The organism is Thermoactinomyces vulgaris (genome assembly GCF_005886755.1).
Lineage (GTDB): Bacteria > Bacillota > Bacilli > Thermoactinomycetales > Thermoactinomycetaceae > Thermoactinomyces > Thermoactinomyces vulgaris.
On the sequence record NZ_CP039710.1, the window covers coordinates 1889012 to 2004354 of the forward strand.

Genomic DNA, 115343 nt, shown 5'->3' on the forward strand with positions numbered 1-115343 from the left:
TGTTTTTTCATCGCTTTCGGAACGCGCGCAAATCCGTATCCGGGAACATCCGCAAAATAAAAAAGGTCATTGATCCGGTAAAAATTGATGGTTTGGGTTTTCCCAGGTTTCGAACTGGTACGCGCCAGATTTTTTCTTCTGATCAGACAATTGATGAGCGATGATTTACCCACATTGGAACGCCCGGCCAGAGCAATCTCCGGCAGGGCGTCATCGGGGTATTGATCCGGTTTCACCGCACTGATCACAAACTCAGCTTTCTTCACCAGCATAAGGATCCCTCACTAACGCCAACCGCAACACTTCATCCATGTGCTCCACCGCGGTAAACTCCAATTCTTTCCGCACGCTTTTGGGAATGTCTTGGAGATCTTTTTCATTGTCCTTGGGGATCAACACATGTTTGATGCCCGCCCGGTGGGCACTTAACGATTTTTCCTTCAATCCGCCAATGGGCAGCACCCGTCCGCGCAAGGTGATTTCCCCGGTCATCGCCACAAAACGGGAAACCGGAATTCCGGTCAATGCGGAAACCAAAGCGGTGGCCATGGTAATTCCGGCTGAAGGGCCGTCTTTGGGAATGGCTCCTTCCGGAACGTGGATATGAATGTCATGTTTCTCATGGAAAGACGGATCAATGTTCAATTCCTTGGCGCGGGAACGGATGTAACTGAATGCGGCTTGGGCCGATTCTTTCATCACGTCTCCCAATTTCCCCGTCAATGTGAGCTTTCCGTTTCCGGGCAACAAGGAGACTTCCACGGACAACGTGTCCCCGCCCGCTTCCGTCCAAGCCAGGCCGGTCGCAATCCCGACCTGATCCTTTTCTTCCGCCCGTCCGTAACGGAAACGCTCCGGTCCCAAATATTTTTCCAAATTATTGGATGTAATGACCACTTTCTTTTTCTTGCCGGAGACAATTTGTTTGGCCGCTTTCCGACACAAGGTTCCGATCGTTCTTTCCAGATTCCGGACGCCGGCTTCCCGCGTGTAGTTGCGGATCAATTTCAACAATGCCCCCGACTGGATTTGCATGTTTTCTTTGGTCAATCCGTGTTCTTTTAACTGTTTGGGGAACAGATGGTCTTTGGCGATATGCTCTTTTTCAATTTCTGTATAGCCCGAAATGTATAAGACCTCCATCCGGTCAAGCAACGGACGGGGAATATTGTGGATCACATTGGCCGTGGTGATAAACATCACTTTGGACAAATCATACGGAATCTCGATGTAGTGATCGCTGAATGCCTGGTTTTGGTTCGGATCCAAGACTTCCAAGAGCGCGGAAGCCGGATCACCTCTGAAATCCATGGACATCTTGTCAATCTCATCCAGCAAAAAGACCGGATTGGTGCTTTGTGCTTGTTTCATTCCCTGAATGATCCTGCCCGGCATGGCACCGACATAAGTGCGGCGATGTCCGCGAATCTCCGCCTCATCCCGCACGCCTCCCAATGAGACACGGACAAAATTCCGTCCCAGCGCACGGGCAATGGAACGTGCCAAGGAAGTTTTTCCGACTCCCGGCGGGCCGGCCAGACAAAGAATGGGGCCTTTCATTTTCTTGACAATTTGCTGCACAGCCAGGTACTCAAGCACCCGTTCCTTTACTTTTTCCAATCCGTAATGGTCCTCGTCCAGCACTTTTTCTGCTTTCTCCAGGCTGAGATCGTCTTCGGTTTCATGAAGCCACGGCAAATCCAATAACCAATCAATATAATTGCGAACCACACCGCCTTCAGCGGAACTGGTCGGGATTTTTTCCAAACGGTCAATTTCCTTGTCAATCTTTTCTTTGATCTCTTCAGGCGCTTTTAGCTCGGACAGTTTTTGCCTCAATTCTTCCACTTCGCCCATGCGCCCTTCTTTTTCTCCCAGTTCCTTTTGAATGGCTTTCATTTGCTCACGCAGATAATATTCTTTCTGCGTTTTTTCCATCTGTTTTTTGACCCGGGAGTTGATCTTTTTCTCCAACTCCAGAACTTCTTTTTCATTATGGATGAGTGACAACAATTTCTCGAGACGTGCTTGAACGTTCAACGTTTCCACAATCGTTTGCTTATCTGCAATCTTCAGCGGAAGATGCGATGCGATGATATCCGCCAGCCGTCCCGGTTCATCAATATCCGCCACGACCGAATACGTTTCCGGCGAAAGCTTTTTGGACAAGCGCAGGTATTGTTCAAAATGCTCCAACACAGCGCGCATCAGAGCCTCCGTATCCAGGCCGTCTTCTTCTTCTTCTGCCAATTCTTCATACCGGACGATGTAACAATCTTCATCATCCATGTATTCAATGATGCTTGCCCTTTTCAAACCTTCCACAAGCACCCGGATGGTGCCGTTTGGCAGCTTCAACATTTGACGAACCTTTGCAATCGTACCGGTCCGGTAGATATCGTCTTCGGTGGGTTCCTCTATTTGAAGCTCCTTTTGCGTTGCAAGCAAAATCAAATTTTGGTCGTCCACCATTGCCTTTTCCAATGCTTGAACCGACTTTTCTCTTCCTACATCCAAATGTAAAACCATGGTGGGAAATACAACCAAACCTCTCAATGGCAAAAGAGGCAATACATGTTGTTCCCCTTCTTTTACAGCCATACATGCACCTCCGTTGCTGTCAACACAAGGAACAGGATGCCAGCTTTGTACGATTTTATCTTATTCATTCTCTTTTGTCTACGACACGAGGGCAACCGCCGGAAGCCGCCCGCAGCCGGACAAAAACATTCTGCATTCCTTATTATACCGGAGCAGAAGTGGGTGAAAAGAGAACCGGCATCTCCACGGATTTTTCCCGGCCAAAAGCAAGTTCAAAAACCGTCTCAATGCGTTCAACAGGAATGACTTCAATCCCTTCCAACTGCATAAAAATCGACTGCATGTTTTCTTTGGGAATCAACACTCTCTCGGCTCCTGCCTGCTTGGCGGCTTCCACTTTGGCAATGATGCCTCCCACGGGCTTCACATATCCGTGAATGCTTAATTCTCCGGTCATGGCCATTTTGGGGTCCATCGGAATGCCTTGAATGGCGGAATAAATTGCCGTTGCCATGGCGATTCCCGCTGAAGGGCCATCCACCGGCACACCACCGGGAAAATTGATGTGCAAATGGTAATCATCCGGTTGCAACCTCATTTTTCGCAGAACCGTCATCACATTTTCCACCGAACCCCGGGCCATGCTTTTCCGCCGCAGTGTCCGCTGCCGGTTGGCCATTTCCTCTTCTTCAACCACTCCTGTAATCCGGACGGTTCCTTGATCTTTTGCTGCGCGGGTTGCCGACACTTCAATTTCCAAAGTCGCCCCCATGTGCGGTCCGAGAACGGCCAATCCGGTGACGAGCCCCACTTGTGCTTTTTCCGGCATTTTCAATTCCGGCCGCGGATTTAACTGGCTGCTGTTTACAACCCATTCCACGTCACGGGCTTCCACCCGGTTGCGCTGTTCACTCAATGCCACGCCCACTGCGGTTTGGACAATATTCACCGCATCGCGCCCGTTCATCGCATAACGCATGATCACCTGAACGGCTTCCGGGCTGTAATCAAAATGAATCCTCTTCAAGGCGTCGGTGGCAATTTTCTCGATTTCATGCGCCAACAGCGGTCGAAAAAAAATCTCCATGCAGCGTGACCGGATGGCCGGAGGAATTTCTTCAGGAGGTCGTGTGGTTGCACCAATGAGGCGAAAATCAGCCGGCAAACCGTTTTGGAAAATGTCATGAATATGCCGGGGGGTATTGGTGTCTTCTTCATTGTAGTAGGCACTTTCCAAAAACACCTTGCGGTCTTCCAACACTTTTAACAGTTTGTTCATTTGCACGGGATGCAATTCCCCGATTTCATCAATAAACAACACCCCGCCATGCGCCTTGGTCACCGCTCCCGGTTTGGGTTGGGGAACCCCGGCGACTCCCATGGCTCCGGCTCCCTGATAAATCGGATCATGCACGGAGCCGATCAAAGGATCGGCAATGCCCCGTTCATCAAAGCGGGCCGTGGTCGCATCGATTTCAATGAACTTGGATTTTTCATTAAAGGGAGAGAAACGGTTCTTTTTCGCCTCCTCTAAAATCAAGCGCGCAGCCGCGGTTTTCCCGACTCCGGGCGGCCCGTAAATCAGGACATGCTGTGGATTCGGCCCGCACAACGCCGCCTTTAACGAACGAATGCCCTCTTCTTGTCCGACAATGTCCTCCAGTTTGGCCGGCCTGGTTTTTTCCGCCAGGGGTTCGGTCAAAGAGACCTCGCGCATCGACCGGAGCCTTTCCAATTCTTTCCGTGATTCTTTATTCACCGCACTGCGGCTGGATTGTTGGCTTTTTAACAAACTCCAGAAATAAATCCCGATAATGATGGAGAAAAACACTTGTAAAAACATAAGTAAAGAAGTCCAGCTCATAGGCCCCTTCCTTTCCTCCCTGCAATTTGGACAGACATCGTCCGCTTTTTCTGTATTATGACCGCAGGAGGAAAGGGATACTCATGCTTTTGCAATAGCCAAAAAGCACCAAAACCTTTGCATCAACGACTTTTCATGTACATGTCAAAAGCCCAGTGCAGCATCGGGATGACCGGGTAATCCCACTCTCCCATAAATTGACAGGCTTCTCCGCCAAAGCCCATTTTAAATTGCAGCAACTCAAATAACCGGTTGTTTTCATCCAAAACCGTGGAAATTCCCCGGAAATCAAAAATGGTGTCGCCATGCCGGTAAGCATCCTGAATCATCTTCCAACGCAACAAGTACGCGGACGGATCCTCGTACGAATCACTACGCCGTGCATTGTACAAATCCCATGTATGCCCGTCCACTCTCACAGCCAGCGAGGCGCTTAACAACTGATTGTCTTTTCGTGCCAAATAAAGCCGGATCCGGTAAGGATTTTCCAATATCAATGTTTCAAACATTTTTTCAAAATAAGAAACATCGCGGACATTGGATTGTTCCCTTTTGGCCGTCAACGAGAGCAACTTGTGAAACTCCGGCAAATCGTTTTCAGTTCCCAAGTTGACATGCACTCCGCTGTTTTCCGCTTCCCGGATCCTTTGTTGCCAGTCCGGATGGAAACCCGAAAAAATCTGTTCCAACGATTTTCCTTTCATGTTCAGGCGAAAGACAAACTGTGGTTGCACGGTGTCGAAACTGTCTTCTCCGCCGTTTTGTCTCCATCCCATCTCCACCAGTTCCTGTTTTACATACTCCACCGCATTAAAGACCTGATCCGGCAAAATGTCGGTCAAACGTTTATTTTTCAATCCATGGGATTTAAATTCCTGAACAGCTTGGGAAATCCGGTTCGCAGACCACTTTTTGCTGACAAGCGGCGGATCCATTTTCACGGAGAATACATTACGGTTTTTCAAATGGTGAAACAAAGGATGGAACCAGTCGGTCAGGGAATAACTTGAAAACCAATCGATCATCGGTCCTCGGGGTATGTATGCCAAATATTTATTTAATCCGGGTACCTTCCTGTATAATACAACAGCTCCGCCCACCAATTTGCCGTCTTTTGTCACCCATCCCAAAAATTCATGTATCCATTTCCATTCGGATTTCAAGTCCGCCCAAGACGGGTACTGTAAGAAATTTCTGTAAGGTTGTGTCTCAACGAAATCCAGAAATTTTTCTCGCTCCACTGAAACGATTTGTAACAAATTTCCTCACCCCTTTGTTAATCGAAAAAGCAGCTCTACCCGCAACGTAGAACTGCTTCTAATTCGATCAGAAACTACTACATTTTAACATATCATGAACCATAGAAAAAAGCATCTGCTATTTCTTCAGCAGATGCCCAAATCCCATTGTTCCTCAAGCAGATTCTTCTTTTTTTGTCGTAATGACGCGCCCTTCACGGGTATAGAGTTTCGGGCTTCCTCCTTGCACCACCGTGTCCTTGGTGATGACACATTTGACGATATCATCGCGCGAAGGCAATTCAAACATGACATCCAACATGATGGACTCGATGATCGCCCTGAGTCCCCGGGCACCCGTTTTGCGCTTGATGGCCTCTTTGGCAATGGCCTCCAGCGCGTCTTGTTCAAAGGACAATTCGACATTGTCCATTTCCAACAGTTTTTTGTACTGTTTCACCAGTGCATTTTTGGGCTCGAGCAAGATGCGCACCAGCGCTTGCTCATCGAGCGGTTCCAATGTAGAAATGACCGGAAGCCTTCCCACAAATTCCGGAATGAGACCAAACTTCAAGAGGTCTTCAGGCAACACCAGCTTCAGATATTCGCCCGGTTTCATGTTGACGTTTTGCTGATCCATTCCAAAACCGATCACTTTCTTGCCGATCCGCCGTTTAATGATCGTTTCCAATCCGTCAAAAGCGCCCCCGCAAATAAACAAGATGTTGCTGGTGTCAATTTGGATGAACTCCTGATGCGGGTGTTTGCGCCCTCCTTGCGGTGGCACACTGGCAACGGTTCCTTCCAAAATCTTCAGCAACGCCTGTTGGACACCCTCACCGGACACGTCACGGGTGATCGACGGATTTTCAGATTTGCGGGCGACTTTGTCGATTTCATCAATGTAGATGATTCCGCGTTCCGCTTTTTCAATATCGTAATCCGCCGCTTGGATCAATTTGAGCAGGATGTTTTCCACGTCTTCCCCGACATAACCCGCTTCCGTCAGCGACGTCGCGTCCGCAATCGCAAACGGGACATTCAGGATGCGGGCCAATGTTTGGGCAAGGAGGGTTTTCCCGCTCCCCGTCGGCCCCACCATCATGATGTTGCTTTTTTGCAGTTCAACATCATCGGATTTCTGCGAAGAATTGATCCGTTTGTAGTGGTTGTAAACCGCAACGGACAATGCTTTCTTCGCTTCTTCCTGACCAATGACGTATTCCTCCAGAATGGAGCAGATCTCCTGTGGTTTGGGCAAGTTTTGCAAATCAATTTCTTCTTCATTGCCCAATTCTTCTTCCACGATTTCATTGCACAATTCAATGCATTCGTCACAGATATATACACCAGGTCCGGCAACCAGCTTGCGCACCTGATCCTGGGATTTTCCACAGAAAGAACATTTCAATTGTCCTTTTTCTTCATTGAACTTGAACATCTTCTCTCTCACCCCTTTCAACGATTGGTGGCCATCACCTGATCCACGATGCCGTATTCCTTGGCCTCTTCGGCACTCATGAAATAATCGCGGTCCGTGTCCCGGGCGATCTTGTCAATCGGTTGCCCCGTTCTTTCAGACAAGATCCGGTTGATTCTCTCTTTGGTCTTCAGGATCCAGTCTGCATGAATTTTTATGTCTGTCGCTTGTCCCCGGGCGCCTCCCAACGGTTGGTGAATCATCACTTCGCTGTTTGGCAGCGCCAAGCGTTTCCCTTTCGCACCGGCGGCCAGCAAAAAGGCTCCCATGCTGGCGGCAAGGCCGACGCAAATGGTGGAGACTTGCGGCTGAACATGATTCATGGTGTCGTAAATCGCCATTCCGGCGGTTACGGAACCACCTGGTGAATTTATGTACAAATAAATGTCTTTTTCCGGGTCTTCCGCACTCAAAAACAGCAATTGGGCAACAACCAAATTGGCCACATTATCATCGATGGGGCCTCCCAAAAAGATAATGCGGTCTTTCAACAGTCTGGAATAGATATCGTAGGAGCGCTCTCCCCGATTGGTCTGTTCTACCACCATTGGCACCAAAGGCATTAAAAACACCTCATTTCGGAGTGAAAAATTTGAAAAACAAGGCACGTTTTCACGTGCCTCACTTCATCTCCTATCATCATTATGCCTTATTTTTACTGTTCGATACAAGTAGATCGATCGTTTTCTTCATGCGAAGTTGATCCTTCACGGAATCAAGGGCACCTTGATTTTCCAGAATGCGGCGAACTTCATCCGCTTCGCGGCCCATTTCCTCAGCCATTTGTTTGATTTCTTCTTCTACTTCTTCATCTTTGACTTCAATTTGCTCTTCTTTGGCAATGGCTTCCAAAACGAGATCAGCGCGAACGCGTTTTTCCGCATCTTCTTTGAACTGGTCTTTTAACGCTTCTTGATCCTGGCCGGTGAATTGCGCATAGGTTTCCAGGTTCAAGCCTTGATACATCAAGCGTTGTTCAAATTGGCGCAACATGTTTTCCGTTTCGTTTTCAATCATCACTTCCGGAATTTCCACCGTTGCATTTTGCGCCGCTTTTTCCACCAGCTCATTGCGGATGAAGTTTTCTTTGTCTTTTTCCGCTTTTTCTTTCATGTTTTTCTCGATGTCGGCTTTCAATTCTTCCAGCGTGTCAAACTCGCTGACATCTTGAGCAAATTCGTCATCCAGCTCCGGCAGGTTCATGCGTTTAATTTCATGAAGTTTCACTTTGAATGTAGCCGGTTTTCCTTTCAAATCTTCAACATGGTATTCTTCCGGGAAGGTGACTTGAATTTCTTTTTCTTCTCCGGCTTTCATGCCGATCAGCTGGTCTTCAAAACCGGGGATAAACGTTCCGGAACCGACTTCCAGCGTGTATTGTTCCGCTTTACCGCCTTCAAAAGGTTCTCCGTCGACAAATCCTTCAAAGTCAATGATCACACGGTCGCCTTTTTCCACGGCTCCTTCTTCCACCGGTTCCAATTGACCTTGTTGTTTTTGCATGCGTTCGAGTTCTTTTTCCACATCTTCGGGTTTCACGGCGAATTTTTCTTCGTCCACTTCCACTTCCAAACCTTTATACTCGCCGAGTTCCACTTCCGGCTTTACGGTCACCGTCGCCTTGAAGATCAACGATTTGCCTTTTTCCAGTTGCTCAATGTCGATTTCCGGACGGTCCACCGGCACGATTCCCGTTTCTTCCACAGCTTCTTCATAAGCTTTGGGCAGCAGGATATCGAGGGCGTCCTGATACAACACTTCGACACCAAACCGCTTTTCGAAAATGGCACGCGGCACTTTCCCTTTGCGGAATCCGGGGACATTCACTTGTTTGACCACTTTTTTAAACGCTTGATCCAGTGCGTCTTGAACCGATTGCTCATCTGTTTCGACCGTAAGGATACCTTTGTTTTTTTCTGTTTTTTCCCAGCTTGCCTTCATTACACAGTTACCTCCTGCATCACAAATCTATCATATGGTATGATCAGTCCGATTCACTAGTATCGCTCCCCGCAATAACCACTTCATTATAACACAGTAAAGCAACTTTTCAATAAACATCCATGAACAGGAAAAAAGCCCCTATGAACCCGGGGAACTTACTATTCATCATTATGTATCCCATACCAACAGCCACTATGTTAAACCATGTGATCTCATCTTGTAAAGAAGATCAACAATTAACTATAAATATTCGTTTCATCTTTTCCATTTCCTCTTTTTATCCGTGATCCCGGGACAAAAAATGCCGGACAGCCCGGATGGCATCGAATGAACGACAACCCCCGCGGTTATCCGGGTCGGCCCGGACATAAAATACATCAGGTGGCTCTTGTGAAAAGAGCCACATTCCCTTTCTTTTTAAGAGATTTTTCCAACCGCTTCCTCGTATTCCCGCTTCAGCTCCGCCACCACTTCCTGAACGGTTTGGACTTTCCGGATCTGACCCACTCCGTGGCCGGCCGACCAAATGTCTTTCCATGCTTTGGGACCGGTTTCATTCATTTTGGAGAAATCGACGGTTCCCTTTTTCTCCAAGTGCTCCGGATCCAAACCGGCTCTTTCGATGCTCGGTTTCAAATAGTTGGCATTGACACCGCTGAATGCGTCGGTGTAGATGATATCATCCAAGTCTGACTCAATCAGCATGTTTTTGTAATCTTCACTGGCCAAACTTTCAACCGTCGGAATGAAACGCGTCCCCATGTAAGCGAGATCCGCTCCCATTACTTTGGCTGCCAGGATATCGCGGCCGTTGGAAATACTTCCGGCCAGAATCGTCTTTCCGTTCCAAAATTTGCGCACTTCACCAATGAACGCAAACGGGTTGATCGTCCCGCCATGCCCCCCTGCGCCGGAACAAACCAGAATCAATCCGTCAACACCGGCAGACGCGGCTTTTTTGGCATGAGGCAAAGTGCTCACATCCGAAAACACCAATCCGCCGTATTCGTGCACAACATCCACCACGGGCGCCGGATTGCCGAGGGACGTGATCACAATGGGCGGCTTGTATTTTTGGATCGCTTTCAAATCTTCCTCATATCTCCGGTTGGTCCGGTGCACCACCAGGTTGACCGCCCAAGGGGCCACGGTTTGGTTTTTTTCCAATTCTTCGATGGATTCCGTAATTTTTTTCATCCAAACATCCAAATCTTCGGACGTCCTTGCATTTAACAAAGGAAATGAACCGACGATTCCGGCTTTGCAACACTCGATCACCAATTCCGGGCCGGATACCAGAAACATCGGCGCTGCAACCACAGGCAAAGTTAATTGTTCCAAGTTTGGCATGTTTCATCGCCTCCTCTTCTACATCTTACCCGAATCTGAAAATATTTTCAGCCTAAACGTAAGGTTTTATTTTTTCTGTCAATTTTTTAATTTCCGTTTCCAAGTTTTTGATCTTTTCTTCCAACTGTAAAAGCTGTTGTTGCTTTTCTGAACGCCCCGTCCTCCACTTTTGAATCCGCTCAAACAAGAGCAACAGGCTGGGATCATGCATAACCGTCCAGATGACCGCATCCTCAAACGTTTCTTTCCTTCCCGGCATTCCGTGGTCTTTTCCGTTTCGCAAATGTTCATCCAAGAGCTTTTCGATTTTGCTGTTGTTTGGGCCGCCGGATTGCCGGAAGAAAGCTTCGATTCGCTCTTCCATGGTCATTTTGCGCTCTTTCAACGCCATCCCCCTTCCCGTCATCCCGTCAAGCTCTTTTGGAACGGAACACTCTCCATAACAGGTAAACACTCAGCGCCGATGCCCCCCACAGCATTCCTTGCATCAACCATTTGATCGACTGGACTGACTGCATCCATTCATTTCCAAAAGCAAGAAAAACTGCCGATCCCACGAATAAGCCGCTTGCCAGCCAAGCCAACGCCATCCGGTTGACCATCTTGTTCATTTGCCGGACCAAATGATCATCGGTCCGGTTTTCCACCACCACTTTCCAGTCATTCCACGCAAGCCGCTCCAGGATTTTGTTCAGCCTGCGCGGCAAAGTGCCGGTCAGCTTCGCCACTTCACTGATCCAACTGGCATTGGCCCGGTAGTTAAACCTCCGCGACAACCAGCTTTTCAAGATTTGCACATCGGCCGATTCCACAACCGTGTGGTAACTGATTTCCGGGCACAACCACCGTGCCGTCCCTTCTGCGGCCGTGAATCCTTTTGCCCACAAAGCCATGGCATTGGGAATGCGGCAATGGTTTTTCACCCCGATCACAATCGCCTGGATCAAGAGATTCCCCCAATTGTATTTGCCCGCCTGATCACTGTTCACATAGTGCACAAAATGGGAACGCAACTGATCTTTTAAGCGGATCGGATCGGTGTAAGGCGTCGGTTGGATAATATCCAAAACGGCTTCCGCCGCATCTTCCGCCTGATTCAAGCGGGTGTGAAGCAACATGCGGAAAATGGCTTCGGTATGGAGGGAATCCACCCGCCCAACCATTCCCCAGTCAATCACATACGCCTTTTTCGTGTGCTTATCGATCATGATGTTGGAACCGTGCGGATCACCATGATAATATCCTTCGGAAAACGTTTTGACATAATAATGGGCCAAATCGACCATCCGCATAAACCGTTCTTCAAACGTGAGAAAATCCACCGGAAATTCTTTGAGATTCCAACCGTCCACATACTCCATCACCAGGACATTTTTTGAAACCTTGTACACTTCGGGGACGGAAATGGTCTCAAAATCCTTCATCATCTCCCGGTGCTCTTTCATGGTCCGGGCTTCGGCCAGCATGTCCAGTTCGTTGGTCGAACTGCTGTAATAATCACGGACCAACCCGTTTAAATCCACTGAAGCTGCGTATGGGGGAGGGAGCCTTTTTTGCAACCGGCCGGCAAATTTTTGGATGATGGAAATATCGATTTCAAACAGTTTGTCCACGATGGGGCGGACCACTTTGACGGCACAAACCCGTCCATCCTTTAATTGTGCACGGTACACTTGGGCCAATGAAGCGGATCCGACCGGTTCCGGGTCAATCCACTCAAACTCCTTTAATCCTTCCGGAAGCCCGTCTTCCATCACCGCGGCCATATAGCGGAAAGGCATGGGAGGAACTTCGTTTAACAACTCCGAAAGTTCCGTCGTCACCGGCTCGGGAATGATTTCCTGCCGGGAAACAAGAACTTGTCCCAGTTTGATAAAAGTGGGACCCAGTTCCTCAAAAACCATCCGCAGCCGGCGTCCGAACCGGTGCAGTTTTTCTTCTTCTTCCCGGGTCCGCTTTTTAAAAAACAGCCGGAACAACCCGCGGTCTTCCAACAAGTGAAGCAACCCGTGCTTGGCAAAGATTCCGGCAATGGTGCGATACCGTTGACTTCTCGTGATTTTCAAACGCATTTCAAGAATTTCCCGCCTCGCCTGATCCAACTCCAAATCCGAAACCTCTTTCGCCGACACGACGGACACACCCATCCCCCCTTCCAAAGATTAAGACAGGCGGACACCGGGTCCGCCTGATCCAATGCAAAATTATTCATCCGTCAAGCCGACATCTTTTTCGCTGATGGAATAAATTTCATCCGGCGTTTTTCCGCGCGCCCGCCGGAGCACTTCCATGCGTGTTTGAAACTGTTTCATTGCAAAAGCAACAATGTCATCTTTTTTGAGATCAAACGGAAACGGATCCATCGTACCGAAGATTTCATCCACCACACCAATTGCATGCGGAAGCAGCAACTCCATCCGTTTGACAACCACATCCCATATGTGATCATGCTCTGAAATGAGCCGCTGCAAAAGATAGCCCCCGTAACTGATATGCCGGGCTTCGTCTCGTTTCAAATTCGTAACGGCTTCAAACATCCCGGGCATGGCCAGTTGTCCCTGGAGAGCGGTATAAAATGCATGATAACCGGATTCGGCCAGGATTCCTTCCACCACCATGTTATAAGTAACCGAAGCTTCCGCCTGCGCTTCCGGTGACGGATCATCAATCAGACGTTCCATCGCCTGCGGCAGGTACTCGTAAAAAATTTTCTTAAAGTGGCTCTGATGATAAATCGTCAAATCCCCGGCCCCGCCGACCACTTCATCCAAAAACCTCCGGAATACCTCGGTATGTTTCGCTTCTTCAAACAGAAATGTCGTCAAATACAATTCCTCTTCCAAACGTCCTTCCATGGAAATCACCCGGATGAGCGGAAGCAAATCCCGGGTTACTGCTTCTTCCCCCGCCTGAAACATCGCCCCCAAGCGCAGACTCGCTTCTTTTTCTTCATCCGTGAAAGTTTGCCATGTTTCCTTATCTTGGGTAAAATCAATGTCTTTCGGATCCCACACCCCCAGCTTCTTCGCTTTGTGGTATAACCGCATGGGCAAAAGCGAATGATCCAATCCCTTTTCACCGGTTGTTTTCAGTTCCCGCATGATCGATCCCCCCTCAATGAGTCAAACAAGATGTCACCGCTTACAACAAGCCTTCGCGCCCCTCCTTATCGCATCCAACCATTTCAATTAAATGTTATTTTATTTGAAATATTTAGACAATCCCTGATATTCTGGGTTATAATACCCCTAAAACCAAGGTTTTTAGGGGGTTGGCCATGAAAAAAGAGCAACTGCTCGATCTGATCTCCGGCAGATATCCGGAAGGTTTGGCACGTTGGCATTTGAAATTATCCAAGTGGAATGCCCCGGATGAAGAAAAAGCCGCTCTGTCCCGTCTTTTCTCTTTCCTGCTTGATCACCTGGATCTCGCACTTTCCGACGAAAGCGCTTTGATGAGCCGGTTGCAACAATGGATGATGGATGAAACGCCGGTCGCTGATCCGAACCATTGGTTTTTTGCCGTCGGATCCCTGGAACAAATCCTCATGGAATTCGTCATGGAATCGCAAGATTCTTCGTTTGTCCAACAGGCCTTTCACAAGATCCACACACTGTGCATGAACATCAACCAAGCCCTGATGCAATGGCCGTTTTTGACACTCCGCGCTTTCGATTCTCCCCGCATCCGGTCTTATTCCCCATTGGTTGAACTGCTGCAAGGATTAAAAATCCGGCCGGATGTCCGGTGGAACAAAATAGCGGTGCTCACTTCCGAAGGAAAAGTCCTGGACCTGGCCGTTCACCACCCGCGGAACAACCGTTGGGTTGCGGCATACCCCACGGACAGACAAACTTTATTTGTCCGCCGCATCCTCCAAGGAAAAGCCCGGGGATTCACCGAACCCGTCAACCAACATCTCTCACTGGCCATTTCGGGCAGCAAAAATGCTTTGTCCCGGTCTTATGCCCGGGAAATTGCGGGTTGGATCCGGCACGCCCTGCGGTTTTCCCGACAATATACCAGCGGCCCGTTATATGACACCCTCCGGCAATATGAAGCGATTCTGGAATTTGATGACACGTTGCTTTCCACCAGCGGCGTCAAGGAAACCTTGCTCACCAGCATGAAACAAATCTGCCGCCTGACCGGCTTTCAACGCAGCGCCTTTTTTTGGTACTATCCCTTATTAAAAAAGGTGGAAGGCATCTGCTCGTATAATGTGCCATTGGAAGAAATCCAACGGATTCATGAGTCCGAACAAAATGTGCCCGGGATTTCCAAATTGTTCGATGTCAAACGCCCCGTGTATTTCCGGCAGGTACACCATCTGCTGCCAAAACATCACATCCGGCATTTCCGTTTGACTTCCCTTTTGGTCGCTCCTTTATATGAAGAACACCATCATGTCACCGGCGTGCTTTTGTTGGACCAGAACGGACAACAATTTGACGTTTCACAAACCACCATCGAAATCATCCGCTCCCTGTTGACCCGCGTGTCCCGGAATTTACGCACCAAACTTTATGCCAACGCGTCTCCCCTTCAACTCTCCTCCCCGCTCACCCACCGGGAAAAACAAATTCTCCGGTTCAGCGCCAACGGATTAAGCACCAAACAGATCGCCGCCAGACTGAAAATCAGCGAACACACCGTAAACGAATATATCCGGTCGGTCTTTAAAAAGTTGCACGCCAAAAACCGGGCCGAAGCGGTTGCCAAAGCCCTGCGCCAACGGTTGATCAAATAAAAAGGACGGTTGAGCTGCGGGTTCAACCGTCCTTTTCTCATATTCACCCTTTTATTCATCCAGCCTTTCAATAATGGTTGCATTGGCCATGCCGTATCCCTCGCACATGGTTTGCAGTCCGTACCGGCCGCCGCTTCGTTCCAATTCATGCACCAGGGTCGTCATCAACCGGGCTCCCGAAGCTCCAAGCGGATGTCCAAGTGCAATCGCCCCGCCGTTGGGATTCAGCTTTTCCGGATCAGCGCCCGTTTCACAAAGCCAAGCAAGCGGCACCGGCGCAAAGGCTTCATTCACTTCAAAAAGATCGATCTCTTCCAATTGCAATCCCGCTTTTTTCAGCACCTTTTCCGTTGCAGGAATGGGTCCGGTCAGCATCAGGGTCGGATCGGACCCGGTCACCACACGGGACAAGATGCGAAAGCGGGGCTTTAACCCCAGCTGTTCCGCTTTTTCGCGGGACATCAACAAAATAGCCGCCGCGCCGTCACTGATTTGGCTGGAGTTGCCGGCATGAATTTTTCCGTTCTCCACAAAGGAAGGAGACAAAGCGGCCAGTTTTTCCATGGAAGTGTCTTCCCGCGGCCCTTCGTCCTGATCAATCACCTGTTCGCTTCCGTCGGGCAACCGGACGGCAACCGGCATGATCTCTTGCTTGAAACGCCCTTCTTTGCGTGCTTGTACCGCTTTTTCATGGCTGCGGAGGGAAAATTCGTCCAGCTGCTCCCGCGAAAACCCCCATTTGTCGGCAATGCGCTCCGCCGAAATGCCCTGATGGATCATCTCATACCGGGAAGTAAGCTTTTCACTGAAGACGGCGCCTTGAAAATTGGAAGACATCGGCACGCGGGACATGCTTTCCACGCCAGCCGCCACGACCACATCCATATCCCCGCTCAAAATCGCCTGGGCCGCAAAATGGACGGCTTGCTGGCTGGAACCGCATTGCCGGTCGATGGTGACCCCGGGCACTTCCACCGGAAATCCGGCGATCAATGCGGCCAATCTCCCGATATCTCTTGCTTGTTCGCCGGTTTGCGTCACACACCCCATCAACACATCTTCCACCAGTTCCGGAGGGATTCCGGCCCGCCGGACCACCTCTTTCAACACCATGGCCGCCAAATCGTCCGGGCGGATTCCGCTTAAAGTGCCGTTCCGCCGCCCAATCGGCGTACGAACTGCTTCGATGATAACTGCCTCCCGCATGGTCTATCTCTCCTTTGTTCTTTTTTCACGTTTCATCAGGCTTGGTTTTTGTGTTGGTTTCGCAAAAGAAACTTCTGAATTTTCCCGCTGGCGTTGCGGGGAAGCTGCTTGACAAACCGGTATTCTCTCGGCCGTTTGTAACGGGCCAGTTTTTCGCTTTGCCGGCAAAACCGTTCCAGTTCATCCGCCGTCACCCCCGGATCTTTTTTAACGACATACGCCACCACCCGCTCCCCCCAAGTTTCATCCGGTTCCCCCAACACCGCCACATCCAACACCCCGGGATGCTCATACAGCACGTCCTCCACTTCCCGCGGATAAATATTTTCCCCGCCACTGATAATCATATCATCCAAACGGTCGGCCACCCACAAATATCCGTCTTCGTCCAGATAACCCAGATCCCCTGTATGATACCACCCTTGATGCAGCGCTTTGCCGGTCTCCTCTTCTTTCCGGTAATATCCTTTCATCATGCAAGATCCCCGGACGAGAATCTCCCCGGTCTCACCGGGTTTGAGCACGTCCTCCGGATCCGACGGCACTCCTTCCTTCACACGCACCACCCGGACTTCATGGTTTAAACAAGGCTTTCCGGCGGAACCGGCTTTGGTGATCTGTTCCACTTCCAACAAGAAGGTGACCGCCGGTCCCATTTCCGTCATTCCGTAGGCTTGAACCAAACCGATGCCGAGCTTCTCCCGGCAACGTAGAATCAATGCCGGAGCCATGGGAGCCCCGCCATAGAATCCCAGCCGCAACGACGACAAACGGTACCGGGACAAATCTTCCTGCAACAACATGTTCCACATGGTGGGAGCGGCAAAGAAAACGGTGACCTTCTCCTCCTGCACCAGTTTTAAAACCCGTTTCGGATCAAATTGGCGCATGATCACCTGGCCGGCTCCGATATGCACTCTCGGCAAAAACGCACAATGCAGTTCGGCACAGTGAAACATGGGAGCGGTCACCAGCCCCCGGTCTTTCGGGGTCAAACGCATCATCGCCAAAATGATCAGACTTTGCTCAATCATGTCGCGGTGCCGGTGCATCACGCCTTTGGGCCGGCCGGTGGTCCCGCTGGTGTACATGATGCCGCAAAGGTCCTCTTCCGACACCTCCGCTTCCGGCCGGGTATCCGGAGCCATCCGGATCCGTTTTTGGTAGCTTTCCGCATAACAAGGAGGGTCCCCGTCCGTCATCCAAAACGAGATCCAGGGGAATCTCCCGTGAATCTTTGCGATATGACTTTCCAGCTCTTTTTCAAATAAAACGATTTTGGGTTCGGCATCATGCAAAATATAAGCCACTTCTTCGGCCGTCAAACGGAAATTGACCGGGTTGAAGACCGCGCCGATTTTGGCGCAGGCAAAAAAAGCAGTGGCCAACTCCACGGAGTTGTATAGGTATGTGGAAACCCGGTCCCCCTTTTTCACCCCGGCTGCCAAGAAAGCCCGGGCCAGCCGGTTCACTTCCCGGTCCCACATCCGGTAAGTCCAGCGCCGGTTCTTCTCCACATCAAACAGCGCTTCCTTTTCCGGATACTTTTGAACCGTTTGCTCCAGGATCTTCCCGATGGTTGGGTACATGAACGAAGCGGACCCCCTTTAAAAAAGTGAATCAACCTTTGATATATTTCTTCCGCAATTCCATTTTGAAAAATTTCCCTGCCGAGGTGCGCGGAATAGAGTCCGTGAAAACAAACTCATCCGGCAGCCACCATTTGCTGAACTTCGAAGCCAAAAACGCACGCAATTCCTCTTTGCCGGCTTTTTTTCCTTCTTTCAGCACGACGACCGCCAGCGGGCGCTCCTGCCATTTGGGATGCGGCATGGCAATCACCGCGGCTTCCTTGACCGAAGGATGGGCCATCAGTTCATTTTCCAAATCCACCGAACTGATCCACTCTCCCCCGGATTTAATCAGATCTTTCGTCCGGTCGGTAATCTTCATGTAACCTTCCGGATCAATCGTTGCAACATCCCCGGTTTGAAACCAGCCATCGTCTGTCAACACCTCTTTGGCATCCGGACGGTTATAATAACCGGCCGTCACCCAAGGCCCCCGGATTTGGAGCTCTCCCATCGTTTTCCCATCCCAAGGAACTTCCCGGTCCCCGTCCATCACCCGGATCTCGACAAACGGAACAGGAGTTCCCTGTTTCAATTTGTATGCCAATTGCTCCTCGGCAGGCCTTTCTTTTAAATGGGGCTTCAAATGGGATACAGTTGCCACCGGCGTGGTCTCGGTCATTCCCCATCCGTGCACCGCCTGCAGGCGATGCCGTTCCAATCCCCGGATCAACGATTCAGGCGGGGCAGCCCCTCCGATCAAAAGCTTGAGATCCGGATCCAGATCCCACCGGTCCGGCTTTTCGTCCAGCTTGTTCAACACATCAAACCAAATGGTGGGAACCCCGGCCGCAAAAGTCACTCTTTCTTTTTCCATCAAGTCCAGAAGGTTTTCGGCATCCAGGAACGGACCGGGAAAAACTTGCTTGGCGCCCAACATCACCGAAACAAAAGGAAGCCCCCAGGCATTGACATGAAACATGGGAACAATGGGCATCCCGGCATCCTCACTTGAAATCCCCAACCCGTCTTTGAGCCCCAACATAAAGGAATGCAGCACCAAAGCCCGGTGGGAATAAACCACGCCTTTCGGCTTTCCGGTCGTTCCGGAAGTATAGCACATCACCGCGGCGTCATTTTCGTCCAGCCCGGCATAAGAAAAGGTGTCGCCGGCGCTCCCGAGGAACTGTTCGTAATCTTCACCGAAAGAAGGAACCGGTTGGCCGGTGAGCGGGACAACAATGATTTTTTCCACGTCAATTTGATCCCGAAATTTTTCCAGAAGGGGCAAGAGGATATCATCGACGATCAGAAACCGGTCCCCCGCATGCCGGATGATATAAGCAACTTCCGTGGGATGAAGGCGCAAATTCAGCGTGTGCAAAACCCCGCCGGCAACCGGAACGCCAAGGTACGCTTCCAAATGAACATAATGATTCCACATCAAAGTGGCCACACGATCCCCTTTTTTCAAGCCGGCTTTTTCCAATGCTCCTGCCAACATCCGGGCACGCCGGTAAAAATCCGCGTAAGTATATCGATGCAATGATCGGTCCGGCATTCGGGAGACGATTTCAACAGAACCATACAAATCGTTAGCCCTTTCCAATAAATGCGAAAGCGTCAGCGGAAAAATCATCATGGTGGCACGCATTCCTTAAAATCCCCCCCAGATTCCTTGTAATCCATCATCCAAACAATAAGCAAATCCAATGCCAACGGTGTGCGGAAAAAAGGGCCGGAAAATCCTTTACTCCCTTTCTCCCGAAACGGGATGATTCCGAAAAACCGGACACTTGTCAAAGGTCGGTGTCCGGTTTCCGGACAGCAGGATGGTTCCCCCGGGACCGTTCGTTCAAAACGCATTCGGCAGTTGGTATTTTTTTAATTTTTCGTATAAGACGGAGCGGCTGATTCCCAACAAACGGGCCGCTTTCACTTTATTGCCTCCCGTCTCCAAAAGCGCCTGGCAAATTGCATTTTTTTCTGCTTGTTTCAGCAAACCATCCTCCTTTTGGCATGCGGTTTTTTTCAGGTCCCGCAGGGGAGAGGGGAGATCCTGCCACCGGATGCAACCGTGCCCGGCAAAAATCATCGCCCGTTCCAAAGTGTTTTTTAATTCACGGACATTGCCGGGCCAATGATAATTCAACAAAATTTGTTCTGCTTCGGGATCGATTCCGGTGATGGCGGTCATCAGCTTTTGATTCAGTTCTTTGACAAAGTGCCGGCACAACGGCAAAATATCCTGCTTCCGTTTCCTTAGCGGCGGGATGTGTAGTGCAATGACGTTCAACCGGTAAAAAAGATCCTCCCGGAACGTTCCCTTTCGGATCATCTCTTCCAGGCTTTGATTGGTCGCGGCGATGATCCGTACATCGGTTTCAATCCGTCTGGTGCCGCCGACCCGGTAAAATGATTTTTCCTCCAGCACCCGAAGCAGTTTGGCTTGCAGTTTCAAGGACATGTCGCCAATTTCATCCAAAAACAACGTTCCGCCATCCGCCAATTCCAATTTTCCGGGCTTTCCTTTCTTTCCGGCTCCGGTAAATGCCCCCTCATCGTATCCGAAAAATTCCGCTTCCATTAAATGTTCGGGAACGGCTGCACAGTTGACGGTGACAAACGGTCCGTTTCTGCGCGGACTGTCACCATGAATGGCATGGGCCACCAGCTCTTTCCCGGTTCCGCTTTCCCCGCGGATCAGGATGGTTGAATCCCCGGCGGCCGCTTTTCGGGCACACCGCTTTAACCGCTTCACTTCCGGATCGCTTCCAATCACCTGTTTCCAAGTAAAAAGGGACGGATTGGCCTGCCACTTTCTTCCGGTTTCCGCGTTTTGCCCCTCGTCCAGCTGTTCCAACCGCTTTTTGATTTGATTCCAATGCCGGTATATCACTTTCCCGGCCACCCCCGCCACCTTCCCGCTTTCAAAAACCGGGTAACAGTGAACCAGATACCGGATGCCGTTGGCTTCCAACCATCCGGACACCTCCTCCTTTCCCGTTTTCATCGTGTTTGTCAGCTTCAATCCGGGAAGCATTTGGCCGATCGGTTTTCCCAGCCATTCTTCCCCGGAACAAGCCATGAGTTCGAGCAGGCTTTGGTTGGCAAAAACCATTTTCTCCTCTTCATTCACCAAAAACCAGCCGTCACTTCCTTGTTCCAGGATCCTCTCCATCATCCGGCACCAGGAAAACGCCCTCCTGAGAAGGTCCGACCGGGAAAGCGAACCGGTGACTTGTCCTTCCCGGTTCAACACAAAAACCGTTTCCACCTGACTGTGAACCATTTTTTCCAAGATTTCTTCCCAAGCGGGATTGTAAACAGCAAACGAATCATCCTGCGGAAAATGATCTTGGATCGGGGCATGAAGCGGCAGCTTTCGCAAAACCATTTGAAGCAAATGGTCCCGGGTGACGGCGCCCAGGAAGGTTCCGCGGGGATCCACCACGGGGATGGCCTCTGATGGGGAACAGAGCAATTTTTCGGCAGCATCCAACACGCTATCCTCCGGATAAAGAAAAACATCCACCTTCTTTAAGATTTCCTGCAGTCGAATCATACTCTCCTCCCGGTAAATTCAGAAAATACTAATTTCATTTTAACAAAAAACCGCTCCCGGCTGTGAAATCGGCTGATCTGCTTCATAAAATGAATTTTGTCCGGATCACAGAAAATAAAATCATAGTAAATCGATGAGAAATTATGAAAATAACAATTGACCCGGATCAAGATTTGTAATACATTAATTTCAAAAGAATATAATGAAACGAACAATTCTTTCAAAAACGGCTTGTTTCACCCATTTCCATGCCTTTGCCGAATAGTCGACAAATTCACTCAAGATTGTCAAGAATTCTTTGGCTTGTTTTCAGCTGCAAAGGGGATTGAACAATGAAAGTTTCAACCCGTGGCGAATACGCCTTGCGCACCCTCATTCTTCTCGCACAGCATCCCGCGGTCATCCCCGGTGCCGAAATTTCCGAAAAAACCCGGGTGCCTCTCAATTATCTGGAACAGATCCTGCTTCAGCTGAAAAACCTTGGTTATGTCCAAAGCAAGCGGGGAGTCCGGGGCGGTTATTTTTTGCATAAACCGCCCGAGCAAATCATCATTGGAGAAGTGATCCGGCAGCTGGAAGGGCCGTTGGCCCCCATGGGATGTGTCAGCGTGACCGCTTATGATCCCTGTCCACTGGAGGAAGGTTGTTTGTTGAAACCTTTATGGGCCTTCATCCGGGACACCGTTGCCCGGTGTTTGGAACAGACCACTTTAAAAGACTTGCTGGAAGGTCAAATTCCGAATGTCAAAGGGGCGTGAAAACCAAGATGAGACCGTCTGCTGTTTCGGATGAACAAATGCTGCGCATTCAAAAATCATTGGAAGGGCTCGAATACGGGACCGTCGTCATCACAGTCCATGATTCCAACATTGTGCAGATCGACCGCACGGAAAAACACCGTTTCTCGTTGAAAAAATCCCGTCCCTCCCCGGACCGGGCAAATCACAACCAAAAAAGCGTTTAACAGCCGACCAGAAAACTGGAGGCCCCACACCCTGTTTGGACTCAGGGATGTCGGGGCTTTTTTTCATTTTTTAAGCAAGAGGTGAAACGTTTCATGCGTCTGCGATTGATTCCTGTTGCTCTACTCATCACATTACTCTTTCTGACCGCCGGTTGCCGTCCCGGTGAAGCAAATAAAAACGAAATCCGGATCGGTTATCAAAAATTCGGGGTTTTAAGCATCTTGAAAGCCCGCGGATCCTTGGAAAAACGCTTCGAATCCCAAGGGGTCCGGGTAAAGTGGGTCCAATTCCCGGCCGGACCCCAACTTCTGGAAGCCCTTCATGCCGGAAGCATTGACATCGGGGAGACGGGAAACACCCCTCCCATCTTTGCCCAAGCGGCGGGCACCCCGCTGGTGTATATCGGAGCCGGAAAGCCGCGGCCCGAGGCTGAAGCGATTGTCGTCCATCATGACTCACCCATTCATGACATCGGGCAATTGAAAGGGAAGAAAATCGCTTTGAACAAGGGATCCAATGTTCACTATCTGTTGCTTAAAGTATTGGAAAAAGCCGGGCTTTCGTATTCGGATATCCAGCCGGTCTATTTGCCGCCAGCGGATGCCAAAGCGGCTTTTATCAGAAAAAGCGTGGATGCATGGGTCATTTGGGATCCTTATTTTGCCGATGCCCAGACGGATTTGAATGTCCGGATCCTCACGGACGCAAAGGGATACACATCCAACCGCTCCTACTATTTCTCGTCCAAAGACTTTGCACAAGAGAATCCGGACAAGATCCAAATCCTTTTGGATGAATTGCAAAAATCAGCCGAATGGTTTAACCAAAACCCCGATCAAACCGCCAAATTGCTCGCCGAACAAATCGGGATGGACTTGAAGCCGGTCGATATCGCCATCCGGCGGGCGAAATACGGGATTGAACCCGTCAGCCCGGACATTGTTCAGGACCAGCAACAAATTGCCCGGGCTTTCCATGAAACCGGCCTGATCCCCCAATCCGTCCAAGTCCGCGATGTGATTTGGTCACCTAAATAAAATGGAAGGATGAGATTGATGAAACTGTTTTGGTTTCTCCCGACCCATGGAGACGGACGTTATTTGGGAACATCGATCGGAGGGCGCGCCACCGAGTATCCTTATTTGCTCCAAGTGGCTCAAGCCGTGGATCATCTCGGATTCAGCGGGGTGCTCGTCCCCACCGGACGATCCTGTGAGGATGCATGGATTGTGGCGTCCTCTCTGCTTTCGGTCACCAAACGGATGAAATTTTTGGTCGCGGTTCGTCCGGGCATCATTTCCCCTTCAGCTTCTGCGCGCATGGCCGCCACTTTTGACCGTTTGTCCAACGGACGGTTGCTCTTAAATGTCGTCACCGGGGGGGATCCGGTGGAACTGGCCGGGGACGGCATTCATCTCGACCATGACACCCGCTATGAATTGACCGACGAATTTTTAACGGTCTTTCGCCGGATCATGCAAGGGGAAAAAGTGGATTTTCACGGGCGCCATCTCCATATCAAAGGCGGAAGCCTGCTGTTTCCCCCGGTTCAAAATCCGCATCCGCCTTTGTATTTCGGCGGCTCCTCTGCTGCGGGAATGCAAGTGGCCGCAAAACACGCGGATGTTTATCTCACATGGGGAGAACCCCCGTCCCAAGTTGCTTCCAAAATTGAGCAAGTCCGCAAGCTTGCCGCTCAACAAGGAAGAACCGTAACGTTTGGCATTCGCTTGCATGTCATCATCCGCGAAACCGAAAAAGAGGCGTGGAAAGCGGCCGAAGAAATGATCCGCCATTTGGATGAAAAGACCATCCGCAATGCCCAACGTATTTTTTCCCGCTTTGATTCCGTCGGCCAACAACGCATGACCCGGCTTCATCATGGCAAAAAATCCAATTTGGAAATCAGCCCCAATTTGTGGGCCGGAATCGGACTGGTCCGGGGCGGCGCCGGCACAGCGCTGGTCGGGGACCCGCAAACGGTTGCCAAGAGGATCCGGGAATACGCCGATTTGGGAATCGAAACCTTTATTTTGTCCGGCTACCCCCATCTGGAAGAGGCCTACCGGGTTGCGGAATGGCTGTTCCCGGAACTGTCCCTTCCGGCCGGTTCTCTTTACTCCCGGCCGCACGCCGTGAGCCCGTTCGGGGAAATTGTGGCCAATCATCATCTTCCGCAAAAGAAAGGAGAGGTGAAATGAACACCAAAACCATCAGGCCTCATGCACGCAAATTTCACTTTCTCCTGTCTTGGCTGGTTCCGGCCCTGCTGATTGTGCTCTGGCAACTATTCAGCAGCATCGGCTGGATTTCCGACCGGACCTTGCCGGCACCCCTCACGGTGATTGAAGCGGCTGTCCGCTTAACCCGGTCCGGGGAATTGCTGCAGCACATTGCCGACAGCACGGTCCGCGCTCTTTTGGGATTGGGTATCGGCGGCGGAATCGGGCTGCTGCTGGGATTTTTAAACGGAATCTCCCGGGTGGCTGAAAAGCTTCTGGATTCCACGGTGCAAATGTTGCGCAACATTCCTCATCTCGCTTTGATTCCGCTTGCCATCATGTGGTTTGGCATCGGGGAAGAATCCAAATTATTTCTGGTTGCCCTCGGGGTCTTCTTCCCCGTCTATTTAAACACGTTTCACGGCATCCGCCACATTGATCCCGGATTGATTGAAGTGGGCAAAATCTATCAACTCACCCCCGGGTATTTTTTCTGGCACATTCTTTTGCCCAATGCGTTGCCTTCCATCCTCATCGGGCTCCGCTATGCCCTGGGAATCATGTGGCTGACCCTGATCGTGGCCGAAACCATCTCCTTTGATTCCGGCATCGGCTACATGGCCATGAATGCCCGGGAATTTATGCAAATGGATGTCGTGGTGTTAAGCATTCTGCTCTATGCTCTGCTCGGAAAAGCGGCAGACCTTTTGGCGAAAATGTTGGAGAACCGTTGCCTGAAGTGGCGGGAAACCCAATAACCATATGCAATCGCAGGAGGTGTTTCACCTGAACCGTCAACCTTTCGGAACCCGGCTCAACTTGAAAGACTTGCAAAAACAATACGACGGCCGTTTGATTCTGGATCACATCAACCTTCAAATCACCCCGGGAGAATTCATCGCCGTGGTTGGCCGCTCCGGCACCGGAAAAAGCACATTGCTCCGATTGATTGCCGGAATCGAAAAAACCAGCGGGGGAAAAATCATTCAAGACGGAGAATTCCTGACCGGAATCAATTCAGCGGCCCGCATGATGTTTCAGGAATCCCGCCTGTTGCCTTGGAAAAAAGTTTTCCAAAATGTTGCCCTCGGCATCCGGGACAAGCGCCATCGAAAAGAAAAAACCGAATTGATGTTGGAAAAAGTGGGACTCGATCAGTATAAAGATGAATGGCCCCGTATTCTCTCCGGGGGACAACGGCAACGGGTGGCGCTGGCCCGTGCCCTGGTCAGCCGCCCCCGCCTTTTGTTGTTGGATGAACCCTTGGGCGCTTTGGATGCTTTCACCCGGATCGAAATGCAAAAATTGATTGAAGAACTGTGGCAAGAACAAAAATTTACTGCTCTGTTGGTGACGCACGACGTCGAAGAAGCGGTGACTCTGGCAGACCGGGTCATCTTGCTGAAAGACGGCAAAGTCGCAACGGACATTCCGGTGACTCTTCCCAGACCCCGCCAAAGGGACGATGCGCGTTTCTCTTCCCTGACGGGCCGTATCCTGAAGGAAGTCATGGACACTGCCCAACCCTGCCGGAACGAATCATCCGCATCTTCCCACTCCCCTGTGAATCCCGCAAACAAGCTTCCCGAGCCTTCGCGCTTATAATAAATATGCCAGACACAGCGTCTGGCATATTTTATTTGCCAATCATTTACTTTTATTAACAATAAAAATAAAATTAGATTATCATTTTCATAAAGATTTTCTTTTAACAATATGTTATGATGCTAAAGGGTTTTTTGAGAATCCCTTCATAAAATGACCTGAAAGAAAGGAGGATCAACATGTCTCAACAAGAACAAGCCATATCCGCCAAGAAAATCCCTGAAACCAAAAAAGAGCATTCCATAGATTTTTCTTTACCGATTTGGAAGACGATGATCCCGTTTTTGATCCCGTTAATTTTTAGCAATGCATTGCAATCTTTAGGCGGAACGGTCAGCTCCGTTCTGATCGGAAAACAGTTGGGCGAAAATGCTCTGGCAGCCGCCAGTACGGTATTTCCGCTGACCTTCTTTTTGATCTCCTTTGTGATTGGCCTGGGAAGTGCCAGCTCCGTGCTCATCGGGCAAGCTTTCGGAAGCGGGAACACGGAGAAAATGAAAGAAACTGTCGGCACTTCACTCACTTTTAGTTTTATTTTGGGAGTCATATCTTTAATCATTGGTTGGTTATTTTCGGACCAATTGCTCTCCCTCATGGGAATCTCGGAGGAGATTAAAAACGATTCTTCCAAATTCATGCATGTTCTTTTTCTCGGATTGCCCTTTTTGTTTCCTTATGTGATTTACACCACCTTGTTGCGGGGAACCGGCGATTCGAAAACGCCCTTTTATTTTTTGATCGTCAGCACATCCCTGACCATTTTGCTCACCCCCCTGTTTTTGTTCGGATGGGGCGTTCCGCAGATGGGGTTGGAAGGAGCGGCGCTGGCTCAAATCATCGCCAGCCTGGTGACGTTTATCCTGTTGATCCTTTATTTGTTCAAAGTGCGACACCCGCTTGCCTTGGACAGAGATACATTGAAAATGCTGAAATTGAACCCGCAAATTTTGCGATTGATGGTAAAAATCGGGTTGCCGACCAGTATCCAAATGGTTGTCATCTCCGTTTCGGAATTGGCCATTGTCACGTTTGTCAACCATTTCGGGGCAAAAGCCACGGCTGCCTACGGAGTCATTAACCAAGTCATCAACTATGTGCACATTCCGTCCATGAGCTTGTCGATCGCCGTGGGAATCTTCGGCGCCCAACTCATCGGGGCCAATCTTCAAGAAAAACTGACGGAATTAATCAAAACCACCGTATGGTTGAACTATGTGGTCGGCGGCTTTTTGACCATTCTCATCTATGTGTTCAGCCGCCCGATCCTGTCCATGTTCTTGACGGACCCGTCCACCATTGACATCACGCAAAAATCTCTGTTCTTCACCTTGTGGGCGTTCACCGTGCTCGGCCATGCGGTGATTTTATCCGGATTGATGCGCTCCAGCGGCACCGTTTTCTGGCCCACCACCATCATTATCGCAACCATCATTTTGGTGGAAATTCCATGTGCGTTTGTCTTCTCCCGGCTGTTTGGCTTATACGGGGTCTGGATGGCTTATCCCGTTTCCTATTTCGCCACACTCCTCGGACAATACATCTACTACCGGAAGTATTGGAAAGGGAAAAGACATCAACAATTCTTCGAACAGCCGGAACCGGCCAACGGATGACTTCTGCCAAAGAAGAGCCCGTGAATTCAAGATTCACGGGCTCTTTGTTTTTATTTCATTTCGCTTTTAAAACGCGGGAACAAAATGTTGTTTTCCAAATGAATGTGCTGGAACAAATCCGCTTCCAACCTCTCAAGCATGTGAAAGGTCAGTGCATATGTCCGGCACGCCCCTTCCGGCAGTGTGTACCCATTGGTAACCTCTCATTTTCTTGAGGAGCTCCCCGGCCTCACTGTACTCCGATTCCAAAACAAACATGTGATCACCGTGCCGAAGGACATTTCCGAAAAGGCCAAACGGGCCATTGAAAGAATGGTTTCCATCGGATAAACCATAAGCTGTTTTCAAGAACATCCGTGAAGCGGAAGCCGCCCGGTAAAGACAGCCCCTTTTCCAGGCTGATTTCCGGCAAACAGATCCCCTTGGTGGGCATGAAGGATCCGTTTTGCAATCGTCAGTCCCAAGCCGGTTCCCCCGGTTTTGGGATTTCTTGATTTTTCCGCCCGGTAGAAGGGCTCAAAGACATGGGGCAAATCCTGCTCCGGAATCCCCGGTCCGGTATCGGCAACCGCAAAAACGACTTGATTTCCTTCCTTGCGCCATTGCACGCAGATTTCGCCCCCGGAAGGCGTGTAATAAAACGCATTGTCCATCAGATTGAGCACGGCCCGTTCCAGTAAGTGTTTGTCCCCCCGCACCAAACATTTTTCCGTTTGCCGCTGCACGCAAATCTCAATGTTTTTGGTTTGTGCGACCAGCCGGAATTGATCCACGATTTCTTCCATCCAATCTCCAAAATCAAACGTCTCGCTCCGAACCGCGGACGACGGTTCCTGAAATTCCGTCTTTGCATAAGCAAACAGATCGGATATCAACCGCTCCAGCTGTTCGGCTTTTTGCCTGCACACATGGATATACCTTTCCATTTTCTCCGGGGACCGGACCAACCCTTGCTCCATCCTCCATAAACTGCCCCGCAAAACAAACAGCGGCGTGCGCAGGTCATGGGCGATGGAGGAGATAAAAAAGCGGCGTTCCTCTTCCAATTTTGCCTGTCGGTTCAGCGACTCCCGGAGGCTGTCCCCCATCTTCTCAAATGCCGTCCGGACCTCGGCCACTTCCGTCAACCGGGAGGCAGGCAGCCGGAAATCCAAATTCCCTTTTGCAATTTGTTTGGCAGCTGCACTCATGCCCGAAAGGGGCTTCAGCACATATTTCCCCATCAGCCATCCAATGAGAAAAATCGTGGCAATGACCCCAAAAACAGCGGATAAAACCGCAAATACCTGCTGGTGGTTGTTCAAATACAGATGAACCACTCCCCGGACTTCTCCGTTTTCGATCACGGTCATTTGCCGGCTGTTCCATGGGTTGGGATGCGGACGGCCCGTTTGAAAGATTTTTTGGCCGGACGGATCGGTGATGAAAACGGGAATCCCGGAAGATGCATACTGTTTTTGGAAGGCTTGTTGCCACCCGGGATCTTTCCACTCATCCGCATGCTGCGTGATGTCCCGCATCATTTGGTCAGCCAAAGCCCTTTTGGACTCGGTTTGATGTGCCACGACCGGCTCAAGCACATAGTCCGTGAGGATGTAAAACAATCTCGGCAACAGCACCATGGCCAACAAACCGGCAAAAAGAAACTGGCGGATTCGCAATGTTTTCATGGCTCATGCCCCTTCAAAACGGTACCCGACTCCCCAAACATTGACAATCCATTTGGGATGATTGGGATCTTCTTCGATTTTTTCACGGATTCGGCTGATATGCACAACCACCGTATGTTTGTCCCCCACCCCGTCCCAAAATTTCTCAAGCAATTGATCGTAGGTGAACACTTGGCGGGGATGTTCGGCAAACAAGAGGAGAATGTCAAACTCTTTCGGCGTCAGGGAAACGGGTTTGCCATTTACGAAAACCTCATGCGCCCGGACATCCAAGCGGAGCGGGCCATACCGGAGAACCGCTTTTTGCGGGGAAGCTTGTTTCCGGTAACGGCGAAGAACCGCTTTGACCCGGGCCACCACTTCCACCGGCGTGGCTGACTTGACAATGTAATCGTCCCCGCCAATTCCGAGCCCCCTGATTTTATCCATGTCTCCGTTGCGGGCGCTTAAAAACAAAATGGGAACATCATTGTTTCTCCGGATTTCGCGGCACAGTTCAAAGCCGTCCTGCCCGGGCATCATCACATCCAAAAGGATGCAATCCACCGGCACCTGATTCAACAGTTTAAGCGCTTGTCCCGCATCGAAAGCCTTTTCCACCCGATAACCCTCATCTTCCAGAAAATCCTGCATCAATTCCACGATTTCTTTATCATCATCCACTACCAATATGGTCTCTTTCCTGTCCATGGCGAACCTCCATGCATCCAAAAATCAACTTCATCTTAACACAGCCACTCTGCCCGTTTGAAAAGACAAGCAATTCCTGATGGATTCGTGACCGGTCTGTGACTTTTTCACAAATTTATTTGTGATGAAAAAAATGTATCTTATACCCGTGCAAGGTAGTTTATCTGACCATTTCAATCAGAGAGGTGATCTTATGTTTTTAACCGTACACCCGGCAACCCATGCTCCCTTTTTTCCTTTTTTCATTTTTCCCATTGCATTCTTCTGCCTGCTGATCGCGGCGATTTTGATCTTCCGGTTCATGAACCGCCGTTCCGGTTGCCGCTCTCATTCCACCGGCATCCATCTGGAAGCCGAAGAAATTTTAAAACTCCGCTTGATCAATCATGAAATCAGCGAAGAAGAATACCTGAAAATGAAAGAACTGCTGAGGAAATAACCGACCGGCCGGCAGAACAAAAAAGGAGTCAGGAAACTTGCCCTGACTCCTTTTCTCATCAGAGAAACCATGCTACCGGTTCCCCGGTTCAAACGGAATTTCATTTTCAATGCCCCGTTTCATCTCTTCAATGGCTTTTTGTGATGATTCATCAAAGACAATGTCCCCGTCACCGGAGGCTGAAACCTCTTCCTTGACGGTCAAGGGAACATCCCCGGCATTGGGAACAAGGGTGTACCAATCGTGAACCGAATCGTAAACTGTGGCAAACAGGTAGATTTTCCCGGGGATCAACATCCGGTCCCCGTCAATAGTAAAGAAATCCCCGTTCTCATCATATCCGGCTTGTTGGTTCACCGTTACTTGGCCCACCGCTTTTCCTTTGAGGGTTTCGATCACTTGCACGTCAAACCGGGTTTCAGGAATGGCGCCCGTTGGGTTGCTCCCGGATTTTTCAACCACCTTGCCGATGAAAATATCGCTGGTAAACCCGGAAAGCTTTCGCGGGTCATCGATATCCGTCACATAAGAAGCGGCCGCATTGATCACTTCGGGCTCCTGTTTGGAAAAATGTTGATACGCGACGATCACACCGGTGAAAAGAAACAGCAGTGACGCCGCCACGAAGACATAGCGCTTTTTCATCTTAGTCCCTCCATTTGGCATAATAATCTTGCCGGTCATGGTGAGTCGGTGTGTTATAGGGGTTACAGGTGGAACATTTATACATTAAGATTTTCCGGTAGCTGTATTCTTCATGATCCCCCAAACCCAGAGCATGCCCCATTTCATGGGCGGCCACGCGGGCTTGAACGGGTGTCGTATACTTGTCCATGTAATAGATATTCAAATGAATGGTATCCGCTCCGGATTTCGGCGTGTACAGCCCGTCCCAGCTTGCCGTGGAGTAATTGGCATCATAAAAGATCAAATCCGGTGAGCTTGCCGGATAAATGGATATCGTCGTCAGCTGGTTCCAGGCATAATCCGCATGGTCGACCGCCTTCAGATACCGGGAAGAATTTTTATATCGAATCGCTCCATTTTTCACCGAATCCGAGTCAATGTAATGAGCTGCATATCCGCTCGGAAACAAGCCGAAAAACACCGCCAAAGCCAGAAGCAAAAGAAAGGTGATTTTTTTCAATCCATGAACCTCCTGCTTGTCCATCGATGATCTAATGTGATTTTATCATAAAAATATTCTAAATATAAATAAAAATATATCCACCTTCAATGATGTGTTCCTTTTCCTGTTCAAAATCCGGCTGTTTCCGGCTCATGGTTCATTTTTCTTCCCATAGCTCCATTTCATGATCTTCCGCAAACGCTCCCCATTTTCCTTTAAACAGTCCGTCCACCAATAAACATCGTCTTGACTCCGACGGCTCTTCATGTATCATACATGTATTCCAATCAAATCTTGGCAGAAAGGGAGAACAAGGATGTCCGATCACACCAACCCTAGAAGAATCCTTTTGGATTTGGCCGTGACGTTGGATGGTTTTATTGAAGGGAAAAATGGAGAAATTGATTGGTGCATCATGGAACCGGATATGGACTTCATTTCCTTCCTGAATCAAATCGACACGATTCTGTTTGGCAGAAAAAGTTATGAAATCTGGGAACAATACCGCCCGCACGCCGAAGCACCGGAGATGGAAAAAGAAATTTGGCAACAGATTCAACGCAAAAAGAAAGTTGTCTTCTCCCGGACACGGACGAAAACCGGCCCGCAAGCAACGTTCATCCATGGCCCTCTTTATAAAGAAGTCATGAAAATCAAAAACCAGCCCGGCAAAGACATTTGGCTGTATGGCGGCGCCGATCTCATCGCCTCGTTCATCGATTTGGGGCTGGTGGATGAATTCCGGTTGTCCGTTCACCCTGTTGTTTTGGGAGAAGGAAAACCGTTATTTACCGATTTGAAAAAGCGGCTGAATTTAAAACTGGTGCAAACCCGGACGTTTTCTTCCGGTGTGGTGCAACTGATCTATCATCCAAAAGACAAATAAAAACCATACGCTTAAAAGCGTATGGTTTGGATTGGGTTTTGTCATTTTTCCGCGTGAATGGTGATATGCCCGAACGTTTCGGTTTGGTTAAACAATTTAATCATAAAAGAGAGCCTTTCTTTGGCCTCCCCGGACTTCGCCGCATTTTGCAAAATCTCAATGGTTCGGTCCCACCCCTCGTCATACAGGAGACCATCCAGGGTTAACAGGGTCATCTCCCCTTCTTTGAATTCCACCTTGGAAAAGGGGGTTTGGGCATAGATGCCCTCCCATTTTTTCCGGTCCAATGGTCTGACGATCAAATTCAATGCATGATGCAACAGCTTGACAACAACCGGGTTGTCCGGCAAGGGAACATCCATGATATGTTTCACCATTTTCAACATTTCTTCGGTCGGCTGCCGTTTGATCAACAAATCGTGGGTTCCCAGTTTGCCGCCTTTTTTCAAAACCCGGTAATACTCATTCAAAGCTTTGATTTTATCCTGATCAGGCAGCATTGTCAGCATGGCCTCATTGATCACACCATCAAACGTTTCATCCGCAAACGGCAAATCTCTGGCATCGGCCCTTTGCAGGGTGATTAAATGCTCCACCCCCGCCTGTTTGATATTCTTTTCCGCCTTTTTCAAACTGTCTTGATGAAGGTCCACGCACACAATGCGGCAACCGTATGTTTTGGCCAGATGCACCGCCGTGGTTCCCATGTTTCCCGCAACTTCCAAAAGACAGGAATGTTCATCCGGTTGCAGATGATCGATGATTTTCTGTGTTCCCCTTCTTCCCCCGGGCCGGAGAACCGTTTTTCCCAGACTTGCCAGAAACAGATGCCCGGGCAGTTTTGCTGTTGGTGCCGGCATTTTTTCACCTCGTTTTATTTCCTGAACCTTGATCAGGAGGTGTCCTTTGCCTTTATCTTAATTAAATGGATTGTGCCCTTCCGTTAAATCCATCACACTTGTCTTCCCGGGATTCCTCCGTCCGGGTTGACCCGAAGACCCGCTTTCTCTATGATGGGGAAAAAGAAAAACTCCCGCTTGGGATGGGGTGATCTTATGTGCGGACGCTTTTCGCTGGCCATGGATTTCAACCTTTTACAAGAAAAATTCGGGTTCACGTTTCCCGATGAGTGGAACCCGCGATACAACATTGCTCCCAGCCAACCCGTCCTCACAGTGACCCGACAGGGAAACCGCCGTGTCGGACAACCCATGCGATGGGGGCTGGTTCCCTTTTGGGCCAAGGATCCCAAAATCGGCTACAAAATGATCAATGCCCGCGCGGAAACCTTGGACGAAAGGCCTGCTTACAAGCATCCTTTCCGCAAACAACGCTGCTTGATCCCGGCGGACGGCTTTTATGAATGGAAAAGAAGCGGAAAAACCAAACAGCCTTACCGGTTTCAAATCAAGGGCGGGGAACCGTTTGCTTTTGCCGGGCTGTGGGACCAATGGAAACAAGGAACAGACTTTTTGTATACCTGCACCATTATCACCACCCGGCCCAATGCCCTCGTCAAAGAGGTGCACAACCGGATGCCAGTCATCCTGAGGGAAGACGACTATGAAACCTGGCTGGATCCGGAAATGAACAACCCCGTTGTTTTGCAGTCACTGCTTGAACCTTATCCGGAAGAACAAATGGAATCCTATCCCGTGTCACAACGGGTCAACTCCCCCAAAAACGATGATCCGTCCCTCATCGAACCGGCTGTTCAGGGATAAGCCCCAGCAAACATAAAAAACCAGGGATGGTTTCCCTGGTTTTCGTTCGCTTTGCAAGCAAACATTAATCTTTCTCTTCTTTGTCGTTGCTGAATGCATAACCGGCTCCGCCCAAGCCGGCGCCAATGGCAACCCCGATCGCCATCCAAAGCCCCAGGTTATCCATGGCCAACCCAATGCCGACGCCGATGGCAACGCCAATCGCCATGCCGAAACCCATTGACTTTCCCATTTTGTTCTCTTGGTCCTTTTGATCTTTGGTCATGTTGTTACCTCCAATGGAAAATATACCAAACCATCATACCGCTATGTATATACCCGAAAAATAAGAACTTGAACCATATAAGCATCCATACCCTTAATCATCCCATTCATCCACCCATCCGCAAACCCAATTCCACGCATGGATGCGTTCATAAGCAACCAACAGGTCAAATGGAAGCGTTTCTCCTTTTTCATAAGCTTCGGCCTGTTGGTGGTAAATTTGCAAATGCCGCTCCAGCATTTGTACAATCTCTTCCACCGGGCGCAAACGGGCTTTCCTGATAAAGGCTTCCAGGGAATCTCCCGGCATCGGCAACACATCCTGCATCACGGTGCCGTCACACCGGTCGAACGGCGGTTCCAGGGATTCAACCAAATCGAGGCTCCATAACAACGCAAGCAAACCTTCGATACGCCACGTCAAAAGATGCGATTGCAGGGCTTGTTGCTTCCACCGGATTTCTTCCGGGGAGAGACCGGAAACCGGAATCCGGAAAATCTCTTTCTCCTGCTGGCTCAAATGTTCCCACAATCCCTCTTCGTGTGCCCATTTCACCACCTCTTCCGGCGCAGGATGAAAAATCACGCCCTGCAACAAATGGAGCGCCAAAGACCGCCTGGCCACATCCTCCGCCGGACGCACGCTCACTTCCCTTCTCTTCGGCTCAACCGGAAAACCGAAGATCATCACCACACGCTCCCCGCCGGGATCCATCACGACTTGTTTCTGCATCTCCGCCATCGGCCAACACCTCTTATGTTCTAAAAATTCACCTGTGCCATTTTAACCAAAAACATTTTATTTTCTATTGATTTCATTATCCTTGAATAACAAAGACATATCAATTAATACATCATCCTCACCATGGCGGAAATACATCAATCGATAGAAACCCAAGAAAACAGCCCGCTCCTGTCAACCAAAGCGGGTTTCTTTAAACAAGACAAAAAATAATACAGCAAATATCTCATTGAATCCTTTTTACGCTATCAAATTCAATAATTCTTCTCTTTGGATCTTCTTGTCACTGTCCGGCGGATAATTTTTAAGCAGGTATTCCTTTAATCGCTCAGCCCATTCTTCTTGGTAGCCGTTTACTTTTCTTATTTCTTCCATAAACACCTCATCAATAAATTCGTCGTGTGCAATATTAACGGTTTGAGGACATTGATTTAACTCACCATCATAAACATAGGCTTGTCTTGTGGCGCAAGCTGCTGCATACAATACACAGTCAAACACTTGCTTTACTTGGGGATCACCTGATACCGGCATCTCACAGTCGATTTCTTCAATATAGAGAACAAATAACCCTTGATCTTCATCGTCTTCTAACTGGTCATACAATTCGTCACCACGATACTTCTTTCCCTCCACCCATTCCCAGCACATATTCATCGTTTCTCTGATTTGAGAATACCATCGGCAATTGACCAATTTATCAATTACTCTCTCTGTCAATGTTAATACGAATGCCACTTTTGCATCGTCATTTACATGATTGTACCAACGCATTCGTTAACCCTCCGTATCCATCAATGATAATATTTATACCATTTCTCCATCCTGTTTACTTCCAATTCAGAGCCATGCTGATCATCAATGATCAAGCCATATCACTGAGGACGGGAACCCTGCCATGGTGGAACAAGGATATATCAAAACCCAAGAAAACAGCCCGCTCCTTCAACCGGAGCGGGTTCTTTTCATCAGGCCGGAAACGGTGCCCCCATGACCCATTGAATCCTTTTTACGCTATCAAATTCAATAATTCTTCTCTTTGAATTTTCTTGTCACTGCCTGGCGGATAATTTTTAAGCAGGTATTCCTTTAATCGCTCAGCCCATTCTTCTTGGTAGCCGTTTACTTTTCTTATTTCTTCCATAAACCGGTGATCAATCATCTCATCATTTATACTTTCAATCGGTTGAGGAAGTTCATTTTCCATCTTATCAAATTTAAACCCTGACCATATCGTGTAACATACTGCATCAAAAACACACCAAAAAGCTGACTCTGCCTGTAAATCTCCCTGAAAAGGATCTGTTTCTATTATCCCGATAACAAATAACCCTTCATCTTCATCATCCACTTCCATATAAAGATCACATCCACTCACCTTTTTTTCCTCGACCCACATCCAACACAGATCCATCGTCTCTTTCACAATCTGATACCAATCATTATAAGGAGTTAAGTTATTCAATATTTTTTCTGACAGTGCTAAATAATAAGCCGCTTTCGCATCCATTTTTACTTTCTTATACCACTTCATCCCTGTTGCCTCCTCAAATGCAGATCAGCAAACCGGATTTGCCATCAACTTTTCTGCGGTCAATTGAGCTTTTTGTTTTTTATGACAGATATCATGCTTTCTCGATGAACCACCTTGTGATTCACCATTAAAAACTGAAGGAGTTTCTCTGAGATCTCTTTATACCGGGCTCCGATGGAATGAAATTGCTCAATAAAATACAAAATGAAATCTTCGTCAACTTCTTCTATAGGTGCCGGAAGATATTTTTCACCGCGCTCCTGATAAGCTTTCCAAGTCGTATATGAAATCGCACTGACCACACAAATCCAAACCCTCTGCTTTACAGCATCTTTTTCTAACTGCATCAAGATAAAAAGCCCGGTTTCATCAATGTTATCCAAAAATTCATAGAGACAATCTCCTGAAATCCTTTTGGTCTCCACCCAATCCCAACATGCTTTTAAAGCTTCCGAAGCTTTTTCATACCCGTCAGAACCAGACAGCTTTTGGATAATTGTTTCTGATAAGGTCAGTAAATAAGCGACTTGAGCATCAGAACGCAATTGAGTTACTTTGGTGAACATACCGGGTTGCTCCTTCATCTGAACCATTTCCCATTTTCTTTATGTAAATTTTTTCCGAATCCTGAGTATTTCATATTCTTCCGTTCCCTTCCCATCTCAATGTATCGTCAAGTTTCCCCTTCAATAAAGACCTCGCCATATTATTTATAGTGGGGAAAAATCTTTTAAAAGCCGCATTCATCTTTAACAACATTGATATAATAATTTTCTTTGGCATCCAGCTTTCGTAAAAAGTCTTCAAGGGATTCCGCAATGATCACCCCTGCATAGTCAATCGGATGGATTCCTTCTCTAGTCTCTTGACTCAAATCAAAAAAATCAAGTCATCATTACCCAAGAAAAAAAACGGGAACAAATGTGGATCCTCTGCAATTTCCCCAACCAAAAAGTAATCTTCCCAAATATCTTCACCCAAGATCAAATCTGCGATGGAATGGGGACCCATAATCAGGTTATCAAAAGTCTTCTGATGAAAGCACATAAAGCCATATCCAATCTGCGAGTAAAATTCCCGTAACTCTTTTGGAAACGTTCGATTCAGTCTTTTTTCTGCTTCTTCAACTTCACTTCTATCAAGAGGATAAAATTTATGTTTATACTCTGGTGGTGCTTGAACCTTTTCGGATGGAAGGGCATATTTTTTCAAAAAAGAGAAGTCACACATTGTTCTGATCACCTTTCAAGATATGAGATCAATCATAATTTCACCGCATCATTTAGTTATGGCCCATAAAAACATGGTATCCCTGTTGCCATCTTTTACAAAACCATGGTCCGCTCCTGTCTCACCGGAAACGGACATCCAAAGAACTTTTTATGAAATTATGTTCAACAACTCTTCTCTTTTGATCTTCTTGTCACTGCCTGACGGATAATGTTTCAGCAGGTATTCCTTTAAACGATCAGCCCATTCTTCTTGATATCCGACTGTTTTTACTATTTTTTCCATAAACTCATCTATCGTCCTGTCACTTTCACCTTCAAGAGATTGCGGCAGATATTCTTTTTCATATTGATAGGCTTGCCAGCACGTATAACACACTGCATCCAATACACATGCCCAGACTAATTTAACTTGGGGACTATATACTTTATCGCTCTCATATGCCACCCCTTCAATAAAAATCAATCCTTCCTCATCTTCGTTCTCCACATTCTCATAAAGATCATCACCATGATTCTTCTTCTCTTCCACCCATTCCCAACAAGCATCCATCGAAGTCCTCACTATTGCGTACCAATCATAATTTTCTATTGGATCAAGAACTCTCTCAGTCATTGTTAATAAAAATGCCGCTTTCGCATCCATATTTACTTTTTTATACCATTCCATCTCTTATCACCTCCGATTCATGGGGGTTGTCACATGGAGGGAAACATTATTCAAGAACCTATTCGTCATCAACGTATAAATAATAATTTTCTTTGGCATCCAGCTTTCGTAAAAAGTCTTCAAGGGATTCCGCAATGATCACCCCTGCACAGTCAATCGGATGGATTCCTTCTCTAGTCTCTTGACTCAAATCAAAAAAAAATCAAGTCATCATTACCCAAGAAAAAAACGGGAACAAATGTGGATCCTCTGCAATTTCCTCAACCAAAAAGTAATCTTCCCAAATATCTTCACCCAAGATCAAATCTGCGATGGAATGGGGACCCATAATCAGGTTATCAAAAGTCTTCTGATGAAAGCACATAAAGCCATATCCCATCCGCAAGTAAAATTCCCGTAACTCTTTTGGAAATGTTCGATTCAGTTTTTTTTCTGCTTCTTCAACTTCACTTCTATCAAGAGGATAAAATTTATGTTTATACTCTGGTGGTGCTTGAACCTTTTCGGATGGAAGGACATATTTTTTCAAAAAAGAGAAATCACACATTGTTCTGATCACCTTTCAAAATATGAGATCAATCATGATTTCACCGCATCATTTAGTTATGGCCCATAAAAACATGGTATCCCTGTTGCCATCTTTTACAAAACCATGGTCCGCTCCTGTCTCACAGGAAACGGACATCCAAACAACTTTTTATGAAATTATGTTCAACAACTCTTCTCTTTTGATCTTCTTGTCACTGCCTGACGGATAATGTTTCAGCAGGTATTCCTTTAAACGCTCAGCCCATTCTTCTTGATATCCATCTACTTTTGCTATCTCTTTTGTAAATTCATCAATTATTTCATCATCAACGGTTTCAATTGGTTGTGGAACAGCTATCGCATTTTCATATTCATAAGCCTGCCAAATCGTATATTCCATCGCATAATTAAAACATAACCAAATCACCTCTTGCTGAGGATCTTCTGCAAACTCATAATACATGGCGACTCCCTGAGCTTCATCATTTACAAAAACTTCATAAATATCATCGGCATGATGCTTTTTTTCTTCCACCCATCCCCAGCACATGCTGATTGCCTTTCTTACATCTTTTTTCCCTTCAGCTACCTGATTAATGATTTTTTCAGTTAAACAGAGTAAATATGCCACTCCAGCCTCACTATTAATATTCATATACCATTGCATAAATCTTCCTCCAAGTAATTCCTCAAAAATCCCGCGCTCCATAAATAACGGAATAGAATTAATCCTCAACCTCTTATAAGTAAATCGTACATAATAATCTTGTTCGGCATCTAACTTTCTTAAAAACTCTTCCAATGAATTTGCAACCTTCAGACCTGTATAATCTACGGAGTGATTTCTGTTATCTGTTTCCAGACTCAAATCCAAGGAAATCATGATATCATCGCCAACCTCAAAAAAAGGAAATAAGTGTGATTCCTCTGCGAATTCATCTGACAGATAATAATCTTCATAGACATTTATACCCAAAAGCAGATCCGCCACGGAACCCGGATCCATAATCCGATTGATGGACATCCGATCTTTGATTGTCCACATAAAGCCGTAACCAATCTGCAAATAAAATTCCCTTAACTCTTTTGGGAACATTCAATTGAGTCTTTTTTCCGCTTCTTCCACTTCACTTATATCAAGAGGATAAAATTTATGTTTATACTCTGGTGGTGCTTGAACCTTTTCGGATGGAAGGACATATTTTTTCAAAAAAGAAAAGTCGCTCATTGCTCTGATCACCTTTCAAGATATGAGATCAATGATTTCACCGCATCATTAGATAACCCATTGAAACATGTTACCCCTGCTGCCATCTTTTACAAAACCAAAGCCCGCTCCTGTTTCAACGGAAACGGACTTCCAAACAACTTTTTATGTAATCAAGTTCAACAACTCTTCTCTTTGGATCTTCTTGTCACTGCCTGACGGATAATGTTTCAGCAGGTATTCCTTTAAACGCTCAGCCCACTCTTCTTGGTAGCTGTTTACTTTTTTTATTTCTTCCATAAATTCATTTGGCGTATTTTCATCATTGACCGGTTCAATAGGTTGCGGAACTTCATTTTGCTCACCAGCAAGGATATATGCTTGTTTTATGGTGTATGATACGGCATCCAGAACACACCAAAAAGCTGACTCTGCTTGAGAATTTCCTGAAAACGGATCTGTTAAAGTCGTGACAACAAACAATCCCTCGTCTTCATCGTCTATCTCCAAATACATGTCGAGTCCACTTAACTTTTTTTCCTCGATCCATTTCCAACACAAATCCATGGACTTTCTTATTGCCGGAAACCAATCAAATTTAGTTAATTTATCTAAAACTTTCTCAGATAAAGCTAAAAAATAAGCCGCTCTCGCATCCATATTTACCTTTTTGTACCACTCCACACTCTATTGCCTCCCAAGTTCGTTACATTGTTCCATAATATCGGCCGCAAAATCGGAATCAACTTTTCAGCATTTGATATTCTATCGTTCAATCAGGTGCCACTATATTTTTTATAATGGGGGAAAATCTTTCAAAAACCCGATTTATCATCAACAACATTGATATAATAATTTTCTTTAGCATCTAACTTACGTAAAAAATCTTCAAGGGATTCCGCAATGATCACCCTTCCATAGTCAGCCGGATGAATTCCTTCTCTTGTCTCTTGACTCAAATCGAAAAAAATCAAGTCATCATTACCCAAGAAAAAAAACGGGAATAAATGCGGTTCTCCGATCTCTTCCATCAGATCATAATCTTCCCAAATGTCTTCACCCAAGATCAAATCTGCAAGGGAATCGGAATCCATGATACGGTTATCAAAAGTCTTCTGATGAATACACATAAAGCCATATCCAATTTGCAAATAAAATTCCCTTAACTCTTTTGGAAACGTTCGATTGAGTCTATGTTCCGCTTCTTCCACTTCACATATATCCAGAGGATAAAATACATGTTTATACTCTGGTGGTGCTTGAACGTTTACGGATGGAAGGACATATTTTTTCAAAAAAGAAAAGTCGCTCATTGCTCTGATCACCTCCAAAAAATGAAATCGAATCATTCAATGATAACCTATGGAAACACGTTACTTTTCTTTCACCTTTAACAAAAACAAAACCCGCACCTTTTGACCGGGCGGGCTTTCAAAGAAATCCATGAAACCGATTTTTACGCAATCAAGCTCAACAATTCTTCTCTTTGGATCTTCTTGTCACTGCCTGCCGGGTGGTTTTTTATCAGGTATTGTTTTAACCGCTCAGCCCATTTTTCTTGGTAATCATGAATCTGGCAAATTTTTCTCATAAATTCGCCGTCTGTAAATTCATCATTTACAACTTCAATTGCTTGCGGAACATAGCCTTTCTCTTCATACTTACAGGCTTGCCAAACCGTGTAGGCCACTGCATCGATTACACAGAAAAACGCAAGTTCATCTTCATCGTCATCTAAACCAGCATCGACTTCATTTATGTGAATTGAAAATAACCCTGTTTCTGATTCTTCATCATCAAGCCTTTCATAAAGATCATGTCCACTCCATCCTTTTTCCTCAATCCAATCCCAACACATGTTCATGGTTTCTTTTACATGAGGAAACCATTCATAATGACTGATTTTATCCAATACTTTTTCTGTTAAAGATAAATAAAAAGCCGCCTTTGCATCTTCACTAACATGATCATACCATTTCATAACGACCCCTCGATCCAATCCGGATGATATTCAAAGGATTATGAATATATATACCATCCCCAGGATAATCCATCTTTTGTTGTAAAGAAATATCTCATAGTCCTCTTTTGTCTTTCTTTCATTGCTGATGATACAATCATCAAGAGATATTTTTAAACGACGTTTACTGACATCCCACTTTAACAGAGTGAGAAATTTTGAATAAAACGATTCGTGAGGTTCGTTTTTCTGTTTGGTTTGAAGAAGATGATTTTTTAGATCTCCAAAGTCAATCGTATCAGGACTTGGTTGGGTTCCATGAGAAATAATTGCAATTTGTCGGAAATCGGAAGGGAGTTGAATCCCAAAATTTTTTTCTATCTGATCAATTGATTGCTTATCAGCAGGCACCTTGCTTTTCTGCATTTCATAATGTGCATCTCTAAGCTTTCAAATTTGGATCAGAGGTTCTGCAGAAATCTGAATAGCAAGCTGTTTACACTGTTTTGTTAAAATAACTGTTTGACCTTTCTTTGTCCCTTTTTTCAGTTCGGATTTCCCGTGCAATTTTTTCTTACTTATTTCTCTCTTCCTGCCTTTTGATATTTTCCAGAAAACGATGCATTGCTTGTTTGCTCTTTAAGATGACAACCGTTTTGCCAGCACCGGATTTTTGAAAAGCTTCTAATCGCTCCATCATTTTTCTCCGGCGGGAATCATAAGTGGTAAATACATACTTTATGAAATCCTTATTCCATCTTTCCGGACACCCTTCTCCCATACGCCGCGCTTTCCCCATGTTCACCAAAAAGCGCCTGATCACACGCAACAGGCACAGATATCGGGGCAGTTCCAAATAGATTATTGTATCCGCATGTTCTGCCCGGATCTCAAACGTACGACTGTAATTCCCTTCCACAATCCATTGGCATTGGTTCACAATTTCTTGCTGAGCTGCGACGAACTCCTCCGGGGAAGACTCCACCCAGCCCGGTTTTCAATAGAAAGCATCCAAATGATAAACACGGATCTTTAAGATTTGCCCTAATTTCCGCGCAAACGTCGATTTCCCAACTCCGGATGAAACCCCGATCACCATAATGCGGTTCACCACATGCCACCCCCTTTTCCCGTTTCCGGCCACAGAACCGGCCATTCCGGTTCAAGACCACACTTTGCAAGATACACGACAGCGCCACTTCCCTCCGCTTTGATCGTCGAAAAACCTCTCTAACAAAAATGATTCGCTCTTTTCGGCGCTTCTTTTCGTTTTTTATGTGCATAAAAGGTTACAAAACGCACATTTTGTAAAGATGATTCGGCAAACAACGCTGTTTTACGCACAGACCATCTGAATCCGGCTGACAACAGCCAGGCTTTGCTTTGCATGCACACAAAAAAATAACAGCCTGAAAAGGCAGTTATACCAGCACCGCACCGCGTTTTTTCCGTATGGATTCGTGAAACTCCGCCAATTGGCGGCAGCTTTCGGTTGGCACCCGTATTCTCTCTCCATCCAACCGTATGTACATTCCATCTTCTTTCGCTTCTTCATACGGATATTTGTCCAGCAACCAGAGTGCATTGATTTCGAAGTCTTCTATATCAGTGACAAAGCTGCATCCGCAATAAATCAACCCGATTTTCCGTCCTCTCATCCACCGATATTCTTCAATGTTTCCTTTTCTCTCTTCTTCCATCATCCGTACGTAAAAATCCACGGCTTTCGGCGGGAAACCCAAAATCGTCCCCAAAATCCGGTCGGCTTCTTTCGCGGATAGCGTTCCGCTGCGTTTCACTTCTGCGTGGAATAAAGATTAGATCAGCTCGTTTTGAAAGAACAAGTAAAAAGGTCAAATCATAATCTTTATCCCCGACCATACGGGTAATTGTCCAGCAAATACTCCATGTGTCCCGTTTTCCATCTTTCAAGGGGAATTTCCAAGAAGGCCGGTTTGTACCCTTATAAGAACGCATCCACCGCACGCAAGTTCATCGCTCCCCCGCTTACAATTGTGCGGGTATTTTATTCGTTATAGCCGCTATGATTCCTGCATAAAAAAACGCCCGTGACGGGCGCCAACCGTTCAACCGTCGTCTTCCCCGCATCCGTCGTATTCTTCGTATCCGCAGTTGCTGCAATACACGTAGCCGTCCCGGGACTTTCCCAATGTTTGTTCACCACAGCGAAGGCAAAGGGGTGCCATCTTTCAAGCCTCCTTCCGTTTGTGGCGGGTCTCGGATCGGCATTGTGAATAAAATTAATAATTTTCTTTATATTTTTATTATAACCCATTCAATACCGGATATTAAAAACCTGGAAATGTCAGCCGGGCCCGTTTTTCATCACAGTGGAGAAGTCTGTGCTTCGTGTTGGCAGGTTCCCCTTCACAGACACAAAAAAACGTTTGCCCCGTCCATATAGGGAAGGGGCAAACGTATTCCCTTGATCATTTTGGCGTCCCAGGAGAGATTCGAACTCCCGACCGACGGCTTAGAAGGCCGCTGCTCTATCCAGCTGAGCTACTGGGACATTTTTCTAATTCGCTGTGACGACACAAAATATTTTACAACAGATTATTCTTTCCGTCAACCACTTTTTTTATTTCAGCGAAAAAAACAGGCAAAAGGAAAAGGAATTATCGTTACGACAATTCCCCTTCAAATCCCCGCTCGGTAATCGGAGTTCCATCGGTTTGGTAGAATACCACTTTGATCTTCCCGTCTTTTTTCTCCAAAACAGCATAGGTCGGCACAGTAAAGCCCCGGGGTTGCGTGATGCTTCCGGGATTGATCAGCAAGACGCCGTCTTCTTCTTCACACACCGGGAAGTGGGAGTGGCCGAAACAAGCAATTTGTGCTCCCGCCTCCTGCGCCCGGTATTTGACGGGAAGCAAAGATTCTTTCACCCGGTACCGGTGGCCGTGCGTGACAAAAAAGCGAAGGGAATCCGCTTCAAAGACCTCTTCCTCGGAAACTTCTTCCCAATCGCAATTGCCTCTCACCACAGTCAACGGCACAGAGGGAAGTTCCGATCGGCCGGTGCAAAAATCTCCGCAATGGATCACATGATCGGCTTTCACCCGGTCCACGATTTCATTCAACCGCTTCGCCCGGCCGTGTGAATCGCTGATGATCAACACTTTCATCATCATTCCTCCCCTTATGAAAAATGATACATGTTCTTCATCTCTTCGATCAACAGACGAGTGGCTTTCCCGCGGTGACTGATGGCGAATTTTTCTTGATTGCTCAGCTCCGCCATTGTTTTGTGAAGCGAAGGCACATAAAAAAGCGGATCATAGCCGAAACCTTGATCGCCTCTCGGCTCCCGGGTGATCTCCCCGTGGCACGTTCCTTCCACGGTTTTGGTCGGTTCACCGGGCACGGCCAGCGCCATGACGCAAACGTAGTAAGCCTGGCGTTTCTCTTGCGGGATGGATTCCATTTGCTTCAGCAATTTCCGGTTGTTCTCTTCATCTGTGGCATTTTCTCCCGCATAGCGGGCCGAATAAACGCCAGGCTCCCCGTTTAGCGCCGGAACCACCAGCCCAGAATCATCTGAAACCACCGGGGCATTCAAATGCCGGGAAATTGTTTCCGCTTTTTTGACGGCATTGCCTTCAAAAGTATCCTGATCCTCCACAATGCCGGGCAAATCTTGAAAGTCTTTCAACCCTTTGACATCCAGGTTCAAATGCTCCAAAAACAGTTCCCGGAATTGTTCCAGTTTGTTTCGGTTTCCCGTCGCAATGATGATATACGGAAAAGGCCAGTTTCTTTTCATTTTTCTCTTCCTTTCCCTCTCAGTGGTTCATGGGAAAGCCCATGAACAATAAAAAAGCTCATGGGCCCGTTTTGATTATTTGGTTGCCGAAGAACTTTCCTCCGAAACGGTTTCCCCCACCAGTTCGGCGTCGCTGCCCAAGATTTCTTTTTGCATGCGAATCAATTCAGACGTTCCTTTTTTGGCCAGCTCTAAGAGTTGGAAAAGCTGGTCGCCCGAAAAAGGAGATTCTTCGCCGGTTCCCTGGATTTCCACATATTTGCCGAGACCCGTCATGACTATATTCATATCCACAATGGCGGAGGAGTCTTCTTCATAACAAAGATCCAAGAGCACTTCTTCCCCGACGATCCCCACACTGGTCGCAGCCAAAAAGTCTTTGACCGGCATCTCTTTTAAAACACCGTTTTTCACCATGGGAGCCAGTGCATCCACCATGGCAACAAACGCTCCGGTAATCGCCGCGGTACGGGTTCCGCCGTCCGCCTGGATCACGTCGCAGTCGATCCACAGGGTTCTTTCACCGATGGCGGATAAATCCACAACGGAACGGAGCGCCCTTCCAATCAGGCGCTGGATTTCCATCGTCCGGCCGCTGACTTTCCCCCGGCTGGATTCGCGAACGGTCCGTTGATGGGTTGCTCTCGGCAACATCGAATACTCCGCGGTAATCCACCCTTTACCGGAATTTCTCAAAAAAGGGGGGACTCTTTCTTCCACCGTCGCCGTGCAAATGACCCGGGTATCCCCCACAGTTATGTAAACGGAACCTTCCGCCGTCTTGATAAAGCCTCGCTGCATTTCCACTTTTCTTAGTTCATGATTTGCGCGTCCATCGGTTCTCAATGATGCTTCCCTCCTGTGCCAAGTTCCTTTAGTATAGCATACCCTTATCCCAAATTCCGAATGAGAAAAGAAAAAAGGAATGAAATTTGACTCATTCCTTTTGCACCTGCATCAGGATTTATTTGGATTGACAAAGACCGGCCGGGCCACGGGCTGGCTGACGGTTCCTTCCCCTTCCACGGCAACGCTTTGTTTTCCGTTCACGGTCAATTGCACTTTATCCGCATCGGTGTTTTCCGTCAAGGACAACACGATCGTTTGGATGGCGTCTTTGGAAGCGGTGTTTTTTCCGTACTGTAACAGTTGCTCTCCCAGGTCCGCCGAAACCACCTTGCCTTTGACCTGAACTTTATTCACCGCCAGGGTGTTGTCCAGCGCCGCACTCAAACCGGAATCATATTGCGGCCCTTTGATCAGCTCATTCATCACCGTTTCGCCGATTTGGTCTGATGGACTGACCATCCGGGTCACCGGTACATAGTAAATCTCGTTATTGGGCAATTGCCCCATGAAATACAGGATGACCGGCATGCTCCGTGTCAGGTCCGTTCCTTCGGCCACCTCCAGATTGATCCCGTCTTTGCGGGTCAAACCTTGAGCCGGTGTCTTTTTCTTCGGCATGACCGCAAGCGGTTTCCCATCGACCCAGATATTCACCTCATCAATGGTGGAAAAACCCGTCAACGTCCAAGTCACGGCACTTAACAAATCTTCTTCTTCATCCTCTTTGTAGTTCAAAAATTCCTTTGAAAAGTCAATGGTTGCAACCCCGTCTGAAATATTTAACGCCTTCACCTGCGTACCTTTGGGCAAAATCGGAGTCAACCCTTCCGGCAACATGGATACTCCCGGCCCTTCCTTCACCATGAACTTTAACACTTCTTTGGCAATCCCTGTGGAAGCCGGAAGATTCAAGGTATAAGGCGCGACGTGGCCGTTATTCGTTTTGAAATAAAGTTCGACTCCGGTCGTCTTTTCCTGTTTGTCATCTTTCTTTTCCTGGCCGGCCCCCACCGGCGTCGCGTTGTCCAAATTGGCATTGGCCGGGGGCGGGTCTATGGGCTTGGTGGATTCTTTTCCCGGTCCGAACATGCATCCGGTCACCAGCAAAGGAATGAATAATAGAAAGACGGCTGAGCGTATGAATCTTTGATCCATGAACAATCTCCCCCCAAGGACAAGTCATTTATTACATGTATACGGGCATGGGGGGAATTTAGCACTTTCCGGGACAAAATTTTATCCCACTGAAGGGAAATAAAGCTCCACTTGTTCCACCTTGACCGGAAAACCGAACCAGTCTTCGGCGATCTTCGAAAAGCTTTCCGTCGACCCCGTCGTAAAGAAACGGTGTTCGGGGGAATGCTGATCCGACAGCAATTGTTGATGCTGCAAAATTGTGCTTAACTCCACCGCGGTCTCTTCCGCCGAACTGATGATGGAAACCGATTCGCTCACTGCTTTTCGGATGGAATCCGCCAAAAGGGGATAATGCGTGCATCCGAGAATCAGGGTATCCATCGAAGTATTTCTGAGCGGGGACAACGTGTCGGCAACAATGTCATCGGCCAAAGCGGTATGGCGATACCCGCTTTCCACCAACGGCACAAAGGCCGGACAAGCCAGACTGTGAATGGTCAAGTCGGGATGGATTTTGCGCAGAGCCTGTTCATAAGCCCCGCTTTGAATCGTTCCCTGCGTGCCGATCACGCCAATCGTTTGGTTTTTCGTCGCTTTAATGGCCGCCCGCGCCCCGGGATCAATCACTCCCAGAACCGGAATGTCCACCTGTTCTCTCACCAAATCCAGCGCTGCGGCGGTTGCGGTGTTGCACGCGATCAAAATCGCTTTGATCGGATGACTCATCAAAAACCGGACAATGCCCATGGTAAATCTCCGGACTTCTTCTTTGCTTCGGGGGCCATATGGACAGCGTTTGGTATCCCCCACATAATAAATGGTTTCCCGGGGCAACTGCCGCATCACTTCACGGGCAACGGTCAACCCGCCGACTCCGGAGTCAAGGATGCCGATGGCCCGGTCTCTGGTTTGCTGCATCATACAAAAATCCAACTCCTATCCCTCTGTCTCAACCGGATATGTTATCATATTGTTTTTTCCAAGAATTGGAACACGGGCAACAAAAACCTCCATTCGGTGCATGAATGGAGGAAAACCTCAATCTTTTTTCATTTCATGATACAAAACGGATAAATGTTTCTGAATTTGCTCTGTCTCTTCGGATGACAAATGCGAGAGAATGTCAGACAAGTACTGCCGACGGGCTGCCAATACTTCTTCAATGATTTTGCTCCCTTTATCCAATAAACGGATCCGCACCACGCGCCGATCACGTTCATCCCTTATCCGTTCCACCACTTTGTTTTTCTCCATCCGGTCAATCAAATCGGTCATCGTACTGCAAGCCAAAAACATTTTTTGGCTCAATTCCCCGATGGTTAAATCCCCGTTTTCCTGAAGCAACAACAAAGCGGAAAACTGGGGAGGGGTCACCGGAAACCGGTCCAGGATTTCCCTTCCTTTTCTTTTGACAATCACACTGATTTCCCGCAATAAAAATTCTATTTCTGCAAATCGCTCGTAAGAGACCGGTTTTTTCTTTTCCATAAGTCTCTCCTTTATTCCAAACTTTCATCATACCCTTATCAAAAAAGTATATATAAAATTATACTCCTTGACAAACCAAATCCAGTAAACAAAAAACTGCAAAACAATGACACATCTGATAAAATGGTGTCTCGGTAACATATGTTTCAAGGAGGTTGGACGGTTGAACCAAACACCATTTCTGCAAGAAAAAAACGGGGATTTATGGCTGATCGAAGATGAACGGGAAAACATGAAGGTAAGTTACCGGATTAAAGAAGTTGTATTTTCGGAGAAATCCCCTTTTCAACATGTCATGATTTTGGATTCATATGATTTCGGGCGCATGCTCGTTTTGGACGGCGTGGTGCAAACCACTTCCCTGGACGGCCACATTTATAATGAAATGATCACCCACATTCCGCTTTCCATCCACCCGAATCCCGAGCGCGTGTTGATCATCGGGGGCGGGGACTGCGGAGCCGCCAGGGAAGTATGCAAATATGAAAATGTCAAAGAAATTGACATGGTGGAAATTGACGAGCTGGTGGTGGATGCCTGCAAAAAATACCTGCCGGCGGTTTCCGGAAACCTTTCCGATCGCCGGGTGAACTTTATTTTTAATGACGGGATCAAACATGTGGAAAACATCCAGGATCACTACGATGTGATCATCGTGGACTCCTCCGACCCCGTGGGCCCCGCCAAAGCGCTTTTTGAAAAGAGCTTTTATGAAAACATTCACCGGGCTTTAAAAGAAGACGGATTGATGGTGTGCCAAAGCCAGTCCCCGCTGTTTCACCGCTCCGTCATGAACCAAACCATCCGCCACATCCGGGATCTGTATCCGGCGGTCAAAGTATACACGGCAACGGTTCCCACCTATCCGGGCGGCTTCTGGAGCTTCACCCTGGGCTCCAAAAAATATGATCAAGTGTTTGTGAACCGCTTCGAAAAAGACACCAAATACGTCAATCATTCAATTCTGACAACCTGTTTTGACGTGCCGGCCTTTTTAAAACACGATTAAAGTAAAATGCACTTCTTCAGAGATAAAAAAATCCCTCCTGTTTAAAGGAGGGATTTTGCTTAATCGTTTTCCTGCAATTGATTCAATAAATTGCGCCAACCGTGAAGGTGCGCAAGTGCCGTCACTTCGCGCCGGATTTTTTCGTGGCGGCAATCGGCAAAATCGGCAAACACTTGCTCCAGATCCCCGATTTCCCGTTTGACCAAGGGGCAATCCAAGTATCCGAGCAAATGAATAAACCATTCATAATTGCCGTTTAATGCCTCTTCTTTTAACTCTTCAATGGTAAAGAGCTGATAAAAAGGGAAATGATTCAGGGCCAGAACTACATCAAAGGGAACATCCACCGGCAATTTGCCGGCAGGTTTCTCCTCCGACACCAGTTCGTTTAAAATTTGCCTCTTCCCTTCCAGGTATGGGCACGGCCTGTAGTGGACAAACAGATAAAAAATGCCCCATTGATCCTCCATCGGGATGCGGTACAAGGAGAAAATGGAACCGGAGTAATTCGTGTACCATTGCGACCACTGCCCTCCGTCCGCAGTGGCCGTCACCATCCGGTCGGTGCGCAAAAAAGGATTGAACGCCGCGCTGTTTTCCAAGTCAACCATTTCATGTTCGTAATGGCCGACGCCTATGTAAAAAGAAGACCATTTCAAACGCTCCTCCGTCAGCGGTGTCAACTGCCGCTGGCTGGTTCCTCTCCAAACTCGCGGGATCGTGTGATGAGGCAAGCGCATTTGCTCCATTTGCCAACCCGGCGACAAATAATAATCTGAAAAGCGACGGACTTCATCCAAATCGGCCGGAATGGCCAACGGATGTGAAACACATCCTTGAAAGATTGCAAAAATTTGATGTTCCACCAAAGGTTGATAGGCAAGCACAATACCGCGGGGAATACTCAGATCCTTTGCTTCGGCAAAAACGATCAAATCAGCTTCCCGATCCATGAACTGTGCCAGCTCATCCAAAAAAGCAGCTTCATCCAAAAACTCAAATCCCGTTTCCTGCCAACGCTGATCCCATTTCCAGCTTTGCAACCAGCCGGGTAGCTGCATAAAGATCATCCTTTTTATCAATATCCTTGAATTGTATTGAATACACAACTTTCGCCATTTGACAAATCCGCCCTCCATTTCTGATCTTTTTTAAGGGGGATTTTTCTCTTTTTTTACTGGCATTTTGGCGTCTTTTTGCAGTGATAGACCCTTCAACATTTTCCGAAAAAATTTATTCCGCCCGTTTTTCGTCGTTTACAATTCTCTCCAGTTTTTCATAAATTTCCAACAAGCGGATCAAATCGTCTTGGGACAAATTGGACAAATAATGTTTCACCACTTCTTCACTGATTTTTTTCGCTTTGGACAATATATTTTTTCCTTCTTCCGTCAGTTCAATGACAACCACACGACGGTCAAAAGCATCCTGGGAGCGCCTTACCCACTGGTGGGCTTCCAAACGGTCTATCATCAACGTCACCGCACTGGGCTTGACCTCCATCATGTTTGCAATGTCGGTCGCCCGGCATCGGTCGCTCGATCCGATATAATTCAATATATGAAACTGCGCCCGGGTCAAACCGATTTCGGATAACGCCGTGGTGATATGCTGTCCGATTCTCCGGGTAATGGCATATTGTTTCATTTGAATGTTGGTAATAATGTTCTCATGATCAAATGTCATCCGTCTCCCCGCTTTCCATCTCATTCCCATTGGTTAGGAAAGTTAATATTTTATTTTATTAAATATTAACCACCGGCCCGTTGTCAACCTGAACGGAAGCGATTACACCGCGATCACTGCCATGCATGAAATACCAGCCGGTCGGTCCGGGAAAGTTCCTTAACGGAACCGATGCCTGCTCCAAACATGGCGATTTTCATTTCCATCATCACCTGCCGGAGCCGGTCGATCAACATATCCTGCCGGTTATCGGCCGCATAGGGCAAAAGCGAACGTCCAAATCCGGCCAGATCTGCTCCCAACGCGATCGCCTTCGCGGCATCCACCCCGTTTTTCAATCCGCCGCTGGCAAGGATCGTTCCGGAAGGAGCCGCACTCCGCGCTTCGATCACACATTCCGCCGTCGGAATTCCCCAATTTTCAAAAGCTTGCGCCGCATTTTTCAACAAGGGGGTGGTCCGGTGTTTTTCCACCTGACTCCACGAAGTGCCTCCCGCTCCGGCCACATCCACAAACTGTACACCGCAATCAAACAGGGTTTTGACCAATTCGCCGTTGATTCCCCAACCCACTTCCTTGACACCGATGGGAAATGAAACGCGCCGGCACAGCTTTTCAATTTTCCGGAGGATGCCTTTGAAATTGACGTCCCCCTCCGGCTGAAACACTTCTTGCATCGAATTCAAGTGCAAAACCAGCGCATCGGCTTCCGCTGTCTCCACAAAACGGTAACATTCTTCTTCCCCGACCCCGTGATTCAATTGCACGGCTCCGATATTGGCAATCACCGGAATATCCGGGGCATGGCGCCGGACTTGAAAGGTGTGTTCCACCGCCGGCCGATCCAGAATCACACGCATTGATCCCAGCGCCATCGCCCACCCGCACTCCTGGGCCGCAATGGCCAACATGCGGTTAATCTCCCCCGTTTCTTCGGTCCCGCCGGTCATCGAACTGATGAAAAGCGGGGCCTTCAAAGGTTTCCCCAAAAAGGTACAGGAAAGATCAATTTCACGAAAATCCAGCTCCGGCAACGCCTGATGAACAAAGCGGTAATGTTCCAATCCGGTGGTCACTTGCCGGCTGGTCACATTTTCATTCAGCACGATTTCGATATGTTCGTTCTTTCGTTTCTGCACCCGAGACTTCGACTTCATAACGCAATCCTTTCCTCACAGGCAATTCCAACTATAGTTTAACGCAAGTCTTACTGGCTTCATGCAAAGTTCAACGTTTTTTAACCATTTTCTTCATTGAAATCCCGGTGGAAATATCCCATCACTTCCACGGTTTCCATGATATTGACAAACGCTTTGGGATCGTTTTCCATAATCACCCTTTTCACTTCCGCCAGTTGGTAGCGGGAAATAATCATGAACAAGACTTTCCGTTTTTCCCGGGTGTAGGCTCCCTCCCCGTCGACAATCGTGATTCCCCGCACCAATCTGGAAATCAGGCTTTTCCGGATTTCCTCACCTTTGCTAGTGATAATCATCAAGGTGACTTTCAAATGTTTGGTATGAATCATGTCAATCACTTTACCGGTGGCAAAAATGGACAACATGGTGTAAAGAGCCGTGTCCCAGTCAAACAGAAACCCTGAAACAAACACGATCACCGCATTCATGGTAAAGGTGAGCGTCCCCAAAGAAATCTCTTTTTTTCGGGTCAGCAAAAAGACAATGATATCCAATCCACCGGTGGAACCGGATGAACGAAAGATAAATCCGGTGCCGATGCCGGCGAGCACACCCCCGAACAGCGAGGACAAGATCGGGTCGCTGGAAATCGGTTCAACAGGAATCAACCACAAAGCCACCGAAGTGACGACCACCGAAAGAATCGTATTGGTGATAAACTTTTTTCCCAGCTTCATGTATCCGAGCAGAAGCAAAGGAAGGTTCAAAGCAAAGTTGATGACCCCGGTGTTGATCGGCGTCAACAAACTGATAATCATGGCGATCCCGGAAACGCCGCTGCTTAAAATCTTATGCGGCAACAAAAACACATTCCATGCAAAGGCAATCAAGATGGAAGAAAGGACAATAATCACCATTCGCAAAACCATTTCGCATCACTTTCACTTTCTGTTTTCTGATATTCACAGCCATCTAGTATAACATCATCTTTCTCCGGAAGATATCCTATTCTTCGATTTTCCTGATAAAAATAAACCCTCTTCTCCAAAGAGGAGAAAGGGCTTAGTCATTGTCTGGATCCATGGTATAAATCTTCACCGGTTTACCCGGTTCATAATAAGCGATCATCAACTGTTTTTTCAAGAGGAATTCGCCGGTCTTAAGGTATCTTTTCAAATCAAACGGCACCGACTCGATCACCGCATGCTTGAACAACTGCCTTTCGCTCACCGGTTGCTCCCCGAAATCTCCCGAGACTTTCTCCGGTGATTTCAGCGCCATTTTCAAATAAGCGGCTTGTTCCTCCTTGCTCAGCGTCCAGTCCCACCACACTTTGCGCGGACGGTGACGATGATTGAGATAATAGTCATACTTCATCAATCCCAAAATCACATCCGGCTGTGAAGTGCCCCTGCTTTTCAGAAAGGAAACCAGACGCAAAAAGAGATCTTCCAACTGATGCCCGATTCGTTGCCATCCCTGCTTCTCCCAGTAGTCGCCAAACTCCTGGAAAAAGTCAAAGGCAGAAGGAAACTCGTGCTCAATCAAATAGTTCAAGGTGTGGTCCATGCGATGCGCATTCCAATACTTTTCCAACACATCCTCCACGCGCTTGATGCGGACAATGTCGGCAAAGGAAAGGTCCTTGTTGCCCAAGATCTCATAAGGTGCCCGCTCCATGTAAACATACTCATACTGATCAGCCTGGATGCGAAGTCCCGTTCCTCTCAACATTTTCAAAAAGCCCAGTTGCAATTCTTCCGGCCGCAGGGCAAATACATCATTAAATGTCTTTTTAAACGTGTCATAATCTTCATGGGGCAATCCGGCGATCAAATCCAGGTGCTGGGCAATCTTGCCGCTTTCTTTGATCATGTTCACCGTGCGCGACAGTTTGGAGAAGTTTTGTCTCCGTTTCACCGCCAAGTTGGTCGGGTCGTTCGTCGATTGAACCCCGATTTCAAAACGAAAAATCCCCGGAGGCGCGTTTTCCGTCAAAAATTGCAACACTTCCGGCCGCATGATATCTGCCGTGATCTCAAACTGGAACACACATCCCTGGTGATGGTCAATGAGAAACTGGAAAATCTCCAGCGCATAATCCCGCTTGATATTAAACGTCCGGTCGACAAATTTGATCAGCTTCGCCCCGTTTTCAATCAAGTACATAAGGTCCGCCTTCGTCCGCTCGATATCAAAATACCGGACCCCCACTTCAATGCTGGACAAACAAAACTGGCAATTGAACGGACATCCCCGGCTCGTCTCGAAATAAATCACCCGTTTGGACAAATCGGGCAGATCTTCCGGAAACCGGTGCGGAGTCGGGATCTCATTCAAGTCCAACTTGGGCCGCGGCGGATTGAGAATCACTTCTTCCCCTTGGCGGTAAGCCACGCCCAACACCTGATCATACCGCTCTTCTGCGCTGATCTCCTTCAGCAAGTGATGAAACGTCGCTTCCCCTTCCCCCATCACAATAAAATCCACTTGCGGCAACCGGTCCATCCATTCACGGGTGTCATACGACACTTCCGGACCGCCCAGCACAATCTTTGTCTGAGGCATGATCTTTTTTATCATATCCAAAATCGGGATGGTCTCTTCAATATTCCATATGTAACATGAAAAACCGATCACATCCGGCCGGCGTTGAAACAGATCCGAAACCACATTCATCGCCGGATCCTTGATCGTATACTCCGCGATCTCCACATCAAATTCCCGGCCGCTGTACGCTTTTAAATACCGCAACGCCAAAGATGTATGAATGTACTTTGCATTTAACGTCGCCAATACCACTTTCATCTTCATCAACCTCTTCTGAATTCATATTCTGTTTTCCATTTCATCTTCTCTATCCTAAACAGAATACCACAGAAACAGACAAAAAGCCCTCCCGCCGCGTTCCTTTCCCGCCAAACAAAAAAACCGCCAACCGGCTTGATGTCCGGAAGCGGATTGTATGACCAAACCCCGATTCTGCAAATCTTCCATTTTCTCAAATCAATGCCCTTTCCCCAAACAACCGGCCCATCCAGGGGGTTTTTCTATATCAATATACCGTTTTCGTCCAAGTCCAACAAATGATTCTCCCATATTGACACTCCACACGGCTGAAGCCGTGGGATTCTTGGGTCGTTAGCGTCCGTAGTCCGTTTCCGTTTTGGACAACGCCCAAGTTCAGGGGTGTGTCATCACCCCGTCCCATGTGGTTAGAGTGTACCCACATGGGCGGCGTACCTGTTACCAGTACGCTAGGCTACTAACCCAGAATGGGCTTTAGCTATATTAATTGCTCCATTCAGATCAGCATGGCAGGTATAACCACACTTTTTGCATCTGAACTGGATGCCAATTCGATTCGCTTTTTCACGATGACCACATTTACAAGTTTGACTGGTGTAGTCCGGTTTAACTAATTCAAAGCAGATACCTACCATTTCTGCTTTGTACTTAATCATTTTCTGTAGCTGATAGAAAGCCCATGAATGAAGGTTTCTACCAGCTTCTTTTTTAGACTTTGCCCGATTTCAAATCTCCGTCAAATCTTCCATTCGAATGATACCAACACCGTTGGTCAATGCGAAATCTACGATTTGACGGCTGATTTTATGGTTCTGATCTTTCATCCAACGAGACTCTTTATCTTTTGATTTTTTGATGGCGGAAAGTTTTTTCAGTTTACCTAGCTTTCTTCGTCTAGCCGCAAAAAGTCTACGAACAAAAGCAACTTGATTTCCTTTGAAGAATAATGATTTTGTTCCAACACTGGCGACAGCTATGTATCTCAGTCCCAGATCAACTCCCATGACTTTAGTTTCCGTTGTTCTACTTCAAAAGTGATTGGAATGGCGATATACCATTCCTTTTTTCCTGTATAGCTCGCTGGCACCCTGTTTGACGGTTCCGTTTAGGATTCTCTCTAACCATGCTTGCTGATAAGGACGGGCTACAACGGGTACACCGATCCGCTTTTCCAAAGTTGGAAAGGAAACCGTATAGAAGTCTCCAACCTTTTCCATCTTGAGGTTCTGATTGTTGAAGCAACACCATAGCTTTTTGAATGATTTCGCGTTTTGCTTTTTCTTTTTTGACTTGACTTCCCGAATCGTCTGGTTCACTACAGCAGACGGAAATTTCCCATGAGAAAACTCTTTGAAAATCTTACTGGTTGCTTTGCTCACCTCTGGGTGAACAAGTAGCCCGATATTCTTGGTTTGGTGTTTATACGGAGACGTATCAGACATATTTTGTTTTATCCCATATCATTCCTGGTGCGTCAGGACTGTGTTGAACAAAACCAAATCTTTCATAATAGCTGAACTTTCCTTTGGCACTAAATAGCATCACCAAAAGGATGTCATTTTCTTTACACTGATCTAAAAGCCTGCATAGAATACGGGTTCCGATCCCTTTTCCTTGATATTTTGAACTTACAATCAAGTCGCAGATCAGGGCTTGATAAACTCCATCAGATATCACTCTTCCAAATCCGACCAGCTCGTCTTCTTTGTAAGCTGAAACAGAATACCAGCTGTTTGATATTGCCTGAAATAAACGCTCTTTAGTAAATGGATGTTTCCATCCCGTCGTTTGGTACAGGTCAAAAAATTGCTTACTGTTTGGCAAATCATCTTTTAATGTAATTAACATTGTTAAATTCCCTCTCTTTACTAAATTCCGAATATAGTTATGACATCAATTATTTTTGTTAGATCATAAGGCTTTATGACTCCATGGAAAAAACAGTATTAATGTTTGGTTTACACGTTCAGAAGCACAAGAACGGTAAAATTGAATAGCCTAAATTTCCTTTGGTTCCGGTTCCTTTTTCAGTTCAACCCGGACTCGTTTCCCAACCACCCAGGCTTTGATCCGGCTGTAAGATGGACGTTTTTGTCGGTTCCACGATTCCCTCCAACGGATTAGAACATGTGCATGCCTTTCGTCCGTTGTGATCCATTGAGAATCCCGGAGGGAAAGCAATGCAAATCCTTCCGGACTGCTGTATCCGATATAGCTTCCATCCGATCGCTCTGCCGTTGTCAGACCATCGGGATTTACTGCCAGCAAGAATGCCCGAAGCTCGTCGCCAACTTCCGGAAAAGGAGGAGTTGTTGGATTGAGATAGAGGAATTGACAGACCCAGTCAGAATCAACCGGTCTTTCCATCCAGGAGGAACTGACCCACCACGGATTCTCTCCTTCTCCCGACCAGTGGGCATGAATCCAAGGTCCGAAAAACTCTTCCGGTGTTCTTTCCGTCATGGCAATGTACGAACCCGGAATGACATTTTCCCCTTTCAGTTTCCCGTTTCTTTTGATCAGTCGAACCACAACATTGGTGTCCGCAATTGGAAGCGCTTTAAATGGCGTTACCACCCAACCGCCTTCTTTCAATTGATGTTTCCACGCTTCAGGAAGAAGATCCGGGGTTGTCCAAGCCACAATCCGGTCATATGGGGAACCCGCTGCCCAACCGTTGCGCCCGTCCCGGGTTTCAAATTGCACCTGATGCAAATTTTGGTCTTCAAACATCCGGCGTGCACGTCGGGTGAGTTTCGGCTCAATATCCAAAGAGACAACCTTGCCGTCGGGCCCGGAAAGTAAGGCGATCAATGCCGTGCTGTACGCGGAACCCGTACCGATCTCCAGGACCCGCTGTCCTTTTTGGACATCCAATAATTCAAGACTGCCACGGATCGCGCCATCAGATGAAATCTGCGGGATCAGGCTCCCGTCCTCCTTGCGTATAAACTTTTCACGATTTACGCGCTGAAACACTTCCGGGATCGTCGGCATAATCTTCTTCTTCCTCCTTTTCACGTCCAAGATCAGGAAGAGCCTTTTCATTTATATTGTTAATATTATATATTTTTAATATAATTTTTGTATAAAATACAAAGGAGATTCCCATGATCAGTTTCGGAAAAAGGTTGTTGGCATTATTTTTTGCCACTTTGTTATTTGCCATATATTATATGTTTCTCGGTATCATCGATGATCCTGCTTTAGACAGTTCGACGGTTGAAACAATGTTCGTTTTCTCTTTTATATATGGCGGTTGCGGAATCTTTACTTACGGACTGGCAGTCTCTTATGTAACCGACCGGCTTTTGCATTCAGTTCAGAACCCGTGGAAACACGGGATTGCATTGCTCTGCTACAGTTTGTTTGGATGGATGGCTGACCGGTGGATTTTACAAATCGATACAACCCATTGGATTGGATATTTCTCAACAACCGCTGCTTTATTTGTATTTGTTTGTGTGAAACTCTTTGAATTTCAAGAGAATCGGAAAAGTTGATTTGTGTCATTCAAACACTTCCACACCTTAATCTATGTGGATAGTACTTAGAAAGCAACAATCCATCATAAATATCCAGAAAATAATTTCTTATTGGTAAAATAGAATATAGGAAAAGGTGAAAATACAATGCAAGCGACAATTATACAGCGGGGGATCCTCCGGCTGGAAGGCCGATTGAATAATCCATGATTGACTTTGCTCTTTTTCGATCCCGGTTGAACCTGAGCCAGTGTTAGAAGAAAACCACGGTCCAGAAAAAAGGTAAGACTTACTGCGACAAAAAGAACCCAAGGAAATCTGTTTTTTTAGGTTATGAAATATTGAGCATCCCCTTTTCGCTTATGTACACTCTTTAAAATCTTTTCTTTGTTAATATTCTCTATATTCTATATAATATTTATGCCAAAAACAAAGGGGATTCTTATGATCGGTTTCGGAAAAAGGTTGTTGGCATTATTTTTTGCCGCTTTGTCATTTGCTGTTTACCATATGTTTTTATATATCATCATTTTTTCTGATGCCTCTTATCCTTTATGTTGAAATGTTATTTGTTCTTTCTTTTCTTTACAGCTCATGTGGTTTCTTTACTTACGGACTTGCAGTCTCTTATGTAACCGACCGGCTTTTGCATTCAGTTCAGAACCCGTGGAAACATGGAATCGCATTGCTGTCATATCTCTTCTTCGGTTTTATTGCTGACCAATGGATGTTTAAAGTAAATTTGCAAATGGAGGACAGCCCGAATTTTCTTCCTTTTTATTACTCAACGATCTCCGCTTTGCTGGTCTACATTTTCGTCAAACTGTTTGAATTTAAAGAACACAGGAAAAGAAAAGCCGATGGATTTCAGAATTGAACCAGAGGTATCTTTGCCACTCATTCATTCAAGCGGCTGTACACAAACAAACACAAGGGATAAGAAATCATAAAAATGGACAATGCAATCAAAACACCGGATTCGGTATCAATAAGATTCGCTCTTGAAGAAGCATACACAACCCCGACACTGATCAGACCGATTACATAAGCCAAAAATCCACTCTTGCCTTTGATCAACTGAGTTCTTTCATCATTCTTTCTGATATCCAGATTAGAAAATACATAAAGAACAACAGACACCCCCAATGACAAGGGCAAAAGAGCATCCATCCCTTTGTTCATTGCTTTCAAAACACCTGAAAAGATAATGATGACAGCGCAAATTCCCAGCCAAAGACGATCGGATCGTTTCCCTTGCATGATTTCTCCCTCCTCTGAGACCATTTTTCCGCAATCAAAAACTGAAAGGAAGCCCCAAGGCAACCGGATCCTTTGTTTTTTTGCGGTCAATCCTTCTGAAATGACAAGGAAGACATATTAAGTTTTTTCAATCACCTTGAGAATATTGAAGGAATATTCCGTATCATTTGACCCCCGGGATTTCTTTTCCGCCGGGGGTCGACGACCATTTTTCAGTCCAAGGTCAATGGCTTGTCCGAGAGCACAATGCCATCTTCATCGGCGTAAGCATACCAGCCTGGTTTCCAGTGAACGCCGGCGAAGGAGACGGTGATGTCCCGCTTGCCTTTTCCTTCTTTCTTGCTTTTGACGGGGCAGGTGCCTAGGGCCCGCACGCCGAGATCCATTTCATTGATTTCGGCTGAATCGCGAATGCAACCGTTGATGATGACGCCGGCCAGATTCCGTTCCACGGCGATCGTTGCCAGCCGGTCCCCCATCAATGCACAGCGGTTGGAACCTCCGCCGTCGACGACCAACACGGCGCCGGAGGGAACAGTTTGTATAGCTTCTTTGACCAGCACATTGTCTTCAAACACTTTCACCGTATGAATCGGGCCGTTAAACCGCTTTTTCTTTCCAAAATTCAAAAAAATGTTTTCGCACACACCCAGTGACGAATAATGATCGCATAAATCCGCTGTTTTCACCACTTATCCTCCTTTCAGTTCTATTATATAAAAATATCCGATCCAAACGAGTCCCCTTCCCTTTCTTTCCCGGAAATCCTTGACAAATATATAAATTGTTTAAATAATGAGGGAAATTCAGCTTTCAGGAGGAATGCACCCATGCGCTTCTATTCTCTTTTTTCCATTTTTGTGTTGCTGATGGCGGGAAGCTTGGGATGTACCCCGAGCGAAGATGCCACGGCTCCCGGGGATCCTCATGCAACGGAAGAAAAAACACCGGAAGGAACCCCTCTGCGCAAAGCAGTGGCCAATCTGACCGACAGTGGGGGACATTCCGTGGGACAAGCGAGAATCACGGAAGATGAAAACGGCGTGCGAATCCATCTCACAGCGGATCACCTGGCTCCCGGCGAACATGGCTTCCATATCCATGAAACCGGCAAATGCGAAGCACCGGATTTCAAATCTGCCGGCGGACATTTTAATCCGGAAGGCAAAAAACACGGAAAAGAAAACCCGGAAGGAGCCCACGCCGGGGATTTGGACAACATCACCGTGAATTCGGACGGAAAGGTGAATGTCACCTTGACTGTGGACGGAGTGACGCTGAATCCGGAAGCATCCCATTCTCTGCTGAAAAGCGGGGGAACCGCACTGGTGATTCATGAAAAAGCGGATGACCTGAAGTCGGATCCTGCCGGAGATGCCGGGGACCGGATCGCTTGCGGCATCATCGAAGAAACAAAATAACAGGCAGGGCGGTGGAAGCCCTGCCTTCTGTTTTCAGATCATGCCAAACGCTTCGGCGATCAACCGATAAGATTTCAGCTTGGCTTCAAAGTCATGCATGATGGAAACCAGCATCACCTCATCGGCTTGATACGCTTCGCTCAGCCGGAGAATTTTTTCCTTGACATGAGCGGGATCGCCGACAACCACCCGTTTGCGGTTTTCTTTGATTTGGAACCGGTCAAACGCGTCATAGGGATAATTTAACGCCGTTTCCACGGAAGGAATCCCGCCCCGGGCTTCTCCTTTTTCGATCAAAAGCAGGGACAAATCGAGCGAGCTCGCCAGCTTTTCCGCTTCTTCCTCCGTTTCCCCGCACACCGCAAAAATGGAAACCATGGTCCGCGGTTTTTGGTTCACCCGGGAAGGTCGGAAATGTTCCCGGTAATACCGGGTCACTTCTTCCCCTCCGGCCCCGTTGATAAATTGGGCGAACGAATAACCTGCCCCGTATTCGGCCGCCAGCGACGCACTGCCCCCGCTGGAGCCCAAAAGCCACAATTCCGGAGCCGTTTCGATTTGCGGGGTGGCCAACAGGCCAGGGAACTTTTCATTTTCCTCCGTCAAATCATACAGATAAATGATCAAGTCTTTCAATTGCTCCGGATATGTGTCATGACCCAACGTTTTCTTTCCTTCCTGCAGGGCGCGGGTCGCCAGCGGCATTCCGCCCGGTGCTCTTCCCACCCCCAAGTCAATCCGGTTGGGATAAAGTGCCTCCAACACCTTGAAATTTTCTGCCACTTTATACGGGCTGTAGTGCGGAAGCATCACGCCTCCGGAACCGATCCGCATGCGGGAAGTTTTGGCCGCCAAATGGCTGATCAAAACTTCCGGGCTCGATCCGGCCAAGCTTTGGGTAAAGTGGTGTTCGGACACCCAAAAGCGATGATAACCCATTTTTTCGGTTTCTTGGGCAAACCGGGTCGTATCCGCCAAAGCTTCCACGGCATTTTTCCCCTCAGGGATCGGGGATTGGTCCAAAACACTTAATAACATAAACGGACATCCTTTCTATTGGTGGTTCGTCCTCTGAATACGAAGTCTGTTGCAGGGTGTGTTTCCGGTTTCTGCTACGGATTTACCTTTTGCACCCGGGCCATTGATTGCAAATCTTTGTCAGTAACCCAATGCAGTTGATCCAAAAAGGCCGTTTGGAAAGATCCGGGGCCCTTTTCTCCTGTTTCTTCAGCCGCCAATTCGCCTGCCACCCCATAGGCGGCGACACCGGTGACGACGGCCTGTAAATGGTTTGCCCCCACTGCGGTAAAGGCTCCCAATACAGAAGAAAGCAGGCAACCCGTGCCGGTTACTTTCATCAATAAAGGATGGCCGTTTTGCACCAAATAATGAGTGGATCCGTCCGTGATGAGATCTTCCTTGCCGGTCATTGCCACCACCGCTTTGAAGGATTTTGCACATGCGGCTGCATTTTCCACCAAACCGGCGGTTTCTTCCTCCTGCGCATCCACGCCTTTGGTCAATCCGGTCTGACCGGTCAATCCGGAAATCTCCCCGGCGTTTCCCCGGATCACCGAAACGTTTACTTCCGACAAAATTTTTTGCGCCATTTCCAGCCGGTAGGGGGTGCTGCCCACGCCAACGGGGTCAAAGATGACCGGAACCCCGTGCCGGTTGGCTGATTTGCCGGCAATGATCATGGCTTCCACCACGTCGGTTTGAAGCGTGCCGATATTTAAAACGAGCGCTTGCGAGAGCTTGGCCATGTCAGCCACCTCTTCCTTGGCATAAGCCATGACAGGGGACGCTCCCAATGCAAGCAACCCGTTAGCTGTAAATGCCGTCACCACCACGTTGGTGATATTGTGAATCAAGGGTTTTTGGCTGCGGATCCTGTTTAACAGATCTGCGTCGATCATTTCCATGCAACTCATCCCTTCATGAACAGACTATGTTTATTTTATCACGAAACCCTTGATTCCGTATCACCGGCTCACCATGACCGCCACCATACGCCCGCCCATTCGGGCACTTGCACCCAGCCGTTTTTTCTCACTTTGTCCGCCACTTCACCGCCAAAGAAAAAGCGTGTCAATTCTTCCGCTTCGTCCAGATCCCGGAATGTGTAATCAGTGCGGTTGACCGAATGGGAAAAACCGTATTCTTCTTCCAGAGCCCGGTAATACCGGCGTAAAAAATCCGGAGGATCCGGTTCTTCCGTGGCGGTTCCCATCGTTTCAAAAATGACGACGGTCCCCCCCGGTTTCAAGACACGCCGGATCTCCCCGATGATTTGGCTTAAATTTTTTCTCCATGTCGGATGATTGGAACTGGCCAGATAACAGATGCTCCATCCGGCCACCACCAAATCGGCTTGGTCATCTTCCATCGGAAGGCGGCGATGATCGGCCACCTGCACCTGCCAATGATCTAGGCCCTCCGCTTTCAGCTTTTCTGCCGTCACAGCCAGCATCCCGGCTGATTCATCCAAGGCCACGATACTGCGGGCAACTTTTGCCAGCGGCACGGTCAGCCTTCCGGTCCCGGCCCCTATGTCCACAATATCGGCTCCTTTTCCTGAATGGATTTTTTCAAGAAAAGGGATCACGCTTTTTTGTTTGGAAATCAACCGGTCATACATGGAAGCTTGTTCTTGATAAATCACGTCATGATCCGGCATCTTCATTCCCCTTTCTTCGCAAACGAACAATTGTTTGCAATTTTCGCCTTATCCGGGTAAAATAAAAAATGCGTCAATTTTTGCTTCTTTTTCCATCACGAAATATTTCATTTTATGGCAAATATTTTTTAAATTTTACGTTTCAGACATAATTATTATATCTAAAAAATTTAATTTATGCTAAAATATTACACAGATTACGGAAGCAAAGGAGTCAAAGTGTTATGCGAAGTTTGTGGAAATTATTTTCAGTCATGACCCTTTCGGGGGCCCTTCTCTTGACGGGTTGCGGCGGCAAAGAAAACGAAACGGCCGCAGATCAACCCAAACTCACTCCCACCCAAGTGATTGATAAATCCATGCAAACCATGGAAAAAGGCGGGCATACATACGATGTCAAAACGAATCAAACCATTACGGTAGCCTCCGGCGATGTGTCGCAAGCCATCAAAACCCGCAACACTTCCACCATTGATGTCACCATGAATCCGGTGGCCTTACACTTAAAAGGAAAAACCGAATCCAGCGGTGCATCGGAAGAAATTGAGATGTTCCTTGCCGACAACGCCCTTTACAACAAAATCCCGCAAATGGGTTGGGTGAAAACCACCGTGGACACCGACTCCATGGATGCCTCCCAGGATCCGATGTCAGGCATCAAACAGGTGGAGCAACTGTTTGAAAAATTGGGTGGAAATGCTCTTCCCGCCGGCGTTTCCTTAAATGAAGAAGGCAACCAATACGTTCTGTCCATTGATTTTACGGCCTTGAAACAAGACGGTCAAACCTTTGAGAGCATGATGAAAGATCAAGTCATCCGAGGCCTGCAAAGCTCGGGCTTCGACCCGTCCAAATTGCAAAATATGAAGTTTGAGAAATTGAATCAAAAGATTTATATCGACAAAAACAACTTCAAACAAACCAAGACCCTGCAAGAAATGCATATCCTGGTTACCAATGACCAAGATACCTTGAAACTGGAACAACAAATGGAAATGAATTTAAAAGGTGAGTACAACGGTAAAATCGAAGTGCCCGCTGATATAAAAAACAGCGCCAGACAAATTTAAAAAACCAACCGCTTTGCGGTTGGTTTTTTCGTCATTGATGTTTGGATCCCCGTCCGGAAGGGTATACAACTTTCACTTGGTTCTGTACTTCATTTCTTTTTTATTCAGAAAGGAAATGATATTGATGGAACTGAGAGAAGTCACGCTTTTAAATTTTGACAATACGTATCAGGAACAACCTCAACTTTCCCGTGTCGCCAATGAATGGATTGAACTTCAAGATATCCCCGGAACCAACCTCTATTGTTCCGGACAAGCATGGCAAAAGTTAACGGAACGGATTCCTGAAAAAACCGGCCGGGGCATCACCTTTATCGGGAACGGGAATCATCACTATGTCACCTATTTGTTTTTACAAAAATTCCGTCAACCGTTTACTCTTGTCCTTTTTGACAACCATACCGACAGCCAGCCGCTTACAGGAAGCAAGTTGCTTTCTTGTGGTTCCTGGGTCGCGGAAGCGCTCGGAAATTTGCCTTTTCTCCAAAAGGTTTTTTTGGTAGGGACCTGTTCAAAGTCCAAAGCGTTTCCGTCCCGGTTGAAAAACAAAATCGTTTTGTGGCTGAACCGGCAATGGGATCAACTCGTATCGGCCATTCCAACCGAGGATATCTATATCAGTATTGACAAAGATGTCCTGGACCGTGCCGACGCAATTACGAACTGGGACCAGGGAAACATGCGGTTGTCGGATTTGCTCGAGGCTCTTGGCCGCCTCATCCGCCGGAAAAAAGTACTCGGTGTGGATGTCTGTGGTGAACTTCCCGTTTCCCCGGCTGAAGTTTGGTCTCACCGCAACGAACTGAAACGAAATGAAACAGCCAATTTATCCATCCTTCAGCAAATCTTGTCCTCTTAAAGCTGAAAAGCGCCCGGACCATTGATGGCCGGGCGCTTTTTTTATTGATTCCTCATCATCCCCGCTCAAGCTGCTTTCTGCATTTTGGCCAACGGTTTCGGCAACGGCCAATCGGAAGGCGTGATCAGTGGTTGTTTCTTGTGGTCATGGGGACAAGTGGAATTCCATTTATTCCATCACTTTGGCGGTTCCTTCTTCACACGTGTCAATCACAATTTTTTTGTACTTGAAAAACCTTGCAACGATCAGGCAATGGCCCGTCTGACTGCAAGGTTTGGAATGGTTTTGTTTAACGCGTCTCTCCGGTTGCCAGATGGTACTTTTTCATCCGATACTGCAAACTCTGCCGGGAGATGCCAAGAGATTTTGCAGTCCGGGTGATATTCCCGTCATTTTCTTTCAAGGCTTCTTGAATCAGCCTTTTTTCCGCCTCTTCCATTTTTTCCTGCAAGGTTTGGCCGCGGAACCATTCCGGAATCCAACCGGTGGATTGTGTCGGAACCGATCCGGCCGCGCCGGAGTCATGCTCGTATTTTTTTCTCAACCGCAACGGAAGATGGCAAACATCCATCACCGCTTCATCCACAATCCGGTTCATCGCTCCTTCAATCACATGTTCCAATTCCCGCACATTTCCCGGCCAGTCATGCTGAACAAAAATCTTCCAGGCTTCCGGGCTGACCGCCCGGACATTTAAATGGAACCATTTATTGTATTTGTCGATAAAATGATGTGCCAACGGTTCCAGGTCTTCTTTGCGTTCACGCAAGGGCGGAATGTACAGCGTCACCACACTGAGGCGATAATACAGGTCTTTTCGCAACCGGTTGCGGTGCACCGCATCGACCGGATCTTCATTGATGGTGGCAAGAATGCGCACATCCACCTTTTTATCCCGGGTATCCCCGACCCTGCGGATGGTTTTTTCCTGTATGGCCCGGAGCAATTTGGCTTGCACCAAAGGATTCAACGCATGGATCTCATCCAGCAGCAGGGTTCCGCCATCGGCCTGTTCAAACAAGCCCGGCTGATCCACCGCTCCGGTAAACGCTCCTTTTTTGGTGCCAAACAGAATGCTTTCCGCCAGGCTGTGCGGGATCGCCGCGCAATTTTGCGCAATGAACGGCCCTTTCATGCGGGGACTGCCATTGTGGATGCTTTGCGCAAACAGTTCCTTTCCGGTTCCGGTTTCCCCCGCCAACAGCACCGAAGAAGAAGTGCGGGTCGCCCTTTGGGCTTCTTTGATGACAAAACGGATAGCTTCGCTTTGCCCGATAATTTGGTCAAACGTGTAAGTGGTGTTTTTGTTCCGCCACGCATTGTCTTTCATGACATGTTCCAGTTTGGTGATGTCTTTGGCCATTTCCACCGCCGCGATGATTTCACCGTCAACCCGGATCGGATACGTATCATTGATGGTGGTGATCTCTTTTCCTTTATTGTTGTAATACGTCTGTTTCACCCGCCGGGTTTCTTTTCCCGTCCGGACCGCTTCCAACAAGGTGCTTCCTTGATCACGGGAAAAGGAAAACACCTCCAAAACATTTTTATGGAGAACATCTTCACGCTTCATCGATTCGATTTCCGCCATTTTTTGATTGTAAATGATGGTCTTTCCGCTGCGGTCGATCATATGAATGCCGATCTCCACATCATCGATCAATTGCTTAAAAATTGCATCCATCTGCCTGGGAGACAGACCCTTCTTTCCTTGCGAACTGTTCATCTTCCTTGCCTCCCGCATCCGTCGGTCATGGAGTATATACTTTGATTATAAACGGATTTTCGCCGATGCAAAATATCTTGGCACATTTTTGGGTCAATACTTGTCATACGCAAAATTTATTTGCACCCGTTCTTACATAAAACCGCGCCATCCGGGCAACGAACTGACTGGCATGAAATTTGCTCTGTACTCTTACCGAACAGTTTTATCCCATCAAACTTTCCTCACCCATGAAAAATCAAGTTGAAAACTGGAGGGATCATCATGACCACGACAAACCGGTCCGGTCAAATCATTGACCAAACCAACCGCTATGGAGCACGCAACTATCATCCGCTTCCGGTCGTTGTCTCCGAAGCGGAAGGCGTTTGGGTGAAAGATCCGGATGGAAATAAATATTTGGATATGCTCAGTGCTTACTCCGCCGTCAACCAAGGACACCGGCACCCGAAAATCATTCAAGCTTTGAAAGAACAGGCAGACCGGGTCACCCTGACTTCCCGTGCGTTTCACAATGACCAACTGGGACCGTGGCTGGAAAAAATCTGCAAGCTGACGGGAAAAGACATGGCCCTGCCCATGAACACCGGAGCCGAAGCAGTGGAAACCGCCTTTAAAGCCGCCCGGAGATGGGCTTATGAGAAAAAAGGCGTGGAACCGGACAAAGCGGAAGTGATTGCCTGCACCGGAAACTTCCACGGACGGACCATGCTCGCCGTTTCGTTGTCTTCCGAAGCCGATTATCAGCGCGGTTTCGGCCCGATGTTGCCCGGAATCCGGCTTATCCCCTACGGCGACATCGATGCGTTAAAAGAAGCGATCCATGAAAACACGGCGGCCTTCCTGTTTGAACCGATCCAAGGAGAAGCCGGCATCAACATCCCGCCGGACGGATTTTTAAAGGAAGCGTATGAAGTCTGTAAAGCGCATCGTGTTTTATTTATGGCCGATGAGATCCAAACCGGGCTCGGGCGGACCGGCAAAATGTTTGCCTGCGATTGGGAAGGCGTGGTTCCGGATGTTTACATCCTCGGGAAAGCCTTGGGCGGCGGCGTGATGCCCATTTCTTGCGTGGTTGCCAACGAGGAGATTCTGGGGGTCTTTGAACCGGGTTCCCATGGTTCCACATTTGGCGGAAACCCTCTTGCCTGCGCCGTATCGATCGCTTCCCTTGATGTGATTACAGAGGAAAAATTGGCCGATCGTTCATTGGAACTCGGCGACTATTTCCAATCCAAATTAAAAGAAATTGACCATCCGGCGATCAAAGAAGTCCGGGGCAGAGGCCTTTTCATCGGTGTTGAACTGCATGAAGCGGCCCGTCCTTATTGTGAAAAATTAAAAGAAGAAGGATTGCTCTGCAAAGAAACCCATGAAAATGTGATTCGCTTCGCCCCACCGCTGGTGATCAAAAAAGAGGAGCTGGACTGGGCGATCGAAAAAATCAAATCGGTATTTGCCCGCTGATCATTTTTTCCAACACAAAAACTGCATGGAACCGGTTTTCTTCCATGCAGTTTTTTCATTATAAACGTTTCTTCCTGATGTTTTTGTTTTTGCTTCGGATCCCGTATTGGTACGCTTTGCGGATCGCGGTGGACTGGCTGATTTTCAGTGCTTTTGCCACTTCATAAGAACTGTTGTATTTCTGAAAGGCAGAAGAAATGATCTGCCGTTCCATCTGTTTCATGACCTTTTTCAATCCGCCGAGTTTTTCGGCATCCAAGTATTCGACAGCTTCCGCGAACTCATTTTGGGCCGTCCGCTTGCCACCGGATAAAAAAGGCAAATGTTCCGGAAGGATCACATCCGATGGCGTTGTCACCAGCAATCGTTCAATCAGATTGGCCAATTCCCGGATATTTCCCGGCCAATGATAGTTTTGCAACACCTGCATGGTTTCCCAGGCCATTTGCTTATGGGTTTGGTATTTGCGGTTATATTTCTCCATGTAAAAACGGATCATCGGCACAATATCCTGCGGCCGTTTCCTGAGCGGAGGAATCTCAATCGGCACCACGCACAAACGGTAATACAAATCTTCCCGGAATTTCCCCTCCGCCACCATTTTTCTCAAGTCACGATTGGTGGCGGCAATGATCCTTGTATTCACTTTGATCGTTTTCACCCCGCCCAGCCGGCGGTATTCCTGATCTTGCAAAACCCGGAGCAGTTTGACCTGCAACCGAACCGGCATTTCCCCGATCTCGTCCAAAAAAAGAGTTCCCTCATGGGCCAGTTCAAACAAACCGGCTTTCCCTTCTTTTTTCGCTCCCGTAAACGCTCCGGATTCATAACCGAAAAGCTCTGATTCCAAAAGTTCTTCCGGGATGGCCCCGCAATTGACTTTAATAAACGCACCTTTTTCATAGCGTTTGCTGTTTTTGTGAATCATGCGGGCAATCACTTCTTTCCCCACGCCGGATTCTCCGAGCAATAACACCGTCGTGTCGGTTTCGGCGACGCGTCCGGCCAGCTCCATCACTTGCTTCATCTCGGGGCTTTCAACAACCACCGGTTCATCGCCGGCGTGGAATTTGCGAAGCTGCGACAACTCTTCTTTCAGCCGGTTTAATTCGGAGATATCGCGGAGATTGGTCACCACCCGGATCACTTCACCTTCCTCATTAAACACCGGGCTTCCGGTCATCAACAACACTTTTCCCGTGGCCGTTTCCTGAACCATGGTGACCGGCTTTTTCTTTTTCATCACCTCAAAGGAAACCGATTTTTTCACAATCCCCCGTTTCTCCAGATAGCGCATATCCTTGCCGATATAATACTCCTTCGGGATGCCGGTCAACCGTTCGATCGCATCATTGGTTTTGCGGGTAATGCCGTTGGCATCCACAATATAAATGGCATCATAGGAATTTTGAATCGTGGCATCCAATTCATCCCGCACGGCTTTAGCTTCCTCCAATTGCTCTTCCATCTCTTTGAGTGCGGTCAGATTAACCACAACCAAGATGACCATCCCCTGGCAGGAATACAGATTCATTTGCAAATACCGCTCTTGGTGCTTGATGATCCAGCTGGCAGGCAAAGACGTTTTTTTCTCAAAAACCAATTGTTTTAAACCGGTTTGTCCGGTCCCCTCCAACCACCGCAAAATCTTTTTGTCCGTATACAAAGCTTTTCCCTCACGGTCAAAAACGGCGATTCCCGTTTCCAACTTCTTCATTTCTTGAATCTCCCCGACTTTTTCCATCTTGACGCCCCTTCCAAAAAAAGGTCATCTATTAATAATTATTTGTTAAATTTGAATATTCCTCCATAAAAAAGGCTTACCGTGCCGAACATCCGGCCGGTAAGCCCAAACGAATCTACTTCCCAAGCAGTTGGGACGCAATAATATTCTTTTGGATTTCATTGGTCCCTTCATAAATTTTGGTGATTCTCGCATCCCTGTAATACCGTTCCACAGCGGTTTCCTTCATGTAACCGGCGCCGCCGAAAATTTGCAGGGCACGATCCGCCACCCGGTTATAGGTCTCAGTGGCATAATACTTGGTCATGGCTGCTTCCTTGATCGCTTTTTCCCCGTTTTCCAATTTCTTTGCAACGTGGTAGTTGAATGCCCGCCCCACTTCGGTTTCCGTGGCCATCTCTGCCAGCATCCATTGCAACCCCTGGTTTTCGGCGATGGGCCTGCCGAATTGCACCCTTTGTTTCATATACTCCGTGGCCAACTCAATCAATTTTTGGCAGGAGCCGTAAGCCCGTGCCGCCAGGGTGCACCGCCCTTCCGTCAAAATTTTCAAGGCGGATACATAACCGTTTCCCACTTCGCCAATCACATTTTCCTCCGGCACCTCACAATCTTCAAAGAAGATTTGTGCCGTGTGTGAACCCCGAAGCCCCATTTTTTTGTCGACCGCTCCGACTTTCAAGCCGGGGAAGCTTTTTTCCACCGCGAAAGCAGTAAAACCTCCCTTCACCCCTTTGCCGGGATCGGTCACAGCAATCACTGTGAAAAGATCGGCATCGGGCCCGTTAGTGATAAAATGTTTCATCCCGTTTAAGATCCACCGGTCTCCTTTTTTCTCCGCCCGGGTTTTGATGGACGCGGCATCCGATCCGGCTTCCGGTTCGGTCAAGGCAAAGGCGGCCAACTTGTTCCCGGCGGCCAGATCCGGCAAATATTTTTCTTTCAAATGCCGGCTGCCCAACCGGACAATGCCGGTACTGCCAATGCCGGTGTGGGCACCGATGATGGAAACAAATCCGTTATGGGTGCGCCCCAGATTTTCCAACACCAGGCATTTGCCTGTCACCCCGAGCCCCAATCCGCCGTATTCCTCGGGAATCCCCAGACCGAAAAGCCCCAACTGTTTGGCTTTTTCCAGCAAATGGCCGGGAACCTGATCCTCTTCCTCAATCCGGTTGGCATACGGCTCCACTTCATTCTCCACAAAATCCTTTACTGTTTTGGCAATCTGTCGCAATTCATCCGGAAAGGTGATCATGGGAACCATCTCTCCTCCTCAGTCTTCAAAAGGCCAAGCCGGCAAATTCCGGTTTAACGGCCGGTCCACCCGGTAACCAAGCGCATATTCCCCTTGCATGATGGTATGGATTTCACGGGTTCCTTCATAAATCACCGGCGCTTTGGCATTGCGGAGATAACGTTCCACCGGATATTCATTGGAATAACCGTATGCCCCGTGAATTTGGACCGCATCATTGGCCGCCTCAAAAGCGGCGTCACAGGCAAACCACTTGGCCATCGAAGTTTCCCTTGTGTTCCGTTTTCCTTCGTTTTTCAACCATCCGGCCCGGTAGACCAGCAAGCGGGAAATGTCCAGGTTCCGGGACATTTTGGCGATCATTTGCTGGACCAATTGATGGCGGCCGATTTCCTTGCCAAAGGTTTTGCGTTCATGGCAGTACTTGACACTGGCTTCCAGACACGCCCGGATCAAACCGCAGGCTCCGGCGGCCACCGTGAAGCGTCCGTTGTCCAGGCCCGACATGGCAATCTTAAATCCTTCTCCCTCTTCCCCCACACGATTTTCCGCCGGAACCCGGACATCATCCAGAAACACTTCTCCGGTATTGCCGGCGCGAATTCCCAATTTTCCCTGAATGGCCCGGGCCGTGACGCCCTCAAAAGTGCGTTCCACGATAAAACAACTGATGCCCTTGTGTTTTTTTGAAGGATCCGTTTTGGCAAAAATCAGAAAATGATCCGCCACATCGCATAAGGAAATCCATGTCTTTTGCCCGTTCAACCGGTAAACATCCCCGTCTCTCACGGCCGTCGTGGAAATTGCCGCCACATCGGATCCGGCATCCGGCTCGGTGAGACCGAAAGCGCCGATCTTCCCGCCACGGGCTTGGGGCGTCAAATACTTTTCTTTTTGCTCCTCATTGCCCCATTGCAACAGCGTCAGGCTGTTTAAGCCGGTGTGAACCGAAACCGCGGTGCGAAAAGCAATGTCCCCCCGTTCCAACTCTTCACACACGATGGCCAGCGTATTGTAATCCATTCCGGCACCGCCGTACTTTTCCGGGATGCATACCCCCATGAGTTGCAATTCAGCCAGCCGTTGCAAAATCTTTGGCTCAAAATGCCCTTCGGCATCCCACTTCCGGATATACGGCCGGATTTCCCGGTCCACAAAGCGCCGGACCAAATCGGCAACCGCCTTTTGTTCCGCGGACAAAGCAAAGTTCATCACGGGTTGTCCCCTCCTTTTTTCGCTTCATCCCTCAACACCCGGCGTAATATTTTCCCGACGGCATTTTTGGGAAGGGAGGAACGGATTTCAAACTGTTTCGGCACTTTAAACGGTGCCAGATGCCCGCGGCAAAACGCTTCCAACTCTTGACTCGTTGCTTTGGCCCCCGGTTTGAACACCAAATACGCTTTAACCGTCTCGCCGCGGTACGGATCCGGCACCCCGACCACCGCCGCTTCCAGTACGGCCGGATGGGTGTACAACACTTCTTCCACTTCCCGCGGATAAATGTTGTATCCGCCGGCAATGATCAAATCTTTTTTCCGGTCCACGATGTAAAAATAGCCGTCTTCGTCCATGCGGGCGATATCCCCGGTATAAAGCCAGCCGTTCCGAAGGGTTTGTTTGGTTTCATCCGGCATGTTCCAATACCCTTTCATCACTTGCGGACCGCGGATCACAAGTTCCCCGGTTTCCCCGATCTTCACCGTCCGGGTTCCGGTTTCCAGATCCACAATTTTGGCTTCGGTTCCCGGAAGGGGAATGCCCACACTCCCCGGCTTTCTCTGCCCGGAACGCGGGTTGCTGTGCGTGGTGGGGGAGGCTTCCGACAAACCGTAACCTTCATACATCACGGCACCGGTCTTTTTCTCAAACGATTGAATCAATTCGACCGGCAGGGATGCCGATCCGCTGTTGATGATCCGGATGGCATCCACACCGTATTTTTCCGCTCCCGGATATGCGTTTAAAGCGACATACATCGTGGGCACCCCGGGAAAATAAGCGGGGCGGTGCTTTTGAATGGTTTTCAGCACTTCCAGCGGTTCGAACCGGGGCAGCAAAATCAGGGAACTGCCGAGAAAAAAGCCGAAATTCATGGCGCAAGTCATACCGTACACATGAAAGAGCGGGATCACGGTCAAAATTTTGTCCTGCTCCGTCAAGGGGTTTTCGCTGGCATGCGCATGAATTTGCTGGACGTTCGCCACCAGATTTTGATGGGTCAGCATGACGCCTTTCGAACGTCCCGTGGTTCCGCCGGTATATTGAAACACCGCCACGTCCCGCTCCGGTTCCACCGGTTCATCGGGAACCGGTGCCGACGCATGAAGAAACGCTGTCCAAGAAACTTCGTGGGACAGCGGATTTTCCAACCGGAACGAATCCGTTTCCACGATGATCACTTTTCTCAACCGGGAGAAAGATTTTATTTTTTGGACACGCGGATACAACTCCCCGAAAACGATCAACACGTCCGCTCCGGAATCGGTTAAAATGGCTTCCAACTCCCGCCGGGTATACATCGGGTTGATCTGAACCACGACCGCTCCCCTCCGCAGGACACCAAAAAAAGAAATCACATAAGGCGGACAGTTTGGCAACATGATCCCGACCCGGTCCCCTTTTTTCACCCCGCAGGCCCGCAAAGCTCCGGAAACCCGCTTGGACATGTCTTGCAACGTTTTGTAGGAAATCTCCCGGTCATAAAAATAAACGGCGGTCCGGTCCGGGTGTCGTTCCACTGTGCGGTCAAACATTTGCGGCAGAGACAGCTTTTCGTATGCAAACGGTTGTCCTTTGGCATGACTCACCCCGCCCACCACGGTTACCTTGGCCACCAAAGTCTCCCCCTTTTTCGCATCAGATTTTCTGATCCAGGATGGCAAAAGAGGCGCTGGCGACGGCGACCAGCTGATCATCCCCGTCATAAATCCTGCACTCTGCCACCGCCGTCCGCTTGCCCAGATGCAACAACTCCGCCTGTGTTTTCAATCTCCCTTTGTGCACGGCACGGATGTAATTGATTTTCATTTCAGAAGTCACCGACATTTTCCCCGGCGGCAGCCGGGAGTAGACCAACGATCCCATCGTCGTATCCGCAATGTAGGCAATCACGCCGCCATGGACGGCTTGATTCAGGTTCCACAAAAACGGAGTCACTTCGGTTTCAAATTGAAGCGTTTTTTCGGATGTCCACTCCCCTTTGAACCCAATCATTTCATGAAGATGTGTCGAGACATTTTCCCGGACGTTTAAGATCGCCTGTTTCACCCGCTCAAGCAGCAGCTTTTCCATCCCGGTGCCGTTTTTTTGCACCTCTTCCCAAATGGACGGTTTCAATCAAACCCCACCCCGGACATAAAGCACTTGCCCTGTGATGAAACTGGCTTCATCCGACACCAGGAACAAGACCGCATTGGCCACGTCAATGGGTTTGCCTGTTCGCCCCAGCGGAATGGTTTGTGCTGCCGCTTTTTTAAAATCTTCAAAGGGAACCCCGATCCTTTCCGCCGTTTGCCGGGTCATGTCCGTTTCGATAAAACCGGGGGCCACGGCATTGACATTGATGTTAAATTTGCCAAGTTCAATGGCCAGCGTTTTGGTGAACCCTTGAATCCCCGCTTTTGCTGTCGAGTAATTCAATTGTCCCCGGTTGCCGAGCGCCGAAGTGGAACTGAAATTGACAATTTTCCCGTAGCGGTTTGGCACCATGAACCGTTGGGCCGCCCTGGATGCATAAAAGGTTCCTTTCAGATGCACATCCATGACGATATCCCAATCTTCGTCGGTCATTTTATGGACCAGATTATCGCGGATCACCCCGGCATTATTCACCAGGATGTCCAACCGGCCAAACGTGTCCACGGTTTTTTGCACCATGTCTTCCACTTCTTGCCGTTTCGTGATGTCGCAAGGGACCGCAATGGCTTCTCCTCCGGCTTCGCGAATTTTTTGCGCCGTTTCTTCACAGGTTTCGGCATTCACATCCGTCACGGTGATCTTGGCTCCTTCTTCCGCCAGGCATATCGCCGTTGCAGCACCAATTCCTCTTCCCGATCCGGTGACAATCCCCACACGGTCTTTCAATCTCATATTTCATCCACTCCTTATTGAAAAAATCACGCTGCCGGGACGGAAAATTCCGCCTTGCCGGTGACAACCCGGTCCCCATTTTGCGTCGATGCCCAAATGTCACAACAAACCACTTGTTTTCCTTCTTCCCATCTCGTTTCTTTCACCCGTCCTTCACAGGTGATCTCATCGCCCGGACGAACCATTCCCGTAAACCGGACCCCGAATGTTCTCAAATCCCCGTCCGTCCCGATCAGGTTGGTCAGCATTTGCCCGACAAAGGCCATGGTCAGCATGCCGTGGGCAATCACTCCGCCCAATCCGGATTTTCGGGCATAATCGTCATCATAATGAATGGGGTTGAAATCTCCCGACGCTCCCGCATACATCACCAACTGGGTACGGGTGACCGGCGGTTTTTTGAACGGGCCGATCGGATCCCCCGGTTGAAATGTCCGCAACTTCATCCCTCCTGTCCCCGGTAAATCACATTGGACCGGGCAATAAAGACCGTCTCTCCCGCTTCATCCACGCCTTTTTGCTCATACAGCAAAAAGATCATCTTCCCCAATTTCCCTTGCTTTTCATAAACATCCGCCAATTTCGTCGAGCAGTAAATCACATCCCCTGCATAAACAGGACGGAAGTATTCAAACTGTTGTTCCCCGTGAATGAGACCGTCCGTCTTGAGAGAAAACCCCGGAATCATGCCATAATCAAACGTCCGACAAAACGTCGGCGGTGCGACGATCCGGCCGTGGCGTGTGGTTTGGGCATACGCCTCATCATGATACAGCGGGTTGGGATCCCCGATTGCTTCGGCAAATTTGCGGATGGCGCCTTTTTCCACTTCATTTTTGACCGGGGCGGATTCTTTGCCCACCCATTTCCGGAATGCATTCACATCCACTTTTCGTTTCCTCCCTTACCGTCATTTCCCGTGTTTGGCAATGGCCCGGGAGATCACGAGTCTTTGGATTTCGGCCGTTCCTTCCCAAATTTGATAGATCTTGGCGTCCCGGGCCCATTTTTCCACCGGATACTCCTTGATGTATCCATAGCCGCCGAGGATTTGAATGGCATCCATCGTGGTTTCTACGGCGACATCCCCGGCAAACAACTTCGCCATACTGCCTTCGCCCCGGTGAAAAGGAATCTTTCGATGCCGCATCCAACCGGCCCTCCAGGTCAAAAGCCGGGCGGCATCAATCCGGGTCGCCATGTCAGCCAGTTTAAAGGCAACGGCTTGATGCTCAATAATCGGTTTTTTAAATTGGATTCGCTCCTTGGCGTACTGCAGGGCATATTCATAGGCCGCCCGGGCAATGCCGATGGCGGAGGCAGCCACTCCCGGCCGGGTGTGCTCCAACATTTTCAAAGCCCCGACATACCCCGGGACATATTCCGGATCCCCCGGTTCCCCGCCCAGCCGGTTTTCAACCGGAACCCGCACATCTTCCAGGATGATCTGGGCGGTATGCGACGCCCGGACCCCCATCTTCTTTTCTTTGCGTCCCATGGAAAAACCCGGCGTGTTTTTGTCATCAATGAGAAACGCCGCGATGCCCTTCCAGCCTTTGCTCCGGTCCAAAGTGGCAAACACCACGTGGATGTCCGCGATGCCCCCGTTGGTGATAAACTGTTTGGTCCCGTTTAATACATACACATCGCCTTCCCGCCGGGCCGTGGTTTGAATGGAAGAAACATCCGAACCGGCTCCGGGTTCCGTCAGCCCCATGGCGCCGATCAAGCAACGATCGGGATCACACAGCATCGGGATCCATTTTTTCTTCTGTTCGGTGGTTCCCATGGCCATGATGGCGGCAGCGGGCAGATGCGACCCGTTGATGGCCACCGCGATGCCGGCGCATCCCCAAGCCAGTTCTTCGGAAACCAGCAGGCTGGCCACCGGATCTTCGATGCCTCCGCCGCCGTATTCCTCGGGATACGAAAAGGTCGTCAATCCCAGCTTGTGTGCCTTTTTGACAATCTCCCAGGGAAACTCCTCGGTCTCATCATGGTAAGCCGCATGAGGACGGATTTCTTTTTCGGCAAAATCATGTGCCAGCCGTCGGATTTCCTTCTGCTCCGGGGTCAGCTCAAAATCGATCATGTTCCGCCTCCTTCAAATCAACCGCTTATTTAATCAGCCAGCCGCCGTCGACCACAATGTCCGCCCCGGTGATGTACGAAGCATCATCGGAAACCAAAAAGGCGACGGTCCCCGCCACTTCCTCCGGTTTCCCAACCCGTTTCAAAACAGTGTGGCGCTCAATGGTTTTGACAAAACCAGGGTTATTCAAACTGTCTTCGATCAGCGGGGTTTCAATAAATCCGGGGCTGACCGAGTTGACACGAATGCCGTATGAGGAAAGCTCATAAGCAAACGCACGGGTCAGATTGATCACTCCGGCTTTGGCCGCGGAGTAATGGGCAAACAGCGTCCCCGGTTTCATTCCCGAAATGGAGGCAATATTGACAATGGCCCGGTTTTGTCCGCCCTTCATCCGTTTGGACAATTCTTTGGTGACCAGAAACACACTGCGCAGGTTGGCTGCCTGCACTTCTTCCCATTCTTCAACCGAAATATTTTCCAACAAATTCAGTTTTGAACTGCCGGCGTTATTGACGAGTATATCGATCTGGCCAAACTTTTCTTCAATAAAATCCGAAAGCCGCTTCACTTCCTGTTCACTTGTCACATCAGCCGAGTACGTGGTCGCATGCGACTCCCCGATTTCGCCGGCAACCCTTTCCAACTTGCTCAATGTCCGGCCGACCAGAACCACGTATGCTTCTTCCTGTGCCAACCGTTTGGCAATCGCTTCGCCTATCCCGCTTCCTGCACCGGTGACAACCGCCACTTTTCCGGCAAAGCGCAAAAAAACCCCCTCCTTGTCCCATGTCTCGTTATTTTTTAAATTGCAAATTTTATGCCAAATATAAATGTACAATCCGCCGGCATGAAACCGCTTGTTGACAGGGAGTTTGGGAATCATGTGGATCCACCCGGTTCATGTCGTAAGTCGTTTTTGCATTGGTTCAGTCATTTATGCATGAGCAAAAATGACTTATTTTCCGCGACAAAAAAACCCCTGTTCCCCCACCGGGACAGGAGTCTTCAACCGTTTAACACCGCCAGAGGATCGTTTGCGCGATCCCGATAAAATATTCCGATTCCCGAATAATATGATTCATCACCACTTGCGCTGTCCTGTTCCCTTGAAAAGCCGCGCTTTGGTCGCGAATCATCCTGCACAATTTGAACCAAATGCTTCACCCGGTATTCCAACTCCGGATTTTTTTTGCAGGGCAACCGGATCTTCGTCTCAATCCAGCGAACAACGAGCTGATGGGTGTCCGTCAAAGCTTTTTCCCACTCATTCAATGCCTCCACATACCGGGATTCCAAATTTTTGACCAGTTCCTTGATCACAACGGTGTGTTCCGCCTCCTGCTGCTTCCAAAATTCGGCTTCATCCAGAATGCGAAGCGGCATTTTTTCCCCGTAATAAAATTGCACAAAACCTCCTCCTTTTTTCCTCCCCGTCGCAAGTAAATATATATGCCGAAAAAAGAAAGATATGCTTTGAAACCACTCACAAACCCGGACCCGTTCAAATCAATAAAGCCTTCCCGTTATCCGGAAAGACTGTCCCGGTTTCGTATTAATCGATGTGCTTCAATAGTTCATTTCTCTTGATTTTCTTGTTACTTCCCGCCGGATGGTTGTGAAGCAGATATTGTTGCAAACGCTCAGTCCATTTCGCTTGGTATCCGTCGATTTGTCTGATCTGCTTCATAAATTCATCAATCGTGTCATGATCAACCATTTCAATGGGTTGGGGAATGTATTTTTCATTTGCGTGATCATATGCCCGCCATATGGTATAACAAATGGCGTACATTGCACACACCCAAATCTGCTCTTCTTGCGGATCATCGGTCAGCTCAAGATAGATCGATACCCCCGTGTCATTTTCATTGTCAAACTCGAAATAAATATCATCCGCACTGTGTTTTTTCTTCTCCACCCATTCCCAACACATGCCAATCGTCTTTTTCAACTGCGGATAACCCTTTGTTCCTTTCAACCGGTTGATCAGTTTTTCTGTTAAAGCCAATAAATAAGCCGGCCCGGCGTCATCATGAACGTTTGAAATCCATTTCATGGGTATCACCTGTTTATCTTTTCATTTCTGATTTATGCAAAAACCTGCGGGCAGGAATCAATATATCAAAAATCAATTCATCAACTTCACTCAGTGCTTCCCTTTTGATTCTTCCTGCTTCCCGCCGGATGGTTGTGAAGCAGATATTGTTGCAAACGATCCCTCTCCACTTATGGTCATAAAAAAGCCGCTTTGATCTGAGTGGCATGCACCAAATTATCCTTCAAATGTCCTTTTCTTTAAAAGTAACAATCCATTACCGATCAGCAACAAATCCATGAGCAACCAAGCCACGGAATAAGATTGCATATCCACGATAAACCCGAAAACAGCCGGAGCCAGGATGATGGCCACTTGGTTGAGTGTGAGCGCATAGCTGACCATCAATCCGTCTGCCTGAGGCGGGGCGTTCTCGGCCACTGCCAAAAGAAAGGAACTGAACCATCCGATGCCAAAAAAGCCCAGCCATGCCGACAAGAGAAAGAGAACCCACACAGGCAGAGACGCGGGAAGGAAAATCAAAACAGAGACGCCCAACACGGATGCCCAGATGGAAAGATGAAGCGGATATTTCCTGTTTCCGCCCCACCACTTGTCACTGATGTAAGCCAGCACAATCCTCCCTGCCATTCCGCTCAGCAAAGCCGTGGATAACAGCTGTCCCGCGTGAACCAGTTCCACATTGGTCTCATTGCTGAAGAAGATCATCAAATGGCCCACCAAAACCATTTGAAGGGAAACCATGATGATCCCGGTGCATAAAACCGGAAACATTTTTTTATTTTCGGCAATCTCTTGGATCTTTTCTTTGAATTGTGCATTGCGGTTGTTTTGGCTTTGGCGCGGAAGAGGCGGATCACGGTATAAAACCAAGAACAACAAGCCACCGAAGATGGCAAGGGACGCCTGGGTATATACCGCCGTTTTCCATCCGAAATGAAAAGACAAGAACGGAAGCAACATTCCGCCGATGGCCCCTCCGATGGGAATGCCAGCCTGCCGGATGCCCATGGCCAAGCCTCTTTCCCTTTCTGAGAACCAGCGCAAAATCACCTTGCTTCCCCCGGGTTGGGCCGTTCCATACCAAATCCCGACAATCCCGAGCAATCCCAACAACAAGAAGTAATTCTCCGTAAACGATACAAAGAAAAACGAAAGCCCCAACAAAACCGAACCCAAACTGATCAGCCAGCGTTCCCCGTATTGATCCAATGCATGACCAATAAAGAGCATCGACAATAAAGGGCCGATTTGGACGGCAGAAACCAACAACCCCGCCTGGAAAGTGGTCCATCCCCATTGTTCCTGCCAAATCGCGGCCAGCGGCCCGACTCCGTAAGTGACCAACGTTGCAGAAGCTTGAGACCAAGTTGCAATCGTCAAAATCAACCACCGATAATAAGCCGGTTGTTGAGATCCCATCGTTTCCCGTTGCAAAGGCAAACGGGTGTTCATTTTGGTTCGCCCCCTTGTTTTTTGATGAGACAAAAATAAAAGATTCACATCGGACCCACCGCAAGAAAGAAAGTCCGGTACATCCCGAAAGTCCCGTTTTCCGCCTCCAGCTCTTCCCTGCTCCGCATGTTTCCTGCCGGATCTTATTGTTACTTCCGGACGGATAATTTTGCAAAAGATATTGTTACAAACGTTCCGCCCATTGCTCTTGGTATCCGTTAATTTTATTCACTTTGTCCGTAAACTGATCAATCATTTCATCACTTTCCAACTCCCAACACCTGTCCATCGCTTCCCTTGCTTCTTGAAACCATTCACGGCCGGATATTTTGTACACGATCTTTTCGGACAAAGCCAATAAATAAGCCGCTTTTGCATCGGTGTTTACTTTTTTATACCACTTCACTTTCTGCTGCCCTCCCTGTGTCATCCAACCGGCCGCCACCTTTAAAAACAAAAAATTTATATTTATATTTTAAATCAGATAAGTCCGCAAATCATCCCCTCTCCGATTTTCACGCTCAATAAAAAATCGAGAGCTGAATTTCTCAGCTCCCGGCTTTCCGATGATATGCATATCAGCAAATCAAACCATCTTCCACTTGCTCAAGAATCACCGCCCAATAGGTTTCTTCCTCTCCCAAAGCTTTTGGATCGAATTGATGAAATTGTCGTTTGATCTCCCCGACGATCCCCCGAATTCTTTCTTCATCCCCCGTCTCCATCGAATCGATCAGTTGCGGCTGGTGACGCAGATAAATTTTGAGAAACATCAGAAATGTGGAAAGGTCCGCGTTCATCCACCTTTTTCCTTTGGCAAAGAAGGAATCCAAATAATACAAACAATCCGTCTGGCAATGGATCCCGATTTCATTTCCTTCATTCTCAGCGATCATCAAATAGTCCTCACCCTCATGATCCCTTTTCATTTTGGGCTGATCATAAAAATGAAGATAAAAAGGGCTTCCTTTCACCTTCTCAGAATCCAGCGGCAACCCGACCGATGATAAGAACGTCAGAGTTGAATCGGACAAACCGGATTGGGGCAGCTGTTCATGATGAAACGGAACCAGTTGGTCTTTCCAAAACGCTTTTAATTCTTTAGTCAACTCAGCCATGGATCCAGCCTCCCTGTTTATGCATTCCAACACTTTTGAACATCTGGATGTCCCAGTCTGTTATTTCATTATTTCTTTGACTGATTTTTTAAGTTCATTGACTCCTTTCCTCCTTGACTCTCTGGTGTTTCCGTATTCAAAACTATAAGTAACTTTGGCATTTGGAAAATTTTTATCGATAAACGGTTGGCACATTCCACCCGGGATCACGCAAGGCTCCAGTTCCGAATAGATTCGGGTTACCTGCTCAGGATGTATTCCTTCTTGTTCCAATTCTCTGGCGATTTTTCTCTCAGAATGTCCATAACCACTTTCTTTTATGATGATTTTGTATTCGCCATTTTGGATATATTCAAAGACGGCTACGTTTCTTCCTGAGCTTAGATTGTTCTTTTTCCGGTAAGCTTGGACAATTTGACTTAAATCGGATTCTCCGTACTGTATTTTTCCAGTGAGATTGACATGAGGACTCCGCATCTCATCCGGAATGGTTTTGGAATCCAATACTTTTAAACATGAACCGGGGATTTCAATAGAGGCAAGATAACCTGCCGATGTACGGTTTCCCACACACCCGTCCACTTTCATGATGATGTTTTTGACAATCGGGGTTTTGCCCAGAATCGGTTCCAGTGAAGTGAAAGCTTTATAGACCGCCGGAGTGGCAAAATGAACCACTGCAACGGCACCAGCTCCAAAAACGCCGGCCATAATGGCATTAAGCACATTGATATTCCGGTTATGAAGGATATCATCTGCCACACTGGTTCCGGCACCCTCGACGGCTCCGATAAGCCCGGTTCTGGAAAACATTTTTTGAAACGGACCAGGCAACTTAGGAAGCAGTTGTTGTCCTCCCCGGAGAACAGCACCCAAGCCCGGGGTATTTTTCAAACCCATGATCAACTTTTGACCAATGCCGGATGCCAGTCCTTTGGCAAGACCTCCGGCAATGCCAAATCCCAAAACCCCAAGCACTCCACCGATGGCCGCCTCCATGAAAGTGTCCTTATTAATTCCGCCATTCAGACCGGCACTAACCAGAAAGGAAATCCCCATTCCCCACAGAATGGAAGCTCCCAATCCGGACGTGAGCGGAAAAAAACATAAGACAATGCCAATGACCAAAACAACAGCACAAGCAATATATTCTTTATATTTTTTCACCCATTCCCAAACTGTTGACAGCGCATCCACAACAACTTCCGCCATTTTGGAACAAATCTCAGTTAACCAATCCCAAAAGGCAGCGGCTTTCGCTTTGAGCCATTCCCATGATCCGGAAATTTTGTCCCCCAACCAGTCCACGATCTCTGACAATGGTTCGGTAATCTGATCCACAATTCCTTTCTGTTCATCGACCGGAGGGGACGAAACAGGCTGTTCCTGTTGAATCGGTTCTTTCTGTTCAAATTGGTCAAACTCGTCATTGACAGTGGGAACTTGAATGCCGTCTGCCAGCACCACACCTTGATGCCAAAAACCAATACCTGACAATGCCATCAAACTAATTAAAAGATATTGAATCAGTCTCTTCGCCATTGTCCTTTGGTTACGAAAACCCGTAACCCCATTCCTCCTTTTCCTTTCAACCGAAGAAATGGATGATTATTAATTTTATGAAATTTCTGTCCTTATTACAAGATTATTTCATTATCCCCCATACAAAAGCACCTGCAACAAGCAGGTGCTTTAATCCACAAACTGTTTATCAACCACCTGTCCGAATACCCCGGCATCCTGTCCAAAAACCTTCCGGATCGATCGAGCGGAGGGTTTTCAGTTCTTTTCCGGAAGGTGGCGGGGTTTCGGTAAGCGAGTCAAACCGCTTTAACGGCCAGTCGGTGTTTTCTTGCACTTGTTCAAAAGCGACGCCGGGATGAATGGTTGCAAGCATCAATTCTTTGGTTTCAGGATCCGGCTTTAAGACCCCCAAATTGGTGATTAAAGCGGATAATCCTCCCCAGGGCAATCCCACGGATTCCCGCCATCCGCTCCCATTGCCGAACCCGGGGGAAGTGATGTAGTCCACACGGTCGGTGAGTCTCCGCTTTTCATGGTTCATGATGGCCAACAACCGGTTGGAAAGCGAGGCGATATCCGCCGCTCCCCCGCTTCCGGGCAGTTTCACCTTGGGAGTTGTGGTCCCTCCGAGATAGGAGGTATTGATATTTCCGTAACGGTCGATTTGCGCCCCGCCGATGAACCCGACATCGACACATCCTTGTTGCATGAGAAACATCAAGTGATTGGTGGAGGTACACCACTGGGCTCCTGTCACATTGGGAGGATCCCCCATCGTGTATAACAGTTCATCGGAAGGCTCGTCCCGGACGATACCGCATTCGAAAAATCCGATGGCGTCGGGAGCATGCAGTTTTTTGGCCACGGCAAAAGCCAGCATCGGGAGCCTCATCCCGACAAAGACGACATCTTTGTCCCGGATTTCCCTCGCTGCGGCAATCACCATCAGTTCTTCGGTGGTATAATCCATTTCCCCACTCCCTCTCCGGCATTATTCGTAAGCATAGTTCACTTCTGCCGCCAACGCTTTTTTCGTTATCTTCAGCCTCTCCCAACGGCTTCCGAGCAACCGGAGGTATTCCTCATGGGAAGAAACCGACAAGACCCATTGGTTCAGCCACTTCCGAAAACCTTCTTCATCCCTGCTCTCTTGATGGTAATCGTGAAAGAAGGAATGATCCCGTTGATAATATCCCGGCATGGGGGAGGGATGGCAAAATCCCGGACAATGCACCACGGCCGACACTTTGAAGCCGGGAACCAGCAATCGGTTGGGGTCGCTGGTAATCACGTCGCCCGGCACGATTTCTTCCGCCAGCAAAATCACTTTTTTGCTCGCCAGGGCGGCTTCTTGCGCCACGCCGAGATTTCCCCAGAGGTGCGCATTCCCAAATTCATCCGCGCGCTGTACGCCCAAAATGGCGACATCCGGCGTCAGGGCGGGTACATACACCAGTTTTTCCTCCCCGAGCGGAGAAGTGCCGACCTGAAGCTTCGGATTGGTTTTGAGAAGATCCGATCCCAGCAACGACCGGGTCGGCAAAAACGGAACTCCCATTGCTCCGGCCAACAGGGCCAAACCGATGGTAAAATTGCTGTGATCCTCCACTTTGAGGGGGCGGGGAATCCCTTTTTCCATCGCCCGGCGGTAATTGTAACCAAGGCCCGCACTCACATTGCCGGACCACGCGGCAATCAGGCGGTCCACCGCGCCGGCACCAATCATCACATCAAACAAAATATCGGAGATGGGCGCAATTAACGTTAAATTTTCTTTTTTCTGACGAATCAACTCATAAGCAGCCGCAAACGGAATCATCGCCTCCAGACAGGCGCCCATCACAACCGATTCGCCATCTTTCACCAAGTCTGCCATGGCTTGCTCCAAACTCATGCGTTTGGTCTGACGCATTCATCTTTCACCACCCGTCACCTGAGTCATCCGTTTCAAACGTAAACTCTTGCCGTTTGCTTCACCACATCGACGGCTGAATCCGCGCAACCAACGGATCCCGTCCAACTTTAAGCATATCATCAGATTGTCCGTAAGACCAGAACACAAAAAAGCGATCAGGATTTCTCTCCCGATCGCTTGCAACCGTCTGAAAAACCGGTTTTCTCTTCAGGCTTTTTGCGCCGTCATCAGCCATACAAAACGGTTCAGCTGTTTGAAGGCCACGGTCAACCCCGCCTGTTGGAAAGCGTTTTCCAAACGGCTCACCACCGGATAAAACTCCCGTTTCAAATCCGATGCCAGCTCGTGGAAACCGCGTTCTTCCGCTTCTTGTTGCATGTTTCGCTTCGCCTCTTCATCCCGGAAAACAGTATCGGCAAACACGATTTTGCCTTCCGGATTCAACCGGCCGGCCAACTCGCGGAGTGCCCGGTCTTTCATTTCATCCGGCAAATGATGAAAGGCATAAGTGCTCACAATCGCGTCAACCGAGGGGATTTCCTCCGGGACATCCAAAAAGTGTCCTTCATACAGCTTTAAATCCGGCACTTTTTCTTTTGCCTTTTTCCGCATCGCTTCCGATGGCTCGATACCGATCACCCGGTAACCGGAATTTAAGAGCAAACGGGACAAATTTCCGGTGCCGACACCAAACTCCAACACCAGACTTTGTTCCGGAAGTTGAAGAGCATCCACTACCGCTTTCAAAATGCCAGCATATCCTTCAAACACCTCTTTATATTCCTCATGGCCGCCGAATACGGTTTCATCATAATGGTCGGCCCATTCATCAAACAAATCATTAAATAATGCTTCTGTCATATCCATGCCTCCCGGGCAAACGCCAATAAATCTCATCAAAATAGTGTGTTTTTATTTGATATTAACAGAATATACCTTTGGATACAATCCCTTTCTTTGATGATATTCCTATGCATATTTGCCGGTCCCCGTGTCTTTCCGGACTCCCGCTATCTGCCCAAAAAAAGAGCCATTTCATCTTTGCGACAAAACGGCTCTGCTATGTATCAGGAGATCCTCCGGTTTAATAACTGATCAGTGCGGCCATCAAAATTCCGGCTGCAATATGGAGTCTGGATGAGAAAATCGCCACGGCCACATTGCCTTTGGGGATTTCCTTCAACACACTAAACGGCGCAAACCAGTGGAACAGGAAAAAGATCGCCAAATGAAACAAAATCCCCACGACTCCCCAGATGATCAGATCCACCAGGTTCACGGAATTAAAAATGGCAGAAGCCACCACAATGACCAACCCCAACACTTTTCCGCCCAAATCATGGGCCGCCGCTTTGGCCGCCCGCACTTTGGTGTCATCCTCCGTATCCGCTCCGGCGCGGATCAACCCGATTTCGCGATAAGGCGTTGACCACAAAAACAACAAATAACCCAAAAGCACAAGCGGAATGGAAACGCCGAGATAATAAATAAAATTCAAAAAATATCCCCATTGAGCCACTGTTGTTCCTCCTCTCTTCAGGCTTCTTTCCATTATACAAATTTTTCGTTCCCGGGCCTGCCTGTTTAAGATTCGTTTCCGCTTTCCTTTTCCCCGCGCAGGATTCCCCGGACTTCCATCAAAATTTCCCCCAACCGGTTTTTTCCTTTTCCGTCGGGGCCACATCCCCAATAACGATCCACCGGTGTCTTTTCAACAATCCGTTCATCTCCGGTGGACAACAAGATTTCCCGGATCTCCTTGTGGGTTTGAAACTTTTTGAGAACGGCTTTCCGCATGATGTCATCTTTTACTTCTTCCCAATCATCCCGCAAAGGCAACCTTCGATCCCGTCCGGTATTGGCCGCTTCCATCGGACTTTTTGCCAACCGGACTTTTTCTTCATATGGCGTCCCGGCAAATTTTTGCGCCTGAAAATAATGCTCACTTGTCGGCCACCATTTCCCATCCAACCTGAAGCCGTGCGGAGAAAAATTGGAAAAACAGCCATATGGTTCATTTACCCGGTAAAAATAAATCGTCATGATGCCACCTGCCCTTGAGCAAAAAATAGACCACTCAAATTATATCATGCAGATACGAATAAGGATTAGCTTTATGATCTCTGATCATATGATTTGCCAGAAATATAAAACCGAAAATGTCCAAAGTAATTGACATCCTGTGATGAATTGTTAAACTGTAAATGTCCAATTCTTTTGACACGGGTGATACGGTTGAAAAACAAAATCAAAGAAATCCGCAAAAAGCTGGGGCTCACTCAAGAGCAACTTGCCAAGGCTTGCGGAGTGGCGAGACAAACAATCAATTGCATCGAAAATGATAAATACGACCCCACGCTGGAATTGGCATTCAAATTATCCAAAGTTTTAAAGGTAAAGGTGGATGAGTTATTTATCTATGAGTAAATTTCACGCAGGTTATACCATTACCATGAAAGACATTGTAAGAGAAGGCCATCCGATCCTTCGCAAACGCACGCGGGAAGTGAACGTGCCTTTGTCCAAAGAGGATCAAGAAACATTGATCTGTATGATGAACTTCTTGAAAAACAGCCAAGACCCCGTGTTGTCCAAAAAGTATCAACTGCGGGCAGGTGTCGGCTTGTCCGCCAATCAAATCGGCTTGAACAAACGCATGTTTACGGCTTACTTCGCGGATGAGGAAGGGACGGAACACGAATATGCCCTCGTCAATCCAAAGATCATCAGCCATTCCATTATGATGGTGTATTTGCCGCAAGGGGAAGGCTGCCTCTCCGTCGACCGGGATGTAAAGGGCTTTGTCCCCCGTTACGAATGGGTCAAGGTCAAAGCATTTAATTTAGAAGGCAAAGAAGTCACCTTGAAATTGAAAGGTTATGCTTCCATTGTCATTCAACATGAGATCGATCACCTGAACGGAATCATGTTTTATGATCGAATCAATAAAGAAAACCCTTTTCAAGTGCCGGACGACTGCCGGAGCCTTTTTTAACATCTGTTCAAAAAGAAATTGCCGGTTGAAGTGTTTCAACCGGCAATTTTTTATCGGATTTCTTCAAAACGACCGTAACCCACAGCCGTCTTGGCCCCGGCCCCGGTCCAACTCATCGCTTCTTTCAACCAATGAACCACTTTGTCCACGTCTTTTATGTTTTTTTCCTCACGGGGAGCAACCGCAAAGAGAAATGGCTGATTTTCGTCCACGGCCAAAAAAGGAATGGGAATGGGGTTCTCCCATTCTCTCGGAGAAATATTTCCCGGATCCGTGTAGTATTTTGAAAAGTGTGGGGTCATCACATCTTCCACCAACTGGATTGGAGTTGCCGGAATGGCATCAAAAAAGATGACACTTCCTGCTTGGCGGTTATTTTCGTTTTGTTCCGAACCAGTCCGGTCACTCCCAAAGATCTGTTGAATATCTTTTGGATCATTCTCCTCATAAAACTCCGCCCAAGTCCGGACAACACCTTTGACCGAAGAACCCGGAAAATAGGGAACCCCCAGTGCGGTCTCCCATACTTTATCGGCACATTTGTCATTGACAACTGATACAAATAGTGAAGAATGATGATCCAGGATGGTATGGCTTTGTTCATCGTTCGGATCATGGTTCACCACGAAATTATTCCAGCATCTTGTTAAATTCTCTTCCCAATCTTCAAGTGATTTGGCGTTATGTAAAATCGGGAAATCATTATCGATCATGGATTGAAGCTTTTCACAATTTTTCGCTTCCCATTTTTCCAAAGCAATCGTCCCGTATCCGCGACGGACTTTTGCTCCCACACCTCCAAAATGGCCGAGCAGCCAAATGCTGGCCAGAAGTCCCCGCCAATCTGGATCCGGTTTTTTACCTTGTTTTAAATGAGGTCGTAAAAGAAATTCGATTTCAAAACTTTTATCCTTATAAAAATCTGAGTTTCCTTTTCCCTTGGTTTTTTCTATAAACCGCATCAAAAAAGCCGATTGTCCGGCTTTTCCATTGGCACCGCCAAACAGATACTCTTCTTGAGTGATCCCGAGTGGTTTCGCCTTTTTCTTATAATGCGGATTGGCAGCCCGGTACCAATACCGAAGCTCTCCTTTAATGGAGTCATCACACGAAACCTGGCTGTAATCCTGGGATGCTTCATGTGCTCAGCCCTCCTTTTTTTCAGGGAGTGCATGGATATATGTAAAGATATGGCCTAATAAGGTCACTGAGGAGTTGGAAGGGGTAAACCATCCATATTTGTTAAGTGATTTTATATCATCATTTGAAATCTTTTTTTTCGGATCATCAGTATAAACAATAATCGGAATATCCGATTTCTCTTTAGTAAGTAATTGAGTTACTTCTCTGATTCTTAAATCATCACTTTGATTTTCATTGTTGTAATAGAAAACAAGTATATCAATATCTCTCAATCTATTTTTAATTTCCCCTTTAGGAAATTGTTCTGGATTTTCCCCTAATGAAATATATTCAGGTTTCCTTACCCCACGTTTAGTCATCGCAGGATCCAGATATTTTTTCATATTTTTCAAGTCTTCCTCTGAGCCGAGCACCATCACCTTCACTTCTTTATATCGCCGTTCGTTTTGTATTAACCGCTCTAAATCATCCACTCTTTGGTTTAATTTATTTTCTTGCACAAATTGATTCCATTTCTTATTGAGTTCTGTTTCTATTTCTAATCGTTGCTTCTCAAATTTTTTAATAGCAGTTTCCTTTAATTCTGCAAAAGCTTGTTCCATTTTCTGACGTAAATTTTTGGGAAATGTATAAATTTCAGTACCAATAGCAAAGCTTAAAACTCCTCCCATAAGAGATAAAAACATAAAAACCTTATCCCATTCTCTTTCTACAAACGCACGGTAATCGTCCATGTCCTTATCTGCTGATTTTTTAAATTCCTTGATCTGCTCTTTTAAAAAGTTGTACTCATCATTTTTGGTTTTCAGCTTTTCGACTTAGAGCGAAGGCTTTCCACTTCTTTTCTTAACGCTTCCACATCCTGAGATTCTTGAGCTTGTCCTTCTGCCGGAATCAGGAAAACTCCGGAAAGCATCAGGACTGTCAGTAAAAGCAGAAAGTGTTTTCGCATCTTTCTCCTCCTCTCACATCGACAAAAATTTTGTTTTATTATAATAAAACATAAACATTTAAAAATTATCCAACGCTTTTTGTAAAAAACCCTCTTTTCTTTACAAATCAGTCAAAATCAAAATGAATTTGATAAAATTAAATTCCTTCTCTTTAGCGAAAAAAGCCGGATTTCATCGTTTATAAGCTTGTTGCCACTTTGCAACCACATAAATATTTCACAACATCCGATTTGTCACTGTTTCAAATCCTCACATAAAAATTAATAAACCAAAAAGATACCAGATCGATGTCATTCCCCGCAAGAATTTGAAGAATACGGAGAAAAAATGGTTAAATCCTTTTGGATCAAGAATCATAGCAATCGAATTTTGATGAAAATTTTTGTATATATTATATTTTCATAATATAATCGTTTTATGGCTTACGGGAATCAAAAAGAAGGGGGAAGTCCAATGAAAATCCAAGGCAACGCCACTTTTAACAGCTCCAAAAGCCAAGTCAATATTGCCAGTGATCAGGCAACCATTCACGCCTCTTATTCCCAATCATCCCAAGAAGACCTCATGGAAAAATTATGGATCGCTCTTCAAAAGTTGCACGAAGCATTGGTAAACGTGCCCAACCCTGACAAAGAACTGGTAAAACTGAGTGCCACGACGGAGGACCTCTTGGAAGAAATGAAAAACGATGAAGTCTCCAAGAGCAAACTGACACGCTTCCGGGAAAAAATTGAAAACATCCATCCAGAGCTTCAATTGGGTTCCACTTTGCTTGCAGCCATCAGCACCGCCAGTGATGTAATTCAAACGATCACAAATACATAGAAAGAGTGATGAACATGGAGAAAATCAATACCAAAGAATTAAAGGATTATTTGTATTGTCCGGAATACTGGTTCAAACGAAAGACGGATAATGAATATCAATGGAATATTGATATATCTGCTCAACGAAGGCGATATGAAAAACGAAAAAAGCGTTATGAGCATTATCAAAAGCTAAAAAAGGACCTCTTTTACGCCAAGAAAAGAGCAAAGACGAAAAAGCGTAAACGTCACACCAAAAAGAAAAGACCAAATGAGCCAATCATTTTCCTAGGTTCCTTACTCCTGGCTATGTTGGTCCTCAAATCGTATGTGTTATATATCTTTCTGACCGGATTAGTAATCGGGGTGCTCTGGTGGCTCCATAAGAACTGGAAACAGTGGACGGTCCGCATCCTGGAGAAACAATTGGATCCATACCGGCTGCTTTTGAAAGAATTAAAAATCAACCCTTCATTGGTTCTCTATGATTTTTCATCAAAACCTCCCCTTGGTACCAAACTGGAGGTGACTTATGAAGGAAACAAATTTTATATCCACTTGGATCGTTCCAATGATAAAATCCCCGGCTATCTCCGGTACAGCAAAAAAAGTGATCTCATTGAATTGGCCGCCCAAATGAAAATCTTCCATTCACATTTTTTCACAGATCACATCATCGGCCAAATTAAATATCAAAACGAAACCAAAACAATTCTTTGGAAAAAAGAAAAAAAGCTGACGAAAAAAATGAACACTTTATTAAGTGGAGTCAATGAGATTGTTCATCAAGTGGAAGGCGGCCTGCACAAAAACTCAAAACCTTTGCCCTTTCGCTGTGCGCAATGCCCCATTCAGTCCGAATGTCAATCCTGCACTATCTATCCAAAAGCCAGAACCTCTCCGAATGAAGCAGTGGAAAAAACTTATGAACAATTCGTCGAAACTGCCTCCAAATTGCTTTCCACCTCCAAAAAACACTGGCAAAACGATGCAAAAGAACTGTTCAACGTCATCCAATCCTCTGCGTCCATTCAAAAAATAATCCAAAAGCACTGCACTTCCAGTCGTTCCTTTGACATCGAAGAGTTAATTGAAACAGCCGCGTTCCACAAAACCCGATTATTTAACACCACATTAAGCAAAAAAGACGAATTGTCCTTAGCTTACCAACTGCTCCAATATATTGCTTATAAAGGGCGCAGCTTCAAGCAAAAAACCATGGAAGATTTGGCGGGGGCTTATGGTTTCACCAAATGGTACGATCACCGAACCCACAGTGATCAAACCATCCGCTCCTTTTTCAACACCGTCATGAACCGGTTGATCCAAACCATTGAATCTGAATTGCAAAAGCAAATTCCCAAAGAAAAAATGGAACAAGTCATTTTCAACCTGAACCGAAGCCACCTGAATATGCCTCGGATCTTGCAACCATTCGTGCAAAAATGCGTGTGGATGATGACTTTAGAGATGAAGAGGAAGAAGATGCAGATAAAAAGGATGGAGAAATGGAAATCTCGACGAAAAAGCAGTTTGCAAACCATCTGCGTTAAATAACAGACCTCCGTCTTGTTCAGACGGAGGTTTTGCACTAAAATAAAGAAACAATTTGTCAATTCATTATTTTTTCATAAAGGAGCAAAAATTATGCTTTCAACCAATCGAATTTATATCAGAAAGTTAGAACTTTCCGATGCCGAAGCGTTGTATGAATTGAGAACCCGCAATCTGAAATATTTCCAGCCGTTTGAACCCATCCGGCCCGACGCTTATTACACGTTGGAAGGGCAAAAAGAAAAAATCGAAAAAAACCTTCGGAAGTGGGAAAACGACTCGGGATACAGTTTCGGTATTTTCCTGGCCTCCACGGATCAATTGATCGGCCAAGTCAATCTGAGCCATATTGTTCGCGCAGCTTTTCAAAATGCCACCATCGGTTATTTGATGGATCATTCGATGCAAAGAAAAGGATATACAACAGAAGCCGTCACTTTGGCTTTGGACTTCGCTTTCAACCAAGCCGGTTTACATCGCGTTGAAGCCGCGATCATGCCTCGAAACACCGCTTCCATCCGGGTGGTCGAAAAAGTGGGCTTTCTTTATGTCGGTCTCTCCAAATACTATTTACAAATCAACGGTGTCTGGGAAGACCATCACATCTATGCCATCACGCAGGAAACGTGGCAGGAGAAATCATTGAATAACTAAATGCTGAAAACAATGACCGCAAATCGTTTATTTCCTTTCCTTTAAATAGCGGACCGGAACATGATCTGTCAACCAAACCCCATTGGCAGAACGAAAAAAGACATATCCTTCCTCATGCATCTCCTTTGCCAGAACAACCAAAATGACAGGTTTTCCGTGTCTGCTTCCCACCTTACGGGCTGTATCCGGATCCCCGGACAAATGCACATGATGCCGTTTTCCTTTCACCAGCCCCTTTTGACGGATGGAATGAAGAAAACGTTCAGGCGTTCCATGATACAACCGTTCGGGCGGTTGCACCGGCTTGAGATTTAAATCCACCACGATGGAATGCCCTTGATTCGCCCGGATCTTTTGTCCGTCTTCACTAAAAGCAAAACGCCGCTTCTCATTCGTCGCCACAATCCGCTCCAACACCGTCCGATCCATCGGAACCCCATGGTTGCGGCATGCCATCAAAAGCTGCTCCACATCCACCCATCCATTTTGATCCAACTCAAGACCGATCATCTCCGGCTTATGACGTAAAACTTTGCTCAGAAACTTACTCAGACGGACATCTGATTTTAACAAAACCATCAAGCTCCTTTGAACGAAAAATGACAAGTTGAATATAAACAATTTTACGAGCTGGGACAATCCTAAAAAAGAACCCGACAGATATATTGGAAAGCCTCCGTCTTGTACGAGTAGTTTTTCAAACAAAAAATTGAACGATTTAGCTTTAATGATTAGAAAATAATCAAATAAAAAAAGGTTTGGGTATAGAATCCAAACCAAAAACAATAAATCATTTCAAGCTATTAGACTGAATTCAATCAAGATATAATTTATAAAATTTTCTCTTAAGAATATCAAACCGTTTCCTCATTTTACTCTCAAACCATTCAGCTGAAATTAAATCCTTTCCAGAACTATCTTTTTCAAAACAAATCTCATGAGGAGAAATAAATAATTGACCTTCTAAATCCTTTAATTCTTTCGCTGCTTTTTCATAAGATAACTCATTTTTATTAACTAAATCTGTATAATACTCAATGAACGTTTTATTCTTTTTCTTTTTATTCAATTGATCACTAATAAGCGCAAAATTGGCTACACAACGAATCGGCAAATCATCAGAGCACTTTCTTAATCTCTCCAATGGAAAGATATGATCATACTCAAAAGTTAACTTTGAATGTTGATGAAAAGTCATAGTTTTAGTATATAAAAAGTTTAAAAACAATTTCTCTGGCGGATTTATTTTGCGTCTATTTTTCTCTTTCTTATCTAATTGCTGTTGTTCCCACTCCTTAAATAGAAAATCCCAAGATTCTTTCCCGATTGGTTTTAGGTATTTTGAATGTTTATCAATGTTCCAATTATCCCCCTCACCAAATACTATTTGCTTAACTTTTCGGTCAGTTGCCCCCCTCCATTCTCTGCTAATAATGTCATATAAATAATGGAGAGGCAATGTTTTTTCAAGATTTTTCTTTATTTCTATCCAATTCTCCTTTTTTTCTAAATCCTGATCATACATCAAGCAAAAAACTGTCCCTATTATTGAAATAATTTGATGATCTGTGTGAAATACAGTAACCGGCAATTTTTCTTTTGAATTTGCTTTAAAAGCAATATAAGGCTCGAGAATTTCATAAGTAACATCAACAGATTCTAATAAAGCTTTTTCGAATTTACATTGATCTTTATTTAAATATTTTTTCTCTAAATTTTTCATCTGATCAAATGATAAACCACAGCATATGCTGACTAGCATAAAAGAAATTGCTTCTTCTGTATCAATCTTTTTCTCATCTAGCCGCCCAAATAATAAAGGATAATTTTTTTTCAAAAGCTTACCAAGACCAAACAAGTACTCAAATAAGTTAAAATCTGCATTATCAATATTATCAGGGTCATAATCTTTTATTTCAAAACCATCTTCAATTGCTTTATCATATTTTCTTTTTATCATGCTTATTATTTCAGCATTATGTATTTTAAAAGTTTTATTCCAAACCGCAGAATAAATTTGATATTTATTTAATTTAGTCCCTTTTGAATTAATTAATTCAAAAATCTCGGGCAGATTTTCTTCATCTCCATAATAAACTAAAACAGGGATACTGACCTCATTAATATTTGATTCTTCCTTAACAGCATCAGTGAATTCAGCCAAACACTTCCGAATATTTCTGAAAGCGGTTTTGTCAAGCTCATTATTAAAAAAATGCTCATCCAAATATTCAGCTAAGTCAGAGGCAGAAAAACCATCACTTTCATCAAAACTTTTTTGTTCAATAACCCACTTATAAATATAATCTTTTAAAATTACTACTAAATCATCTTCTGAGTTATTTTTTGATGTATTATTATCAACATAACTTAAAATCTTTTTACATAATGTATCATCAATATTTGACCTTGGAAAATATTTAGTAGGTTGTTCATAATAATCTTTGATCGTCGATGACCTTTGGAGCCCATCAATCAATGAAAAGATATCGTCTTTGTCTTCTTGCTTATATAATAATAATGTTCCAAAAGGGTATCCTTTTTTCAAAGACTCAATAAACTCAATTTTATTTTTCTCCTTCCAAACCAAATTTCGTTGAAACTTCGGTAATTCAATAGTTATTTTTTTTTTGGTAATCGATTCATTCAACGCTTCCACAATATCTTTAACGGTATAACTCTCCAGTTTAGTGTAACTTTTTATTTTAGCCACATTATCACCCTTTTCTAACACAATCAATTTTTTAAAATTTTTCATCCGCTTGGTAGAGTGATTGAGGTAATCCTTCTAACCTTACATCTAATTTTAATGAACTTTCTACTTTTTTAGATGCATTATGTATTCTCAAAGAAATGCTCCATCCTTGATCCATAGCAATAATAGCTTTGTTTGTCGAATTATCTACAAAATCAATATAATAAAATTTAGTAGGCAACTTTAATTTAGAAATTTTAATCTGTGGTTCTATTCTAGATGCATCTTGATTCAAAGTGCCTGTTAAATTAAAACCCTGAACTTTTAATACCTTTTTATTTCTATTAACTATTGTTTTATAGAAATCATGCCTACCTAAAAAATACTTTAGCAGTCTTCTCGGTATTTCTCCAGGGTACAATAAATCAAGCCTTTTTAACTCATTTATTAGTGCCTGCAAAATAGGTTTATAATAACTTAGATCTTTTTTATCTATTTGATCCCATTTCACCCCTTTCCTTCTTAACTCACCTAGTTCATAAAAAATAGGTCGAATTTCACTAAAATATTCATTTGTTGACTGAAATCCAAACCATGACTTTCCCACATCTATCAATCCTGATAATCTGGAGTGTTTGACTGCATCATGATTATGCTTACAACTTATACCTATGCACCAATTATCCTCGTTTCTTTGCACCAATACATCCCTTACATCTCCTGCCTTGCCTTTAGCATCTTTTTGGATGGATAAAGTTAATGGACCATTGCCTGTAAGTAAATTGGGCTCTAGACGCGTTATCATTTTCACCCCTACATCGGCTGCCGAAAAAAGTTCTGCTTGATGCTTCCCATCTAATGAATAAAAAGCTTTTTCGGCATTATAATACGATTCAGATTTTAATGTTATAATATTTTGATCGCTTGAGAACTCTTTATTAAACATTATTAGAAACGCATATTCTAGAGCTTTCCCATTAACAACCTGGTTGCTTGACATTTTTATACAGTCACCTTCTTGTTTTTTTTCTCTTTTTCTTTTATTGCATCAGACAAAACAGAATATAAGTTTTCACCAATTACCTTAGCCATTTCACAAGGAACAGCATTTCCTATTTGCCGGTACTTGGATGTCAAATCTCCAGCAAAATCCATCCCTTCCGGAAATGTCTGAATCAAGGCTGCTTCTATCCAACTAAACCTTCTAGTTTTGCCTTCTCCAAACTTCCATAAGTCTTTATCTACTTTTATCATATCGGGTGAAGAAGGATGCAAAGTTACTTGTTTAGCCATAGCTGGAATAGTGTATGAAACATCATCCCATCCTCTTTTTCGGTTTCTTGACATATAACGGGAGCTAAATGGGGCTTGGCATACATCTTTTGGATCAGGTTCTGGCAAATGCCCTATTGCTTCAGCAAGAGTTACACGACCTGTTGGTGCAGGAAAATTAAATCCATTATCGATATCTTTACGCAAACCAATTAAAATAACACGGTATCGATCTTGTGGCACTTTATAATCTGCTGCATTTAATAGTTGGTAATAAATGTTATATCCCTTACTTTCAAAATCGTTAATTATTGCTTCTAAAATTGATCCATTTCCTAAAGTCAATATACCTTTGACATTCTCTCCGATAAAAGCATAAGGTTTTTTAGCTTCAACAATTCTAACAAATTCACGATACAAAATATTCCTTGAATCATTTAATTTACGCGGACCAGCTAGAGAAAAACCTTGGCAAGGAAACCCTCCAGTTACAATATCTGCTTCCGGAATATCATCAGTGTGGACTTTGGTTATATCTCCACAGTGGACATAAGCCTCTGAATTCCACATCTTAAATGTTTCACAAGCATCTTTATCTATATCATTAGCATAAATTGTTTTAAACCCAGCTGCATGCAATCCTATATCTAATCCACCTGCACCAGCAAACAATGATACAACTGTTAATTTCTTCACTTCAACATCCTCCATTTTATTATATCTTATCCAAAAAAATTTGTGTTATATTTTTAATTTTTTTTAGCCCTAGCAATAAATTTAGTTATATCGTCTACTACTTTGCTTAAATCAGTTTTAATCTCATGTTCCCATATTCTCATTAGATTCCAACCTTGTGAAATATAGTATTCATTAACTTTTCTATCCCTGTTTTTATTTTTTTGAAGTTTGACTGTCCAGTAGTTGAAATTGCTTTTAGGAATATGCCCGTGATCTGGGCAAAAATGCCAAAAGCACGAATCAATGAAAATTACAACCTTATATTTTTTTATTGCAATATCAGGATTTCCATACAGGCTTTTAACATTTCTTCTAAATCTGATTCCTCTTCTCCATAATTCCTTACATATAATATCTTCAAGCTTAGATACTGACCGAATTGATTTCATGATTTTGGATCTATCCTCTTTTGAAACCCTATCAGCCATAAAATCACCTTGAAAATATAAACCAATTTGATACCTATTAATATAGATTAACATAAATCTTTGTAATAGGCATTGTTACTATGGAGATATGTTTTTAAATACTTCATTTTTTAATTTTTATTTCTATATATAATAACTGCTTTAACACCACTAAATTGACAGCAATGGATCATTAAACAAATAAATAATATTTCTTATCAGCCAGTATTACAAAAAGAGAGAAATATTTTCCTGCCTTTTTTTACATAAAAGACCAACGCTTAAATTAATATTAATGTTTGGTCAAATCTCTATGTATGATGCCCGAATCCACTATTTAAAATCTCACTAAGGATACAATGAATCATCTTTGTAAAAAACAGTAAGATAAACCATTTTCAGTTTAACAAATGAAGTAAAAGCAAGTAAACCCAGACTTTTTTCAGAGGTTCACAAACTGACTTTAATTATTTTGATGCTAAATCTAATTAAAAACAATTTAAAATAGTATAGATATTGTCTTTATATAGATAAAACCCAAATAATTCATTGAAAATCTTTTTTACAAGAGAGAACCCATTTTCTCCCGAAATCCTCCACAATAATGAGAAAACAAAACAAAAACAGCATGAGAAGGACCAAACCGCCGGAAATGAAAACCCATCGCCTTTGATTCTGTTTTACAACCCTTTTACCGGGGAGTAAGATGATTTCAATCTGAATAAATCTCTTCATAAAAATCGCTGAATCCCATGATGGGAGCGGGGGAACCACCTATTCCGGGGTGAATCCCGGGCAAACCGTTTGTCCGGGTAGGGTGACTCTCAACACCCGAATCCGTCAGCTAACCTCGCAAGCGTTCTGAGAGGAGGAGTGACATCGTGCTGAAGCCACGGTTTCTTTTGTGGTGCAAAAAAAGCCGCAGGAAGTCTTCCTTCTTGCGGCTTTTTGTATAAGGCAAGGTGGTCATCAATATATTTCCTTAAAAAACAAAGTGATTCCAAGATCCCATGAGACCCGTTAACGTATTTTTGAAAAAGGAAGTGAATGACTTTGAATTATGTTTTGCGTTTTGAGGAAATGGATCGCCACAGCTTGCCGATGGCCGGGGGAAAAGGAGCCAATCTGGGAGAATTGGCCAAAGCCGGATTTCCGGTGCCCCCTGGGTTTTGCATCACCACCGGCGCTTACCGCCGGATCATGGATGAACAAGATGAGCTCAAAAACTGGTTGGATCGCTTGAATGAGCTGAAACCCGATCAGTTGGACGCCATTCGTTCAATCGGACAAAAAGTGCGGGAATTTTTTGAGTCCCTGGAATTTCCCGCTTCAATAAAATCTGAAATCATCGGGGCTTGGACGGAATTGGGAACCGGGCATGCCTATGCCGTCCGCTCCAGCGCAACGGCTGAAGACTTGCCCCATGCCTCTTTTGCCGGCCAGCAGGAAACTTACTTAAACGTCAAGGGAGAAGAACCGCTTTTAAAGGCCGTCAAAAAATGCTGGGCCTCCCTTTTTACCGACCGGGCCATTGTCTACCGCCTCAAAAACGGTTTTGATCATCACTCCGTTTCCTTGGCCGTCGTCGTCCAACGGATGGTATTTCCGGACGTGTCAGGCATCCTGTTTACCGCCGACCCGGTCACGGGACACCGGCGCACGGTCTCCATCGATGCCGGTTTCGGATTGGGGGAAGCACTGGTTTCCGGGATTGTAACCGCCGATTTGTACAAAGTGCGGGACAACGAAATCATCCAAAAACAAATTGCCAAGAAAGAAAAAGGGGTTTTTCCTCTCCCGGAAGGCGGTACCGAAGTCCGGGAACTTTCTCCGGAACTTCGCCAAAAACAGGTGCTCCCGGATGAAAAAATTCTTGCCTTGGCAGCGCTGGGAAAAAAAGTGGAGAAACATTTCGGCTCGGAACAAGATATGGAATGGTGTTTGGAAGGCAATAACCTTTACCTGCTTCAGAGCCGGCCGATCACTTCCTTGTATCCGATCCCTACCCGAAAAAATGAAGGCTACCGGGTATATCTGTCCGTGGGGCACTCGCAAATGATGACCGATTATATGAAACCGCTCGGGATCTCTATGTTCCAGTCCCTCATCCCCTTTGATGATGAAACGACGCCGTTTGTGGAAACAGGGGGACGTCTTTTCTGGGATTGTTCCAGTTACTTGTTTTTAAAGCCCGTGCAGCAGAAGATCCTGCAAAGCACCCTCGCCGATGACAGCATCCTGGTGCTGAAAAAAGTGATCCAAAGTGAAGACTTCCAACGATTCACGCCAAAGCGGGGTGCATTGAAACAAGCTTTGCGTCCCATTAAAGTAATCATGAGTATCTACGGAAACATCATTCCCAGAATGATTCGGACATGGTACTTTGAAGATCCGAATCAGATTGTGAAGCGGGCCTATTCCACTTTTGAACAAGTCCTGGCCCGCTTCAAAAAGGAATTGTCCAAACACGCCGGGGCCGAACGCATCCGGTTGATCCGGGATCATACCTTGTTCAAAACCATTCCCGATCCGTTGGCCTATACCTACACCGGAGTGATCGCTCTGGCGGTGATCAAAAGGAAAATCAAAAAATGGATGGGCGAAGAGGCTTGGGATCACGCCATTGAAAAGTCTCCCCCCGGTAATATCACCAGCGAAATGGGGCTGATGATCGGGGATTTGGCGGATGCAGCCAGACGTTATCCCGACGTGGTCCGCTATCTGGAGCAAGCAGAAGACCACAATTTTTATGAAGGGCTTAACCATGTGGAAGGCGGTGCAGCTTTCCAAGCCGAACTGGACCGGTTCATGAAAAAGTTCGGGATGCGGGCACCCGGTGAGATCGACATCACCCGGGTCCGCTACAAAGAAGCGCCCGCCATGCTCATTCCGTCCATTCTCAGCCATATGAAAAACAATGCCCCCGGGGAGCACCGCGAAAAATTTAAACAAGGGGAAAAAGAAGCACAGGAAGCCATCCAGTCCTTGCTGGAAAAAGTCAAAGCAACCCGCGGCGGAGCCCGGAAAGCCAGAAAACTTTCCCGGTGGATCGCCATTTTCCGAAATACGGTGGGTATCCGGGAATTGCCCAAATATATTATGATACGCTATTTTGAGCTGTACCGGGAAGCGATTTTGGAAGAAGCGCAAAAACTGAGTGAAAAAGGTATCCTGAAACAAAAAGAGGATGTCTTTTACCTCACGCTTGACGAATTGATCCGACTGTTGGAAAACCGGTTGGCTGGGGACGAAGCTATCAGACGTATCGACAGGCGCAAAGAAGAGGAAAAAGTATACCGGAATTTCACGCCTCCCCGGATCATCACCAGCGAAGGGGAAACCTTCAATGGAGGTGTGGAAAACAAAGATGCCCCGCCGGGCGCTCTGGTGGGCATTCCGGCATCAGCCGGGGTGGTGGAAGGGTATGTCAAAGTCATCCGCCGGTTGGAAGAAGGAACATTAAACAAAGGAGAGATCCTGGTCGCTCCCTACACCGATCCTGGTTGGACCCCCTTGTTCCATTCCGCCAAAGCGCTCATCACCGAAGTCGGGGGAATGATGACCCACGGATCCGTCGTTGCCCGGGAATACGGCATCCCCGCGGTCGTCAGCGTGGAAAAGGCAACCCAAATCTTAAAAGATGGCCAATACATCCGTGTTGACGGAACCAACGGCTATGTCGAAATCCTGGAGGATAAAAAGGAATAATTTCACCAAGCCAAAGCCCGCTCCTTCTTCACCGGTGCGGGCTTCTTTACAACAATTATGCAATCAAGTCCAACAACTGTTCTCTTTTAATCTTCTTTTCACTTCCTGCCGGATAATGTTTCAGCAGGTATTCCTTTAAACACTTGGCCCACTCTTCTTGGTAGCCTTCTGTTTTTGCTATTTCTTTTGTAAATTCATCAATTATTTCATCATCAACGATTTCAATGGGTTGTGGGACAAAACAATCATCACCATACTCAAATTTATACGCCTGCCAGATGGTGTACTCCAATGCATAATTGATGCATAACCACATACCTGCCTGCTGAGAATTTTCCTCATCCACTTCATCTTCATAAAACATGGAGACTCCGCCATCTTCTTCATTTTCAAATACAAGGTAAAGATCACCGCCATCATATTTCTTCTCTTCGACCCATGCCCAGCACATATCAACGGCTTTTCGGGCATCAGCGGGACCTTTGGTTACTTGATCCAAGATTTTCTCTGTTAAACTCAATAAATAAGCCACCCGAGCCTCTTCATTGATTTGGGTGTACCAACTCATGGCACCTCTTTCACCCTTTCCCGGGAGTATGAATCTGCAAATATGCAGCTTCGGCCTCTTCATTTACCTTTTCATACTTCACCCTTGATGGATCGTTGACATGACTTTTAAACACATCGGAACGATTTTTTCATTTTTTAAGGACTCTGTGTGCTAAATCTTCCCAAATTAGTGCATCGTCAAGTTTTCCTGTTTCAAAGAAATGTTTAAAAGCTTGAATCATCGGATCATATTCCACCAACCATTCCTTGTTATAATCCGCTCCCACTCCTTGGGTTGTGATCATTTCAAATTCTTCATCTCGTGTTTGAACCTCAGGATTTGCCAAACAATATTGTATGCGATAATCAAATTCTATCGGGAAAAATGATACTGCGTACAGTCGGCGACCATCGATTTCATTTCCCCCGGTGACGGTCATGTCGCCAAAATCCGGGTTGGTTAAATATAAAGTATCAAAGTAATCACAACCCACTTGGTCCCCATCCACTTGATCCAAGTAACTTTTGATTTGTTTCCAATCCGGATTTTTAATCTTTTCTTTCCCGCCACCTGGCTTGAAAATAGTTAGTTCCCATTTACTCATTCGATCACCTGTTCAATCATACTTTACCGATAAGGCGATTTTTACGGCCTCTTCAAGTTTATTTTCAGCTACAAATTCCTCAATTCGCTTCGATTCTTCATCCCAATCCGGGCCATACGCATAAATGAAACGGGCAAATGCGATGATTACATCTTTGTCCAGAGATCCTAGCATGAATGCTTGGTGAAATAAGTCAAATGCCAAATCAACTCGCAATAAATACACAATTGCTGGATATGATTTAATAATGTCTTCGATTTCATCCTTGGATGCCGATGTTTCCAAATACCCCCTGATTTCGCCAATCATTGCCTCGCATTTTTTCTCCAACAGTGGATAATTCCTCGAATCAATGTCATATTCTTCAGATTCAGTGATTTCCAGCAGTCTTTTTAATCGGGAGTACAGACAGTTCATCTATTATTTTCCCCCATTTACAAATCCACTTGCATTTTTAACCAAGCCAAAGGCCTGCTCCGGTGAAAAAGAACAAGCCTCACTTATACTTCTATTCAATCATACATTTATACAATCAAAGCCAACAATTCTTCTCTTTTGATTTGCTCGTCACTTCCGGCTGGGTAATTTTTAAGCAAGTGCTCTTTTAAACGCCGGGACCACTCTTCTTGGTAGCCTTCTGTTTTTTTGATTTCTTCCATAAACTGAATATAGGTGGAATCGTCATTGACGGATTCGAGTTCTTGCGGACCATGATGTTCCTTGTTTTCAAATATTAATGCTTGCTTTAAGGTATAAGATACGGCAAAGAACAAACACCAATACGCCGATTCCGCTTGCAAATCATCTTGGAAGACACCGTCCAAAGTTGAAAGAACATAAAAACCCTCGTCTTCATCCGTCAGTCCATCATACATGGCATAAGAATCATGCATCTTCGCCTCAACCCATTCCCAACAAAGATTGATGGATTTTCTGATAACCGCATCCCAATCATCACCAAAATCCAATGGTTCCGATATTTTTTCTGACAACGTTAAATAATAAGCGGCTTTTGCATCCATGTTTACTTTCTGATACCATTTCCCCATCAAGATCCCCCGTCACATTGATAATTTTCAAAATCCACATTCTCCAGAAAGCCAATCTGATTTTTTCATTAAAAATTCACGTGGAAAGGATTCGGTCAAATCCATCCATGATTTCCAAAAATTCATAAACGGTTTCCCAAGTTGGATTGGAAAAAACTTTGAATTTATCTTGAATGCTTAATCCTCCATCGTCTTTATGAAATTAACTTCAACAATTCTTCTCTTTTGATTTGCTTATCACTTCTGGCAGGGTAATTTTTTAGCAAGTATTCTTTTAAATGTTCAGACCATTCTTCTTGATAACCATGAATTCGCTTTATTTTTGCCATAAAATCCATTTCTATCGATTCATCACTCACCAAGTCAAGGATTTGCGGAAGATAATCTTTCTTTTCATACTTATAAGCTTGCCACATTATGTAACAAATTGCTTCCAGAATCGTATGGAGAATGAGCATGAATTGCGGGCTTTCCGCCACTTCCTTCTCTCCTTCAATAAAAATGAGTCCGTCTTCTTCGTCATCAAACTGATAATACAGATCATCTGCACCATACTTTTTCCCTTCAACCCATTCCCAACACATATCCATCATGTTCCGAATCAATTGATGCCACGGGTAACTTCTTGTCAAAACCAATATCTTTTCCGATAAGCACAGTACATAAGCTGCTTTTGCATCCTCACTGAGATGTTCATACCAAGCGATGGCAAGTCCCGCCTTTCCAACTTTTAGAGTTCCAAACATGATACCGGTCAAGCGATCATCGGAGGGACGATGAAAGCTGGCGGAATCGTGGGAAGAGAAGTTGTTCGGAGAGTGATCCGAAAAGAATAACCACCCTTCCCTTCCAAATTTTCCGATGGGCATGCGCTAAGAAAATCAATGAAAGTGATGAACCAACCTTTTTTCATCGCATAGGCCCTGAAAAAGCGTATGGATTTTTTCTATAAGTTTCCGCTAAATTCGGATCATACAAAAAAGCGTTCATGATGGTCAACGCGTTATGAAAATTTACTTTCCCTTTTTCCATGATGAACTTTAAATCAACACCTTCAACATTGAAATTAGAGATGCTCCGATCCTTCATCCACTGATCCATCGTTTCCTGAAGCCGATCGTCCAATTTTTTCAGGTTTTCTATGATAAAGGATGTTTTCGATTCCTTAATTCCTTCTTCTTCAATCAAAACAGATTTAAGTTGATTTTCATCAAAACTCAGCAAAAGTTCTCCCTCCTGAGCTAACGTTCAAGATAATAAAATAAGAAAATCATCCAAACGATAAGTATAATTAATTATAGTTTAAAAAATCAGGAGGTAAACAAATGCTTGAATTCAATGAGAGAAAATTAATCAGAGTTTTACAAAGAGAAGGATGGCATGATCATGAAATTGAAGCGATGATATCCCTTTTAGACAAGGTGACAGATCGGCTTCAAAAGCCTTTTGATGAATGGCTGGATCATCAAGCCGTCTCTGATGAACCACTGGTTGAAGGGTTGAGTATACAAACCATCATGAAGTTGCGGAAGTGCCATTTTTTGGATGCTTTGACGATCATGGATACCTACTTGGACCACCCTGACTTGGCAAAACAATATAAAAATCTTTTTCAAAGCGCAGAAGTAAATGAATAAAGCGATCAAAGAATTGGTTTCATGATTGAACTGAAGATTGAGTAAACTTAACGCCAAAAGAAATCCGCCTGTGATTATGTACTTAAAAGAAGAGGCGGAAAAGCGGAAGTGAATAGGGATGTTTATGAAAGACTTTCTGGTCTTTGACAAGTGCTAATCTAATCAAGATAAGTCGGAAGTGAGCAGAAGGATTTGGAAAATCAACCGGACCTCATGATGAACATTGTGTTTGCCCAAAGAAGGAATTTAAGAGCAAGGTGGAACAACCCAGGCGGCGCAATCGATACAGATTCTTCCAAATTAGCAATATCAAATTTTTTTCAGATCAGTTTCAACAACTCTTCTCTTTTAATCTTCTTGCCGCTTCCGGCCGGGTAGTTTTTAAGCAAATATTCCTTTAAACGTTCGGACCATTCTTCCTGGCAGCCATCCACTTCTCTGATTTTTTCCATAAAGAGCTCGATGGATTGATCACTTTCGCTTTCCAGCATGGGGGGAAAATAATCTTGCTCTGTTTGATAAGCTTTCCATATCACATAACAAATGCCGTCAAATATGCAGAAAAACAGAGATTTTAGTGCAGGATTATCAACCACTCCCGGATAGTGCTCAATGAAAACCAGTGCATCATCTTCATCAGCAAACACGTCATAAATCTCCACCGCACTGTATTTACGATGTTCAACCCATTCCCAGCACATATCCATCACGTTCCGAATCAAGCGATGCCATGAGTAATTTCTTGTCAAAACCAACATCTTTTCCGATAAGCACAATACATAAGCCGCTTTTGCATCCTCACTGAGATGTTTATACCATGCGATGGCAAATCCCGCCTTTCCAACTTTTTAAATTCTCGAAGAAAAGTCTCACATCACTCTGATTATTTCCTTATTGGATATATAACTTATGACAGGATTCCCCTTCAAGGTGATCAAGCCAAAACGAAAAAACGCCTCTTTTTACCGGTGCAGGCCTCTTTTTATGATCAAAAAAGAATTATGAAATCAACTTCAACAATTCTTCTTTTTGGATCTTCTTGTCACTGCCTGCCGGGTGGTTTTTAAGCAGGTACTCTTTTAAACGCTCCGACCAATCTACTTGATAGCCGTTTAGCTTTTTTATCTTCCGGTTAAACTCTTCATCCATAAATTCATCATCATTGATTCCAACAGGTTGTGGAAATGCTTCCCCTTTCATTTCATACGCCTGGCGGGCAGTATATAACACAGCATCAACCGCACACGACCAAATCAGTTCTGCTTGAGGACCGTATGCATTATCACCTGCAAAAGACATTCCTTCAATATAAATCAATCCATCTTCCTCCTCATTATCTGCTGTTTCATAAAGATCATCGCCACTGTACTGTTTTTCTTCCACCCACTTCCAACACTTATCAACCGCCTCTCTGACCATCTTAAACCAATCATAGTTTTCAATCTCACTCATATGTTTTTCCACCAAAGCCAAAGCATAAGCTGCCTTTGCATCTGACCTGACATTATTTACCCATTCTATCCATTTCATTAAATATCCCTCCATTGCATTTGCATTATAAATAGAGTATGTCATTCAAGCTATTTAAAAGGTGATATGCAGTATCATTCCTCAAACCGTTGATTCATGGCAGATATCATGCTTTCTCGATGAACTTCCTTGTGATTCTCTATCGGGGAATGTGCCAAACTCTGCTTATAAAAATTCCGGTTGATCATAATCTTCCCAGATATCTTCTCCCAAGATAAAATCTGCAACGGAATGAGTTTTTAAATTCTTTCAAAATATAAAGTTTTTTATTTCGTCGCAATATTTACTAGTCAACCCACTTCAATTTATCCGTTAGATTTCCGGAATTATAAAATTCTTCAAATGCAATAATAGCCGTGTTTAAAGGAACAAGCAAACGCTGTGGAAAATCAATGCCTGTTTGTTGGCAGCTAATATATTCATACTCATCTATATTGTTCACCCTCATATTTTCCACTACCAAATGAATGGAATTGTTCTCCGGACTGTATTGAACAGCATAAAGGCGTCGGCCTTTTATCTCATTTCCTCCCATTAAAGTTAACTCCCCTTTGCCAACCACCTTTAATCCAATTAAATCAATGTTTATTCCATCAACTTGTTTCATCACTTTTTTTACTTGATCCCAAGATGGATTTTCAATTAATGTTGAACCTGTTTCGTTATAAATATGGAGTTGAATATTGTTCATTTTCATCACCAAGACTTTCTTAATTTTTCTTTATCTACTTTTAAGATTTCAGACCCGCTCGGGCTGATAACTTCCAGTTCTTCCAAACCAACTTCGACCATCATTTGACGTACATTTCTTTTGCATGATATTTAGCAGCCCAGTTGGTTCCTTTTTGTTTAGGCAGCCTTGAATCAATTCATTCCTAATCCCTTTCTTGATATTTTTTTGGATTATCATCTCCCCAACCATTTCGCCGCCAAATTCGTTTCCCATCCACTTCCAATACCGCTGATCCATCAAAAACGAAAACCCGCTCCATTTTAACGGTGCGGGTCTTTTTATGATCACCAAAACAGAATTATGAAATCAATTTCAACAATTCTTCTTTTTGGATCTTCTTGTCACTGCCTGCCGGGTGGTTTTTAAGCAGGTACTCTCTTAAGCGTTCCGCCCATTCTTCCTGATAGCCGTCTACTTTCACTATTTTTTCCATGAACCAATCCATCCCTTCCTCATCAACCAATTCTACAGTCTGTGGAACATATTCTTCCCTTTCGTATTCATAAGCCTGAGATGTAACATAAGCCAAAGCCGTCGTTACACAAAACCACATTGCTTCTTCTTGAGGATCCGGTTGATCATCTACAAAAGCTACCCCTTCGATATGAATTAACCCATCACCATCTTCATTATCCAATCTCAAATAAAGCTCATCTGCATGATGCTTTTTCTCTTCCAGCCATTCCCAACACATATCCATGGCTCTTCTTGCCAAACCATACCAATGGTATTTTTCGGTTTGATGCATCATTTTCTCTGTCAAGGTCAGCAGATAAGCCACTTTTTCATCGGAACTCAACTTCTCAAGCCAATCCATCTAAAAATCTCCTTACTCTGATTTATATCTCAATAAATAAATAGCAATTTTCTCTGGCATCCAACTTCCGCACAAACTCTTCGATGGAATCCGCAATGATTATCCCGGCATAGTCCACCGGATGAATTCCAGCCCTTGTTTCTTGACTCAAATCCAAAAAGATCAGGCTGTCATTGCCTAACTTAAAAAAAGGGAACCGGTGTGGTTGCTCCGCAATTTCATCCACCAAATCATAATCTTCCCAGAAGTCTTCTCCCAAGATCAAATCTGCAATGGAATGGGGATCCATGATCCGATCAAACTAACCTGGTTATTACACAGAAAGCCATAGCCAATCTGGAAATAAAATTCCCTCAACTCTTTTGGAAACGTTCGATGGAGCCTTTGTTCCGCTTCTTCCACTTCACGTTTATTAAGGGGATAAAATACATGCTTTTGCCCTGGTGGTGCTTCCACATGTTCAGATGGAAGGACATACTTTTTCAAAAAAGAAAAGTCATTCATTGCTCTGATCACCTCCTTAGGATTTATATAGCTAAAAAAAGAATTCCCCTTCAAGGTGATCAAACCAAAACGAAAACCCGCCCCTTCTTACCGGTGCGGGCCGTTTTATCATCGAAACAACGTCCATGGCCTTATGCAATCAAGTTCAACAATTCTTCTCTTTTGATCTTCTTGTCACTGCCTGCCGGGTGGTTTTTAAGCAGGTACTCTCTTAAGCGTTCCGCCCATTCTTCCTGATAGCCGTCTACTTTCATTATTTTTTCCATGAACCAATCAATTACTTCATCATCTGTCATTTCTATCGCCTGTGGAACATATTCTTCCTCTTCATATTCATAAGCCTGCCATGTAACATAAAACGCCGCCTGTGTTACACAAAACCACAGCGCCTTTTCTTGAGGATCCGGTTGATCATCGACAAATGCCACCCCTTTGATATGTGCTAATCCATCCACATCATTATCTATTTTCAAATAAAGTTCATCTCCACTATGATTTTTCTCTTCCAGCCATTCCCAACACATATCCATGGTTCTTCTGGCCAAGCCATACCATTTATAATTTTCTATTTTATGCATGATTTTCTCTGTTAATGTCAGCAGAAAAGCCACTTTTGCTTCTGAACTCACATGCTCAATCCATTCCATCCCAGGAAACCTCCTGATTTTCATTCAATATATTTACCATTTTTCAATCTAAAGAATTGTCTTCCAACTGCTTTTTTTCCTTCTACTATTTCCGATGTAACTACTATTTCAAGCTTAGGATACATCTTGCTAAATTCCAAGAATATACCGCTCTTTGCATCAGGGTTTGTAATTCCCGCAATACATGCCGGGCATGCTCCTCTAGGGTTTGATTGATGGATATATATCTTTCCAGATACTTCTTTTGGGTTTAATTTAGCCTCTTTTACTGCAGCTTCAAATTCAGCCATGACATATTCTTCAGCATGTCTAGACATTTGCGGACTATCAAACGGTGACTTAATTGATCTGTTTGGATATTTTTCATCCAAAGGAACTAACTCGGCTTCTTTTGATGCTTTTTTTATGGCCCCAGGAGAAGCACCTTTAAACAATCGATCTTCCAATCCTTTAACATCTGTTCTGGCAACAGCAATCGTATGTTTATTATGACCTACTTTTCCTCTCAAATTTTTTAAGTCTTCTTTCAGAATGTCTGTTATGCCTGAATAATCACATTTAATATTTGTCGCCAAGAACAAAGCATGGTACCCTCTGGTTGGCTGTACAGCAAAACAATCGTCAACTTTGTTGAAAATATTTTTGACAATCGGGGTTTTGGCCAGAACCGGTTCCAATTGCTGAACGGCTTTATTGATCGCTGGTTGGGCAAAGTGAACCACGGCGACGGAGCCGGCTCCAAAAACTCCTGCCAAAATGGCATTTTTCCAATTGATCTTCCGCCCATGCAGGATATCGTCTGTCACACTGGTTCCGGCACCCTCAACCGATCCGAGGAATCCGCCTTTGCCAAACACTTTTTGCAGAGGTGCCGGCAATTTGGAGACCAGTTTCTGTCCTCCTTGCAGAACAGACCCCAATACTTTGGAATTCTTAGCACCCATGACCAGCTTTTGCCCGATGCCGCTCGTCAATGCCCGGGAAGCTCCTGCCGTGATACCTCCTCCAACCAATCCCAAAATGCCGCCAATGGCCGCCTCCAAGAAAGTGTTCTTATTAATCCCGCCATTTAAAACGGCACTGACTAAGAAGGATATACCCATTCCCCACAGAATGGCCGCACCCAATCCAGACGTGAGCGGAAAAAGACATAATACAACACCAACCACTAAAACGACGGAAAAAGCAATATATTCTTTATATTTTTTCACCCATTCCCAAGCCGATGACAGCGTATCAATCACAACTTCTGCCATTTTGGAGCAAATCTTGGTGAACCAATCCCAAAAGGCAGCCGCTTTCTCTTTGGTCCATTCCCATGCTCCTGAAATTTTGCCCTTGAACCAATCTCCAACCTTTGACAATGATTCGGTAAACTTATCCACAATTCCTTTCTTTTTTTCAACCGGAGGGGATGAGACCGGTTGTTCCTTCTGAACCGGGTCTTTTTGTTCGAATTGATCGAAATCTTCGTTAATTTCAGGAATATTAATTCCCCCGTCAGCATAAACAAGGGTATGAACCCAGAAGGCTGTTCCCACCGAGACGATCAGCAACAAAAGGAGAAACCGTACAAAATATTTTCCCATATCTTCGACGGGTACGAAAATCCGTAACCCCGTTTCCTCCTTTCTTATTTCTCTAAATATATTGTACAGGAAACAATTAATAATTTTAAAAAATATTAGTCTATTTGGCAATTGTATTTATAAATAATTTTTTATAAATAGTGCATGAATTTGTTTATGACAATTGCGATAAAAAATAAACCTGCTTGATGCAGGCCAGTTCAATCATTGGGCAAAATTTCCATTACACGATTTAAAGGTCACTTCTGTAAAACAAAAATCCGTCATTCTAAAACCTTAGAAAAAAATAAATTCCGCTCCGGTTAAGAGAACGGGATTCTTTTCATTTATGCAATCAACTTCAACAATTCTTCTTTTTGGATCTTCTTGTCACTGCCTGCCGGGTGATTTTTCAGCAGGTACTCAATCCACTTAAAAATTAATGATGTTGTGGATAACGAGGAATTCATCAAATTTATCAAAAAACTGTCTATTGATGATCGAATAAGCGTGGAAAACGCGAAATTAATTATCGATAAATATAAACAAGAAAAGGATGGGAATTAATGGACATTGGATTTTATGGAGTTTTTATTATTGCTGGTGTTTTAGCCGTTCAATTCTTCTTTTCAACCAGGAATAAAGCATATTGGGGAGCAATTCTACCAGTTGCTTATATTGTGTTATTAACATGGATGTTAATATCAAATCGAATTGAAAGTACTATTGGTTATGTCCTTTATTTATTGCCAGGTTTGCTTTTTCTGATTGCGGAATGGAACGGTGGCCGAAAATATTTTCATGAGAAAAGAAAAAAGAATTAGATAAAATGAAAACTCGTGATATAAAATAAAAATAAAGATAATTCACGTATATTCTAAAGGAGCATTCCTGTAATGAAGAAATCAGGGCGGATTGACAACTAGTTGGATCGTTATTTTCCGGAATTCCGTACCATCTTTCAAGACTGGGATGGCAAGACGGATTTGTACACGCTCACCCATTTTCCGCTGCCGGAGAAGATCACCGCGATGTCGACTGAAGATCTGTTGAACAAGTGGAAAG

Annotated in this window: 123 protein-coding genes, 1 tRNA gene, 6 pseudogenes and 1 riboswitch (2 of these 131 running past the window's edge); of the genes and pseudogenes, 27 read left to right on the forward strand and 103 right to left on the reverse strand. The window is 46.1% G+C overall.

Annotation, left to right across the window (positions count from 1 at the left end; translation table 11 throughout):
• From yihA to FA954_RS09660, 11 genes are all read right to left on the reverse strand, one after another.
• On the reverse strand, positions 1–272 hold the start of the coding sequence (gene yihA, locus FA954_RS09610) for a ribosome biogenesis GTP-binding protein YihA/YsxC (RefSeq protein ID WP_037993550.1). The gene continues 325 nt to the left of window position 1, outside the view; only the first 272 of its 597 coding nucleotides appear in the window; the start codon lies at positions 270–272; its stop codon lies beyond the left edge, outside the window.
• A complete protein-coding gene (gene lon, locus FA954_RS09615; protein ID WP_037993552.1) occupies positions 253–2601 on the reverse strand; it encodes an endopeptidase La in 2349 nt (782 codons plus the stop codon). Before lon ends, yihA begins: the two co-directional genes overlap by 20 nt.
• A gap of 142 nt (positions 2602–2743) precedes the next feature.
• Positions 2744–4405, reverse strand: coding sequence for an ATP-dependent protease LonB (gene lonB / locus FA954_RS09620; protein ID WP_037993553.1), 1662 nt, complete (start codon positions 4403–4405; stop codon positions 2744–2746).
• A 122-nt stretch (positions 4406–4527) separates the two neighbouring features.
• Complete coding sequence (locus FA954_RS09625; protein ID WP_231564566.1) at positions 4528–5646, reverse strand: lipid II:glycine glycyltransferase FemX; 1119 nt, start codon at positions 5644–5646, stop codon at positions 4528–4530.
• 172 nt (positions 5647–5818) lie between these two features.
• A complete protein-coding gene (clpX, locus tag FA954_RS09630; RefSeq protein WP_037993558.1) occupies positions 5819–7084 on the reverse strand; it encodes an ATP-dependent protease ATP-binding subunit ClpX in 1266 nt (421 codons plus the stop codon).
• Between the two features lie 17 nt (positions 7085–7101).
• On the reverse strand, positions 7102–7686 hold the full coding sequence (gene clpP, locus FA954_RS09635; RefSeq protein ID WP_037993559.1) for an ATP-dependent Clp endopeptidase proteolytic subunit ClpP: 585 nt from the start codon (positions 7684–7686) through the stop codon (positions 7102–7104).
• A 79-nt stretch (positions 7687–7765) separates the two neighbouring features.
• Complete coding sequence (gene tig, locus FA954_RS09640; RefSeq protein ID WP_037993561.1) at positions 7766–9064, reverse strand: trigger factor; 1299 nt, start codon at positions 9062–9064, stop codon at positions 7766–7768.
• 420 nt (positions 9065–9484) lie between these two features.
• Positions 9485–10417 (reverse strand): NAD(P)H-dependent flavin oxidoreductase, encoded by a 933-nt coding sequence (locus tag FA954_RS09645; protein WP_037993563.1) that lies wholly within the window; start codon positions 10415–10417, stop codon positions 9485–9487.
• Positions 10418–10469: 52 nt separating this feature from the next.
• On the reverse strand, positions 10470–10802 hold the full coding sequence (locus tag FA954_RS09650) for a hypothetical protein (protein WP_231564560.1): 333 nt from the start codon (positions 10800–10802) through the stop codon (positions 10470–10472).
• Positions 10803–10827: 25 nt separating this feature from the next.
• Entirely contained in the window at positions 10828–12564 is a 1737-nt protein-coding gene (locus tag FA954_RS09655) for an ABC1 kinase family protein (protein WP_037993565.1), read from the reverse strand.
• A 57-nt stretch (positions 12565–12621) separates the two neighbouring features.
• Positions 12622–13518 carry a R2-like ligand-binding oxidase gene (locus tag FA954_RS09660; RefSeq protein ID WP_138615045.1) on the reverse strand — a complete coding sequence of 299 codons (897 nt, stop codon included), beginning with the start codon at positions 13516–13518 and terminating at the stop codon, positions 12622–12624.
• Positions 13519–13694: 176 nt separating this feature from the next.
• On the opposite strand from FA954_RS09660, the gene FA954_RS09665 reads away from it, so the two are divergent.
• Positions 13695–15167 (forward strand): LuxR C-terminal-related transcriptional regulator, encoded by a 1473-nt coding sequence (locus FA954_RS09665; protein WP_138615046.1) that lies wholly within the window; start codon positions 13695–13697, stop codon positions 15165–15167.
• Positions 15168–15218: 51 nt separating this feature from the next.
• On the opposite strand, the gene FA954_RS09670 is transcribed toward FA954_RS09665, so the two are convergent.
• The 4 genes from FA954_RS09670 to FA954_RS09685 all read right to left on the reverse strand — a co-directional run bounded on the left by FA954_RS09670 (position 15219) and on the right by FA954_RS09685 (position 21509).
• Complete coding sequence (locus FA954_RS09670; protein ID WP_037993571.1) at positions 15219–16373, reverse strand: thiolase family protein; 1155 nt, start codon at positions 16371–16373, stop codon at positions 15219–15221.
• Positions 16374–16408: 35 nt separating this feature from the next.
• Positions 16409–17962: a fatty acid--CoA ligase gene (locus FA954_RS09675; RefSeq protein ID WP_138615047.1), complete on the reverse strand. Its 1554-nt coding sequence runs from the start codon at positions 17960–17962 to the stop codon at positions 16409–16411.
• Positions 17963–17993: 31 nt separating this feature from the next.
• Entirely contained in the window at positions 17994–19598 is a 1605-nt protein-coding gene (locus FA954_RS09680; RefSeq protein ID WP_037993574.1) for a long-chain fatty acid--CoA ligase, read from the reverse strand.
• A gap of 201 nt (positions 19599–19799) precedes the next feature.
• Positions 19800–21509 carry a sigma-54-dependent Fis family transcriptional regulator gene (locus FA954_RS09685; RefSeq protein WP_062842942.1) on the reverse strand — a complete coding sequence of 570 codons (1710 nt, stop codon included), beginning with the start codon at positions 21507–21509 and terminating at the stop codon, positions 19800–19802.
• A gap of 332 nt (positions 21510–21841) precedes the next feature.
• Between FA954_RS09685 and FA954_RS09690 the strand changes: the two genes are divergently transcribed.
• From FA954_RS09690 to FA954_RS09720, 7 genes are all read left to right on the forward strand, one after another.
• Positions 21842–22267 carry an RrF2 family transcriptional regulator gene (locus FA954_RS09690; RefSeq protein ID WP_037993578.1) on the forward strand — a complete coding sequence of 142 codons (426 nt, stop codon included), beginning with the start codon at positions 21842–21844 and terminating at the stop codon, positions 22265–22267.
• An 8-nt stretch (positions 22268–22275) separates the two neighbouring features.
• A complete protein-coding gene (locus FA954_RS09695) occupies positions 22276–22473 on the forward strand; it encodes a YezD family protein (RefSeq protein WP_037993776.1) in 198 nt (65 codons plus the stop codon).
• Between the two features lie 93 nt (positions 22474–22566).
• A complete protein-coding gene (locus FA954_RS09700; RefSeq protein ID WP_049719883.1) occupies positions 22567–23511 on the forward strand; it encodes a sulfonate ABC transporter substrate-binding protein in 945 nt (314 codons plus the stop codon).
• 18 nt (positions 23512–23529) lie between these two features.
• Positions 23530–24675, forward strand: a complete 1146-nt coding sequence (ssuD, locus tag FA954_RS09705) for an FMNH2-dependent alkanesulfonate monooxygenase (protein ID WP_138615048.1) — start codon at positions 23530–23532, stop codon at positions 24673–24675.
• Entirely contained in the window at positions 24672–25454 is a 783-nt protein-coding gene (locus tag FA954_RS09710; RefSeq protein ID WP_049719881.1) for an ABC transporter permease subunit, read from the forward strand. The genes ssuD and FA954_RS09710 overlap by 4 nt, the downstream gene beginning before the upstream one ends.
• A 4-nt stretch (positions 25455–25458) precedes the next feature.
• Complete coding sequence (locus FA954_RS09715) at positions 25459–26301, forward strand: ATP-binding cassette domain-containing protein (RefSeq protein WP_082240571.1); 843 nt, start codon at positions 25459–25461, stop codon at positions 26299–26301.
• A 179-nt stretch (positions 26302–26480) separates the two neighbouring features.
• A complete protein-coding gene (locus FA954_RS09720; protein WP_138615049.1) occupies positions 26481–27914 on the forward strand; it encodes an MATE family efflux transporter in 1434 nt (477 codons plus the stop codon).
• 50 nt (positions 27915–27964) lie between these two features.
• Here FA954_RS09720 and FA954_RS09725 read toward each other — a convergent pair.
• From FA954_RS09725 to FA954_RS09735, 3 genes and pseudogenes are all read right to left on the reverse strand, one after another.
• Positions 27965–28166: pseudogene (locus FA954_RS09725) on the reverse strand (hemerythrin domain-containing protein); the annotation flags it as partial.
• Between the two features lie 92 nt (positions 28167–28258).
• Positions 28259–29584 carry a sensor histidine kinase gene (locus FA954_RS09730; RefSeq protein ID WP_037993584.1) on the reverse strand — a complete coding sequence of 442 codons (1326 nt, stop codon included), beginning with the start codon at positions 29582–29584 and terminating at the stop codon, positions 28259–28261.
• 3 nt (positions 29585–29587) lie between these two features.
• Positions 29588–30274, reverse strand: coding sequence for a response regulator transcription factor (locus tag FA954_RS09735; RefSeq protein ID WP_062842938.1), 687 nt, complete (start codon positions 30272–30274; stop codon positions 29588–29590).
• Between the two features lie 193 nt (positions 30275–30467).
• Here FA954_RS09735 and FA954_RS09740 point away from each other — a divergent pair, with 193 nt between their 5' ends.
• On the forward strand, positions 30468–30713 hold the full coding sequence (locus FA954_RS09740; RefSeq protein WP_037993588.1) for an SHOCT domain-containing protein: 246 nt from the start codon (positions 30468–30470) through the stop codon (positions 30711–30713).
• A 72-nt stretch (positions 30714–30785) separates the two neighbouring features.
• Here FA954_RS09740 and FA954_RS09745 read toward each other — a convergent pair whose 3' ends face one another.
• Both FA954_RS09745 and FA954_RS09750 read right to left on the reverse strand, forming a co-directional pair.
• Complete coding sequence (locus FA954_RS09745; RefSeq protein ID WP_037993590.1) at positions 30786–31358, reverse strand: hypothetical protein; 573 nt, start codon at positions 31356–31358, stop codon at positions 30786–30788.
• Between the two features lies 1 nt (position 31359).
• Positions 31360–31860, reverse strand: coding sequence for a snapalysin family zinc-dependent metalloprotease (locus FA954_RS09750; protein WP_062842937.1), 501 nt, complete (start codon positions 31858–31860; stop codon positions 31360–31362).
• Positions 31861–32158: 298 nt separating this feature from the next.
• Between FA954_RS09750 and FA954_RS09755 the strand changes: the two genes are divergently transcribed.
• Positions 32159–32728 (forward strand): dihydrofolate reductase family protein, encoded by a 570-nt coding sequence (locus FA954_RS09755; RefSeq protein ID WP_037993593.1) that lies wholly within the window; start codon positions 32159–32161, stop codon positions 32726–32728.
• Positions 32729–32769: 41 nt separating this feature from the next.
• Here the strand turns inward: FA954_RS09755 and FA954_RS09760 are convergent, their stop codons facing one another.
• Entirely contained in the window at positions 32770–33588 is an 819-nt protein-coding gene (locus FA954_RS09760) for a class I SAM-dependent methyltransferase (RefSeq protein WP_049719879.1), read from the reverse strand.
• A gap of 195 nt (positions 33589–33783) precedes the next feature.
• Here FA954_RS09760 and FA954_RS09765 point away from each other — a divergent pair, with 195 nt between their 5' ends.
• Positions 33784–34452, forward strand: coding sequence for an SOS response-associated peptidase (locus tag FA954_RS09765; protein ID WP_037993594.1), 669 nt, complete (start codon positions 33784–33786; stop codon positions 34450–34452).
• Between the two features lie 64 nt (positions 34453–34516).
• On the opposite strand, the gene FA954_RS09770 is transcribed toward FA954_RS09765, so the two are convergent.
• The 25 genes from FA954_RS09770 to FA954_RS09875 form a co-directional block, all read right to left on the reverse strand.
• Positions 34517–34717, reverse strand: a complete 201-nt coding sequence (locus FA954_RS09770) for a glycine zipper domain-containing protein (protein ID WP_049719877.1) — start codon at positions 34715–34717, stop codon at positions 34517–34519.
• 93 nt (positions 34718–34810) lie between these two features.
• Entirely contained in the window at positions 34811–35458 is a 648-nt protein-coding gene (locus tag FA954_RS09775) for a DUF4272 domain-containing protein (RefSeq protein ID WP_138615051.1), read from the reverse strand.
• Between the two features lie 240 nt (positions 35459–35698).
• Positions 35699–36232 (reverse strand): Imm6 family immunity protein, encoded by a 534-nt coding sequence (locus FA954_RS09780; RefSeq protein ID WP_037993599.1) that lies wholly within the window; start codon positions 36230–36232, stop codon positions 35699–35701.
• Between the two features lie 235 nt (positions 36233–36467).
• Positions 36468–36992 (reverse strand): Imm6 family immunity protein, encoded by a 525-nt coding sequence (locus FA954_RS09785; protein WP_037993601.1) that lies wholly within the window; start codon positions 36990–36992, stop codon positions 36468–36470.
• 59 nt (positions 36993–37051) lie between these two features.
• Complete coding sequence (locus FA954_RS09790) at positions 37052–37558, reverse strand: Imm6 family immunity protein (RefSeq protein WP_037993603.1); 507 nt, start codon at positions 37556–37558, stop codon at positions 37052–37054.
• A gap of 164 nt (positions 37559–37722) precedes the next feature.
• Complete coding sequence (locus FA954_RS13715; protein WP_156097703.1) at positions 37723–37866, reverse strand: hypothetical protein; 144 nt, start codon at positions 37864–37866, stop codon at positions 37723–37725.
• Entirely contained in the window at positions 37863–38222 is a 360-nt protein-coding gene (locus FA954_RS09795; protein WP_138615052.1) for an SMI1/KNR4 family protein, read from the reverse strand. The genes FA954_RS13715 and FA954_RS09795 overlap by 4 nt, the downstream gene beginning before the upstream one ends.
• 150 nt (positions 38223–38372) lie before the next feature.
• Positions 38373–38891 carry an Imm6 family immunity protein gene (locus tag FA954_RS09800; protein WP_037993606.1) on the reverse strand — a complete coding sequence of 173 codons (519 nt, stop codon included), beginning with the start codon at positions 38889–38891 and terminating at the stop codon, positions 38373–38375.
• 58 nt (positions 38892–38949) lie between these two features.
• Positions 38950–39081 carry a hypothetical protein gene (locus FA954_RS14000; RefSeq protein WP_255347149.1) on the reverse strand — a complete coding sequence of 44 codons (132 nt, stop codon included), beginning with the start codon at positions 39079–39081 and terminating at the stop codon, positions 38950–38952.
• A 12-nt stretch (positions 39082–39093) separates the two neighbouring features.
• The gene (locus tag FA954_RS09805; protein WP_037993608.1) at positions 39094–39438 is read right to left on the reverse strand and encodes an SMI1/KNR4 family protein; all 345 of its coding nucleotides are present in this window, start codon (positions 39436–39438) and stop codon (positions 39094–39096) included.
• Positions 39439–39588: 150 nt separating this feature from the next.
• Positions 39589–40485 (reverse strand): Imm6 family immunity protein, encoded by an 897-nt coding sequence (locus FA954_RS09810; protein ID WP_175413192.1) that lies wholly within the window; start codon positions 40483–40485, stop codon positions 39589–39591.
• Between the two features lie 30 nt (positions 40486–40515).
• Entirely contained in the window at positions 40516–40647 is a 132-nt protein-coding gene (locus tag FA954_RS14005) for a hypothetical protein (protein WP_255347150.1), read from the reverse strand.
• A 144-nt stretch (positions 40648–40791) separates the two neighbouring features.
• Positions 40792–41310, reverse strand: coding sequence for an Imm6 family immunity protein (locus FA954_RS09815; RefSeq protein ID WP_037993611.1), 519 nt, complete (start codon positions 41308–41310; stop codon positions 40792–40794).
• Positions 41311–41441: 131 nt separating this feature from the next.
• Entirely contained in the window at positions 41442–41939 is a 498-nt protein-coding gene (locus FA954_RS09820) for an SMI1/KNR4 family protein (protein WP_037993612.1), read from the reverse strand.
• A gap of 143 nt (positions 41940–42082) precedes the next feature.
• Positions 42083–42607 (reverse strand): Imm6 family immunity protein, encoded by a 525-nt coding sequence (locus FA954_RS09825; protein WP_037993615.1) that lies wholly within the window; start codon positions 42605–42607, stop codon positions 42083–42085.
• Positions 42608–42637: 30 nt separating this feature from the next.
• Positions 42638–43012, reverse strand: coding sequence for an SMI1/KNR4 family protein (locus FA954_RS09830; protein WP_037993617.1), 375 nt, complete (start codon positions 43010–43012; stop codon positions 42638–42640).
• A 148-nt stretch (positions 43013–43160) separates the two neighbouring features.
• Positions 43161–43283 carry a hypothetical protein gene (locus FA954_RS14060; protein WP_338067491.1) on the reverse strand — a complete coding sequence of 41 codons (123 nt, stop codon included), beginning with the start codon at positions 43281–43283 and terminating at the stop codon, positions 43161–43163.
• Between the two features lie 724 nt (positions 43284–44007).
• On the reverse strand, positions 44008–44385 hold the full coding sequence (locus FA954_RS09840; RefSeq protein ID WP_138615053.1) for a hypothetical protein: 378 nt from the start codon (positions 44383–44385) through the stop codon (positions 44008–44010).
• 657 nt (positions 44386–45042) lie between these two features.
• Positions 45043–45119: transfer RNA gene (locus tag FA954_RS09845), tRNA-Arg, on the reverse strand.
• Positions 45120–45231: 112 nt separating this feature from the next.
• Positions 45232–45735 carry a metallophosphoesterase family protein gene (locus tag FA954_RS09850; protein WP_037993619.1) on the reverse strand — a complete coding sequence of 168 codons (504 nt, stop codon included), beginning with the start codon at positions 45733–45735 and terminating at the stop codon, positions 45232–45234.
• 14 nt (positions 45736–45749) lie between these two features.
• Positions 45750–46373, reverse strand: a complete 624-nt coding sequence (locus tag FA954_RS09855) for an XTP/dITP diphosphatase (RefSeq protein WP_037993622.1) — start codon at positions 46371–46373, stop codon at positions 45750–45752.
• A gap of 75 nt (positions 46374–46448) precedes the next feature.
• The gene (gene rph / locus FA954_RS09860) at positions 46449–47219 is read right to left on the reverse strand and encodes a ribonuclease PH (protein ID WP_037993623.1); all 771 of its coding nucleotides are present in this window, start codon (positions 47217–47219) and stop codon (positions 46449–46451) included.
• Positions 47220–47330: 111 nt separating this feature from the next.
• Entirely contained in the window at positions 47331–48377 is a 1047-nt protein-coding gene (locus tag FA954_RS09865; protein ID WP_037993624.1) for a GerMN domain-containing protein, read from the reverse strand.
• Between the two features lie 81 nt (positions 48378–48458).
• The gene (gene racE / locus FA954_RS09870) at positions 48459–49280 is read right to left on the reverse strand and encodes a glutamate racemase (RefSeq protein WP_037993627.1); all 822 of its coding nucleotides are present in this window, start codon (positions 49278–49280) and stop codon (positions 48459–48461) included.
• Positions 49281–49397: 117 nt separating this feature from the next.
• On the reverse strand, positions 49398–49847 hold the full coding sequence (locus FA954_RS09875; RefSeq protein ID WP_037993629.1) for a MarR family winged helix-turn-helix transcriptional regulator: 450 nt from the start codon (positions 49845–49847) through the stop codon (positions 49398–49400).
• 232 nt (positions 49848–50079) lie between these two features.
• On the opposite strand from FA954_RS09875, the gene speE reads away from it, so the two are divergent.
• Positions 50080–50856, forward strand: a complete 777-nt coding sequence (gene speE / locus FA954_RS09880) for a polyamine aminopropyltransferase (RefSeq protein WP_231564567.1) — start codon at positions 50080–50082, stop codon at positions 50854–50856.
• A gap of 59 nt (positions 50857–50915) precedes the next feature.
• Here speE and FA954_RS09885 read toward each other — a convergent pair whose 3' ends face one another.
• The 8 genes and pseudogenes from FA954_RS09885 to FA954_RS09920 form a co-directional block, all read right to left on the reverse strand.
• Complete coding sequence (locus FA954_RS09885) at positions 50916–51917, reverse strand: hypothetical protein (protein WP_037993631.1); 1002 nt, start codon at positions 51915–51917, stop codon at positions 50916–50918.
• Positions 51918–52089: 172 nt separating this feature from the next.
• Complete coding sequence (locus FA954_RS09890; protein WP_037993632.1) at positions 52090–52542, reverse strand: MarR family winged helix-turn-helix transcriptional regulator; 453 nt, start codon at positions 52540–52542, stop codon at positions 52090–52092.
• 113 nt (positions 52543–52655) lie between these two features.
• Positions 52656–53699 carry a type 2 isopentenyl-diphosphate Delta-isomerase gene (gene fni / locus FA954_RS09895; RefSeq protein WP_037993634.1) on the reverse strand — a complete coding sequence of 348 codons (1044 nt, stop codon included), beginning with the start codon at positions 53697–53699 and terminating at the stop codon, positions 52656–52658.
• A gap of 80 nt (positions 53700–53779) precedes the next feature.
• Positions 53780–54610 (reverse strand): YitT family protein, encoded by an 831-nt coding sequence (locus tag FA954_RS09900; protein ID WP_037993637.1) that lies wholly within the window; start codon positions 54608–54610, stop codon positions 53780–53782.
• Between the two features lie 133 nt (positions 54611–54743).
• On the reverse strand, positions 54744–56489 hold the full coding sequence (locus FA954_RS09905; RefSeq protein WP_037993639.1) for a B12-binding domain-containing radical SAM protein: 1746 nt from the start codon (positions 56487–56489) through the stop codon (positions 54744–54746).
• 449 nt (positions 56490–56938) lie between these two features.
• Positions 56939–57931: pseudogene (locus FA954_RS09910) on the reverse strand (RNA-guided endonuclease TnpB family protein).
• Entirely contained in the window at positions 57924–58337 is a 414-nt protein-coding gene (locus FA954_RS09915) for a GNAT family N-acetyltransferase (protein ID WP_037993642.1), read from the reverse strand. The pseudogene FA954_RS09910 and the gene FA954_RS09915 overlap by 8 nt, the downstream one beginning before the upstream one ends.
• 150 nt (positions 58338–58487) lie before the next feature.
• Positions 58488–59486 carry a protein-L-isoaspartate O-methyltransferase family protein gene (locus FA954_RS09920; RefSeq protein ID WP_052186626.1) on the reverse strand — a complete coding sequence of 333 codons (999 nt, stop codon included), beginning with the start codon at positions 59484–59486 and terminating at the stop codon, positions 58488–58490.
• Between the two features lie 113 nt (positions 59487–59599).
• On the opposite strand from FA954_RS09920, the gene FA954_RS09925 reads away from it, so the two are divergent.
• Entirely contained in the window at positions 59600–59992 is a 393-nt protein-coding gene (locus tag FA954_RS09925; protein ID WP_037993644.1) for a hypothetical protein, read from the forward strand.
• An 879-nt stretch (positions 59993–60871) separates the two neighbouring features.
• On the opposite strand, the gene FA954_RS09930 is transcribed toward FA954_RS09925, so the two are convergent.
• Both FA954_RS09930 and rraA read right to left on the reverse strand, forming a co-directional pair.
• Positions 60872–61234, reverse strand: coding sequence for a hypothetical protein (locus tag FA954_RS09930; protein WP_138615054.1), 363 nt, complete (start codon positions 61232–61234; stop codon positions 60872–60874).
• A gap of 212 nt (positions 61235–61446) precedes the next feature.
• Positions 61447–61923, reverse strand: a complete 477-nt coding sequence (gene rraA / locus FA954_RS09935; RefSeq protein ID WP_138615055.1) for a ribonuclease E activity regulator RraA — start codon at positions 61921–61923, stop codon at positions 61447–61449.
• 141 nt (positions 61924–62064) lie between these two features.
• Here rraA and FA954_RS09940 point away from each other — a divergent pair, with 141 nt between their 5' ends.
• Positions 62065–62655: a superoxide dismutase family protein gene (locus FA954_RS09940; RefSeq protein WP_037993653.1), complete on the forward strand. Its 591-nt coding sequence runs from the start codon at positions 62065–62067 to the stop codon at positions 62653–62655.
• Positions 62656–62688: 33 nt separating this feature from the next.
• Here FA954_RS09940 and FA954_RS09945 read toward each other — a convergent pair whose 3' ends face one another.
• The 3 genes from FA954_RS09945 to FA954_RS09955 all read right to left on the reverse strand — a co-directional run bounded on the left by FA954_RS09945 (position 62689) and on the right by FA954_RS09955 (position 65335).
• Entirely contained in the window at positions 62689–63693 is a 1005-nt protein-coding gene (locus tag FA954_RS09945; protein WP_037993655.1) for an LLM class flavin-dependent oxidoreductase, read from the reverse strand.
• Positions 63694–63767: 74 nt separating this feature from the next.
• Positions 63768–64589: a hydroxyethylthiazole kinase gene (gene thiM, locus FA954_RS09950; RefSeq protein WP_082240577.1), complete on the reverse strand. Its 822-nt coding sequence runs from the start codon at positions 64587–64589 to the stop codon at positions 63768–63770.
• Positions 64590–64648: 59 nt separating this feature from the next.
• The gene (locus tag FA954_RS09955) at positions 64649–65335 is read right to left on the reverse strand and encodes a class I SAM-dependent methyltransferase (protein WP_037993656.1); all 687 of its coding nucleotides are present in this window, start codon (positions 65333–65335) and stop codon (positions 64649–64651) included.
• A 224-nt stretch (positions 65336–65559) separates the two neighbouring features.
• Between FA954_RS09955 and FA954_RS09960 the strand changes: the two genes are divergently transcribed.
• On the forward strand, positions 65560–66405 hold the full coding sequence (locus FA954_RS09960; protein ID WP_037993657.1) for a DUF6612 family protein: 846 nt from the start codon (positions 65560–65562) through the stop codon (positions 66403–66405).
• Positions 66406–66529: 124 nt separating this feature from the next.
• Entirely contained in the window at positions 66530–67264 is a 735-nt protein-coding gene (locus FA954_RS09965) for an arginase family protein (protein ID WP_062842924.1), read from the forward strand.
• A 289-nt stretch (positions 67265–67553) separates the two neighbouring features.
• Here FA954_RS09965 and FA954_RS09970 read toward each other — a convergent pair whose 3' ends face one another.
• A complete protein-coding gene (locus FA954_RS09970; RefSeq protein WP_082240578.1) occupies positions 67554–68990 on the reverse strand; it encodes a sigma-54 interaction domain-containing protein in 1437 nt (478 codons plus the stop codon).
• 264 nt (positions 68991–69254) lie between these two features.
• Here FA954_RS09970 and FA954_RS09975 point away from each other — a divergent pair, with 264 nt between their 5' ends.
• On the forward strand, positions 69255–70457 hold the full coding sequence (locus tag FA954_RS09975; protein ID WP_037993658.1) for an ornithine--oxo-acid transaminase: 1203 nt from the start codon (positions 69255–69257) through the stop codon (positions 70455–70457).
• 58 nt (positions 70458–70515) lie between these two features.
• On the opposite strand, the gene FA954_RS09980 is transcribed toward FA954_RS09975, so the two are convergent.
• From FA954_RS09980 to FA954_RS10080, 21 genes and pseudogenes are all read right to left on the reverse strand, one after another.
• Positions 70516–72201: a sigma-54 interaction domain-containing protein gene (locus tag FA954_RS09980; RefSeq protein WP_138615056.1), complete on the reverse strand. Its 1686-nt coding sequence runs from the start codon at positions 72199–72201 to the stop codon at positions 70516–70518.
• Between the two features lie 115 nt (positions 72202–72316).
• Entirely contained in the window at positions 72317–73459 is a 1143-nt protein-coding gene (locus FA954_RS09985; protein WP_138615213.1) for an acyl-CoA dehydrogenase family protein, read from the reverse strand.
• Between the two features lie 18 nt (positions 73460–73477).
• Positions 73478–74671 carry an acyl-CoA dehydrogenase family protein gene (locus FA954_RS09990; RefSeq protein WP_138615214.1) on the reverse strand — a complete coding sequence of 398 codons (1194 nt, stop codon included), beginning with the start codon at positions 74669–74671 and terminating at the stop codon, positions 73478–73480.
• Positions 74671–76296, reverse strand: coding sequence for a long-chain-fatty-acid--CoA ligase (locus FA954_RS09995; RefSeq protein ID WP_138615057.1), 1626 nt, complete (start codon positions 76294–76296; stop codon positions 74671–74673). The genes FA954_RS09990 and FA954_RS09995 overlap by 1 nt, the downstream gene beginning before the upstream one ends.
• A gap of 22 nt (positions 76297–76318) precedes the next feature.
• Positions 76319–76798 carry a PaaI family thioesterase gene (locus FA954_RS10000; protein ID WP_138615058.1) on the reverse strand — a complete coding sequence of 160 codons (480 nt, stop codon included), beginning with the start codon at positions 76796–76798 and terminating at the stop codon, positions 76319–76321.
• Complete coding sequence (locus tag FA954_RS10005) at positions 76799–77551, reverse strand: SDR family NAD(P)-dependent oxidoreductase (RefSeq protein WP_138615059.1); 753 nt, start codon at positions 77549–77551, stop codon at positions 76799–76801.
• Positions 77552–77577: 26 nt separating this feature from the next.
• On the reverse strand, positions 77578–77997 hold the full coding sequence (locus FA954_RS10010) for a MaoC family dehydratase (protein WP_138615060.1): 420 nt from the start codon (positions 77995–77997) through the stop codon (positions 77578–77580).
• Positions 77994–78440 (reverse strand): MaoC family dehydratase N-terminal domain-containing protein, encoded by a 447-nt coding sequence (locus FA954_RS10015; protein WP_138615061.1) that lies wholly within the window; start codon positions 78438–78440, stop codon positions 77994–77996. The genes FA954_RS10010 and FA954_RS10015 overlap by 4 nt, the downstream gene beginning before the upstream one ends.
• 21 nt (positions 78441–78461) lie before the next feature.
• Entirely contained in the window at positions 78462–79640 is a 1179-nt protein-coding gene (locus FA954_RS10020) for an acyl-CoA dehydrogenase family protein (protein WP_138615215.1), read from the reverse strand.
• Positions 79641–79668: 28 nt separating this feature from the next.
• Positions 79669–80412 carry an SDR family NAD(P)-dependent oxidoreductase gene (locus FA954_RS10025; protein WP_138615216.1) on the reverse strand — a complete coding sequence of 248 codons (744 nt, stop codon included), beginning with the start codon at positions 80410–80412 and terminating at the stop codon, positions 79669–79671.
• A gap of 247 nt (positions 80413–80659) precedes the next feature.
• Positions 80660–81053 (reverse strand): annotated as a pseudogene (locus tag FA954_RS10030) (DUF2935 domain-containing protein).
• A 145-nt stretch (positions 81054–81198) separates the two neighbouring features.
• Positions 81199–81702, reverse strand: a complete 504-nt coding sequence (locus FA954_RS10035; protein WP_138615062.1) for an Imm6 family immunity protein — start codon at positions 81700–81702, stop codon at positions 81199–81201.
• 216 nt (positions 81703–81918) lie between these two features.
• Positions 81919–83157, reverse strand: a complete 1239-nt coding sequence (locus FA954_RS10040; protein WP_049719855.1) for an MFS transporter — start codon at positions 83155–83157, stop codon at positions 81919–81921.
• A 184-nt stretch (positions 83158–83341) separates the two neighbouring features.
• A complete protein-coding gene (locus FA954_RS10045; RefSeq protein WP_138615063.1) occupies positions 83342–83563 on the reverse strand; it encodes an Imm6 family immunity protein in 222 nt (73 codons plus the stop codon).
• A gap of 172 nt (positions 83564–83735) precedes the next feature.
• On the reverse strand, positions 83736–84275 hold the full coding sequence (locus FA954_RS10050; protein WP_037993671.1) for an SUKH-4 family immunity protein: 540 nt from the start codon (positions 84273–84275) through the stop codon (positions 83736–83738).
• A 60-nt stretch (positions 84276–84335) separates the two neighbouring features.
• Entirely contained in the window at positions 84336–85817 is a 1482-nt protein-coding gene (locus FA954_RS10055) for a nucleic acid/nucleotide deaminase domain-containing protein (RefSeq protein WP_138615064.1), read from the reverse strand.
• A 169-nt stretch (positions 85818–85986) separates the two neighbouring features.
• Positions 85987–86769 (reverse strand): CoA-transferase subunit beta, encoded by a 783-nt coding sequence (locus FA954_RS10060; RefSeq protein WP_138615065.1) that lies wholly within the window; start codon positions 86767–86769, stop codon positions 85987–85989.
• Between the two features lie 21 nt (positions 86770–86790).
• Entirely contained in the window at positions 86791–87711 is a 921-nt protein-coding gene (locus FA954_RS10065) for a CoA transferase subunit A (RefSeq protein ID WP_138615066.1), read from the reverse strand.
• Positions 87712–87921: 210 nt separating this feature from the next.
• Entirely contained in the window at positions 87922–88575 is a 654-nt protein-coding gene (locus FA954_RS10070; RefSeq protein WP_175413193.1) for a class I SAM-dependent methyltransferase, read from the reverse strand.
• Between the two features lie 223 nt (positions 88576–88798).
• The gene (locus FA954_RS10075) at positions 88799–89233 is read right to left on the reverse strand and encodes a DUF350 domain-containing protein (RefSeq protein WP_049719848.1); all 435 of its coding nucleotides are present in this window, start codon (positions 89231–89233) and stop codon (positions 88799–88801) included.
• A gap of 65 nt (positions 89234–89298) precedes the next feature.
• On the reverse strand, positions 89299–89760 hold the full coding sequence (locus FA954_RS10080) for a riboflavin biosynthesis intermediates N-glycosidase (protein WP_280524680.1): 462 nt from the start codon (positions 89758–89760) through the stop codon (positions 89299–89301).
• A gap of 189 nt (positions 89761–89949) precedes the next feature.
• On the opposite strand from FA954_RS10080, the gene FA954_RS10085 reads away from it, so the two are divergent.
• Both FA954_RS10085 and def read left to right on the forward strand, forming a co-directional pair.
• Positions 89950–90141, forward strand: a complete 192-nt coding sequence (locus tag FA954_RS10085; protein WP_037993685.1) for a helix-turn-helix transcriptional regulator — start codon at positions 89950–89952, stop codon at positions 90139–90141.
• Entirely contained in the window at positions 90134–90709 is a 576-nt protein-coding gene (def, locus tag FA954_RS10090) for a peptide deformylase (protein WP_037993687.1), read from the forward strand. The genes FA954_RS10085 and def overlap by 8 nt, the downstream gene beginning before the upstream one ends.
• Positions 90710–90759: 50 nt before the next feature.
• Here the strand turns inward: def and cmr6 are convergent, their stop codons facing one another.
• From cmr6 to FA954_RS13720, 4 genes and pseudogenes are all read right to left on the reverse strand, one after another.
• On the reverse strand, positions 90760–91503 hold the full coding sequence (gene cmr6, locus FA954_RS10095; RefSeq protein WP_175413194.1) for a type III-B CRISPR module RAMP protein Cmr6: 744 nt from the start codon (positions 91501–91503) through the stop codon (positions 90760–90762).
• Positions 91504–91527: 24 nt separating this feature from the next.
• Positions 91528–91806: pseudogene (locus FA954_RS14115) on the reverse strand (hypothetical protein); the annotation flags it as partial.
• Positions 91807–91854: 48 nt separating this feature from the next.
• Positions 91855–92586: a hypothetical protein gene (locus tag FA954_RS10100; RefSeq protein ID WP_062842919.1), complete on the reverse strand. Its 732-nt coding sequence runs from the start codon at positions 92584–92586 to the stop codon at positions 91855–91857.
• 71 nt (positions 92587–92657) lie between these two features.
• Positions 92658–92804, reverse strand: coding sequence for a hypothetical protein (locus tag FA954_RS13720; RefSeq protein ID WP_156097706.1), 147 nt, complete (start codon positions 92802–92804; stop codon positions 92658–92660).
• A 454-nt stretch (positions 92805–93258) separates the two neighbouring features.
• Here FA954_RS13720 and FA954_RS10105 point away from each other — a divergent pair, with 454 nt between their 5' ends.
• The 3 genes from FA954_RS10105 (at position 93259) to FA954_RS10115 (ending at position 95819) form a co-directional block, all read left to right on the forward strand.
• On the forward strand, positions 93259–93630 hold the full coding sequence (locus FA954_RS10105; protein ID WP_037993692.1) for a hypothetical protein: 372 nt from the start codon (positions 93259–93261) through the stop codon (positions 93628–93630).
• Positions 93631–93977: 347 nt separating this feature from the next.
• Positions 93978–95168, forward strand: a complete 1191-nt coding sequence (locus tag FA954_RS10110) for a hypothetical protein (RefSeq protein WP_138615069.1) — start codon at positions 93978–93980, stop codon at positions 95166–95168.
• 90 nt (positions 95169–95258) lie between these two features.
• Positions 95259–95819 carry a GNAT family N-acetyltransferase gene (locus FA954_RS10115; RefSeq protein WP_170151211.1) on the forward strand — a complete coding sequence of 187 codons (561 nt, stop codon included), beginning with the start codon at positions 95259–95261 and terminating at the stop codon, positions 95817–95819.
• A 27-nt stretch (positions 95820–95846) separates the two neighbouring features.
• Here FA954_RS10115 and FA954_RS10120 read toward each other — a convergent pair whose 3' ends face one another.
• From FA954_RS10120 to FA954_RS10140, 5 genes are all read right to left on the reverse strand, one after another.
• Positions 95847–96392 carry an RNA 2'-phosphotransferase gene (locus tag FA954_RS10120; RefSeq protein WP_369792429.1) on the reverse strand — a complete coding sequence of 182 codons (546 nt, stop codon included), beginning with the start codon at positions 96390–96392 and terminating at the stop codon, positions 95847–95849.
• A gap of 241 nt (positions 96393–96633) precedes the next feature.
• On the reverse strand, positions 96634–98532 hold the full coding sequence (locus tag FA954_RS10125; protein WP_175413195.1) for a DUF262 domain-containing protein: 1899 nt from the start codon (positions 98530–98532) through the stop codon (positions 96634–96636).
• A 31-nt stretch (positions 98533–98563) separates the two neighbouring features.
• On the reverse strand, positions 98564–99514 hold the full coding sequence (locus tag FA954_RS10130; RefSeq protein ID WP_037993705.1) for a HaeIII family restriction endonuclease: 951 nt from the start codon (positions 99512–99514) through the stop codon (positions 98564–98566).
• A gap of 2 nt (positions 99515–99516) precedes the next feature.
• Positions 99517–100482 carry a DNA cytosine methyltransferase gene (locus tag FA954_RS10135; RefSeq protein WP_231564561.1) on the reverse strand — a complete coding sequence of 322 codons (966 nt, stop codon included), beginning with the start codon at positions 100480–100482 and terminating at the stop codon, positions 99517–99519.
• A 53-nt stretch (positions 100483–100535) separates the two neighbouring features.
• Positions 100536–100952: a very short patch repair endonuclease gene (locus FA954_RS10140; protein ID WP_138615071.1), complete on the reverse strand. Its 417-nt coding sequence runs from the start codon at positions 100950–100952 to the stop codon at positions 100536–100538.
• Positions 100953–101662: 710 nt separating this feature from the next.
• Positions 101663–101804: riboswitch (cyclic di-AMP (ydaO/yuaA leader) on the forward strand.
• Positions 101805–101978: 174 nt separating this feature from the next.
• On the opposite strand from FA954_RS10140, the gene FA954_RS10145 reads away from it, so the two are divergent.
• Positions 101979–104639, forward strand: coding sequence for a phosphoenolpyruvate synthase (locus FA954_RS10145; RefSeq protein ID WP_037993715.1), 2661 nt, complete (start codon positions 101979–101981; stop codon positions 104637–104639).
• 55 nt (positions 104640–104694) lie between these two features.
• On the opposite strand, the gene FA954_RS10150 is transcribed toward FA954_RS10145, so the two are convergent.
• The 6 genes from FA954_RS10150 to FA954_RS10175 all read right to left on the reverse strand — a co-directional run bounded on the left by FA954_RS10150 (position 104695) and on the right by FA954_RS10175 (position 108066).
• On the reverse strand, positions 104695–105207 hold the full coding sequence (locus tag FA954_RS10150) for an Imm6 family immunity protein (protein ID WP_037993716.1): 513 nt from the start codon (positions 105205–105207) through the stop codon (positions 104695–104697).
• A 130-nt stretch (positions 105208–105337) separates the two neighbouring features.
• Positions 105338–105793: a hypothetical protein gene (locus FA954_RS10155; RefSeq protein WP_037993717.1), complete on the reverse strand. Its 456-nt coding sequence runs from the start codon at positions 105791–105793 to the stop codon at positions 105338–105340.
• Positions 105794–105805: 12 nt separating this feature from the next.
• Positions 105806–106210 carry a hypothetical protein gene (locus tag FA954_RS10160; protein WP_037993720.1) on the reverse strand — a complete coding sequence of 135 codons (405 nt, stop codon included), beginning with the start codon at positions 106208–106210 and terminating at the stop codon, positions 105806–105808.
• Between the two features lie 107 nt (positions 106211–106317).
• Complete coding sequence (locus FA954_RS10165; RefSeq protein ID WP_037993721.1) at positions 106318–106842, reverse strand: Imm6 family immunity protein; 525 nt, start codon at positions 106840–106842, stop codon at positions 106318–106320.
• 194 nt (positions 106843–107036) lie between these two features.
• A complete protein-coding gene (locus tag FA954_RS10170; RefSeq protein ID WP_175413196.1) occupies positions 107037–107600 on the reverse strand; it encodes an Imm6 family immunity protein in 564 nt (187 codons plus the stop codon).
• Between the two features lie 151 nt (positions 107601–107751).
• Positions 107752–108066 (reverse strand): hypothetical protein, encoded by a 315-nt coding sequence (locus tag FA954_RS10175; RefSeq protein ID WP_138615072.1) that lies wholly within the window; start codon positions 108064–108066, stop codon positions 107752–107754.
• A gap of 101 nt (positions 108067–108167) precedes the next feature.
• Between FA954_RS10175 and FA954_RS10180 the strand changes: the two genes are divergently transcribed.
• Positions 108168–108479: a hypothetical protein gene (locus tag FA954_RS10180; protein WP_037993727.1), complete on the forward strand. Its 312-nt coding sequence runs from the start codon at positions 108168–108170 to the stop codon at positions 108477–108479.
• A 320-nt stretch (positions 108480–108799) separates the two neighbouring features.
• Here the strand turns inward: FA954_RS10180 and FA954_RS10185 are convergent, their stop codons facing one another.
• The 7 genes from FA954_RS10185 to FA954_RS13820 form a co-directional block, all read right to left on the reverse strand.
• The gene (locus tag FA954_RS10185) at positions 108800–109228 is read right to left on the reverse strand and encodes an Imm6 family immunity protein (RefSeq protein ID WP_231564563.1); all 429 of its coding nucleotides are present in this window, start codon (positions 109226–109228) and stop codon (positions 108800–108802) included.
• A gap of 250 nt (positions 109229–109478) precedes the next feature.
• Positions 109479–110009, reverse strand: a complete 531-nt coding sequence (locus FA954_RS10190; protein ID WP_037993731.1) for an Imm6 family immunity protein — start codon at positions 110007–110009, stop codon at positions 109479–109481.
• A 286-nt stretch (positions 110010–110295) separates the two neighbouring features.
• Positions 110296–110706, reverse strand: a complete 411-nt coding sequence (locus FA954_RS10195; protein ID WP_037993732.1) for a hypothetical protein — start codon at positions 110704–110706, stop codon at positions 110296–110298.
• Positions 110707–111040: 334 nt separating this feature from the next.
• A complete protein-coding gene (locus FA954_RS10200) occupies positions 111041–111541 on the reverse strand; it encodes an Imm6 family immunity protein (protein ID WP_175413197.1) in 501 nt (166 codons plus the stop codon).
• A 40-nt stretch (positions 111542–111581) separates the two neighbouring features.
• On the reverse strand, positions 111582–111848 hold the full coding sequence (locus tag FA954_RS10205; protein ID WP_052186630.1) for a hypothetical protein: 267 nt from the start codon (positions 111846–111848) through the stop codon (positions 111582–111584).
• Between the two features lie 346 nt (positions 111849–112194).
• Complete coding sequence (locus FA954_RS10210) at positions 112195–112710, reverse strand: Imm6 family immunity protein (protein ID WP_175413198.1); 516 nt, start codon at positions 112708–112710, stop codon at positions 112195–112197.
• A gap of 20 nt (positions 112711–112730) precedes the next feature.
• On the reverse strand, positions 112731–114269 hold the full coding sequence (locus tag FA954_RS13820; protein ID WP_197051991.1) for a hypothetical protein: 1539 nt from the start codon (positions 114267–114269) through the stop codon (positions 112731–112733).
• Positions 114270–114710: 441 nt separating this feature from the next.
• Here FA954_RS13820 and FA954_RS14120 point away from each other — a divergent pair.
• From FA954_RS14120 to FA954_RS10225, 3 genes and pseudogenes are all read left to right on the forward strand, one after another.
• Positions 114711–114845 (forward strand): annotated as a pseudogene (locus FA954_RS14120) (SHOCT-like domain-containing protein); the annotation flags it as partial.
• A pseudogene (locus FA954_RS10220) lies at positions 114845–115131 on the forward strand (hypothetical protein). The pseudogenes FA954_RS14120 and FA954_RS10220, both read left to right, overlap by 1 nt.
• A 73-nt stretch (positions 115132–115204) precedes the next feature.
• A protein-coding gene (locus tag FA954_RS10225; protein ID WP_052186632.1) for a hypothetical protein crosses the window boundary here: on the forward strand, positions 115205–115343 show its 5' portion. 71 nt of this gene lie beyond the right edge of the window; only the first 139 of its 210 coding nucleotides appear in the window; the start codon lies at positions 115205–115207; its stop codon lies off the right edge, out of view.

Bases quoted from the DNA above. Each gene is read 5' to 3' on its own strand.
- FA954_RS09800 (WP_037993606.1), bottom strand. From the start codon at position 38,891: ATGGAATGGTATAAAAAAGTAAATATGGATGCGAAAGCGGCATTTTTA.
- speE (WP_231564567.1), top strand. From the start codon at position 50,080: ATGAAGGTAAGTTACCGGATTAAAGAAGTTGTATTTTCGGAGAAATCC.
- FA954_RS13720 (WP_156097706.1), bottom strand. From the start codon at position 92,804: ATGCGAAAACACTTTCTGCTTTTACTGACAGTCCTGATGCTTTCCGGA.
- FA954_RS09690 (WP_037993578.1), top strand. From the start codon at position 21,842: ATGAAAGTTTCAACCCGTGGCGAATACGCCTTGCGCACCCTCATTCTT.
- FA954_RS09855 (WP_037993622.1), bottom strand. From the start codon at position 46,373: ATGAAAAGAAACTGGCCTTTTCCGTATATCATCATTGCGACGGGAAAC.
- FA954_RS09720 (WP_138615049.1), top strand. From the start codon at position 26,481: ATGTCTCAACAAGAACAAGCCATATCCGCCAAGAAAATCCCTGAAACC.
- def (WP_037993687.1), top strand. From the start codon at position 90,134: ATGAGTAAATTTCACGCAGGTTATACCATTACCATGAAAGACATTGTA.
- FA954_RS10105 (WP_037993692.1), top strand. From the start codon at position 93,259: ATGAAAATCCAAGGCAACGCCACTTTTAACAGCTCCAAAAGCCAAGTC.
- FA954_RS09805 (WP_037993608.1), bottom strand. From the start codon at position 39,438: ATGTGTGATTTCTCTTTTTTGAAAAAATATGTCCTTCCATCCGAAAAG.
- FA954_RS10005 (WP_138615059.1), bottom strand. From the start codon at position 77,551: ATGAGATTGAAAGACCGTGTGGGGATTGTCACCGGATCGGGAAGAGGA.
- FA954_RS09985 (WP_138615213.1), bottom strand. From the start codon at position 73,459: ATGATCACCTTTCCGGATGAATTGCGACAGATTGCCAAAACAGTAAAG.
- FA954_RS09900 (WP_037993637.1), bottom strand. From the start codon at position 54,610: ATGGTTTTGCGAATGGTGATTATTGTCCTTTCTTCCATCTTGATTGCC.
- FA954_RS09700 (WP_049719883.1), top strand. From the start codon at position 22,567: ATGCGTCTGCGATTGATTCCTGTTGCTCTACTCATCACATTACTCTTT.
- FA954_RS09655 (WP_037993565.1), bottom strand. From the start codon at position 12,564: ATGGGTGTGTCCGTCGTGTCGGCGAAAGAGGTTTCGGATTTGGAGTTG.
- FA954_RS09745 (WP_037993590.1), bottom strand. From the start codon at position 31,358: ATGAAAAAGCGCTATGTCTTCGTGGCGGCGTCACTGCTGTTTCTTTTC.
- FA954_RS10065 (WP_138615066.1), bottom strand. From the start codon at position 87,711: ATGCGTCAGACCAAACGCATGAGTTTGGAGCAAGCCATGGCAGACTTG.
- FA954_RS10140 (WP_138615071.1), bottom strand. From the start codon at position 100,952: ATGGCTGATAGGGTTTCAAAAGAGGATAGATCCAAAATCATGAAATCA.
- FA954_RS09945 (WP_037993655.1), bottom strand. From the start codon at position 63,693: ATGTTATTAAGTGTTTTGGACCAATCCCCGATCCCTGAGGGGAAAAAT.
- FA954_RS09665 (WP_138615046.1), top strand. From the start codon at position 13,695: ATGAAAAAAGAGCAACTGCTCGATCTGATCTCCGGCAGATATCCGGAA.
- FA954_RS09740 (WP_037993588.1), top strand. From the start codon at position 30,468: ATGTTTTTAACCGTACACCCGGCAACCCATGCTCCCTTTTTTCCTTTT.
- FA954_RS09885 (WP_037993631.1), bottom strand. From the start codon at position 51,917: ATGCAGCTACCCGGCTGGTTGCAAAGCTGGAAATGGGATCAGCGTTGG.
- FA954_RS09780 (WP_037993599.1), bottom strand. From the start codon at position 36,232: ATGCGTTGGTACAATCATGTAAATGACGATGCAAAAGTGGCATTCGTA.
- FA954_RS09970 (WP_082240578.1), bottom strand. From the start codon at position 68,990: ATGAACAGTTCGCAAGGAAAGAAGGGTCTGTCTCCCAGGCAGATGGAT.
- FA954_RS10040 (WP_049719855.1), bottom strand. From the start codon at position 83,157: ATGAACACCCGTTTGCCTTTGCAACGGGAAACGATGGGATCTCAACAA.
- FA954_RS14005 (WP_255347150.1), bottom strand. From the start codon at position 40,647: ATGAGCGACTTTTCTTTTTTGAAAAAATATGTCCTTCCATCCGAAAAG.
- FA954_RS09890 (WP_037993632.1), bottom strand. From the start codon at position 52,542: ATGACATTTGATCATGAGAACATTATTACCAACATTCAAATGAAACAA.
- FA954_RS09990 (WP_138615214.1), bottom strand. From the start codon at position 74,671: ATGAACTTTGCTTTGTCCGCGGAACAAAAGGCGGTTGCCGATTTGGTC.
- FA954_RS09930 (WP_138615054.1), bottom strand. From the start codon at position 61,234: ATGCAAGGGAAACGATCCGATCGTCTTTGGCTGGGAATTTGCGCTGTC.
- ssuD (WP_138615048.1), top strand. From the start codon at position 23,530: ATGAAACTGTTTTGGTTTCTCCCGACCCATGGAGACGGACGTTATTTG.
- FA954_RS09925 (WP_037993644.1), top strand. From the start codon at position 59,600: ATGATCAGTTTCGGAAAAAGGTTGTTGGCATTATTTTTTGCCACTTTG.
- FA954_RS10115 (WP_170151211.1), top strand. From the start codon at position 95,259: ATGCTTTCAACCAATCGAATTTATATCAGAAAGTTAGAACTTTCCGAT.
- FA954_RS09785 (WP_037993601.1), bottom strand. From the start codon at position 36,992: ATGAAGTGGTATAAGAAAGTAAAAATGGATGCGAAAGCGGCTTATTAT.
- FA954_RS09730 (WP_037993584.1), bottom strand. From the start codon at position 29,584: ATGAAAACATTGCGAATCCGCCAGTTTCTTTTTGCCGGTTTGTTGGCC.
- FA954_RS10165 (WP_037993721.1), bottom strand. From the start codon at position 106,842: ATGGGGAAATGGTATCAGAAAGTAAACATGGATGCAAAAGCCGCTTAT.
- FA954_RS09790 (WP_037993603.1), bottom strand. From the start codon at position 37,558: ATGTTCACCAAAGTAACTCAATTGCGTTCTGATGCTCAAGTCGCTTAT.
- FA954_RS10155 (WP_037993717.1), bottom strand. From the start codon at position 105,793: ATGAGTAAATGGGAACTAACTATTTTCAAGCCAGGTGGCGGGAAAGAA.
- FA954_RS09940 (WP_037993653.1), top strand. From the start codon at position 62,065: ATGCGCTTCTATTCTCTTTTTTCCATTTTTGTGTTGCTGATGGCGGGA.
- FA954_RS09670 (WP_037993571.1), bottom strand. From the start codon at position 16,373: ATGCGGGAGGCAGTTATCATCGAAGCAGTTCGTACGCCGATTGGGCGG.
- FA954_RS09980 (WP_138615056.1), bottom strand. From the start codon at position 72,201: ATGGAAAAAGTCGGGGAGATTCAAGAAATGAAGAAGTTGGAAACGGGA.
- FA954_RS09770 (WP_049719877.1), bottom strand. From the start codon at position 34,717: ATGACCAAAGATCAAAAGGACCAAGAGAACAAAATGGGAAAGTCAATG.
- FA954_RS09795 (WP_138615052.1), bottom strand. From the start codon at position 38,222: ATGTGTGACTTCTCTTTTTTGAAAAAATATGCCCTTCCATCCGAAAAG.
- thiM (WP_082240577.1), bottom strand. From the start codon at position 64,589: ATGAGTTGCATGGAAATGATCGACGCAGATCTGTTAAACAGGATCCGC.
- FA954_RS10100 (WP_062842919.1), bottom strand. From the start codon at position 92,586: ATGGACGATTACCGTGCGTTTGTAGAAAGAGAATGGGATAAGGTTTTT.
- FA954_RS10150 (WP_037993716.1), bottom strand. From the start codon at position 105,207: ATGAGTTGGTACACCCAAATCAATGAAGAGGCTCGGGTGGCTTATTTA.
- FA954_RS10055 (WP_138615064.1), bottom strand. From the start codon at position 85,817: ATGGCGAAGAGACTGATTCAATATCTTTTAATTAGTTTGATGGCATTG.
- FA954_RS09675 (WP_138615047.1), bottom strand. From the start codon at position 17,962: ATGTACCCAACCATCGGGAAGATCCTGGAGCAAACGGTTCAAAAGTAT.
- FA954_RS09755 (WP_037993593.1), top strand. From the start codon at position 32,159: ATGTCCGATCACACCAACCCTAGAAGAATCCTTTTGGATTTGGCCGTG.
- racE (WP_037993627.1), bottom strand. From the start codon at position 49,280: ATGATGCAGCAAACCAGAGACCGGGCCATCGGCATCCTTGACTCCGGA.
- FA954_RS10060 (WP_138615065.1), bottom strand. From the start codon at position 86,769: ATGGATTATACCACCGAAGAACTGATGGTGATTGCCGCAGCGAGGGAA.
- FA954_RS10160 (WP_037993720.1), bottom strand. From the start codon at position 106,210: ATGAACTGTCTGTACTCCCGATTAAAAAGACTGCTGGAAATCACTGAA.
- FA954_RS10145 (WP_037993715.1), top strand. From the start codon at position 101,979: ATGACTTTGAATTATGTTTTGCGTTTTGAGGAAATGGATCGCCACAGC.
- FA954_RS09960 (WP_037993657.1), top strand. From the start codon at position 65,560: ATGCGAAGTTTGTGGAAATTATTTTCAGTCATGACCCTTTCGGGGGCC.
- lonB (WP_037993553.1), bottom strand. From the start codon at position 4,405: ATGAGCTGGACTTCTTTACTTATGTTTTTACAAGTGTTTTTCTCCATC.
- FA954_RS09830 (WP_037993617.1), bottom strand. From the start codon at position 43,012: ATGCAGAAAAGCAAGGTGCCTGCTGATAAGCAATCAATTGATCAGATA.
- FA954_RS09735 (WP_062842938.1), bottom strand. From the start codon at position 30,274: ATGGACAGGAAAGAGACCATATTGGTAGTGGATGATGATAAAGAAATC.
- FA954_RS09875 (WP_037993629.1), bottom strand. From the start codon at position 49,847: ATGGAAAAGAAAAAACCGGTCTCTTACGAGCGATTTGCAGAAATAGAA.
- FA954_RS09695 (WP_037993776.1), top strand. From the start codon at position 22,276: ATGAGACCGTCTGCTGTTTCGGATGAACAAATGCTGCGCATTCAAAAA.
- FA954_RS09850 (WP_037993619.1), bottom strand. From the start codon at position 45,735: ATGAAAGTGTTGATCATCAGCGATTCACACGGCCGGGCGAAGCGGTTG.
- FA954_RS09685 (WP_062842942.1), bottom strand. From the start codon at position 21,509: ATGATTCGACTGCAGGAAATCTTAAAGAAGGTGGATGTTTTTCTTTAT.
- FA954_RS09920 (WP_052186626.1), bottom strand. From the start codon at position 59,486: ATGCCGACGATCCCGGAAGTGTTTCAGCGCGTAAATCGTGAAAAGTTT.
- FA954_RS10050 (WP_037993671.1), bottom strand. From the start codon at position 84,275: ATGGCTGAGTTGACTAAAGAATTAAAAGCGTTTTGGAAAGACCAACTG.
- FA954_RS09680 (WP_037993574.1), bottom strand. From the start codon at position 19,598: ATGCGTGCCACCATGATGATTTTTCCGCTGACGCTTTCGCATTTATTG.
- FA954_RS09710 (WP_049719881.1), top strand. From the start codon at position 24,672: ATGAACACCAAAACCATCAGGCCTCATGCACGCAAATTTCACTTTCTC.
- FA954_RS09975 (WP_037993658.1), top strand. From the start codon at position 69,255: ATGACCACGACAAACCGGTCCGGTCAAATCATTGACCAAACCAACCGC.
- FA954_RS10195 (WP_037993732.1), bottom strand. From the start codon at position 110,706: ATGAAAATGAACAATATTCAACTCCATATTTATAACGAAACAGGTTCA.
- lon (WP_037993552.1), bottom strand. From the start codon at position 2,601: ATGGCTGTAAAAGAAGGGGAACAACATGTATTGCCTCTTTTGCCATTG.
- FA954_RS09865 (WP_037993624.1), bottom strand. From the start codon at position 48,377: ATGGATCAAAGATTCATACGCTCAGCCGTCTTTCTATTATTCATTCCT.
- FA954_RS09715 (WP_082240571.1), top strand. From the start codon at position 25,459: ATGCAATCGCAGGAGGTGTTTCACCTGAACCGTCAACCTTTCGGAACC.
- FA954_RS10070 (WP_175413193.1), bottom strand. From the start codon at position 88,575: ATGACAGAAGCATTATTTAATGATTTGTTTGATGAATGGGCCGACCAT.
- FA954_RS09915 (WP_037993642.1), bottom strand. From the start codon at position 58,337: ATGTTAATTACATTAAAAGATGATTTGCCAAACAGTAAGCAATTTTTT.
- FA954_RS09760 (WP_049719879.1), bottom strand. From the start codon at position 33,588: ATGCCGGCACCAACAGCAAAACTGCCCGGGCATCTGTTTCTGGCAAGT.
- FA954_RS10190 (WP_037993731.1), bottom strand. From the start codon at position 110,009: ATGAAATGGATAGAATGGGTAAATAATGTCAGGTCAGATGCAAAGGCA.
- tig (WP_037993561.1), bottom strand. From the start codon at position 9,064: ATGAAGGCAAGCTGGGAAAAAACAGAAAAAAACAAAGGTATCCTTACG.
- FA954_RS10130 (WP_037993705.1), bottom strand. From the start codon at position 99,514: ATGTCAAGCAACCAGGTTGTTAATGGGAAAGCTCTAGAATATGCGTTT.
- FA954_RS09965 (WP_062842924.1), top strand. From the start codon at position 66,530: ATGGAACTGAGAGAAGTCACGCTTTTAAATTTTGACAATACGTATCAG.
- FA954_RS09820 (WP_037993612.1), bottom strand. From the start codon at position 41,939: ATGAGCGACTTTTCTTTTTTGAAAAAATATGTCCTTCCATCCGTAAAC.
- FA954_RS10210 (WP_175413198.1), bottom strand. From the start codon at position 112,710: ATGGAATGGATTGAGCATGTGAGTTCAGAAGCAAAAGTGGCTTTTCTG.
- fni (WP_037993634.1), bottom strand. From the start codon at position 53,699: ATGAAGTCGAAGTCTCGGGTGCAGAAACGAAAGAACGAACATATCGAA.
- FA954_RS10205 (WP_052186630.1), bottom strand. From the start codon at position 111,848: ATGGATCCCCATTCCATTGCAGATTTGATCTTGGGAGAAGACTTCTGG.
- FA954_RS09825 (WP_037993615.1), bottom strand. From the start codon at position 42,607: ATGAAATGGTATGATCATGTTAGTGAAGATGCAAAGGCGGCTTTTTAT.
- clpX (WP_037993558.1), bottom strand. From the start codon at position 7,084: ATGTTCAAGTTCAATGAAGAAAAAGGACAATTGAAATGTTCTTTCTGT.
- FA954_RS10010 (WP_138615060.1), bottom strand. From the start codon at position 77,997: ATGAAGTTGCGGACATTTCAACCGGGGGATCCGATCGGCCCGTTCAAA.
- FA954_RS10180 (WP_037993727.1), top strand. From the start codon at position 108,168: ATGCTTGAATTCAATGAGAGAAAATTAATCAGAGTTTTACAAAGAGAA.
- FA954_RS09765 (WP_037993594.1), top strand. From the start codon at position 33,784: ATGTGCGGACGCTTTTCGCTGGCCATGGATTTCAACCTTTTACAAGAA.
- FA954_RS14060 (WP_338067491.1), bottom strand. From the start codon at position 43,283: ATGGAGCGATTAGAAGCTTTTCAAAAATCCGGTGCTGGCAAAACGGTT.
- FA954_RS09645 (WP_037993563.1), bottom strand. From the start codon at position 10,417: ATGCCAAACTTGGAACAATTAACTTTGCCTGTGGTTGCAGCGCCGATG.
- FA954_RS09775 (WP_138615051.1), bottom strand. From the start codon at position 35,458: ATGGCGGAGATGCAGAAACAAGTCGTGATGGATCCCGGCGGGGAGCGT.
- FA954_RS09955 (WP_037993656.1), bottom strand. From the start codon at position 65,335: ATGCCGGATCATGACGTGATTTATCAAGAACAAGCTTCCATGTATGAC.
- clpP (WP_037993559.1), bottom strand. From the start codon at position 7,686: ATGCCTTTGGTGCCAATGGTGGTAGAACAGACCAATCGGGGAGAGCGC.
- FA954_RS09660 (WP_138615045.1), bottom strand. From the start codon at position 13,518: ATGCGGGAACTGAAAACAACCGGTGAAAAGGGATTGGATCATTCGCTT.
- FA954_RS09905 (WP_037993639.1), bottom strand. From the start codon at position 56,489: ATGAAAGTGGTATTGGCGACGTTAAATGCAAAGTACATTCATACATCT.
- FA954_RS10035 (WP_138615062.1), bottom strand. From the start codon at position 81,702: ATGAAATGGATTTCAAACGTTCATGATGACGCCGGGCCGGCTTATTTA.